Annotated in this window: 100 protein-coding genes and 2 pseudogenes (2 of these 102 cut by a window edge); 46 read left to right on the top strand and 56 right to left on the bottom strand. The window is 60.2% G+C overall.

The genetic code is table 11. The features are described from left to right. Positions 1 to 38, bottom strand: partial view of an amidohydrolase family protein gene (locus NKF25_RS05920; protein ID WP_256490487.1) — the 5' portion only. Its footprint begins 1,318 nt before the window's first position; 38 of the gene's 1,356 nt are visible here — the first part of the coding sequence; its start codon is at positions 36 to 38; its stop codon lies off the left edge, out of view. 106 nt (positions 39 to 144) lie between these two features. On the opposite strand from NKF25_RS05920, the gene NKF25_RS05915 reads away from it, so the two are divergent. Then, positions 145 to 759, top strand: a complete 615-nt coding sequence (locus NKF25_RS05915) for a TetR/AcrR family transcriptional regulator (protein ID WP_253225775.1) — start codon at positions 145 to 147, stop codon at positions 757 to 759. Positions 760 to 804: 45 nt separating this feature from the next. Here NKF25_RS05915 and NKF25_RS05910 read toward each other — a convergent pair whose 3' ends face one another. The 6 genes from NKF25_RS05910 to NKF25_RS05885 all read right to left on the bottom strand — a co-directional run bounded on the left by NKF25_RS05910 (position 805) and on the right by NKF25_RS05885 (position 6,277). Continuing rightward, positions 805 to 1,167 carry a hypothetical protein gene (locus tag NKF25_RS05910; RefSeq protein WP_253225774.1) on the bottom strand — a complete coding sequence of 121 codons (363 nt, stop codon included), beginning with the start codon at positions 1,165 to 1,167 and terminating at the stop codon, positions 805 to 807. Continuing rightward, positions 1,164 to 2,303, bottom strand: coding sequence for a thiolase family protein (locus NKF25_RS05905; protein WP_253225773.1), 1,140 nt, complete (start codon positions 2,301 to 2,303; stop codon positions 1,164 to 1,166). The genes NKF25_RS05910 and NKF25_RS05905 overlap by 4 nt, the downstream gene beginning before the upstream one ends. Then, positions 2,300 to 3,544, bottom strand: a complete 1,245-nt coding sequence (locus NKF25_RS05900) for a CaiB/BaiF CoA-transferase family protein (RefSeq protein ID WP_253225772.1) — start codon at positions 3,542 to 3,544, stop codon at positions 2,300 to 2,302. The genes NKF25_RS05905 and NKF25_RS05900 overlap by 4 nt, the downstream gene beginning before the upstream one ends. A gap of 228 nt (positions 3,545 to 3,772) precedes the next feature. After that, positions 3,773 to 4,162 (bottom strand): DoxX family protein, encoded by a 390-nt coding sequence (locus NKF25_RS05895; protein WP_253225771.1) that lies wholly within the window; start codon positions 4,160 to 4,162, stop codon positions 3,773 to 3,775. Positions 4,163 to 4,324: 162 nt separating this feature from the next. Next, a complete protein-coding gene (locus NKF25_RS05890; RefSeq protein ID WP_253225770.1) occupies positions 4,325 to 5,368 on the bottom strand; it encodes a sialidase family protein in 1,044 nt (347 codons plus the stop codon). A gap of 147 nt (positions 5,369 to 5,515) precedes the next feature. After that, the gene (locus NKF25_RS05885; RefSeq protein WP_253225769.1) at positions 5,516 to 6,277 is read right to left on the bottom strand and encodes an IclR family transcriptional regulator; all 762 of its coding nucleotides are present in this window, start codon (positions 6,275 to 6,277) and stop codon (positions 5,516 to 5,518) included. Between the two features lie 613 nt (positions 6,278 to 6,890). Here NKF25_RS05885 and NKF25_RS05880 point away from each other — a divergent pair. The 7 genes from NKF25_RS05880 to NKF25_RS05850 all read left to right on the top strand — a co-directional run bounded on the left by NKF25_RS05880 (position 6,891) and on the right by NKF25_RS05850 (position 14,354). Continuing rightward, positions 6,891 to 7,508, top strand: coding sequence for a class I SAM-dependent methyltransferase (locus tag NKF25_RS05880; RefSeq protein WP_253225768.1), 618 nt, complete (start codon positions 6,891 to 6,893; stop codon positions 7,506 to 7,508). Positions 7,509 to 7,934: 426 nt separating this feature from the next. Then, positions 7,935 to 8,138: a hypothetical protein gene (locus NKF25_RS05875; RefSeq protein ID WP_253225767.1), complete on the top strand. Its 204-nt coding sequence runs from the start codon at positions 7,935 to 7,937 to the stop codon at positions 8,136 to 8,138. A gap of 166 nt (positions 8,139 to 8,304) precedes the next feature. Continuing rightward, positions 8,305 to 9,621 (top strand): sugar ABC transporter substrate-binding protein, encoded by a 1,317-nt coding sequence (locus tag NKF25_RS05870; RefSeq protein ID WP_253225766.1) that lies wholly within the window; start codon positions 8,305 to 8,307, stop codon positions 9,619 to 9,621. 15 nt (positions 9,622 to 9,636) lie between these two features. Next, complete coding sequence (locus tag NKF25_RS05865; protein WP_253225765.1) at positions 9,637 to 11,232, top strand: sugar ABC transporter ATP-binding protein; 1,596 nt, start codon at positions 9,637 to 9,639, stop codon at positions 11,230 to 11,232. After that, positions 11,229 to 12,041 carry an ABC transporter permease gene (locus NKF25_RS24430; RefSeq protein WP_253225764.1) on the top strand — a complete coding sequence of 271 codons (813 nt, stop codon included), beginning with the start codon at positions 11,229 to 11,231 and terminating at the stop codon, positions 12,039 to 12,041. Before NKF25_RS05865 ends, NKF25_RS24430 begins: the two co-directional genes overlap by 4 nt. Next, positions 11,933 to 12,220 carry a hypothetical protein gene (locus tag NKF25_RS05855; RefSeq protein WP_253225987.1) on the top strand — a complete coding sequence of 96 codons (288 nt, stop codon included), beginning with the start codon at positions 11,933 to 11,935 and terminating at the stop codon, positions 12,218 to 12,220. Before NKF25_RS24430 ends, NKF25_RS05855 begins: the two co-directional genes overlap by 109 nt. Before the next feature lie 202 nt (positions 12,221 to 12,422). Further along, entirely contained in the window at positions 12,423 to 14,354 is a 1,932-nt protein-coding gene (locus NKF25_RS05850; protein ID WP_253225763.1) for a beta-L-arabinofuranosidase domain-containing protein, read from the top strand. Positions 14,355 to 14,425: 71 nt separating this feature from the next. Here the strand turns inward: NKF25_RS05850 and NKF25_RS05845 are convergent, their stop codons facing one another. The 6 genes from NKF25_RS05845 to NKF25_RS05820 all read right to left on the bottom strand — a co-directional run bounded on the left by NKF25_RS05845 (position 14,426) and on the right by NKF25_RS05820 (position 25,488). After that, positions 14,426 to 15,526 carry an ABC transporter ATP-binding protein gene (locus tag NKF25_RS05845; protein WP_253225762.1) on the bottom strand — a complete coding sequence of 367 codons (1,101 nt, stop codon included), beginning with the start codon at positions 15,524 to 15,526 and terminating at the stop codon, positions 14,426 to 14,428. Between the two features lies 1 nt (position 15,527). Then, entirely contained in the window at positions 15,528 to 16,415 is an 888-nt protein-coding gene (locus NKF25_RS05840; RefSeq protein ID WP_253225761.1) for a carbohydrate ABC transporter permease, read from the bottom strand. Further along, a complete protein-coding gene (locus NKF25_RS05835) occupies positions 16,412 to 17,326 on the bottom strand; it encodes an ABC transporter permease subunit (protein WP_253225760.1) in 915 nt (304 codons plus the stop codon). Before NKF25_RS05835 ends, NKF25_RS05840 begins: the two co-directional genes overlap by 4 nt. 34 nt (positions 17,327 to 17,360) lie before the next feature. After that, positions 17,361 to 18,647 carry an ABC transporter substrate-binding protein gene (locus NKF25_RS05830; protein WP_253225759.1) on the bottom strand — a complete coding sequence of 429 codons (1,287 nt, stop codon included), beginning with the start codon at positions 18,645 to 18,647 and terminating at the stop codon, positions 17,361 to 17,363. Between the two features lie 1,069 nt (positions 18,648 to 19,716). Beyond that, positions 19,717 to 23,931 (bottom strand): PKD domain-containing protein, encoded by a 4,215-nt coding sequence (locus tag NKF25_RS05825; protein WP_253225758.1) that lies wholly within the window; start codon positions 23,929 to 23,931, stop codon positions 19,717 to 19,719. A gap of 126 nt (positions 23,932 to 24,057) precedes the next feature. Next, positions 24,058 to 25,488 (bottom strand): arylsulfatase, encoded by a 1,431-nt coding sequence (locus NKF25_RS05820; RefSeq protein WP_253225757.1) that lies wholly within the window; start codon positions 25,486 to 25,488, stop codon positions 24,058 to 24,060. 146 nt (positions 25,489 to 25,634) lie between these two features. Between NKF25_RS05820 and NKF25_RS05815 the strand changes: the two genes are divergently transcribed. The 5 genes from NKF25_RS05815 to NKF25_RS05795 all read left to right on the top strand — a co-directional run bounded on the left by NKF25_RS05815 (position 25,635) and on the right by NKF25_RS05795 (position 34,536). Next, the gene (locus NKF25_RS05815; RefSeq protein ID WP_253225756.1) at positions 25,635 to 27,029 is read left to right on the top strand and encodes a sulfatase; all 1,395 of its coding nucleotides are present in this window, start codon (positions 25,635 to 25,637) and stop codon (positions 27,027 to 27,029) included. Positions 27,030 to 27,384: 355 nt separating this feature from the next. Next, positions 27,385 to 29,211, top strand: a complete 1,827-nt coding sequence (locus NKF25_RS05810; RefSeq protein WP_253225755.1) for a hypothetical protein — start codon at positions 27,385 to 27,387, stop codon at positions 29,209 to 29,211. Between the two features lie 157 nt (positions 29,212 to 29,368). Beyond that, on the top strand, positions 29,369 to 30,505 hold the full coding sequence (locus NKF25_RS05805; RefSeq protein WP_253225754.1) for a HEAT repeat domain-containing protein: 1,137 nt from the start codon (positions 29,369 to 29,371) through the stop codon (positions 30,503 to 30,505). Positions 30,506 to 30,546: 41 nt separating this feature from the next. Next, positions 30,547 to 32,442: a BNR-4 repeat-containing protein gene (locus tag NKF25_RS05800; protein ID WP_253225753.1), complete on the top strand. Its 1,896-nt coding sequence runs from the start codon at positions 30,547 to 30,549 to the stop codon at positions 32,440 to 32,442. A gap of 45 nt (positions 32,443 to 32,487) precedes the next feature. Continuing rightward, positions 32,488 to 34,536, top strand: coding sequence for a prolyl oligopeptidase family serine peptidase (locus tag NKF25_RS05795; RefSeq protein WP_253225752.1), 2,049 nt, complete (start codon positions 32,488 to 32,490; stop codon positions 34,534 to 34,536). Positions 34,537 to 34,572: 36 nt separating this feature from the next. Here NKF25_RS05795 and NKF25_RS05790 read toward each other — a convergent pair whose 3' ends face one another. The 4 genes from NKF25_RS05790 to NKF25_RS05775 form a co-directional block, all read right to left on the bottom strand. Further along, positions 34,573 to 35,661: an ABC transporter permease gene (locus tag NKF25_RS05790; RefSeq protein WP_253225751.1), complete on the bottom strand. Its 1,089-nt coding sequence runs from the start codon at positions 35,659 to 35,661 to the stop codon at positions 34,573 to 34,575. Then, positions 35,648 to 36,562 (bottom strand): ABC transporter permease, encoded by a 915-nt coding sequence (locus NKF25_RS05785; protein WP_342766309.1) that lies wholly within the window; start codon positions 36,560 to 36,562, stop codon positions 35,648 to 35,650. Before NKF25_RS05785 ends, NKF25_RS05790 begins: the two co-directional genes overlap by 14 nt. 248 nt (positions 36,563 to 36,810) lie before the next feature. Further along, complete coding sequence (locus NKF25_RS05780; RefSeq protein WP_066147055.1) at positions 36,811 to 37,032, bottom strand: hypothetical protein; 222 nt, start codon at positions 37,030 to 37,032, stop codon at positions 36,811 to 36,813. Between the two features lie 76 nt (positions 37,033 to 37,108). After that, positions 37,109 to 39,298 (bottom strand): ABC transporter ATP-binding protein, encoded by a 2,190-nt coding sequence (locus tag NKF25_RS05775; RefSeq protein ID WP_256490486.1) that lies wholly within the window; start codon positions 39,296 to 39,298, stop codon positions 37,109 to 37,111. A 259-nt stretch (positions 39,299 to 39,557) separates the two neighbouring features. On the opposite strand from NKF25_RS05775, the gene NKF25_RS05770 reads away from it, so the two are divergent. Beyond that, positions 39,558 to 39,800 carry a hypothetical protein gene (locus tag NKF25_RS05770; protein WP_253225748.1) on the top strand — a complete coding sequence of 81 codons (243 nt, stop codon included), beginning with the start codon at positions 39,558 to 39,560 and terminating at the stop codon, positions 39,798 to 39,800. Between the two features lie 73 nt (positions 39,801 to 39,873). Here the strand turns inward: NKF25_RS05770 and NKF25_RS05765 are convergent, their stop codons facing one another. After that, a complete protein-coding gene (locus NKF25_RS05765; RefSeq protein ID WP_253225747.1) occupies positions 39,874 to 41,739 on the bottom strand; it encodes an ABC transporter substrate-binding protein in 1,866 nt (621 codons plus the stop codon). A 475-nt stretch (positions 41,740 to 42,214) separates the two neighbouring features. Further along, positions 42,215 to 43,360, bottom strand: coding sequence for a GNAT family N-acetyltransferase (locus tag NKF25_RS05760; protein WP_253225746.1), 1,146 nt, complete (start codon positions 43,358 to 43,360; stop codon positions 42,215 to 42,217). Positions 43,361 to 43,520: 160 nt separating this feature from the next. Here NKF25_RS05760 and NKF25_RS05755 point away from each other — a divergent pair, with 160 nt between their 5' ends. Further along, positions 43,521 to 44,483, top strand: coding sequence for a Gfo/Idh/MocA family oxidoreductase (locus NKF25_RS05755; RefSeq protein ID WP_253225745.1), 963 nt, complete (start codon positions 43,521 to 43,523; stop codon positions 44,481 to 44,483). A 44-nt stretch (positions 44,484 to 44,527) separates the two neighbouring features. Here the strand turns inward: NKF25_RS05755 and NKF25_RS05750 are convergent, their stop codons facing one another. After that, entirely contained in the window at positions 44,528 to 45,418 is an 891-nt protein-coding gene (locus tag NKF25_RS05750; RefSeq protein WP_253225744.1) for a Gfo/Idh/MocA family oxidoreductase, read from the bottom strand. Between the two features lie 114 nt (positions 45,419 to 45,532). Between NKF25_RS05750 and NKF25_RS05745 the strand changes: the two genes are divergently transcribed. From NKF25_RS05745 to NKF25_RS05735, 3 genes are all read left to right on the top strand, one after another. After that, positions 45,533 to 46,600, top strand: a complete 1,068-nt coding sequence (locus NKF25_RS05745) for a Gfo/Idh/MocA family oxidoreductase (RefSeq protein WP_253225743.1) — start codon at positions 45,533 to 45,535, stop codon at positions 46,598 to 46,600. 5 nt (positions 46,601 to 46,605) lie between these two features. Next, on the top strand, positions 46,606 to 47,496 hold the full coding sequence (locus tag NKF25_RS05740) for a sugar phosphate isomerase/epimerase (protein WP_253225742.1): 891 nt from the start codon (positions 46,606 to 46,608) through the stop codon (positions 47,494 to 47,496). An 86-nt stretch (positions 47,497 to 47,582) separates the two neighbouring features. Further along, positions 47,583 to 48,794, top strand: coding sequence for an Nramp family divalent metal transporter (locus tag NKF25_RS05735; RefSeq protein WP_253225741.1), 1,212 nt, complete (start codon positions 47,583 to 47,585; stop codon positions 48,792 to 48,794). 84 nt (positions 48,795 to 48,878) lie between these two features. Here NKF25_RS05735 and ilvA read toward each other — a convergent pair whose 3' ends face one another. Beyond that, positions 48,879 to 50,096 (bottom strand): threonine ammonia-lyase, encoded by a 1,218-nt coding sequence (gene ilvA / locus NKF25_RS05730; protein WP_253225740.1) that lies wholly within the window; start codon positions 50,094 to 50,096, stop codon positions 48,879 to 48,881. Positions 50,097 to 50,236: 140 nt separating this feature from the next. Here ilvA and NKF25_RS05725 point away from each other — a divergent pair, with 140 nt between their 5' ends. Beyond that, on the top strand, positions 50,237 to 51,001 hold the full coding sequence (locus NKF25_RS05725) for an IclR family transcriptional regulator (protein ID WP_253225739.1): 765 nt from the start codon (positions 50,237 to 50,239) through the stop codon (positions 50,999 to 51,001). Positions 51,002 to 51,263: 262 nt separating this feature from the next. Next, positions 51,264 to 51,998, top strand: coding sequence for a fumarylacetoacetate hydrolase family protein (locus NKF25_RS05720; protein ID WP_253225738.1), 735 nt, complete (start codon positions 51,264 to 51,266; stop codon positions 51,996 to 51,998). Between the two features lie 151 nt (positions 51,999 to 52,149). Here NKF25_RS05720 and NKF25_RS05715 read toward each other — a convergent pair whose 3' ends face one another. After that, positions 52,150 to 52,911 (bottom strand): sugar phosphate isomerase/epimerase, encoded by a 762-nt coding sequence (locus NKF25_RS05715; RefSeq protein ID WP_253225737.1) that lies wholly within the window; start codon positions 52,909 to 52,911, stop codon positions 52,150 to 52,152. Between the two features lie 84 nt (positions 52,912 to 52,995). Between NKF25_RS05715 and NKF25_RS05710 the strand changes: the two genes are divergently transcribed. Further along, positions 52,996 to 54,444: an enolase C-terminal domain-like protein gene (locus NKF25_RS05710; protein ID WP_253225736.1), complete on the top strand. Its 1,449-nt coding sequence runs from the start codon at positions 52,996 to 52,998 to the stop codon at positions 54,442 to 54,444. A gap of 42 nt (positions 54,445 to 54,486) precedes the next feature. On the opposite strand, the gene NKF25_RS05705 is transcribed toward NKF25_RS05710, so the two are convergent. Both NKF25_RS05705 and NKF25_RS05700 read right to left on the bottom strand, forming a co-directional pair. Continuing rightward, positions 54,487 to 55,545 (bottom strand): Gfo/Idh/MocA family oxidoreductase, encoded by a 1,059-nt coding sequence (locus NKF25_RS05705; protein WP_253225735.1) that lies wholly within the window; start codon positions 55,543 to 55,545, stop codon positions 54,487 to 54,489. Then, positions 55,542 to 56,519 (bottom strand): LLM class flavin-dependent oxidoreductase, encoded by a 978-nt coding sequence (locus tag NKF25_RS05700; protein ID WP_253225734.1) that lies wholly within the window; start codon positions 56,517 to 56,519, stop codon positions 55,542 to 55,544. Before NKF25_RS05700 ends, NKF25_RS05705 begins: the two co-directional genes overlap by 4 nt. A 346-nt stretch (positions 56,520 to 56,865) precedes the next feature. On the opposite strand from NKF25_RS05700, the gene NKF25_RS05695 reads away from it, so the two are divergent. From NKF25_RS05695 to NKF25_RS05670, 6 genes are all read left to right on the top strand, one after another. After that, the gene (locus NKF25_RS05695) at positions 56,866 to 57,624 is read left to right on the top strand and encodes an IclR family transcriptional regulator (protein ID WP_066147038.1); all 759 of its coding nucleotides are present in this window, start codon (positions 56,866 to 56,868) and stop codon (positions 57,622 to 57,624) included. A 144-nt stretch (positions 57,625 to 57,768) separates the two neighbouring features. Next, entirely contained in the window at positions 57,769 to 58,263 is a 495-nt protein-coding gene (locus NKF25_RS05690) for a hypothetical protein (RefSeq protein ID WP_253225733.1), read from the top strand. Between the two features lie 336 nt (positions 58,264 to 58,599). Continuing rightward, the gene (locus tag NKF25_RS05685; protein ID WP_253225732.1) at positions 58,600 to 59,910 is read left to right on the top strand and encodes an MFS transporter; all 1,311 of its coding nucleotides are present in this window, start codon (positions 58,600 to 58,602) and stop codon (positions 59,908 to 59,910) included. 45 nt (positions 59,911 to 59,955) lie between these two features. Beyond that, positions 59,956 to 60,840: an aldo/keto reductase gene (locus NKF25_RS05680; protein WP_253225731.1), complete on the top strand. Its 885-nt coding sequence runs from the start codon at positions 59,956 to 59,958 to the stop codon at positions 60,838 to 60,840. A 19-nt stretch (positions 60,841 to 60,859) separates the two neighbouring features. After that, a complete protein-coding gene (locus NKF25_RS05675) occupies positions 60,860 to 61,627 on the top strand; it encodes a class I SAM-dependent methyltransferase (protein ID WP_253225730.1) in 768 nt (255 codons plus the stop codon). A gap of 242 nt (positions 61,628 to 61,869) precedes the next feature. Then, on the top strand, positions 61,870 to 63,135 hold the full coding sequence (locus tag NKF25_RS05670; protein WP_253225729.1) for a macrolide family glycosyltransferase: 1,266 nt from the start codon (positions 61,870 to 61,872) through the stop codon (positions 63,133 to 63,135). A 94-nt stretch (positions 63,136 to 63,229) separates the two neighbouring features. On the opposite strand, the gene NKF25_RS05665 is transcribed toward NKF25_RS05670, so the two are convergent. Both NKF25_RS05665 and NKF25_RS05660 read right to left on the bottom strand, forming a co-directional pair. After that, entirely contained in the window at positions 63,230 to 64,000 is a 771-nt protein-coding gene (locus NKF25_RS05665) for a deacylase (protein WP_253225728.1), read from the bottom strand. Positions 64,001 to 64,538: 538 nt separating this feature from the next. Next, entirely contained in the window at positions 64,539 to 65,333 is a 795-nt protein-coding gene (locus tag NKF25_RS05660) for a transcriptional regulator FilR1 domain-containing protein (protein WP_253225727.1), read from the bottom strand. A gap of 229 nt (positions 65,334 to 65,562) precedes the next feature. Between NKF25_RS05660 and NKF25_RS05655 the strand changes: the two genes are divergently transcribed. Beyond that, a complete protein-coding gene (locus NKF25_RS05655) occupies positions 65,563 to 66,564 on the top strand; it encodes a DMT family transporter (protein WP_253225726.1) in 1,002 nt (333 codons plus the stop codon). 99 nt (positions 66,565 to 66,663) lie between these two features. Here NKF25_RS05655 and NKF25_RS05650 read toward each other — a convergent pair whose 3' ends face one another. Further along, positions 66,664 to 67,083 (bottom strand): disulfide bond formation protein B, encoded by a 420-nt coding sequence (locus NKF25_RS05650; RefSeq protein ID WP_253225725.1) that lies wholly within the window; start codon positions 67,081 to 67,083, stop codon positions 66,664 to 66,666. A 350-nt stretch (positions 67,084 to 67,433) separates the two neighbouring features. On the opposite strand from NKF25_RS05650, the gene NKF25_RS05645 reads away from it, so the two are divergent. The 7 genes from NKF25_RS05645 to NKF25_RS05615 all read left to right on the top strand — a co-directional run bounded on the left by NKF25_RS05645 (position 67,434) and on the right by NKF25_RS05615 (position 75,536). Next, a complete protein-coding gene (locus tag NKF25_RS05645) occupies positions 67,434 to 67,664 on the top strand; it encodes a ribbon-helix-helix domain-containing protein (RefSeq protein WP_066147018.1) in 231 nt (76 codons plus the stop codon). Positions 67,665 to 68,248: 584 nt separating this feature from the next. Beyond that, positions 68,249 to 69,427 carry a cation:proton antiporter gene (locus NKF25_RS05640; RefSeq protein WP_253225724.1) on the top strand — a complete coding sequence of 393 codons (1,179 nt, stop codon included), beginning with the start codon at positions 68,249 to 68,251 and terminating at the stop codon, positions 69,425 to 69,427. A gap of 108 nt (positions 69,428 to 69,535) precedes the next feature. Next, complete coding sequence (locus NKF25_RS05635) at positions 69,536 to 70,132, top strand: hypothetical protein (protein WP_253225723.1); 597 nt, start codon at positions 69,536 to 69,538, stop codon at positions 70,130 to 70,132. Then, positions 70,129 to 70,791: a hypothetical protein gene (locus tag NKF25_RS05630; RefSeq protein ID WP_253225722.1), complete on the top strand. Its 663-nt coding sequence runs from the start codon at positions 70,129 to 70,131 to the stop codon at positions 70,789 to 70,791. Before NKF25_RS05635 ends, NKF25_RS05630 begins: the two co-directional genes overlap by 4 nt. 79 nt (positions 70,792 to 70,870) lie before the next feature. Then, on the top strand, positions 70,871 to 71,953 hold the full coding sequence (locus NKF25_RS05625) for a Gfo/Idh/MocA family oxidoreductase (protein ID WP_253225721.1): 1,083 nt from the start codon (positions 70,871 to 70,873) through the stop codon (positions 71,951 to 71,953). Between the two features lie 644 nt (positions 71,954 to 72,597). Continuing rightward, entirely contained in the window at positions 72,598 to 72,888 is a 291-nt protein-coding gene (locus tag NKF25_RS05620; RefSeq protein WP_253225720.1) for a HalOD1 output domain-containing protein, read from the top strand. Positions 72,889 to 73,067: 179 nt separating this feature from the next. Beyond that, a complete protein-coding gene (locus NKF25_RS05615) occupies positions 73,068 to 75,536 on the top strand; it encodes a PAS domain S-box protein (RefSeq protein WP_253225719.1) in 2,469 nt (822 codons plus the stop codon). An 84-nt stretch (positions 75,537 to 75,620) separates the two neighbouring features. Here NKF25_RS05615 and NKF25_RS05610 read toward each other — a convergent pair whose 3' ends face one another. The 6 genes from NKF25_RS05610 to NKF25_RS05585 form a co-directional block, all read right to left on the bottom strand. Then, the gene (locus tag NKF25_RS05610) at positions 75,621 to 75,791 is read right to left on the bottom strand and encodes a hypothetical protein (RefSeq protein ID WP_253225718.1); all 171 of its coding nucleotides are present in this window, start codon (positions 75,789 to 75,791) and stop codon (positions 75,621 to 75,623) included. Positions 75,792 to 76,063: 272 nt separating this feature from the next. After that, entirely contained in the window at positions 76,064 to 76,633 is a 570-nt protein-coding gene (locus NKF25_RS05605) for a hypothetical protein (protein WP_253225717.1), read from the bottom strand. A 207-nt stretch (positions 76,634 to 76,840) separates the two neighbouring features. Continuing rightward, positions 76,841 to 77,500: a DUF998 domain-containing protein gene (locus NKF25_RS05600; RefSeq protein ID WP_253225716.1), complete on the bottom strand. Its 660-nt coding sequence runs from the start codon at positions 77,498 to 77,500 to the stop codon at positions 76,841 to 76,843. 207 nt (positions 77,501 to 77,707) lie between these two features. Further along, entirely contained in the window at positions 77,708 to 78,547 is an 840-nt protein-coding gene (locus NKF25_RS05595) for a DUF1641 domain-containing protein (RefSeq protein ID WP_253225715.1), read from the bottom strand. Between the two features lie 10 nt (positions 78,548 to 78,557). After that, positions 78,558 to 79,727, bottom strand: coding sequence for an FAD-dependent oxidoreductase (locus NKF25_RS05590; protein WP_253225714.1), 1,170 nt, complete (start codon positions 79,725 to 79,727; stop codon positions 78,558 to 78,560). Positions 79,728 to 79,872: 145 nt separating this feature from the next. Beyond that, positions 79,873 to 80,883 (bottom strand): sulfurtransferase, encoded by a 1,011-nt coding sequence (locus NKF25_RS05585; RefSeq protein WP_253225713.1) that lies wholly within the window; start codon positions 80,881 to 80,883, stop codon positions 79,873 to 79,875. Positions 80,884 to 81,228: 345 nt separating this feature from the next. Here NKF25_RS05585 and NKF25_RS05580 point away from each other — a divergent pair, with 345 nt between their 5' ends. Beyond that, positions 81,229 to 82,407 carry a rhodanese-like domain-containing protein gene (locus NKF25_RS05580; RefSeq protein WP_253225712.1) on the top strand — a complete coding sequence of 393 codons (1,179 nt, stop codon included), beginning with the start codon at positions 81,229 to 81,231 and terminating at the stop codon, positions 82,405 to 82,407. 92 nt (positions 82,408 to 82,499) lie between these two features. Here NKF25_RS05580 and NKF25_RS05575 read toward each other — a convergent pair whose 3' ends face one another. After that, positions 82,500 to 84,236 carry a SulP family inorganic anion transporter gene (locus NKF25_RS05575; RefSeq protein ID WP_253225711.1) on the bottom strand — a complete coding sequence of 579 codons (1,737 nt, stop codon included), beginning with the start codon at positions 84,234 to 84,236 and terminating at the stop codon, positions 82,500 to 82,502. A 254-nt stretch (positions 84,237 to 84,490) separates the two neighbouring features. Here NKF25_RS05575 and NKF25_RS05570 point away from each other — a divergent pair, with 254 nt between their 5' ends. Continuing rightward, positions 84,491 to 84,889, top strand: a complete 399-nt coding sequence (locus NKF25_RS05570) for a DUF5518 domain-containing protein (RefSeq protein WP_253225710.1) — start codon at positions 84,491 to 84,493, stop codon at positions 84,887 to 84,889. Between the two features lie 154 nt (positions 84,890 to 85,043). On the opposite strand, the gene NKF25_RS05565 is transcribed toward NKF25_RS05570, so the two are convergent. Beyond that, the gene (locus tag NKF25_RS05565) at positions 85,044 to 85,448 is read right to left on the bottom strand and encodes a CBS domain-containing protein (RefSeq protein WP_253225709.1); all 405 of its coding nucleotides are present in this window, start codon (positions 85,446 to 85,448) and stop codon (positions 85,044 to 85,046) included. A gap of 163 nt (positions 85,449 to 85,611) precedes the next feature. On the opposite strand from NKF25_RS05565, the gene NKF25_RS05560 reads away from it, so the two are divergent. Further along, entirely contained in the window at positions 85,612 to 86,028 is a 417-nt protein-coding gene (locus NKF25_RS05560; RefSeq protein WP_253225708.1) for a DUF5518 domain-containing protein, read from the top strand. 184 nt (positions 86,029 to 86,212) lie between these two features. Next, positions 86,213 to 87,022 carry an alpha/beta hydrolase gene (locus NKF25_RS05555; RefSeq protein ID WP_253225707.1) on the top strand — a complete coding sequence of 270 codons (810 nt, stop codon included), beginning with the start codon at positions 86,213 to 86,215 and terminating at the stop codon, positions 87,020 to 87,022. Between the two features lie 633 nt (positions 87,023 to 87,655). Here the strand turns inward: NKF25_RS05555 and NKF25_RS05550 are convergent. Continuing rightward, the gene (locus NKF25_RS05550; RefSeq protein WP_253225986.1) at positions 87,656 to 88,429 is read right to left on the bottom strand and encodes an SDR family oxidoreductase; all 774 of its coding nucleotides are present in this window, start codon (positions 88,427 to 88,429) and stop codon (positions 87,656 to 87,658) included. 188 nt (positions 88,430 to 88,617) lie between these two features. On the opposite strand from NKF25_RS05550, the gene NKF25_RS05545 reads away from it, so the two are divergent. Further along, entirely contained in the window at positions 88,618 to 89,424 is an 807-nt protein-coding gene (locus NKF25_RS05545; protein WP_253225706.1) for a DUF1801 domain-containing protein, read from the top strand. 170 nt (positions 89,425 to 89,594) lie between these two features. Here NKF25_RS05545 and NKF25_RS05540 read toward each other — a convergent pair whose 3' ends face one another. The 6 genes from NKF25_RS05540 to NKF25_RS05515 all read right to left on the bottom strand — a co-directional run bounded on the left by NKF25_RS05540 (position 89,595) and on the right by NKF25_RS05515 (position 95,612). Continuing rightward, complete coding sequence (locus tag NKF25_RS05540) at positions 89,595 to 90,563, bottom strand: TFIIB-type zinc ribbon-containing protein (RefSeq protein ID WP_253225705.1); 969 nt, start codon at positions 90,561 to 90,563, stop codon at positions 89,595 to 89,597. A gap of 323 nt (positions 90,564 to 90,886) precedes the next feature. Next, positions 90,887 to 91,714 carry a ZIP family metal transporter gene (locus NKF25_RS05535; protein WP_253225704.1) on the bottom strand — a complete coding sequence of 276 codons (828 nt, stop codon included), beginning with the start codon at positions 91,712 to 91,714 and terminating at the stop codon, positions 90,887 to 90,889. A 196-nt stretch (positions 91,715 to 91,910) separates the two neighbouring features. Beyond that, positions 91,911 to 92,333, bottom strand: coding sequence for a GtrA family protein (locus NKF25_RS05530; protein ID WP_253225703.1), 423 nt, complete (start codon positions 92,331 to 92,333; stop codon positions 91,911 to 91,913). A gap of 112 nt (positions 92,334 to 92,445) precedes the next feature. Continuing rightward, the gene (locus tag NKF25_RS05525) at positions 92,446 to 93,228 is read right to left on the bottom strand and encodes a hypothetical protein (protein WP_253225702.1); all 783 of its coding nucleotides are present in this window, start codon (positions 93,226 to 93,228) and stop codon (positions 92,446 to 92,448) included. Positions 93,229 to 93,346: 118 nt separating this feature from the next. Then, entirely contained in the window at positions 93,347 to 94,930 is a 1,584-nt protein-coding gene (locus tag NKF25_RS05520; protein WP_253225701.1) for an alkaline phosphatase D family protein, read from the bottom strand. A gap of 133 nt (positions 94,931 to 95,063) precedes the next feature. Further along, on the bottom strand, positions 95,064 to 95,612 hold the full coding sequence (locus NKF25_RS05515) for a hypothetical protein (RefSeq protein ID WP_253225985.1): 549 nt from the start codon (positions 95,610 to 95,612) through the stop codon (positions 95,064 to 95,066). A 570-nt stretch (positions 95,613 to 96,182) separates the two neighbouring features. On the opposite strand from NKF25_RS05515, the gene NKF25_RS05510 reads away from it, so the two are divergent. Genes NKF25_RS05510 through NKF25_RS05500 form a run of 3 tightly spaced genes read left to right on the top strand, consistent with a single transcriptional unit; the run spans position 96,183 to position 99,220 of the window. Further along, positions 96,183 to 96,857, top strand: a complete 675-nt coding sequence (locus tag NKF25_RS05510) for a hypothetical protein (protein ID WP_253225700.1) — start codon at positions 96,183 to 96,185, stop codon at positions 96,855 to 96,857. After that, entirely contained in the window at positions 96,844 to 97,116 is a 273-nt protein-coding gene (locus tag NKF25_RS05505) for a hypothetical protein (protein ID WP_253225699.1), read from the top strand. Before NKF25_RS05510 ends, NKF25_RS05505 begins: the two co-directional genes overlap by 14 nt. 4 nt (positions 97,117 to 97,120) lie before the next feature. Beyond that, positions 97,121 to 99,220, top strand: a complete 2,100-nt coding sequence (locus tag NKF25_RS05500) for a type B DNA-directed DNA polymerase (protein ID WP_253225698.1) — start codon at positions 97,121 to 97,123, stop codon at positions 99,218 to 99,220. Between the two features lie 29 nt (positions 99,221 to 99,249). Here the strand turns inward: NKF25_RS05500 and NKF25_RS05495 are convergent, their stop codons facing one another. From NKF25_RS05495 to NKF25_RS05480, 4 genes are all read right to left on the bottom strand, one after another. After that, positions 99,250 to 100,023 carry a glucose 1-dehydrogenase gene (locus NKF25_RS05495; protein WP_253225697.1) on the bottom strand — a complete coding sequence of 258 codons (774 nt, stop codon included), beginning with the start codon at positions 100,021 to 100,023 and terminating at the stop codon, positions 99,250 to 99,252. A 2-nt stretch (positions 100,024 to 100,025) separates the two neighbouring features. Beyond that, on the bottom strand, positions 100,026 to 101,225 hold the full coding sequence (locus NKF25_RS05490) for a cytochrome P450 (RefSeq protein WP_253225696.1): 1,200 nt from the start codon (positions 101,223 to 101,225) through the stop codon (positions 100,026 to 100,028). 222 nt (positions 101,226 to 101,447) lie between these two features. Beyond that, complete coding sequence (locus NKF25_RS05485) at positions 101,448 to 102,068, bottom strand: TetR/AcrR family transcriptional regulator (RefSeq protein WP_253225695.1); 621 nt, start codon at positions 102,066 to 102,068, stop codon at positions 101,448 to 101,450. 92 nt (positions 102,069 to 102,160) lie between these two features. After that, positions 102,161 to 103,021 (bottom strand): lamin tail domain-containing protein, encoded by an 861-nt coding sequence (locus NKF25_RS05480; protein WP_253225694.1) that lies wholly within the window; start codon positions 103,019 to 103,021, stop codon positions 102,161 to 102,163. Between the two features lie 1,304 nt (positions 103,022 to 104,325). Here NKF25_RS05480 and NKF25_RS05475 point away from each other — a divergent pair. Beyond that, positions 104,326 to 104,499: a carboxymuconolactone decarboxylase family protein gene (locus NKF25_RS05475; RefSeq protein ID WP_253225693.1), complete on the top strand. Its 174-nt coding sequence runs from the start codon at positions 104,326 to 104,328 to the stop codon at positions 104,497 to 104,499. 466 nt (positions 104,500 to 104,965) lie between these two features. Beyond that, positions 104,966 to 105,349 carry a hypothetical protein gene (locus NKF25_RS05470; protein ID WP_253225692.1) on the top strand — a complete coding sequence of 128 codons (384 nt, stop codon included), beginning with the start codon at positions 104,966 to 104,968 and terminating at the stop codon, positions 105,347 to 105,349. A gap of 105 nt (positions 105,350 to 105,454) precedes the next feature. Here the strand turns inward: NKF25_RS05470 and NKF25_RS05465 are convergent. The 10 genes and pseudogenes from NKF25_RS05465 to NKF25_RS05420 form a co-directional block, all read right to left on the bottom strand. Further along, positions 105,455 to 105,748 (bottom strand): annotated as a pseudogene (locus NKF25_RS05465) (Glu/Leu/Phe/Val dehydrogenase); the annotation flags it as partial. Continuing rightward, entirely contained in the window at positions 105,667 to 105,984 is a 318-nt protein-coding gene (locus NKF25_RS05460) for a hypothetical protein (RefSeq protein WP_253225691.1), read from the bottom strand. The gene NKF25_RS05460 and the pseudogene NKF25_RS05465, both read right to left, overlap by 82 nt. Then, positions 105,984 to 107,339 (bottom strand): aspartate aminotransferase family protein, encoded by a 1,356-nt coding sequence (locus tag NKF25_RS05455; protein ID WP_253225690.1) that lies wholly within the window; start codon positions 107,337 to 107,339, stop codon positions 105,984 to 105,986. The genes NKF25_RS05460 and NKF25_RS05455 overlap by 1 nt, the downstream gene beginning before the upstream one ends. Before the next feature lie 165 nt (positions 107,340 to 107,504). Next, complete coding sequence (locus NKF25_RS05450; protein WP_253225689.1) at positions 107,505 to 109,031, bottom strand: aldehyde dehydrogenase family protein; 1,527 nt, start codon at positions 109,029 to 109,031, stop codon at positions 107,505 to 107,507. A gap of 200 nt (positions 109,032 to 109,231) precedes the next feature. Further along, entirely contained in the window at positions 109,232 to 109,651 is a 420-nt protein-coding gene (locus NKF25_RS05445; RefSeq protein WP_253225688.1) for a Zn-ribbon domain-containing OB-fold protein, read from the bottom strand. Then, positions 109,651 to 110,628 carry a hypothetical protein gene (locus NKF25_RS05440; protein ID WP_253225687.1) on the bottom strand — a complete coding sequence of 326 codons (978 nt, stop codon included), beginning with the start codon at positions 110,626 to 110,628 and terminating at the stop codon, positions 109,651 to 109,653. Before NKF25_RS05440 ends, NKF25_RS05445 begins: the two co-directional genes overlap by 1 nt. Continuing rightward, positions 110,625 to 111,787, bottom strand: a pseudogene (locus NKF25_RS05435) (thiolase domain-containing protein). The gene NKF25_RS05440 and the pseudogene NKF25_RS05435 overlap by 4 nt, the downstream one beginning before the upstream one ends. Further along, positions 111,787 to 112,560 (bottom strand): CoA-transferase, encoded by a 774-nt coding sequence (locus NKF25_RS05430; RefSeq protein WP_253225686.1) that lies wholly within the window; start codon positions 112,558 to 112,560, stop codon positions 111,787 to 111,789. Before NKF25_RS05430 ends, NKF25_RS05435 begins: the two are co-directional and overlap by 1 nt. Then, on the bottom strand, positions 112,557 to 113,474 hold the full coding sequence (locus NKF25_RS05425; RefSeq protein WP_253225685.1) for a CoA-transferase: 918 nt from the start codon (positions 113,472 to 113,474) through the stop codon (positions 112,557 to 112,559). The genes NKF25_RS05430 and NKF25_RS05425 overlap by 4 nt, the downstream gene beginning before the upstream one ends. A gap of 264 nt (positions 113,475 to 113,738) precedes the next feature. Next, the gene (locus NKF25_RS05420) at positions 113,739 to 114,239 is read right to left on the bottom strand and encodes an Lrp/AsnC family transcriptional regulator (protein WP_253225684.1); all 501 of its coding nucleotides are present in this window, start codon (positions 114,237 to 114,239) and stop codon (positions 113,739 to 113,741) included. A 246-nt stretch (positions 114,240 to 114,485) separates the two neighbouring features. Between NKF25_RS05420 and NKF25_RS05415 the strand changes: the two genes are divergently transcribed. Continuing rightward, positions 114,486 to 115,343, top strand: the 5' portion of a protein-coding gene (locus NKF25_RS05415) for an acetyl ornithine aminotransferase family protein (protein ID WP_253225683.1). 480 nt of this gene lie beyond the right edge of the window; 858 of the gene's 1,338 nt are visible here — the first part of the coding sequence; its start codon is at positions 114,486 to 114,488; its stop codon lies off the right edge, out of view.

The following is a 115,343-nucleotide window of genomic DNA, read 5'->3' as shown; positions in this document are numbered from 1 at the left end:
GAGACCACTGTCCCACTCCGAATGACTATTCGTGACATAGTCACTCGAACTGATGAACCATGACACTAAATAATTTACCGTGCGGTAAACCACCTTCCGGGGTGCGCGGAAAACCCCTATATGTTCCCGGGAAAAATACGCCGTATGAGCACCCCCGACAACGAACGCGTCCCCTCCGACACGCGGGAGGCCATCATGGAAGCCACGTTCCGCGCCCTGAGCAAGCACGGGTACACGAACCTCCGGATGCGCGACATCGGCGAGGAGATGGAGATGACCCGGCAGGTCATCCACTACCACTTCGACGGGAAGTACGACCTCATGTCCCACTTTCTGGAGTACATCATCGACCAGTACGAGGGAAGCGTCGAAGTCGAGGCGGACACGTCCCCGCGTGAGGAACTCGACGCCCGCATCGACCAGTGTCTGTTCGGCCCGGCGTTCGACGACTTCGGCCACTGGGACCGGATGAAGGTCTACCACGAACTGTTCACGTACGCGGGGAACGACGAACGCCACCGCGAAATATTCAACCAGCACTACGTCCGCATTCGGTCGAGCATCACCACCGTGATCGAAGCGGGAATCGATCAGGGCGTCTTCCGCGACGTCGATACCGAGCGGATGGGTCAACTCATCACGGACGTCATTCACGCCGCCCGGGGCCGCAAACTCTCGCTCGGCCACGACGACGCTCCCGAGGAGGCCCGCGCCGCCATCGACGAGTTCATCCTCGACTCACTCCGCATCGAGGAGTAAGTGGCTCCCTTTTTCTCGCACGTTTTCAGCTGATCCGCGGTCGAATCAATCCGTAACGACGGTCAGGCGGGGGTTCGTCCCCTCGTCTCCGTCCCGGAGACGGTACGCACCGACGAACGCCACGCGGTCACCCACGGCGGCCTCCTGTGCCAACTGACCGACGACCTGCACCTCGTCGAATCGGGCGAAGCCGAGCGGATTCGGGCTTCGAACGTCGGGCGGCGTCATCGCGACGCTCGTCACCGCTATCAGCGTCCCCTCGCCGAGCGTGTACGTCTCAATCCGGTCTCGACGACAGTTCGGGCAGTTGCTCCGCGTGTAGTACCAGCGGTGTCCGCAGTGCTCGCAGACGAAGGCTTCGTCCACCGCTATCCGATCCGTTCGTGTCGTGGACTGTCGGTCCCTCATGCTTCCAGTACCGTGCAGACGCTGTTGTTGCCGAACCCCGCGACGTTGACCGCGAAGCCCGTGGTGGCCGACGAGACCTGCCGCTCGGTAGGGAGGTCACCCCGAAGTTGCCAGACCAACTCGATGAGTTGTGAGAGTCCGGTCGCGCCGAGCGGATGTCCCCGCGCCTTCAACCCGCCGCCGGGATTAACCGGGAGTCGCCCGTCGAGTCGCGTCTCTCCATCCAGAGTCGCTTTCCAGGCGGTGCCCGACTCGTAGAACCCCAACTCCTCCAGTTCAAGGAGTTCCAGAATCGTGAACGCGTCGTGGATACACGCGAGGTCGACGTCGTCAGGCGTCACCCCACCTCGCTCGAAGGTCCGTTCCCCCGCGACGCGGACGCTCTCGATTTCCAACGGGTCCCGGCGGTCGGCGACGGCGTGGGTTCCGGTCGCGCTTCCGATACTCGTCACGCGCACGTCCTCGGGCGTTTCCCGGGCCAGAACCACGGCGGCCGCGCCGTCCGTCATCGGACAGCAATCGTAGAGGCGGAGCGGGTCGGCGACGACGGGCGAGTCGAGGGCGTCCGCGACGGTGATCTCCGTTTGGAACTGCGCGACCGGATTCGCTGCCGCGTTCCGGTGGTTCTTCGCCGCGATTTCGGCGAGCGCCTCGCGGGGGGCGTCGTGCCGGGCGAGGTAGGTACTCGCCGCGAGGCCACCGAACGAGGGAAGCGTGAGGCCCTGCACGTACTCACGCTCGTGGGTGAGACGGCTGATCGCTTCCGTCACCCTGCTCGTGTCGCCGACGGACATCTTCTCCGCGCCCACGACCAACGCGACTTCGGAGTGGCCGCTCTGGAGCGCCTCGACTCCCCGGTGAAACGCGCTCGCGCCCGTCGCGCTGGTATTCTCCACCCTGTCGGCGGTGACGCCCTCAAGCCCGAGCGACGACGTGAGCGCGTTCCCGAGACCGGCCTGTAATCCGAGGGCATCTCCGAGGACGTTCCCGACGTGGAGCGAGGAGACGTCGTCTGGATCGTAACCGGCGTCGGCGAGGGATCGGTTCGCCGCCGTCGCCGCCAACTCCACGAGGGAGCGGTCCGACGCGCCCGTGAATCTGGTCATCCCGACGCCGGGAATCGTCACGCCGGTCATTCGTCGGTACCACCGTCTTGCGCTCCGAACACGCCCCTCGTTTCGAGTTCGTCGATTTCATCCTCCGTGTATCCCAGGTCGGAGAACACCTCGCGGTTGTGCTCTCCGAGGAGCGGCGGCGGCATCTCGAACCCGCTTTCGGTGTGTTCGAACGTGAGCGGGTGTTCGATGACCGGAATCGTCCCGAGTTCCGGGTGCTCGATCTCGGTGATCGCCCCGCGCGCTTCCACCTGCGGATTGGTCAGCGCTTCGTCCACGTCGTAAACGGGCCCGGCGGGCACGCCTCCCTCGTCGGCGATTATCTCGATCCATTCGTCCGTCGTCTTCTCGCCAAGCGTCGCCTCGATTTCGGCTTCCAGTTCGTCCTGATGGGCGACCCGGTCCGCGTTCGTCTCGAACCGGTCGTCGGCGGGCAGGTCGGGCCGGTCGATGACCGCACACAACTCGTGCCAGAGCTTCTCGTTCAGGATGCAGACGTTGAGGTAGCTGTCTGCCGTTTCGAACGTCTGGTACGGCGCCAACACCGGATCTTTCGTCCCCATCCGCGTCGGCGTCTCGTCGGCGAACACCTGTCCGGCCTGCTTCGTGAGCCACGGCAGCGTCGCTTCGAGCATGCCGAGGTCGATGTACTCCCCTTCGCCGGTCAGTTCGCGTCGATAGAGGGCCGATGTCGCGCCGAACGCCGCCCACATGGCCGTAATCAGGTCCGTTATCGGGAGACCGACCTTGACCGGTTGCCGACCCTCCTCTCCCGTCACGCTCATGATTCCGCTCATCCCCTGAATCAACAGGTCGTATCCCGACCGCTTCGCCCACGGTCCGGTCTGTCCGAACGCCGAGATGGCGAGGTAAATGATCTCCTCGTTGTGTTCCTTGATCGTCGCGTAGTCGACACTGAGGCGCTCCGCCGTCCCGGGTCGATAGTTCTGAACGAAGATGTCGGCGTGCTCGGCCAACTCGTACAGGGCCTCCCTCGCCCGCTCGTTTTTCAGGTCGAGTTCGACGCTTCGTTTCCCGTAGTTGACGGTCCAGTAGTAGGGCGACTCACCGCGGATGAACGGTGGACCCGAGTGGCGGATCGCGTCCCCGTAGCCGGGTTGTTCGATTTTGACTACCTCTGCGCCCAGGTTCGCCAACATCGCCGAACTGAACCCTCCCGTGACGAACGTCGAGAGGTCGAGGACGGTAATGCCGTCCAGGATTTTTCCCTGCTGTGCCGATGACGTGGTGGTTTCTGACATGCTAATTGCCTCGTTGCGGAGTGGCGAATGCTCACAACACATCGCTATCGCCGTACCGGTACTATCGATTACCAGATGGTAAAAGTATCGGGTGTTCGCATCGGTAGGCCCCTTCGCGATGCGCCGTCGCTCGGTCGCTCTCGCGGGTCCGACCGAGCGTCACAGCAGGTGGCCGAAGCGGGCGGGGATTCGAAAGGACGAGGCTTCGGAAAGTAGCGTTCTCGTCGGTCAGTCGTCGTTCGCGGCGTTGTCGAGGAGGACGAGCGCACCACCCATGAGGGCGAGATTCTTGCAGAAATCGATCTTGTTACCGTGCCGTTCCTCACCTTCGAGTTCCCAGAAGTTGTGAATCATCGGCGTGGTGCCGACGAAGAAGAGGATCACGGCACCGGCCGCCGCCCTCGGAAATCGCCAGACGAGGAGGCAGAGGTTCGACACCAGTAGCATACCGGTCGTCATCGGAACGAGAGTTTCGGGGACCGGGACGCCTTTCGACCGGGCGAGATCGACCCGCGCTTCGTTGTGTTGGAATCCATCGACGGCCATGTACAGCAACACACCGCTGTACAGCAGTCGAGCGGACCGCGGCGGCGCGTTCGAGGACGAGGAGTCGCTCATGGATTCGGGACGGTTCTGCCGCGTTTGGTTCGGAGCGTCGTACACACTGTTGCCATTGTACGTGTTCAGAACTACCTCGAAACCATATATCTTTATCGGGGATTTAGGATCGACCCGGATTACGAATCGCCTCGTTTGGACCGCCCGCGTCGATCGTTCGGGTCAGACCGTCGCGATGGTCCCGATATTGGCCGGGACGCGTCCCACATCGTGGTACGTCCCGTCGTCGTCACGCCGCATGACGCGGCCCTCGACGTCTTCTCGCGGGTCGGGGACGTCGAACAGACCGGAACCACAGATGACGTCGCCATCGTACACGTCCCACGTATCGATGACTTGCGTCTCCTCCGTCGGGTACGACACCCGGTCGAGCGTCCGGCCGAAGTTCGTCGATTCGAAGAGCGCAGCGCCGTGGTCGTCGTGGACCCACTCCGGCGGCGCTTCCTCGCCGCCGCCGAAGAAGAGGGTCCCGTCGTGGACGAACACGTTCCGGATGTACGAAAACGGGTTTCCGACGTCGATTCGCGTCCAGGAATCCCCGCCGTCGACGGTTCGATGGAGTCCTCCCGTCCCGACGGCGTGGCCGAGGCCGATTTTCTCGATGGTGTGGTCGAGATAACCGGTCGCCGCCAGCCAGACGTCTTCCGTGATCGGAACGACTTCGTGGACGTCGTCGACGATGGTGTCCCGTCGGTCGTGCCACGTCTGGCCGCCGTCGCGGCTGAGGTGGATGCCACCGGCCTCGACGCCCGCGATGAGTTGTTCGGGCCGTCCGGGGACGGATTCCAGCGACCTGAGTCGTGCGTAGTGGGGATCGATCGGGGACTCCCAGTGGCCACGCGAAGGGAGATCGCGAAATCCCTTCATCTCCATCCACGTCTCCCCGTCGTCGACGGAGCGGTACACGTAGGGGTCGTTCGTCCCTGCGTACAGCGCGTCGGGCGTCGAGAGGACGGACCACACTTCGCTCTCCCCCGCATGCCAGTACCGACTGCCGACCGGGACGCCGAGGTCCACCCAAGTCTCACCGCCGTCCGACGACCGGTACGCCCCACTCGACGACGAGACGAAGACGTCGTCCGTGTGTTCGTACGTTTCGATGCCCGTGACCATTCCACAGTCGAGGACGAGTTCCGCATCGTCCCGTTCGAACGGAAGCGCTCGAACGAGGTACAGTCCCTCGTCGGTGCCAATTAACAACGACATACGACCGAATAATTCTCCGTTCTTACTATTAAATCGCTAGGGAGGGTCACCCGGAGCGGCGAAACGACGAACCTGCCCGCATCGCTCCCGTTCGGCATCCCCGTGGATCCCGAAATACGGGAACGAAAAATCGGGGCCGAGACCGCTTCACGTGTGTGCGATGTGCAGTTCGAGTTCGTTGGTCGCGGCGAGGACGGCGTCGGGAAGTTCCCGTTCCAACCGTTCGTCCTTCAGCCTCGTCGCCGGGCCTGAAACGCTCAGTGCCCCGACGATGCCGTCGTCCTTTCCTCTGACGGCGGCACCGACGGCGTGCACCCCGCCCGTCGATTCTTCGAGGTTGAGCGAGTATCCCCGTTCCCGAATCGTCCGGAGGTCTTCACGGAGGGCGTCGCGGTCGGTGATGGTGTTCGGTCCGGTCCGTCGCAGGTCGAGGGAGTCGATGAGTCGATCCCGCTCGGGGTTCGGAAGGTTGGCGATGATCGCTTTCCCGGCGGCGCTCGAATAGATCGGACCGCGGCGACCCGTGTACGCTCCCGTCTGTACCAGACTATCGCCGGTCTGCGTGTACAGGTAGATCCGTTCGTCCTGTTCCCGGACGATGAACTGGACCCGTTCGTTCGTCTCTGCCGCGAGATCGTCCACTTTCGTCTTGATGACCGGATACGCCGTCACGTTCCGCCGGAGGCGTCCACCCATCGTGAGAAGTTTGAAACTCAAGCGGTACGACCCCTCGTCCCTGACCACGTACCCCCTCTCTTGGAGCGTCGAAAGGTGTCTGTGAACCGTACTGTTCGTCAGGTCGAGTTCCGTTTCGAGTTCCTCGACGGTCGCCGCTTCCCGTTCGAAGAGGACGTCCAGGACGTCGAGGGACGTTTCGGTCGTCCGGACCCGCGATGTGTATTTTCCCATCGTACCTCCTTATTGTCGCCATTCGGCATAAAATTCCCGAATATTCGGATTTCTCGATTTCCACCCGTCGAGGAAACCTTCCCCGCGGAAAACGAAACCATCTCACCTCGTCTTCTTAGCTCCTTTACGGGCGAAAATCTCCGGTAGTGAGCGTGGCGCGCCCGTCGAAGGTTCCCATCTCGGAACTCGAACTTTTTCGAGCTCAAATCCCAAATTATGGGATCACTGTCGAAAAAGAATCGCCGTGGAGGAATGGATTACGAATCGGGGTTTCACACCTCTATAAGACGGTTTCATGGTGGCCACAGTAGCACGCGTTTGATCGTTTTCGTGCTGTGAGAGATTGTTCCCGTATTTCGGGATCAACTCTACGGGAGGGGTTGATACGGGAGGAGTTGACGATGGACGTCGGCGTCCTCCGTTACAGCGCTATGCTCGTAATGAAGACGGGAATACGAATCATACTCCGTGTCTCGACGGAGTGAATATGCATTACGTACGTCTGTTTCGTCCACGTCGGTGTCCGGTTCGGCACGGGAGGCGGTGTGAGGAGCGCCGACCGCTGGCGAACTCGTTGAGGGAAGTTTAACTTCCCGGCCTCGAAATAAAGCGTATGGAACCGGACGACAATCGCCGCGGTTGGGCCGAACGGTCGGGTGACTACTCGCCCGAATACTACGCGAAGATCGGGCCGAACGAGGTGAGCGAGACGCTCGCCACCGTACTCGACTACTACGCACACGAAGACGCCGCCATCCTCGAAGTCGGCTGTGGCTCCGGCCGTCACCTCGCCCATCTCCGCGACAACGGATTCAAAAACCTGTCCGGCATCGACATCAACGAAGACTCGTTCGACGTGATGGCAGAACGACATCCACGCCTCACCGCGACGGGGACGTTCCACACGGGTGCGATCGAGGACGTGATCCCCGAATTCCCCGACGACGAGTTCGACGTCGTCTACTCCGTCGAGACCTTACAGCACATCCACCCCGAGAATACGTGGGTGTTCGAGGAGTTGATCCGCGTCACGAGCGATCTGTTGATAACCGCCGAAAACGAGGGTAACAGCCCGCAGCGCGGTCGCGGCGACGAGAAAGTGAGTTACGTCAACGACGACTTCCCCCTCTACTTCCGGGATTGGAAACGGGTGTTCTCGGAGTTGGGCCTCGCCCAACTCGTCCGTGAGCCGACCAACCGCGATACCGTCCGAGTGTTTCGGATTCTGTGACGGGACCCCTCTCGGAGCGTCGTTTTCCCGCGGGAACCCTGGATTCCGATCGTCACGAGGGGAAGAGCGTGCCAGGGGACGTGAGAACTTCGGGGCCTCGAAACAGGCTCCTCGGAGAGCGATTCCGCGACGGAATTCCCTCACAGCTACTCTGGACGCCGAACACGATCAACGTCGACGTTCGACATCTGACATCCGGTAGTATCGGACAAACTGGCTTGGGAGGTTTTTTGCAATACGGTACCGGTTTCCGAGCGTTGATTACACGTATAGTTGCGTAACGATACGGGATACGTCCCGATCAACGGTATGGTATTATCGGACTACCCGCGACGATCTTTCGATTCGTTCCTCGAACCGACAGTACCCCTATGAAGGGCTGAGACGGGAAATCGTCGTTATCGGACACCATGTAAGAATGCGACGATGGTTGCGATATCGTCGAACGATTCCGTCCGGACGGCGAACTTCCCTGGCTTCGCGGATCGGTACGGTCGAGGGATGACGTTTTGGCTGTACGGTGTCCTCCGTTCCGTCGCACTCGTCTTCGTCTACTTCTGCGTTTTCGAAGCCGATGGACGGTGGAAACGCCTATCGCGGCCGAAGTTCCGACCTCGAAGGACGAACTGACGCGGTTTTCCGACCGACACACCTGTTTTCCCGCCGGTCACCCTGTTCGGAAGCGGAGGACCATCCGTGTACGACGTCTTTCTAAGACGTATCGTTATCACGAAATTCCATTCATCGCACCGATAGAAATAAGATGGGTAGAAAACACGGTTAATTGTGTCAAACTATGTCCAACCATAGCAGGCGACAGTTCGTCAAAACCTCCGGCGCTCTCGGCAGTGCAGCGTTGGTCGGTCTTTCGGGTTGTAGCAGCAACTCGAGTGGAAGCGGGTCGAAAAACGGTAACGGCGGGAAGAAAACGCTCAAACCGTTCGGGATGGTGACGAACCTCCAAAACGATCAGTGGAAAGCATTCGCCTCCGGCGTACAGGAGGCGGCAAAAGCCCTCGGTGCGCCGACGTCCGACTACAAGCAGAACCAGGGTCAACAACAGCAGATGCTCACCCAACTTTCGACCGCGTTCACCAAGGATTACAACGTCATCGGTGGAACGCCGTATCAGGCCTCCGGTGTTCCTACCGTCGTGCGCAAGTGCAAACAGAATGACGCCGGATTCGTCGACTACTGGAACATCGCGAAGTGGTACACGCCGATCGATGCCGGTGACAACTTCATCCAGTATCAGATCCCGGCCGTTGCGAAGACGGGTCAACTCACCGCCGAAATCCTCTTCGAGGCGATGGGAAAGAAGGGCAACTTCGTTCACATCACCGGTCCACACGGTGCGACCGGGCGTAACCGAAACATCGGAGTCGAGCGGGCGATGAAGAAGTATTCGAACGTCAACCGACTCGGCATGCTCCCCGGAAAATGGGACCGGCCATCGGGACGAAAGGTCATGTCGTCGTTCGTCTCCAAGTTCGGTGACAAGATCGACGGGGTCTACTGTCAGAACGATGCGATGGGACTCGGCGCATTCACCGTCCTCAAAAACAACGATTTGAGCGTCCCGCTGGTCGGCTACGACGGTCCGTCGGACGCCATCAGGAACATCAAACAAACCAGCCCGGACGGAGACGGTCCGAATTGGGTGGCGTCGTTTTCCGCCAAAACGTTCTGGCAGGGCGGCTACGCGGTCGTCGAAGGATTCGACTGGCTCAACGGCTGGAAGCCAAAGCCACCCGAGCGGATGATGTGGGGCGGCGGCGTCCTCGTCACGAAGAAGCCGAGTCGGTACGAGGGGAAGACGAAGACGAAGTTCGACGTCTCGTGGTCGAAACCCGATCCCTATCTCGATGTCGCGTACTCGGACGAGAAATCGCCGTACGATTGGAAGAAGATGTCCCGACATCACAATCCGGATAGCTGGGATCCACAGAACAGGCTCATTCCAATCCGAAAGGACGAACTCGATCAGCTCAACTGGACCGAATCCAACAAGCCGAACGGCTATTCGCTCCCCGACGTTTACGACGACGGGAGCAAGTTCGACGAGGTCGAAAAGACGTACCGGAAACATCACGAGACGGACCCCTACCAGTAGTCCATTACCTGATCAATGAGCAAAACAGAAATCAGTACGACCCCCGTTCCGCAGGACACCGATACACCACTCCTGCACGTCGACGATCTCACGAAACGGTTCAAGAACACGACGGCACTGGACCACGTCACGTTCGAGGTTCGAAAGAACGAGGTCGTCGGACTCGTCGGCGAGAACGGGGCCGGGAAGAGTACGCTGCTGAACGTCCTTTCCGGGATTTACTCGGCCGACGAGGGTCGTATCGTCCTCGACGGCGAGACGGTGGCGTTCGGGAGTCCGACCGAGGCGGCCAGACACGGCATCTCCATCGTCCAGCAAGAACAGAGCATCGTCCCGAACCTCACCGGCTATGAGAACCTGTTTCTCGGACGCCTCGGTCGCTACACGACCGGTCCGAAACTGAATCGGGACGCGCTCCGCGAACGTGCGAACACGGTCATCGACGACCTCGGTATCGACCTCGATCTCGGATCGCCCGTTCGGACGTACCGGTTCAACGAACGGCAGATGTTGGAAATCGCTCGGGCGTTCAACAGTGCCCGGGACGCCGACCACCCCATCCTGTTCCTCGACGAACCGACGGCCGCCCTCGAACAGTCCGGGCGTGACGTCCTCTTCGACCGTATCGACGACTTGCGCGACCGCGCTTCCTTCGTCTTCGTCTCCCACGAACTCGACGAAGTACTGGAGGTCAGCGACCGAATCTACGTGCTGAAGGACGGTGCTGTCGTCGACGAGATGTCGGCCGACGACGCGACCGAGTCGCTCCTTCAACAGACGATGGTCGGCCGGAGTACGTCCGATGAGTACTACCGAACCAACGAACAGGAGTCGATCGACGCCGACGCGCCGACCGTCCTCTCCGTGGAGGATCTCACCGTAGAAGACCGTATTCACGACGTTTCGATGGATCTCAGAGAAGGGGAGATATTCGGTATCGTCGGCGTCGAGGGGAGCGGGAAACAGGATCTCGGGCGGGCGCTTACGGGAGCCACGGACGTCGATTCGGGGACGATTCGGTTCGATGGCGACCCCGTTCGGTCGGGGTCGGTTCCCGCGTTCGTGGACGCGGGGATCGGTTACATCCCGAAGGAACGAAAGAGCGATGGAATCCTCCTTTATCAGAGTCTTCGTGAGAACGTTTCCCTCCCCTCCATCGACACGGAGAAGCTTCGACGCGGCCTCCCCATCGTCGGACGGTTCCTCCCGATAATCGACTTCGAGTCGGAACGATCGATCGCCGAGGATGCCGTCGAGGACCTGGCCATCAAGACGCCGGGAATCGAGGCGCTCGCTCACACCCTCAGCGGTGGAAACCAGCAGAAGGTCGTCATCGCGAAGTGGCTCCAACGTAACGTCGACGTGCTGGTCGTGGACAACGTGACGCGCGGTATCGACGTCGGAGCGAAAGAAGAAGTGTATCGCGTCATTCGTCAGCTAGCCGCGAACGGTGTTTCTATCGTCCTCATCGGCGACGAACTACCGGAAGTGATCGGCATGTCGAATCGTATCGGAGTCATGAGACACGGTAACCTGGAGACCGTCGTCTCCGCACCAGTAGCAGAGAAACCCGAGGAAGAAGACCTCATCCAGGAGATGTTACAACTATGAGTAGCGAACAATCCGAACGAACGATCGTCGGCGAACTGTACGAGAAGCGCTCGATCCAGGACTGGATTCGAGACGCCGGTCCGGTGGCGATGCTCGTCATCCTGCTGGCCCTGTTCACCGCGCTCTCGCCGGTGTTCCTGACGTTCAACAACCTCGTGAACAGCATTCTGATGAACTCCACCATCCTGTTGTTGGTGGCGCTCGCCGGGACGTTTCCCATTCTCCAACAGAGCATCGATCTCTCCGTCGCCGCGAACCTCGGTCTCTCCGGCGTCCTGACCGCCATGGCGATCAATCAATTCGGTTTCGTCGGCATCTTCGTCGGCCCGTTCGTGGGGCTAGCCGCCGGATTGGTGAACGGTGTCGTCTTCGCCAAAGGGAAGATACCCTCGTTCCTGGTGACGCTCGGAACGCAGTCCGTCCTCATGGGCGGGGCACTGTTGCTCACGAACGGGAGTTCCCAACCGTATCGTAATCCGGCGGTTCAACAACTGGCCATCGGAAACGTCGTCCCTCGGATACCCAACCTCGTCGTGTTGGGGCTGGTGTTCTACGTCATCACGGTGTTCGTCGCCTTCTTCACGCCGTTCGGGCGCTACTGCTATGCCCTCGGTGAAAGCGAGAAAGTGACCGAACTCTCCGGCGTCCCGGTCGACCGGTACAAATCGGTGTCTTCGTCGTCTCCGGCTTGCTCTGTGGTATCGCCGGTGCGCTCCTCACCGCACGCATCTCGTCGGCCGCCGCCGGAATGGGTCAAGGACTCCTTCTGCAGAGCATCGCTGGCGTCGTCATGGGCGGTACCGCTCTGACGGGTGGCGTCGGCGGTCCGCATCGAACGCTCATCGGCGTCCTCGTCATCGGGGTTCTGGCAAACGGTATGAACCTCATCGGTATCGGGTCGTTCGTCCAGCAGATCATCCTCGGTATCGTCGTGGTCCTGGCCGTCGCCATGTCCATGGACCGCGAGAAGATCGACATCGTCAAGTGAAGACTGGTCCCGTTTCATCGTTTGTGTTTGACGAACGGATCGGCAACGACGGGGCGGTTCGGCTACGCACACGGCGTCCACCGCGTCGTCGTGGGGGTCAGTTCTCCCGCTGGTGATTAACGACCGATCGCGTCAAGTCGAACTACTCGCCGATAAGTGGGACTTTCGATAAATTTAATATTGATCCATGCTATCGCAAACCGTGCCACTGAAACCTCCGGAACATCGGCTCACACCGGTATCGCTCACCAACGTCAGTATTCACGACGAATTCTGGAATCATCGTCTCGAAACCAACCGCGAGGTCACTCTCGAACACCAGTACGAACAACTCGAAACCAGCGGGTGTCTCGGCAACTTCCGACGGGCCTCGGGACGGGAGAAGGGCGGATTCGAGGGAATCTGGTTCATCGACTCGGACGCCTACAAGTGGCTGGAAGCGGCCTCCTATGCGCTGGCGACGGACCCCGATCCGACGCTGAAATCGCGTGTGGACGAGGTGGTGGACCTCCTCGCCGACGCACAGGAGGCGGACGGTTACCTGAACACCTACTTCATTCTCAAGGAACCCGACGCGAAGTGGACGAACCTCCACATGATGCACGAGTTGTACTGCGCGGGGCATCTCATCGAAGCGGCCGTCGCGCACCACCGTGCGACGGACGAATCGGGGTTACTGACCGTCGCACGGAATCTCGCGGATCACATCGACGACGTGTTCGGGACCGAAGCGGGTGCCCTGGACGGTGTTCCGGGCCACGAGGAGATCGAACTCGCGCTGGTCGATCTGTACCGTGTGACCGACGAGTCGCGGTATCTCGACCTCGCCGAATACTTCATCGATCGTCGCGGACGCGAGGACTCCCGACTGGAGTGGGAGTTCGACCACCTGGACGAAATCGCGGGCGACGAGTCGGAGGCACACCGAAACCTCTTCCTCGACGACGGCGAGTACGATGGAAGCTACGCACAGGCACACCTCCCCTTCCGTGAACAGACGACCGTCGAGGGACACGCCGTCAGGGCGATGTACTTTTTCAGCGGCGTCGCCGACGTCGTCGCGGAAACCGGCGACGAGGAACTGTACGGGACGCTGGAAACGCTTTGGGAGAACATGACGAAAAAGCGGATGTACCTCACCGGCGGTATCGGTCCCGAAGCGAGACACGAGGGGTTCACCGAGGATTATGACCTGCGGAACCGGACGGCGTACGCCGAAACATGCGCCGCCATCGGGAGCATCTTCTGGAACCATCGGATGTTCCAGTTGACTGGCGAGGCCCGCTTTTACGACGTCCTCGAACGCGCGCTGTACAACGGCTTTTTGGCGGGTGTTTCCCTGTCCGGTACGGAGTTCTTCTACGAGAATCCGCTCGAAAGCCGGGGGGATCACCACCGGAAAGGCTGGTTTACCTGTGCCTGCTGTCCGCCCAACGCCGCACGCCTGTTCACCGACCTCGGCGAGTACATCTACGCGCAGGGTCCCGAAGACGAGGTGTACGTGAACCTCTACGTCGGCAGCGAAGCGTCGGTGTCGGTGGACGGAGCGCCCCTGACGCTCTCCCAGCGCACCGAGTACCCGTGGGACGATTCCGTGACACTCTCCGTATCCGCCGACGAAGCCGTTGAGACGACCCTGCATCTCCGCGTCCCGGAGTGGTGTACGAACGCAGGTGTCACGGTCAACGGTGAAGCGACCAAAGTCGGTACTGACGATGGATACGTCGCCGTCGAACGTACCTGGAGCGACGGCGACGAGGTGACGCTCACGTTCGACCAACCGATCGTGCGCATGGAATCCCATCCGAACGTCTCCGACGACGCCGGACGACTGGCTTTCCAGCGCGGTCCCATCGTCTACTGTGTCGAGGACGTCGACATCGACCGGTCGGTCTTCCACCTTCGAATCCCCGAGGACGGTTCGGTTGTGGCCACCTACGAAGCGGACCTCCTGGATGGTGTCGTCGCCCTCGACGGTGACGCACGGGTGGTGACCACCGACGGGTGGGAAGACACGCTCTACCGCGAACACACCGGCGATGATCTCGCCGACGTCGAATTCAGAGCGGTCCCGTACTACTCGTGGGACAATCGTGATCCGGGGGCCATGCTCGTCTGGCTTCCGACGACGTAAATCGGTGAGACACCGCTTTACTCCTTCTTCCGTTCATCGACGTCGAAGGGGTCAACCGATATCGGGCGCACCTACTGGATTCCTTCCGTCGGTGCTTCGGTGTACAGTTTTGGATTGTACGCCGCACTCCCGTCGGTGTCGAAGACGTGTAGCTGTTTTCCGTCTAGCGAGACGCCGACGGTTCGACCGGGACTCAACTGCTGGGACCGCGGTACCTGGGTGACGAACTCCCCGTCGACTCCGTCGATATCCAGGTAGACGATGTTGAACGCACCGACCTGCTCGAACACCTGAACGGTGGCGTCTACGTGACCGGTTCCGATGTCGACGAGTCGGACGTCTTCGGGGCGTATGCCGAGGGTGGCGATACTCGCACCCTCGTCCATCTCGTCGGGTGCTTCGAGCGTGAACGTCGCGGTCGAGAGGAGACCGTTCGAGTGATTGCAGGGAAGAAGGTTCATCGACGGACTACCGATGAAATTCCCCACGAACTCGTTGCGTGGACGGGTGTAGGCCTCCGCGGGCGAGGATATCTGCTGCAGTTCTCCGTCGTTGAGGATGGCGATACGATCGGACATCGTCATGGCTTCTTCCTGGTCGTGCGTGACGTATACCGTCGTGGTGTCGAGTCGCTGGTGGAGCTCCTGAAGCTCCGTCCGCATCTGAACGCGCAGTTTCGCGTCGAGGTTCGCGAGCGGTTCGTCGAGCAGAAAGATGTCCGGATCGCGGACGATACTTCGACCGAGCGCGACGCGCTGTTGTTGTCCGCCCGACAGCGACGAGGGTTTCTTTTCGAGTTGCTCCTCGATTCCCAGCATCTCGGCGGTATCTTCGACCTTGCGTCGAATCTCGTCCGAGGAAAGTCCGGCGTCTTCGAGCGCGAAGGTCATGTTCCGCCGTACCGTCATGTGAGGGTACAACGCGTAGTCTTGGAACACGAATGCGATGTCGCGCTCCTGTGGCGTCTGTTCGGTTACGTCCTCGCCGCCGAACAGTATCCGTCCGCTCGTGGGACGTTCGAGACCGGCGATACATCGTAGCGTCGTCGTCTTCCCGCACCCACTCGGGCCGACGAGCGTGACGAACTCTCCATCTTCGACTGTGAACGAAACGTCGTCAACGGCGACCATGTCGCCGAACTGTTTCGTGAGGTTTCGAATTTCGACTTTCATATCATTGCATCTCCAATCCTGCGATTCCTTGAATGAACTGCTCCGAGAAGAACGCGAAAACGAGGATGACCGGAATCGTCGAGAGCGTGCTCATCGCGAACAGTTGGTTGTACACGACCGATCCGTGATTGCCCTGGAACGTCTGTAGCCCGACGCTGATGGTGTACAGCGATTTCCCTTGCAGGAAGGTGAGGGCAAAGAGGAACTCGTTCCACGTGAACACGAACAGGAACACACCCGTCGTGGCGAGGCCAGGCTTTGCGAGGGGAAGGATGACTCGAAGGAATATCTTCCACTCGCTGATGCCACCGATGCGTGCGGCGTCTTCGAGGTTCTTCGGAAGGTTCGTGAAGAAACTGTGCAACAGGAACACCGAGAACCCGAGGAAGAACGTGGCGTAGGCGAGCATCAGTCCGATTCGCGTGTTCACGAGGTGAAGCTTGACGAACAGTACGTACAGGGGTATGAGCAGAATCTGTGCCGGGACCATCAGGATGCCGAGGAACATCACGTACAACGGTTTCGCCCCCGGAAAGTCCTTGCGAGCGAGCGAATACGCCGCTGGAATCGCGATGGCGAGCGTCAGGATGGTCGTTCCGGCGCTGATTATCGCGGTGTTGAAGAGCCACGTTCCCCACATACCCTGTTGAAGCGCTTCGACGTACGGCGCGATGGTAAAGTGGATTGGAACGATGCTCGGAGGGAACCGTCCCACCTCCTTGGCCGGTTTCAACGACGTTGCGACCATCCAGTAGAGCGGAACGAGAATCGCCACCGAACCGGCTGCGAGGACGACGAACGTCGCGACACGCCGCCGGATAGGGGCACCGACGTGTTCCGCACTCGTGCTTTCGACGTCCTCCTCGATGAGACGGTCGATGACGCTCATATCTCCGTCCCTCCCGATAGTCGGATGACGATCATCGAAAGAACGAGCGCGATCGCGAACAGGACGAACCCGAAGGCCGCTCCCTTTCCGAACTGGAAGTAGCTGAACGCGATCTTGTAGAAGTACGTCGAGAGGATTTCGCTCGCGTGTGACGGGCCGCCCCCAGTCATCACGTACACCTGTCCGAACGCTTTCACCGAGTCGACGATACCGATGACGAGCGTGACGAGGACGGCGGGCTTGAGCAGGGGAAGCGTGATGTGTCGGAACATCTTCCACCGCGATTTGCCCATGATCATCGCCGCTTCGTACACGTCGTCCGGAATGGCTTGTAACCCGGCCAGTAGAATGACCATGTAGTAGCCGGTGCGTTTCCAGATCACCATGAACATCACGCTCGGAAGCGCGAACGTCGAGGAGTTCAGAAACCGCACTGGCTGTGCCACGATGCCGGTCGAGACCAGAATCCCGTTGACCAGACCGCTCGACCCGAGTAGCCAACCGAAGGTCATCCCGGCGACGACGATAGGGATGACGACCGGCAAGAACAACACCAATCGGAACAATCCGCTGTACTCGATCCCGGTATCGATGAGCATGGCGAAAAAGAGGCCGAGAACGAGCGGTATCAGTACCATTCCAACGCTGAAGACCAGGGTGTTGACCGCCGACTTCCAGAACAGCGGATCGGACAGCACCGCGGAGTAGTTCTGCAATCCCACCCACGTGTGCGCACCACCGAGGATTCTGACGTGCTGGAAGCTCAAGATGAACGTCTCGGCCAACGGATAGATGAGAAAGACGATGTACAACACCAGTGCTGGCAGTAAGTACACGTAGGGTCGCCAGTCGATCGTGGCGACACGACGACCGAACGATACCGAGCGATCGCTTTCCTCGCGTAGGCTCACCGTGTGAACACCTCCTGCCGAAGACTGATTCGGGTCATTGGGACGATTGAAGCACCTTCGTTATCGAGTCGGCCGCCTGCGACAGCGCCTTCTCGGGGGATTGTTTGCCCTGCAGAGCACGGACGAGCGCGTCGTTGAGCGGCTGTTGCATCTGAATCAGCTTCGGATGCATCGGCGGCGCGTGACCGTTCTCCAGGGCTTTCTTGTACGGTTCGTACAGGGATTTGTGCTGTGTGATGTACTCGCCGTCGAACCCCGACTTCAGTGACGGGAGATAGCCGGTCGAACTGGCCATCGTGTTCATGCCGTCCTCGCTGTGGATCCAGTCGACGAATTTCTCGGAGGCGTCGAACGCCCCCTGGTTCTGTGTGGTCTGTTTCGTGATGACGACGCAGTCTCCTCCGAGGAAACTCGAATGTTGCCCGCCCTCGGGCTTCGGAAACATCGCCGTTCCCATATTCTTGTACACGTCGGGGGACTGATCTTTGATTTCCCCGACGCCAGCACCCGAGAACGCCATCGACGCCTTGCCGCTCTCGAAGGGCGGATAGGTGAAGTGTTCGTTCTGAGTCTGGTCGGTCGTGTAGCCCTTGTCCTGCAGCTTTTTGAAGAACTTCAGCGCGTCTACGGCGGGTTGTTGGTCGATGAGGCTCTTGCTCATCTCATCGTTGAACAGCTTTCCGCCACCGGCCCAGACGAACGGCATGAAAAAGAATATCTCGAGACCCAGCATGCCGAGCGTGTTCGAGAGTGGCGTGTAGCCTGCCGCTTTGAGCTTTTTACAGGCGTTGAGGAACTCATCCCACGTTTCCGGGGGCTTTTCGGGGTCGAGTCCGGCCTTCTTGTAATGTTGCTTGTTGTACAGGTAGAGACTGCAGTCGATCCAGTACGGCATCGCATACACCTTGTCGTTCCAGCGGATGAAATCGCGGGTCAACGGCTGGAATATCTCGTCGGTGTAACTCTTCTTGTTGTAGTACGACGTGAGGTCTGCGAGTGCCCCGAGTTGGACGAACCGCGGGAGATAGACGACGTCGAGTCCGATGACTTGCGGCGCATTACCGGCCGTGATCTGGGCGATCAACGACCGATATTTCGACTTCTCGGGTTTGATACTGGGGTTGACGTGGACCTTGCTTTGAGAACTGTTGTACGCCTTCGCCATCGAGGTGAAGGGGTCCTCGCGGTCACGGTACGTGATGGTTTGCTTACCACCACCCTCGTTATTCCCGGAACTTCCGTTCGAACTACAGCCTGCTAACCCGGCGATACTCGCTGTACCGACGGTCTTGATAATCTGCCTGCGATTTACACCAGGCATGGTAATTGATAGCATCAACCCCTACATAAAAATTCCCATCAATTATAAAACACAACGGCCAATTCCCAATAGATATATCGTGTATTAAAATTGTTATATATCTCTGTGACGTGTGATTTGCTGGCGGACTTGACGGTTTATCGAATCGTCTATGCTGTTTCCTTACCGAGTAAGATCACCACCATTGAGGGATTGAGCGAGCCGTTTTTTGATCTTGAAGGGTACGACCGTCGACGTGGGTGTACGATCAGTGGCCGTTAGATGCTCGTCCGAGCACTTCAGTGCCATCATATTTCCGATTATATCGAAGACAAAGTATGAACAGAAGTCGTCTTTGGAAACGGTATCAGCCATATAACACTATTCGCCCCTGTTCCGATTGGTGTTCTCGCTTCGAACTATCACGCAGTCATACGATAGGGTGGTCACCGTCTCTCCACAGCCAAAGTCCGCGGACGGGTAGAAAAAATACGTTCTTTGATGAGTATCCACACGTAAGCAGTACGCTGGTTTCCCTTTCCGCCTCGATACGATACTACCAGATACGTACCCTCCTCACTCCGGTTGGAATCCGACACGAGTGCCGATCGAATTCAATTATCAGGGGAAAAGACCCAAAGAACAAAACAAGATCAACATCTCTACAGTATCACGGGAGGTATTTTGCATTCGGGTGGGGGAGTACTCTCCGACGATATCGGAGCAGACTCCATCAGTACGAATATCCGAGCGCGTCGTTCGACCGTAAGCCCCGTTACGCAGAGCCGTCTCTCACCCGCTCACGCTGCAGAAAAAAAGTCTATCCTCCGCTGAACACCTCTCTCGACTACCCGACTACCGAGTCAAAGCGTGCTTCGATCGATTTCTCCCCGTCCGCTAGGTGCTGCCTTTCTCTCGGTCACGTTCGGCGGTCTCCGTTCCGTATTACCAAACACCGACCGTACGTCCCTGTGGAAGGTGAATCCGAGCGTCATGCGCGGTTCCGTTCGGTGATCCGGACCGTCGTTCGGGACTCGAAGACGACCGTCTCCGACTTCGGTATCCGCACCGTCGTCCCGGATCACATCGCTCATCCGACCGTGATAGTCACCTCGTCGGTCGTCGAGTGGCCGGTGTTGTCGGTGGCGGTCAGCACCACGGTGTGTTCGCCCGTCCCGCCGTACTGATGTTCCGTCCACCATCCCGTCGCCGACGTTCCGTCGCCGAAGTCCCACTCCAGCGACTCGATCCAACGGTCGTTACTCGTCGTGTCCTTGGCGAAGAACTCGACGTCTTCACCGGTCGACGGTTCGGTCGTACTCGGCTGAATCCGTGCGATCGGTTCGCTGAGGTCGGAGACGGAAATCGTGATCTCGTCGGTAGTCGTCCGTCCGTCGTTGGCCGTCGCGGTCAGTTCGACGGTGTATTCGCCGCGGTCATCGTACCGATGGTCGTTCCACCACCCCGTCGCCGACGTTCCGTCGCCGAAGTCCCACTCCAGCGACTCGACCCAACGGTCGTTGCCCGTCGTATCGTCGGCGTCGAATTCGAGACGTTCGCCGACCGTTGCAGTCGTGGAACTGGGATCGATGCTGGCGAACAGCAGTTTCCACGTGTTACTGAGCGGAATGTAGAACTCGTCGCCCTCGGAGAGGTAGTATTCGTATCCCCCATCGTCGAGTTGGTCGGGATTCGTGAACGACTCTATCGTCGTCCGCTCGCCGACATCGACGGTCGTGTGGTTTCCTGACTTCGAGGTCCCGTGAACAGGGTAGACGCCGTTGACTAACCCGTCCGTTTGGACGTATATCTGACCGCCTTGCGCCCGGTCGATGTCGCTGACGTGTTCGTCGACGGTGACGTCGAGTTCGTTCTGGATCGTCATTTCGCGGGTGAAGTCCTCGACGGTCCCGGTGAACTGGCCGTGGGACGCGTCGATGAGCGGTAAGTTCGCTCCCATCGGGGTGAGCGACCGTCCGTCGTTGAGGTACGCGTGGACGGGTTCCCCGTCCCGCTCGCTGTAGACGGCGAAGAACCCCTCGAACGAGAACACGTCTCCGACGTCGTACGTTCGGTCGGAGTCGCCTCCGTAGGCGACGTAGTCCGTTCGCCCGTTCGTCAGTTCGACCTTGACCGCGCGGGCGGCGGTACCGTCGCCATCCGTGGTTATCGGAACCGCTTCCGTCGACTCGATGAATCGATCGCTCATGTACGGTTCGACCACGGACGTGAACGTGCTCTCGATGTCGGTTCCGGTACGTCGAGCGATGACGTACTTGATGGTGTCCGGTTGGTTGTCCGTATCCGGCGGGTGGCCGTCCATGACGGCGATTTCGTCGTGTTCACCGAGCATCGTCAACCGGAGGTGGATGTCGGCGTCGTCGTCCCGGGTTCCCCAGTAGTCCTCGATATCCCAGTCGATGCTGGCGTGAGTCGACGGGTCGTCGTCGCGAGCGACGTTGTCGAGGTAGTTGAACCCGTTGCCAACCTCCTGGTTGTACTGGGAGTCGGGATTCGCCACGTTCTCGGGCTTCGGAACGTCGGGTCCGGCGTACGTGCCGCCGTCCTGTTCCACGAGGTTCAACCCGCCCGTGGCCACGTCACCGACCCAGCCGTGGAAACTGAAGCGGTGGTCGTCGCCGCCGTCGATGTGGAAGAAGTCGACGCCGTAGGAGTTCACGTCGTCGACGTGGATCATCGCGGTGGTGCGGCGATAGTCGTCCGTTTGGGGATACACCTGCGGCGCGGCCACCTCCGACAACTGAACCATGTCGGTGTCGTCGAAGTGCTTCGGGACGGCGACGCGCTGTCCCTCCTGCCGACGTTCGTCCACCATGACCGTGTTGTGGGCGATGGTGTTCTTGTGCCAGTAGCGCCGCCGCGGCCAGCTCCCCGTGAGGGTCGGGTAGCCGTTGTCGGGTGCGAGGTCGAGTTCGTACGCCATCACGCCGAGGTTCAGCGTGTCGCGGTGGGTGTGATTGCCGTAGTCCCCTGTCCGGCCGTAGTACGTCCAGATACCGCGTTTGGCGTTGCCCTTCTCGACCGCGTTCTGTCGCCGGTACCAGTCGTCGCGGTCATAGGTTTCGAACTGGATGATACCCATCTTGTAGTTCGACGCGTCGTCGTTCTTGCCGACGTTCCGGAAGGTGATTTCGTGCGTTCCCTCGGAGAGTTCGGCGGTACCGTCCAGCGCGACGAAGTCACCCTTCGCACCGGTCGTCTCGTCGTAGAAGTCGTAGGTATCGACCACCGTTCCGTCGATTTCGATGTCGTAAATCCCGTAGACGGACGATTCGAACGGGCGAAGGGTGAAATGATACGTGCCCGCGTCGGTTATCTCGAACGCGAACGTGATGTGCTGACCGGGCTCGTTCGCTTCCAGTTGGAGGGTGTTTTCCCCGAACGCGTCCTTGGATTCGAGTGAGAGCGCATCGACCTCGGACGGCCGCCAGACGCCGGTCGAACGCTCGATGACCTCCAGCGAGAGGAAGCGATACTTCGTCCCGCCGTCGTTCAGGGCCTTGTAATTCTTCCCGTCGCGCAGTGCCGTAAACCCGTAGGACGGCTGAATGGTGCTTCCCAGGTCCAGCGGCCCGTCCGCCGCGATGATCGCTTCGACGTCCTCGCGAAGTTGCGTGGGATCCTCGGAGAAGATGTCGCCGCGAAGCCCTTCCGTCGAGAAGCCGTTGATGAAGTGAAGCGTCTGTCCGAAGATGTCCTCGCCGTACACCTCGAAGGCGTTTCGTTTCGAGTTCTCGTCCAGGTACAACCGGTTCGGATGCGCGTCCCCGATCAGCGGCGTGTGTTTATCCAGCATGATGAGCGGGATGTGCGTGTGCATGATACGGTGGAATTTGACGTGCTCGTAGAGGTCCGCCCCGTCGAACCCGTCGTAGCCACGCAGGAGGTCGCCGATGTCGAGCACCGCCGCTTGCGCGATGGGATTGTACAGCGGGGACGATTCGTCGAAATAGCCGTCGCGCCCCTCCGTGTCGACGAGTTTTGCCATGACGTTCCCGCCCGTCGTCGCCCACTTCTCCGGCTCCTTGTACCAGACGTCGCCCGTGAATATCTCCCGACCGGGTTGGAACACCCAGTGGAGCGCATCCCGCGTGTAGCCGTTCGGCTCGTCGAGTATCCGCGCCGAGATGGTGACCGCGGGCAACTGTCCACGGGCGGGGGCGAGTTGGGATTGCTTCGCGGCCGGAAGGATCTCCCTGAGCAGGCCGTCCTCGATGTTCTTCCGGATTTTCCCGACGCTGTCCTTCGTCTCCAGTCCTGGAAACTCCTCGACTTTCCCCTGGAGGAAGTCCACCAACTGTTGGTCTCCCTCCATGCCCGGGAAGATGGCGTCGTACGCCCGCATCACGGGGCGGATGAGATTGGGTTCCCAGTGGGAACCGATTATCTTCCCGGTCTGGCGGCCGCCGGTGTTGTTGTGGTAGTGACCGCCCGCTCGCGGGTCGCAGTACGCCGAGACGTCCATGTCCGGGTACACGTCCGCGATGCGGTCGAGCAGGATCGCACAGGGACGCGAGTACTTCTGGTCGCCCGTGAGGAGGAACGCGTCGGTGAATGATCGCATCATGCGAACGACGCCGCCGGGTCGCCAGACGCCCCAGTGGTTGTAGTACGCGACGAAGTCCCACCACGCACCCTCTCCCTCGCCGAGGTCGTCGTTCGTGTCCTGCCACCCGTATCCGTCGTCGACGCCCCAGCCTTCGCCCATCTCGGGGTGTTCCTCGTTGACGAGGTACTGATCGTCGGCCAGTTCCGGATCGAACATCCCCTTGTCGTCCAGGCCGCTCCGGCGATACGACGCGAAGTCGTTCGTCGGGAACACGTACTCGCCGTCGGTTATCTTCCACGGGTCGTCGTACTGGTCCCAACTGTCATAGAACGGGTTGTCCCAGTGGTAGTCCGGACTGAGAAACGAGGACCGCGGCACCGTCTGTGCCGGGATGAAGTGCCACAATTCGTCGAGCGTATCGAACCTGTCGAGAAACTCGTCGGCGGTCACAACGGCATCGTCACGCTGGGATTTCGCCCAATCGTACTGCTGAATGTTCTCCCTCGCGTTCTGTCGATCTTCGGTCGTCCAGATAGTGGGGCGCGTCTTCGCGTTGGACGCGTCGGTGCTCGATGCGGCGGCCCCCGTCCCAAGCGCGGAGAGCACGGCACTCGCACTCGCGACCTTGAGGAAGTCCCGTCGTTCCAGTTCGAAGGATGTCGATACGTCGTCAGCTATGCTCTCGGGTGACCAGCGCTGCCGCTGGTCGTCCGAGAGATCGTGTTCTCTCTCCATTGCGTGTTATTATCTAACGTAATAGCTGATAAATATTTCGACGATCCATGTTGTGAATAGTTGTGAGAGAGGATTACAGCGCCGAAATCGACGAATTGAGTCAACAGCTACACCGTTCGTCGACAGCTATACCGGCGGCCGGTCGACCTCCCGTGGAGTCAATTGCTCGCCGTCGGTGTAGTCGAACGGATGGTCCTCCAACTGCTCGATGAGACGGTTACGAAGCGACGAGAGCGTTCCTTCGTACGCCGGGTTGGTCGATTCGTCCGAGATTTCGTCGGGGTCCTCCGCCAGGTCGAACAGCAACTCCTCCCCCGTCACGGAGTTCCAGATATATTTGTGCTCGTCGGTGACCACGTACTGCATCGCGTTCTCGTCGTGGTATATCGGGCCGTGTTCGCCGTGATAGCACTCGCGCCACTCCGAACTCCCCTCGATGAGTGGGAGGAGACTCCGCCCTTCGACCGTCTCCGGAATCGGTGCACCCGCGAGGTCGAGAACGGTCGGCATGATGTCTTCGAGGCCGACGGGGTCATCGATTCGCTCGTCCGTCGGCGGTTCCATCCCCTCCGGAAACCGAACGAGCAGCGGCACCCGAGCGGACCCCTCGTAGGCGTACGTCTTCCGCCAGAGCAGGTGGTCGCCCAGCATCTCCCCGTGGTCGGCGGTGAAGACGACGACCGTGTTATCCAACCCCCCGGTCGTCCGTAGTTTGCCGAGCAGTCGGTTGATCTGGTGGTCGATGTGGGTGATGGAAGCGTAGTATCCGGCGCGCGCCCGGTGAATCGTGGTCGGTGACAGGTCGGCACACCACGCGTCGGTCGCCGGAACGTCGGGGACGTGTTGGCGGTACGTTTCCTCCGCCCAGTCGCCCACGGCGGGTGCCGGAATCTCCCGGTCGATGTACTGGTCCCAGTACGTCTGTGGCGGGTCGAACGGTTGGTGCGGTCGGACGTACGAGACGGCGTGGAAGAACGGTCGCGTCGGGTCGCGTTTCTCGAAGAATTCGAGCGCGCGGTTCGTCGTCCAGTTCGTCGGGTGGAGGTGCTCCGGGAGATGTGACGGGCGGGGGTCCCACGAATTTCTCCCGCACCCGTGGGAAATTTCATCGAAGTCGCCGTCGCTCCGCTCGGCAAGCCACTCCGAATAGTCGTCGTCCAACCCGTTGAGCCCCGCGTGGAGGACGATATGCTCGAACCCGAAATGATTGCGAGGGGGGAGCGAATGGGTCTTTCCCGTCAGTCGGGTCTGATACCCGGCTTTCGAGAGTTCTCCGGGGAGCGTGTGCGGGAACGACCACTCGGCGGTCGTCCAGTTCGTACACCCGTTCGTCGCGGGCGTCTGTCCGGTCCAGAGACACCGGCGAGCGGGTATCGAGGAGGGGGCGGGCGTGTATGCGCGGGAGAAGAGCGCCCCTCGCTCGACGAACCGGTTAAGGTTCGGCGTGTGTACGAGCGGAAAGCCGTCTTCGTCGCGCGGACAGTTCGGATCGATTCCGAGCGCATCGCCTCGGTGTTGATCCGTCATGATGAACAGAACGTTCGGCCGGTCGGGCATGTGAGAAGTTTCACACGGAGTGGGGATATAATTTCCTCCCGTATTCCCTGCTATTTTGTATTCGGATGTGCGTGCAACGGGCCGACGCGGACCGCCGTCGAATCGGGGAAAAGTATAGTTGCACGACCTGCGAACGGTCGAACGAAATGGTACGAATCCTGTATCTGGACGTCGATTCGCTCCGCGCCGACCACGTCGGTGCCTACGGCCAGTCCGCGCCGACGACGCCGAACATCGACGCGCTCGCCGCAGATTCGGTTCGCTTCGATGCCGCCTACGTCGCGAACTCGCCCTGTATGCCGTCCCGCGCCGCGCTGATGACCGGCCGATACGGTATCCACAACGGCGTGGAGACGCACGGGAGACACTCCCAGCAGGTACACAATCCGCGACACTGGACCGACTGGGCGGGGAGTTGGGCCGAGAGCACCGAAAACGAACACGACTGGTGGCACCTGCCGGAACTGTTCTTTCAAAATCGGATCATCACGGGAGGGATATCGTCGTTCCCGAGACACCCCGCGCCGTGGTTTTACCACGTGTGGCACGAGTTTCGACAGCCACAGGAACCGGACGGGGAGGGTGAGTATTTCCAGACGCCGCGTGCGGAGACGGTTGCGGACGAAGCCATCGATTTTATCGACAACCTCGACGCCGAGGAGTTCTTCCTCTACGCGCAGTTCTGGGACCCGCACGGCCCGTACAACCGGTCGGAATCGGAGATAGAGGAGTTCCGTGGGTGTTCACTGCCGCCGTACCCGACCGCGGAGCAGATAGCCGAGCACCGAACGTGGGACGCGTGGCGGTCGGCGTCACACATGGAGGTCGAAAGCAGGGACGACCTCGCCGAAGAACTCGCTCAATACCGCGCCGAAATCCGCTACGCGGACCGACACATCGGTCGCATCATCGAGCATCTCAAAGCCGAGGGGTTGTACGACGAGACGCTCATCGTGTTAACGGCCGATCACGGCGAGGAGTTCGGGGAACACGGGCTGTACCGCGAACATTGGAGTACTCACGACGGGACCCAACGCGTCCCGCTCCTCGTCAAACCGCCCGCCTCGTCCGCCGCGGAACCCGGCGCGAGGGAGCAGTTGGTGACCAACGTCGATATGGCACCGACGCTCGCGGCGTTTGCAGGTATCGAACCGCCGTCCCGGTGGCAGGGCGAATCGCTCGTTCCGCTCCTTCGGGACCCGGACGCCGATTGGCGGTCGCACGTCGTCTTCGACCACGGACTGTACACCGCACAGCGGACGATTCGAACCGAACGGTGGAAGCTCATCAGGACGTATCATCCGGGGATGTGGGGCGAGTCCGTCCCCGACTACCAACTGTACGACATGGTCGCGGACCCGTGGGAGCAGGACGACCGGGCGAAGGACCGTCCGGAACTCGTCTCCGACCTCGACCGACGACGGCTGTCGTGGGCGGACCGACACCTCGGTTCGAGGGAGGATCCACTCCACGTCATCGCCCGCGACGGTCCCGCCGGTTTCAACGCGTACCGAGGCTCCTTTTCCGGGAAAACCACGTGACAACGTAACCGCCGTTTGGCCTTTCCAAACGCGCGGACGGACGAACTCCTTCGGACGGTCGTTCCATCCCTGTTGGCTCAATCACGATTACAGTCATAGTGATGTAATAGATTTCGCAGTACTCGCGGACGGTTTACCCAAATTTCCGACGGCTGTTTGGGAGGGGGAAACGGCTTCAGCACGGCTCAAACCGCTCGATGTGCTGACGCTTCGGACCGACGGACACCGTGAGTCGGCCGATATCGACGAGGATCTACGTTTGGTATTAGTAAACAACTCGGACGTCGCTCGCGCGGTTGTTTCCCAGCTAACGGACACCGAGGTTTATTAGCGGTAACCGACAACCATGGAACGAATGGTCGTCAGCAAACGGGAGTACCAAGCCGTTATCGAGTCAGGGCTGGCCACCCTCCGTCGGCCGGAACTGTCCGAGTACTGGGACGGCGAGTACCGGGACGACGAATGGGGTGGTCGTCACCGAATCGTTCAGGACTTCGCGCTCATCTACGCCGTCCTCTACGAACTGACCGGGACGGAGGAGTACCGCGACAGAGCAGCGGAGCATCTGCTCGATTTCGGACAGGGGGACCACTTCGCGTCCATCCTCTGCGGGACGGCGTACGAACTGCTCGCCGACGAACTGTCGCCGGACGAGCGCGCGACGTTCGGTGCCGAATGGGCCGCGGAAGCCGAGGATTCGCTGGACCGATACGTCGGCGACCGCGAGGAAATCGAATCGTGGGACCAAGTGAGCAACCACGCCATCGGTGCCTGTTTCTACGCGGATTACGCGTGTCACCTCTTTCCGGAGGAGGGCGCGAAACACGACTACGGGAGACGGACGGACGCCGTGTGGGACGCGTGGTGGGACCGTCGGGAGTTCCACGAACAGGCGTCGAACTACGAGGGGTTCGCCGAGACCTTCCTTTCGGCGTGGGCGGACATCAGGGGACGGACGGACGCGTTCTACGGAACCCCCAGCGTGGTCAACATGCTGGAACGAAACCTGAAGGTGATCACGCCCGGCGGCATCGTGACCCCGTACGGCGACACGGGGTATCACCAACATCAGTGCAAATGGATCGCGCTCTTCGAACGGGTCGCGCGCGACCGTTCCGACGGTCGCTTTCAGGACGCCGCGGCGGACGTCTTCTCGTACTTTCGGACCCACGTCTTCGAGCGATTTCTCGACACGGTCGGGGACCTACCGGCGGAGGAGTCGGTTTACAACGGCCGACTCATCTTCAAGAATCACCTGCACGAACTGGCATGGCTGAGCCTCGCGGCGCTGTGGCACGATTCGACCGTCGATTCGCGGGGCCGCCCCGAACCGGCGGGTCGCATTCGGCGGCTTCCCTACGGCTACGTCCTGAACGACGCGGATACGCGGTTGCTCCCCGACCGTCGAATGGTGGACGGACAGGTCGCGCTCACCGGGGGAGAGCCAGGCTCGGACGAACACACCTACCTCCTGCTTTCGGTCGGCCCGGAACTCGTCCACGACCACGCGGACGCGAGCGCCATCCAGGTCCTCAGCCGTGATTCCTCCGTCCTCCTCGGCACGAACGGCTACCTCCAACGCGAACTGTTGTACCACAACGCGTTCTACGTTCAACCGAGCGACTGGGGCCGGTATCCGGAGGACGACCCGGAGCGAATACTCTCCGGCGACGGAAACTGTCGTGGCTCCATCGAGGAACTCCGGACGGGCGGGGAGACGGCTCACTGTCGGGTGACGTTCGAGCGGTTCCACGGGATGCCCGTCCGGGTGACCCGTGAACTGCTGCTCGACGACGCCGGGGAGGTGACGCTCGTCGACAGGGTCCGAGCGCGCGAGGACGGCTACTGCGGCGGACCGCTGTTCCACGCCGAGACCATCGACGAACTGTCGGACGGCACCTACCGCCTCCGAACGAACCAACTCCGCTCGCTCGGCAACGTCGTGAGTCATAACCCACCGGGGGAGCTAGCGGTCGACGTTTCGGCCACGAACTGCTCGACGACGGTCGTCCAACCGTCGTACCCGCCGGTCTACGAGGAGAGTTACAACGACTTCCCGACGACCGAATACAAACGGATTTGGAAGCGGAGCTACGCCGCACGCAACTGCCTCGCCCCGCGATGCGAGTTCGAGGCGGGCGAGGAAACCGTCTTCGTGACACGCCTCCGTCCGACCTCGTGACCGACACCGTCGTGAAATCGGTGGAGCCACGAAACCAACGCGGTCGTTACGACCAACCGAACTCTCGGTGCTGGACATCGCGAAGTTGGGCATTTCGAACGACCGTCGGCGGGCGGGATACAGTTAAGTGGCGACGACGTTTGGGATAGATCATTGAATGACCTCTTCGGAAAAACCCGACCGGGCCCGCGCGGATTCGCTCCTCGAAACCACGAGGAGCGACCCTCACGCGGTCTCGGTAGCGGAGTTAGTCGAAGTCATGGTTCGTGGCACTCCGGAGGCACGGACGGTCGCCGCCGAAGCGTACGCGGTCGTGGTCGCGGCCCGTCCGACCGTCGCCGCGTCGGTCGCCTCGGAACTTCGTGACTCCATCGCCGACGGGGATGAGGACGTCCGCGCTGGGGCGGCACGAACCGTCGCTCACCTCGCCGACGACGACCCGGAACCGTTCCGGGAGACGGTCGAACCGTTGCTCCCGATGCTCGAATCGCCGGTGGAGTTGGGGCGCGAGCAGGCGGTGTTCGCCGTTCTCGCGCTCTCACGGCGATTTCCAATCGATGTCGAACCCGGATTTTCGGCGTTGCTTCGCCTCCTCGAAGCGGAAACGGAACCCGTCGAACGGGAACCGCACATCCCCGGACGGGAACCGAACCCCTCCGGACGGGAGTTCGGCCACGCGAGGGCGGAGAACGACGTCGTCAGGTTCGCCGCAGCACGGACGCTACGCAACGTGGCGACGGAGCGACCGGAAACGGCGGTGGAGGCGGTCGCCCACTTCGGGCCGTTGCTGGACGACCGAAACGCCGACGTACGGGCGACGGCGTGCGAGGTGTTCGCCGTCGTCGCCGAGGAGCGGACTCCCGCCGTCCGTCCGCAGTTGGGAAAACTGGTCGAACTGCTCGTCAGCGACCCGGAACACCCAGTTCCGTGGAAGGCCGCGTCGGCGCTCGCCGAACTCACCGACGAGTATCCGGAAGCGTTCGCGGACGCCGTCGTTGGCGACGCGGACGAACTCGCGCTCTTCCTCGACGACCCCGACCCGGATGTTCGCGGACTGGGCGTCGCGTTCCTCTCGTATCTCGCGGAGTATCACCCCGAGGCGGTCGAACGAGCGAGCGGACCCCTCCGGACGCTCCTCACCGACGAGAACCCGCTCATCCGCGCGAACGCGGTTCGGACGCTTCGAACCGCGAACGCGGTTTCCCCCGCCGACCTCCGCGAAGTGGCGGAGAACGACCCCGACCCGGACGTGCGGGACGTCGCTGCGACGGCAGTCAGGCGACTTCGTCGCTGAAGGGAGGAAGATTCAAAGGGCTCGGCGCTGGAATAACGCGTATGACGCCCCCAGCAGGGGATACGCTCCGAATCGGATTGTTCGGCTACTGGCCCGGAACGTGCTCCCCCGACGGCTTCCTTCGGGATTACTCGCCCGAATCGAACCACGGTATCGTCGGCTTCGACGCCCGCTGGATCTGGTTTACGAACCCGCGAGCGGTGCGCTACGTCGGGAACGAGGATCGAACGTACGTCGGCTATCTCGGCGGGCCGACCGGGACGGACATTCGGGTCGGCGCGTACGACCACCGGGCGAACGAGTGGGAAGGGACGACGCTCCACGCGTCGTTCTCGGCGGACGACCACACCAACCCGTCGCTCGTCGTTCGAGAGGACGGCCATCTGCTCGTGTTCTGGACCGGTCACAACGGGGAGACGATTTTCTACGCGATATCCGAGGAACCGGAGTCGGCGTCCGAATTCGGTCGGCGTCGAACCATCTCACAGCACGTCGTCACGTACCCGAACCCGGTGCTGGTACCGGAGAACGGCCGATCCACGCTGTACCTCTTCTATCGGGATCGGGAGGTAACCGCGGACGCCACCGACGACGAGTACGGCTACATCGGCGACGGCAACGTCTACTATCGGCGGTCGTTCGACGGCGGTTCGAAGTGGACGGACCAGCACGAGATGGTCGCCGCGCCGGACGGCCACTATTCGATGTACTTCGTCCACGCGCAGGGCGACGACGGGACGGTTCACTTCTTCCTCACGGACGCCGAGCGCGGCGGCGACGCCCCGAAGTGGCACGTGCTGCACTGTGCTTACCGCGACGGCGCGTTCTACCGCGCCGACGGCAGTCGGATAGCGTGTGAGGCGGAACTGCCGTTGACGCGTTCCGATTTGGAGGTCGTGTACGACTCCGCGAACGAGAACAACGAGTACGCGTGGGTGTGGGATTGCGGGGTCGATGCCGACGGAAATCCGGCCGTCGTCTACGCCACGTTTCCCTCGACGCTCGATCACGAGTATCGTTACGCGCGATGGGACGGTGACAGTTGGCTCGACCATCACATCACCACTGCGGGGCGGTACATCGAGGAGGACGGCGTCGAACTGCACTACTCGGCCGGTATCGCGATGGACCCATCGGACCCGGACGTCGTCTACGCCTGTTTCCACCGGGACGGCTACCGCGGACTGAAACGGTTGGAGACGGACACCGGCGGACGAACGTGGGCGGCGCGAGACGTCGCCACTCGATCCGCCGGAACCGTCCTCCGTCCCGTCGTTCCGTTGAACGCGGCGGCCGAGGTCCCAGTCCTCTGGCTCGCCGGAACGTACCGGAACATGCACTCCTCGGGGACGGTCCTTCGCGGCCTTCCGGGCGACGGGGACGACGAGATGGACGATGAGAACGGCGGGATCGAAGGGAGCGCCCTCGTCGGCGACGGAACGCGAGGCGTCTCGCTCGGCCCGCATCGGTTCCGAAATCACGTCTTCCGCGACGGGGTGTCCGTTTCAGCGCTGGTGTCCCCGTCCGACCCGGCGGACGAAGGGGTCGTCGCGAATTTTGGCGGCGCGATTCGGCTCGGGTTTTCGCGGGAAACGGAGGGCAGTATCGAGTTCACGCTGTCGGATGGCGGAGACGACGAGCGGACCGCGTGCTGGGAGTGGGACGACGGGGGTGTCCGGCGCTTCGTCGAAGGGAAGTGGGACGGGGCGGAGATGCGGTTGCTCATCGACGGCGAGACGGTCGATACGCGACCGTTCGAGGGTCCGCTCGAATTCGGCACCGAACCGGCGGACTGGACGCTCCTGCGGGACGCGTACCTCATGGGGAGCGGATTCCGGGGGCGTGTCGAGGAAGTTCGACTGTACGACCGGTGTCCGTCCGTAGCGGAGAGCAGGCGACTCGCGGAACTGGTGCGGGAGACGGGGTTGGGGAGGTAGCTCCGCTAGAATTATGCCGAGCCGTACCGTCCGTTGTGACAATCGATGAAACGCTTTCAACGAAACGTAGACGGGTTCTACGACGTCGAGAATCAGCTTCCTCGATATCTCCGGGCCGTCGCCGAAGAAGGGTTCGAACGGGCGCGAACCGAGCGGCGGGAAATCGACGGTCGGCAGGCGGCGATGGCGGACGCCGACCGGAAACGCGCGTACTTCCTCGACGCCATCGGCGGACTCCCCGACGAACGGTGCGAGTTGCGGGCCGAACGGACGGGGAGACTGAGACGGGACGGCTACGACGTGGAGAACGTCGTCTTCGAGAGCCTCCCGGATTTCCACGTGACCGCGAACGTCTACGTCCCGCGCGAAGCCAGAGACGAAGGAACGGACGAGAGTAGCGGCGAGAAGGAAGACGAGAATCGACCGTTCCCCGGTGTCCTCTTTTGCTGTGGCCACTCCGACCTCGGAAAGGGAGCGGCCGTCTATCAGCAGGTCTGCATCGATCTCGTTCGCAACGGGTTCGTCGTGCTCGCCATCGACCCTCTCGGACAGGGGGAACGCCACCAGTTCTACGACCCGGAGACCGGGGAACTCCCGCGACGGAACACCACTGAACACACGTTTCTCAACCAGCAGTGTACGTTCGCCGGGGCGAACGTCGCCCGATACATGGTCTGGGATGGAATTCGCGCGCTCGACTACCTCGAACGCAGATCGGACGTGGATTCGGATCGGATCGGCGTGACGGGGAACTCGGGCGGGGGGCTACAGACGGCCTACCTCGCGTTGGTCGAGGACCGCATCGATGCGGCGGTCCCGTGCTGTTTCATCACCTCGAAGCGAGCGTACATGGACACGGGACAGGGACAGGACGGGGAGCAGATCATCCACCGAGCCATCGACCGCGGACCGCGCTACGACGACTTCCTCTCGGCGTTCGCACCCAAGCCGGTACTCGTGGGGGCCGCACGGTCCGACTTCCTGCCCATCGAGGGAACGCGGCGGTCCTACGAACGCGCGCGGTCCGTGTACGAGCAGTACGACCGCGAGGACGCCATCGACATCGTAGTCGCGGACGATACGCACGGCTTCAGTCCGACGCTGCGCGAGGCGACAGTCAACTGGTTCAGGGAGCATCTCCGGGACGAACCGGTTGACTTCCGAACCGACTCCCCCGAACCGATCGATCCGGAAGAACTCCACTGTACGGCGGCGGGAGAGGTCAGAGCCGCATTTTCGGACGAGACGACGGTCACCGCGCTGAACCGTGCGTACATCGCCGCGAACGCGCCCGACGCGGCGACCCGTCCCGAGGTTTCGGACGCCGACCGATACGTGAAGGAGATGCGCGAACGAGTCCGACAGCGGTTCGACCTCGACCGCCGGAGACCGGCCCTCCACCCTCGCCGCTACGAGACGGAACGGATGGACGGCATCACGTGGGAGAAGGTGTTCTTCCCGACCGAACGCGACCCGACGGTGGTCGTGACGGGAATCGTCGCTCGGGCGGACGACGGCCTCGAAGCGAGCGGCGATCCTCTGCTCCTCCTGTACGAACGCGGCACCGACGACGTCGAGAACCGAACGCCGGATATCCGCGACCTCGTCGCCGAACACGGCTTCGTGCTCGCGTTCGACCCACGAGGCGTCGGCGCGGTGCGCGCACGTAACGTGAACACGCCGCTGATGAACGGCGGGGACTACGACGACTACCACGGGACGAAGAACAAGTTGGCCGCCGACGCGACGATGCTGGGAACCTCGCTCCTGGCGATGCAGGTGTTCGACGTCACGCGGGGATGTGAGTACCTCCGCGACCGCCTCGGTGACGGGGTCGACGTCGCCGTCGAAGGACACGGTTCGATGGCACTTCACGCGTTACTGACCGCCGTCGCCACACCGTCCATCCGGACGGTTTCGCTCGTGAATCCCGTGCCGTCGTTCCACGAGATGGCCACCTCCCCCGACACGACCATCGACCACGGGTTGACCGCCCACGGCGTCGTCGGGACGGTCGATATCCCTCAACTCCTCCCGGCGTTGCACGACCGGGAAATCCGCTGGACGGGTGCGGAGCCGTCTCGGTATCGCTGATTCTGAACTTCCAAAAATTCGTGGTCGGACTGCCGCTCAGTCGTGTTGCGGGTCGTCCGAGTCGCCGCCGACGGTTTTGGCGTGTCGGGCGCGGATGCGGGGGTTGAACACGCGGTCCATCCCCTGCGTGAACATGATCAGCCCGAACGACAGGATGATGATGACGAGCATGGGCCAGAACAGCCAGTAGAAGTGGTTCAAGTTCACCAGCGCGTGTCCCTCCTTGTACGCGAGGTTCATCACGACGCCCCAATTGAACGTGGTGAACGGGAGGATGCCGAGGAAGTAGAGCGCGACGGACTCGAAGACGACGCGCCGTGCCGCCGACGCCGAGTTGATCATGACGTACGGCATGAGTTGCGGAACGATGTCCTTCCCGAGAATGGTACCGGAGGAGAGACCCATCGTTCGGGACGCCTCGACGTAGGACTCCTCGCGGATGGTGAGCACCTGCGAGCGGAGCGCCCGCGCGAGTCCGGGCCAGTTGTCGATAGCGAGGAGTATCCCCACGAGATACGGATTCTTCGGCGGATAGACGGCCGCGATGACGATGATGAGCGGCAAGCCCGGAATGGTCAACACGATGTCCGTGACGAACATCAGGACCGCGTCGACCTTCCCGCCCTTATACCCCGCCGTGACGCCGATGATCGTCGCGAGGGCGATGGAGACGATGGCCCCGGCGAAGATCATCTTGATCATCGCCGGTGTCGCGTGAACGAGTTGTTTGCCGATGGGTTCGCCGAACTTACCGGTTCCCAAGGGATCGGCAAAATCCGCGGCGCTCACGTGGAGACCGGGAATGACGGTCGGTCCCTCGTTGGGATCGAAGTGAGACATGGGAGGGAGGTAGTTCGGCGCATCGTTCGCCATCGGCTTGTCGACGAGTTTGACGCCGACCGTGCCAACCAACAGGAAGACGAGGATTATCGTCGTCCCGATACGCGCCCGCCAATCGTGCCACGCGACGCGACCCGGCGCGAATACGTACGCGTCGAGGACTCGACGGATGCGGTCGTTTCGGGAAATCGGTTGGGACCCGATGTCGCCGTCCATCATACCGAACAGTTCCTCGTCGCTCGGGTGGCCGCCGTCGGTCGCCGTCTTTTCGTTAGAACGCTTCATTTTTGTCTCCTGTACTGGCGCGCGGGTCGACGATTCCGTACGTGACGTCCGCGACGAGGATACCGATGATGGTGACGGTCGTGAAGAAGATGAACGATCCCATCAACAACGGGTAGTCCCGCGCTTTCAGCGCACCGTACGTGTACCACCCGACCCCGGGATACGTGAAGATGTACTCCAAAATGACGCTGCTGCTGAACACGGCCGAGATACCGATCATGAGTTGGGTGTACATCGGGAGAATCGCGTTCCGCGCGACGTATCGCGTCGCGATGCGCGTCGAACTGATCCCCCGAAGTCGGGCGACCCGGAGGTAGTCCTCGCCGAGGATGCGGATACTGTTGCCGCGCATCGCGAGCGCCCGACCGCCGAACCCGATGATGAAACTCGAAAGGATCGGTAACGCCGCGTGCCGAAGGATACTCACCATGAACGCGACGTTGAACCCCGCGATGAGGTCGGTGTTGTACCGCCCACCCGTCGGAAACCATTCGAGGTTGTAGGCGAAGATAGCCAGCAGCACGATGGCACCGACGTAGTACGGAATCGAATTGAGGAGGATGGCCCCGACCGTCGACGATTGGTCGAAGCGCGTTCCCTCCTTGTACGCCATCACGGCACCGAGCAGGATGTTCGCCGTGTATCCCAGCGCGAGGCCGTAGACGCTGATGAACACCGACCACGGCATCGCCTCGAAGAGGATGTCGAACACCGGACGACTGTATCGGATGGATTCGCCGAAGTCCTGATACAGGATGATGTCGCGGAGATAGTTTATGTACTGGATGTATATCGGCTGATTCGGTTCGATACCGGTGTACAACTGGACCATGTCGTCGATACGTTCGGTGTTGATACCGGCACCGCTCGCTGCTGCCTGCTGTATCATCCGGTTTCTCATGGCCTCTATCGGTCCTCCCGGCATGAGTCGGAAGAGAACGAACGCGAGCGTTACCGCGACGACTAAAGTCAGAACTGCCTGTGCTGTCCGTCTCAAATAGTATCCCATTTCGGTGTGTGTTAGTATGACTCAAGATCTATTATAACTTATGCTGAACGAGGACGTGAGTCGAACGGCGAATCCCGGTCCGGGGTGGATTTCGAGTCGTGATTCGAGACGGTCGAACGACCATAACGTGGCGTTCGTCATCAGCCACACTTGACGACGAAAAAACCGGTGACGAGCGTCAGCGTGGAGAGACCGACGATATTGAGGACCGTCACGACGTACGTGGCCGTTCCCGGTTCGAGTCCGAAGAGCGAAAGGACCGAAAGGACCAACACGGCGGCGCTGAGGTAGAAAATCGTCTTCAGTTGGTCCTCGTAATCGCAGATGTGGTCGAGCAGACTCTTCGAAAATCGTTCGCTCATTCACCGATAATACAACAACACACACTATAAGTGTTGGTCAGGAACGACGGGAAATCGGTGCGGTCGACGAGGACGACTACTCCGCTTCCTCGGCCCCTTCGAGCGGTTCGCTGTTCCAGTACTCGTGCGTTTTATCCTCCCTGAAACAGGCCGTACGGGAGTTGTGATCCGACTGCCGGAGTTCCGGCGAGGCGCGTTTACATGCCTCCCGCGCCTTCGGACAGCGGGTGTGGAACCGGCACCCGCTCGGCGGGTTCAACGGGTCGGGAACGTCGATCTTTCGAATCGGCGGTTCCTCCTGGCTCTCCGCCGCAGCGATGTCGGGGTCCATCGCGGGGGTCGCCCATTTGAGCACCTTGGTGTACGGGTGGGACGGGTTTCGGAGCACCTCCTCGGCGGGTCCGATTTCCACGAGTTCGCCGAGATACATGATGCCGATGCGTCCGCCCGATTTCTCCGCGAGGTATCGCGCGTTGGAGAAGTCGTGGGAGATGAACAGGAACGACGTGTCGAAGAGGTCCTGCAGTTCGAGCATGAGGTCCATCATCTCGACGCGCAGCGACACGTCGAGGGCGCTCACCGCCTCGTCGGCCAGAATGAGGTCCGGACTCATCAACAGCGCACGCAACAGGGCGACGCGTTGCTTTTCGCCGCCGCTGAGTTGGTGGGGGAATCGCATCGCGTAGTCCGACGCCGGTTTCATCCCGACCCGTTCGAGCAGGTTGTAGACGTACGCCTCGCGCTCGTTGGCGTTCATCTCCGGCTTCCACTTCTTCAGCGGCGCTGCGAGGCTCGTCAGAACCGTTCTCGTCGGGTTCAACGAACTACCCGGGTCCTGATGGATGATCTGCAGCGAGCGCCGTATCTCGTCGTGGGGAACGTCGATGTCCCCGCGTCCTTCCTTCGCGTCCCAGATATCCTGTCCGCGGTAGGTGACGCTTCCCTCGGTCGGCCGCTGGAGACCGATGCTCGTCTTGCCGAGCGTCGTCTTCCCGCAACCGCTCTCGCCGACGAGGGCGACCACCTCGTTTTCCTCGATGTCGAGCGACACGTCGTTGACGGCCTGGACGACCGCCATTTCGTCCGAAAACAGGCGGTCCAACAGTCCCGACTCATCGAACGTGACGCTGACGTCCTCCAGCGAGACGATCGTCTCGGACGTCGTTCTGCCGAACCGAGTCGTCCCTCGTTGGGGCTGAGATTCCACCTCCTGTTGTAACGAGTAGGACACGGCATCCTCGGCCTCCTTCCAGTGGAAACACGCCGCTCGATGCCCGTCGTCCGGATCATCGACGGTGTGGTATCCCGGTTCCGCCGTCGTACACTGATCGTCGGCGAGCGCACAGCGGGGGGCGTACGAGCACCCCTCCGGAACGTTGACCGGGTCCGGGCTTTCGCCCTCGATTGCGTGTAGTTCCTCCAAGGGTGCATCGACGCTCGGGACGGATTTCAGCAGTGCTCGTGTGTACGGATGGCTCGCGTGTCGAAGGAGTTCCTCGCTCGGGGCGTACTCGACGAATTCGAAGGCGTACATCACCGCCAACCGGTCCGAGAGTCCGGCGACGAGTGGAAGGTCGTGGGTGATGAAAACGATGGTCAGATCGTACCGCTCCTGTAGTTTCGCGAGGAGCCGAATGATGGAGCGTTGCATCAACAGGTCCAGCGCCGCCGTGGGTTCGTCCATGACGAGTACCTCCGGTTCGAGCACGAGCGACAGCGCGATGAGCACCCGCTGTTGCATCCCGCCGCTCAATTCGTGTGGATACGAATCGAGCACCCGCTCGGAGTCGAGATAGAGGTCGTCGAGGATGCGTCTGGCGTGTGCCATCCGCTCGTCGTGATCTGCGTTGTGCGCTTTGATGGTCTCCTCGAAGTGCTCGCCGATCTTCATCGTCGGATTGAACGAACTCATCGCACCCTGGAACACCATCGATATCTCCTCCCAGCGGAACGATTCCAGTTCGCTTTCGGTCAACGAGAGAACGTCGACGGGGTCCCCGTCCTCCGGGTGATAGATGATTTCCCCGCTCGTCCGCCCCGGTTCGACGACCGCGTGGAGGAGCGCCGAGGCGAACATCGATTTCCCGCTCCCGCTCTCCCCGATGACGCCGAGGATCTCGTCGCGGTAAATCTCCATATCGACCCCGTCGAGCACCCGCGACGTCCCGCGGTCCATATCGAACGTGACCTCGACGTTACGAAGCTCCAGGATCACGTCGTTATCCGTCGATCGTTTCCGGCTGATTTCGGATTCACTTACTGTCATCGTTTCACTTGTGTTCGTTACCGTGTCGTTTCGTCCGCACACGCCGCTTCGGGTTCCGGCACGACCCCGTCCGACTTCACGAGTAACTAATCCGAACAAACGCTAATAATCTTTGTCCCTATCGGACCGTATCGACCGCCGCTCCGGACGGAAGACGGTTCTCGTCGGGAGCGGGCTATCGCTCGACCGGACGGAGACGCCTTCTGCAGGAGCGCGGTCAATATTTATATAGATGGATAGTGAATCGTTCGCATACTCTATGGCGTCGTCCACGCAACCAGTCACTCGACACGTCCCGCCGTCGGTCGTAACGCTGCTCAAAACGCTTCGAGGGTCGTTCCTGTTCTTCGTGATGGCGGTCGGTGTCGCCTGTATCTTCACGGGTCTCGTACTCCAATACGTCCTCGGTAAGGGCATTCTCGCGGGAATGTTCGGCGTCTGGGGCTTCTCGGCGCTACTGGCTGGCGGGGTCGGGTATCTCGTTCTCTCGTACGTTCAGTGACGACCCACCGACCACCTCGGTAGCTAGTTCTTCCGGGTGAAACCCGCGTCGTGATCGGACGAGCATCGTCCGATCAGTTCTTCTTCGCTTTGATGTTGCCACGCTTGAGGTTGGTGTAGCAGGCCCGATACGACTTCCAATCGTTCGAATCGGTGTTCTGGAACGTGAAGTTCTCCGTGTCCCCCCAACTACCGCTGGCGCTCTGATAGAGGTCGATCTGCGGCAGGTGGAAGTTCCAGTACCACGAATACTTCCGAGCGAGGCGGCGGTTTTCCTGTTTCGTCTGTGCGCTCTTCCACTTCTGGGTCAGTTCGAACAGGTTGAGTCTCTCGGTAGCGCCGGAGAGGTCCTCCGCACCCACTTTCTTCGGAATCTCCGGCTTCAGTTCCCGTCCGTCGAACTGGGACCGGCTCTTTCCCTGTTGGAGCCAGCGTTTGACCGCGCCGGGTTCGCCGAGTTCGTTGCCGAACTGATGGTCGCTGCGGAAGTAGTAGTAGGGATGTGCCGTCAGCGCGCCGTGTTCGTCGATAGTCATGTCGAACGTCGGGGTGTCCGAATATTTCGAGGAGAAGTTGTTCGCCGAGAGGGTCATGAAGTTGACGTTGAATCCGGCCTGCTTCAGTTGGTCCTTCAACGTCTTTCCGTGCGGGGCGAACCGCGTCTCGACGGCCAGTTCGAACGTGACCTTCTTTCCGCTCGAATCCGTCCACGTGCCGCCCTTCTTCTTGTATCCGGCGTCGCGCATCAGTTTCGCCACGCGGTCGGTGTCGCTTTTCGTCGGATAGTCGATGTACTCGTTCAGTTGGTCCTCGCCGACCCATTTCTTCCCGACGGCGGGCGGCAGTCCGCTCTGCGTGGATAGCGTGTAGTTCTTCCCGCCGATGTTCGACATGAGTTTGTTCGTATCGATGGCACACGCGACGGCCTGACGGACCTGCCGCTTTCGTAGGTGTTTCGCCGCCTTTCCGATCAATCCGAAGTTGATCTTCGTCATGTACGTGTCCCGGTACGTGTTGACGTTCTTGATGTACTCCGGTCCGACCCCTTCGTCGATCCATTCCGAACGCAGGCCGAACCCGAGGTCGAGCTTGTCGTTTTTGATCTGATTGGCGAGCGTCTCCTCCTTGGCGACGTTGAGTTGCAGTTTCGGGATGTCGATTTCGTCGGCGTACGGGTGTTTGTCGAACTTCTCGAACACCATCTTCTGGTTGTCCGCTTTCGTTAGCTTGAACGCGCCGGTCCCGAGTCCCTTGTCGATGAGGTCCTTCGTCGGTATTTTGACTTCCTTCCCGAGTTTCTCCTTGAGACTCTCGCGTTCGGACTGCTTCGAGACGTCCTGGAACTTCTCGACCCACGGTTTGTACGTTTCACGATATCCCCGGACGTTTGCGCCGAGGTAGCCGCCGAGGCTGTATTTCAGGAGTTGCGGGTTCTGGGGTTCCTTGTGGTATCGCTTGAGGGTGTAGTCGTCGGGCATCTCCAACTTCTTCAGGTCGCTCCCTTCCGGGTCCATGAGGCGGGCCAACTCCTCGAAGTAGTATTTGTCGGCCGCCTTCACTTTCTTCCCGTTCCACCAGTACCAGTCCTTCTGGAACTTGATGGTGGTCACCTGTTTGTCGGCGTCGTACGACCAATCGTCGAGCATCGTCGTCTTCACGCTTCCGTCGGCGAAGAACCGAACGACCCTCGCACAGACGAGCCAACTCGTCGTCCACGGGTAGTTCGTCGCCCACGGGTTCCACGTCATCCGGGTCGGCAGCCGTTCGATCCACGTGTTGATCGTGTCCTCCTTGAGCGAACCCTGCTTCTTCTTTTTCTTTCCTCCCATACAGCCGGCCAGTCCGGTGGCGACAGCCGCCGAACTGGCGGTCAACAGCCGTCGCCGCGAGAGGCTTTCGGCGACGCTCGGGGAGCTGTCTCGCTTGCTAGTCTTTGCCATTACAATAAATCGTTACACACAATGTCTTATATAATTTGCTACGCAGGGACATTTTGATATATAATTAAATATATAAAATAACGTCTGTTCATCGAGAATTTTCAATACTATCGGAACGTGACCTGCGGAAACGGTGTCGGTTGACGGACGACGAGGACGCGAACGCCTCGGTGATTCGACGATGAAGCGACGAGTGGCCGTCGATTCGTTCGAATCGAATCCGGTACCGGTCGAATCGCATGCGCCCCAAACTAGTATCCATAGTTTTAAGATGACCTTCGGTAAATGGCGGAATACAGGATACATCGTTCACGTCGTTCGCCCTAGTTGTCACCTCCCACCAACGTCGTGATCTCCTGTGCCCCTGCTGACGCGATTCGCGCCTATCGAAAATCGAACGGTTCCTCGGCGGTTCGTTCGGGTGCGTCTGATCCCGCGCGTTCGAGGCGGGTCTGCACCCCCGAACGCATCTCCGTCAGACGTGTTCCGTCTTCCAGACGAAGAAATCGAGGGGCAACACCGCCGCCAGAATCGGATGGCGTTCCTTGAGTTCTCGCTTTCGGTCGTGAAATCCGAAGAGGAGTGCAACCAAATCGTTCTCGTCCAGTTCCAGTTCCGGTTCGTCGTCGGTCGAAGCCACATCGACGGTTTCCGGGGTGTACGATATCCGAACCGCGTCGTCCGCTCCCCGGACCCCGAGCGTGAGCGACCCGTCGCCGGTTTCCGCGGCGGACCGCCAACGACGTCGTATCTGATCGCTGAAGCGGTCGAGCATCGTCGCCGGATCGAGAACCTTGAGGTTCCGGTGGTTCCGTAGACTCCACGTCCTGCTGTGACGGCGAAACGTCGTATTGAGCGGGTGTCGCGGGGGAACGATCGCGGTGAGGGTGTCGATGTCGTACGATTCGAAGAGGTGAGTCAACACGGCTTCTATCCCGCGCGCCGAACCGCCGAACTCGGCGATGATTCGGGCGCGACTCTCGCGGGAGAGGCTCACGTACGCGGCCTCGTCGCCGCGTTCGTACAGCAACGTTTCGAGCCCCCGTTGACCGAATACGGTGCGACTCCGTTCCTCGTCACGTTTCACTCGATACGGCTCTTCCCCGTGGAGCGTCCGAAGCAGGTCGAGTTGTTCGTCGCTTCCGTCGTAGGGGACGACCCGTTCGTGGTCGGAATCGGTCCCGGAGAACGAACGACCGTGAATCTCGTACCGGAACTCCCGACCGGCCGACTCCCACCCGAAGTGGTTGTACCGCTGTCTGTTCCCGCTCAACTCGGCGAGCGGTACGTTTCGGGCTTCCATCCGGTCGAACCAGAAATCGATCAGTTCGCTCATGTAGCCGCTACCCCGGTACTGCTTGTGGGTCGCGACCCCGCCGAACCCCCAGCATTCGACTTCCTCGCCGCCGATGACGAACGTTTGCGGGAACGCACCCACGTGACTGACGATCCGTCCGTCCTCTCGGATGATCGCGTGATTTTCCATTCGGGAGGGGTCGTAGCAGTATGGTAATCGCGCGGCCATCCCGCCGCGTTCGTAACTGAAATAGCGATCCAGCAGTTCCATCATCTCGGGAAACTCGTCCGCCGTGGCGAGTCGAGGGCCGTCACTGTCACTCATGGATTCCACGCCGATAAAGGCGGTTTCAGTACAAAAGTGTTGGTAATAATCCTCAGGGATGGCCCCGAACGGCCCGGACCGCGTCCTACCGTATCGTCCGTCGAACATCGACGACGTACGGCGATAATTTTAATTGACACCGCTGCGAGAACTGATACCAATGGACATCGCTTGTACCGGTGCCGGAGTGATGGCATCGCGCCTCCTCGACGCCGTGGACGGTATGGACGACTGCACGCTCGTCGCGGTCTGTGACGTCGACGAAGGAAACGCACGGAAAGCGGCGGAACCCAGAAACGCGGCGGTTTACACGGACCACGAAACGATGCTCGCGGAACACGAACTCGACGCGCTGTTGTTGGCGATTCCGTCGTTCGCCCACACGAATCAGGCCACTCTCGCCGCGCGGCAGGGCATCGACCTGTTCGTGGAAAAGCCCGTGGCGCGGACGGCGGAGAAAGCCCACGAGATACGGTCCGCCATCGAGGAGAACGACGTCATCTCCCAGACGGGATATCTCTTCAGATACGCCGACATCACGGAACGCGCACGCGAACTCGTCGAGGACCGGACGATAGGACTGATGGACGGTCGGTATTGGGGCGGAATTCCGGGCCGTCCGTGGGGGCGGGAGAAGGAGAAGTCCGGCGGCGGAAACGTCCAACTCGCGACGCACGTCTTCGACGTGCTCCGCTACTTCGGCGGGGAAGTGAACTCGATAACCACGTACGGCAACCGACGCGTTCGGGACGAAATCGATTTCGAGGACGTGAACACGTCGAGTATGGAGCACGCGAACGGTATCGTCAGCCACGTTTCGACGAACTGCATCACGCCCGTCGGCACGCAGGTAACGCTGGTCGGCGACGGCTTCGAGTTGACCCTCGATTACACCGCGGAGACGCTGACGGGGAGCGTGGACGGTGAGGAAATCCGATTCGAAGGGTGCGGCCGCGCCGTCGAAACGGAAGTCGAGTCCTTCGTAAACGCGGTCGAACGGCGGGATGCGAGCGACGTTCGAACCGATTACGCGGACGGGGTGAAAACGCTCGAATTGACGCTCGCGGCGAACGAATCCCTCGAAACGGGTGCCCCCGTCGTTCTCGACGGGCCGGATTCGTAGCCGGAAATGACGACCCTCCGTTACCGTCTCGGCGAAGCCAGCGATCAGTAGTAGGGTTCGTATTCCGCGAGGAAGGAATCACCGTCCCGATACACCTCCCGAAGGAGGTCACTGTCGGGGGTGACTGTTCGACCGCTCTCGATGGCCGCCTCGATGCCCAACAGCAACGTGGCAGAATCGAGAAGTCGGCGGGTGTCGTCCCGGTCGCCGCGGGCGACCGATTCGAACGCGGCGAGGAACGGCGCGTACATCTCGGCGAAGGACGTTTCGTTCCCTTCGATCCGCACGGCCCGCGTTTCGGTGCCGACGTCCAACAACCCGAAACTCGCGTTCGTCGGCGTGCCGTCGAACCGAATCGTTCCGTGAGTTCCGTTCGAAAACCGAATTTCCGTCCTCGTCCCCGGGGAATCGACCACCCGAACCTCGGTCCAGTCCGCGTCGGCGAGCATCCGGACCGCATCCACCATGTGAACCCGATAGTAGAAGTAGTCGTTGTAGCCCGCACCGAAGAGGGAACGCCCCGTCTCTTCCCGTATGAGCGACGTGATTTCGGGATGAAACGGGACGGCGGAACCGCCGAACAAGGGTGCGTGCTCGGTTGCCGCCGCGATCGCCTCGATGTCTTCGTACCGCCCGGCGAGCGGTTTGTCGATCAAGGTCGGAACACCCGCTTCGAGGAACGGCGTCGCGAGCGGGCGGTGCGTTCCCCAATCGACCGTGAGAACCATCGCCGCGTCGACGTGTGATACCATCTCCCCCGGTTCGTGAAAGTATTGCGCGTCGTATTTCGAGGCGAACGTTTCCGTGTACGATGGTTCCCGGACCGAATTATCGTCCCACACGGCGCTGACGGTCATATCCTCTGTCTCGTCTATGAGCGGCGCAAACGCCTCTGCGTGGCTCGTATCGAGCCCGATGATACCGATATCTAGCATGTCCGTATTCTTATCTCACGTGAAAACAACATAAATCTCACCGTCGATAAAGTAAACTATCCTAATTTTTATACGAAGGTTGAAATACGACTGCGAAGAACTAACTCGATACTAATGGCTCAGCAGAAGGTAGCGTTCATCGGTACCGGGCCGGACCCGGATACCCCGGATTGGGGAACGAGTGCGGCGATGTCGTACCATCACGCGGATGCGTACGCGGCGCTCGAAAATTGCTCGCTCGTGGCGTGTGCGGACCTCGTCAGGGATCACGCGGAGGCGTTCGCCGACCGGTTCGGCATCGACCGTCACGACGTTTACGAGGACTACATGGAGATGCTCCGTGCGGTCGAACCGGACATCGTGAGCGTTTGTACGCCGGTACCGACGCACGCGGACATCGTCATCGACTGCACCGAGAGCGACGCGCTCCGTGCCATCCACTGCGAAAAACCGATGGCGGACACGTTCGGCGACTGTCGTCGCATGGTGTCGGCGTGTGCCGACAACGACATTCAATTGACGTTCAACCACCAGCGACGGTTTAGCGAAACGTATCTCGAAGCGCGACGCCGTATAACGGAGGGAGAGATCGGGACCATCGAACGGGTCGAAATCGGCGGGAAGAACCTCTTCGACTTCGGAAGCCACCTGATCGACGTCTGTAACGGTCTGAACGACGGGCGAAGGCCGGAGTGGGCGCTCTGTCAGGTCGACTACAGCGTCGAGAACGTCCGGTACGGGTCGCACAACGAAAACCAAGCGCTGGCGATGTGGGAGTACGAAAACGGGGTCCATGCACTGCTTTCGACAGGCGACGGCACCGCCGCCTTCGACAGTCTCGTCCGCGTTCGCGGGACGGAAGGCGTTCTCGATCTGTGGCCGTCCGGCGAGCACGACCTGCGCGTACACCGCGACGGGGAGACGACGCCGGAGGCGGTTGATTGTGAGAACGATACCCGTCCTATCTTCGGTGCGATAGCGGACGTCGTTTCGAGCCTCGACGGGGGAACGACGCCCGTCCTCGACGCCGAAGACGTGCTGACGGCGAACGAGATCATCTTCGGTTGCTGGGAGTCCGTTCGGCGGCGCGGGCGCGTCGAATTCCCGCTGGAGATCGAGGACAACCCGCTCCAATCGATGGTCGAATCGGGTGCCCTCACCCCGCGTTCCGCGGAGGAGTGACAAACATGAAAACAGCCGTATTCACGAAGATGTTCGGCGACCGGCGACTGGACGAGGTTATCGACGTCGCCTCGAACCTCAACTACGATGCAGTCGAGGTGATGTGCCGGGAGCCACATTTCGGCGTCGAAACGAGCAATGAGCGCGCCCGCGAAATCGCGGACCGCCTCGACGCCAACGACCTCGAAGTGGCGTGTCTGGCGACCTACACCGGAAAGTACGTCGGGAAGAGCGAAGCTGAGTGCGAGGCGGCGCTCGACCGATTGACTCGATTTCTGGAACTGGGGGAACTCCTGGACTGTCCCCGAGTACGGCACGGTCCCGGCGGTCCCCCGTCCCGAGACGCGGACGACGATGCGTACCGAACCGGCGTGAAGTGGATGCGACGCGCGGCGGACGTGGCCGCCGACTACGACGCGACGCTCCTCATGGAAATCCACTCGAACACGATCATCGAATCGGCGGCGGACGCGGAGCGACTGCTCGACGCCATCGACCGCGAGAACGTCGGGGTCATCCACGACGCCGGGAACATGTACATCTCCGACGTCGGGTACGGGCGCGAGTCCGTCGAGCGCCTCGGCGACGACCTGCGACACGTCCACGTCAAGGACGAGCGTCGGTGCACAGGGTCGGGGTCGGGATCGGAGTCGGAGCAATCCGGTCGATTCGAGTTGGAGACCTGCCACGGCGTGGAGGCGTTCGAACCGCGACTGCTCGGGACGGGCGACGTCAACCACGCCCCCCTGTTCGGGGCGCTCGACGAGCGAGAGTACGACGGATACGTCACGGCGGAGTGCCACCGCCCGTCGAACGACGAATTGAGTCCAACGGACATCGCGCGGCACGAACGGGCCGAAATCGAGCGGTTGTGGGCGGACGCTCGTTCCGAATAGTCGGGATATCGACGGGAAACGACAGGGAGAGATTCGACGTTTTTCTTCGTGCAAAAATATTAGTCGGATGGGTGTGATGAGGGACCATGACAGGAACCGCGTCCCTCTCTCGGCGATTGAAGGCCCTCGGACCGGCGCTCGTTCTGGCGGCGGTCGTCGTCGGTCCCGGCAGCATCGCGCTGAGCACGATCGCTGGCGGAACGTACGGCTATCGGTTGCTGTGGATTCCCGTCGCCGCCACCGTCTTCATGATCACGTATACGTGGATGGCCGCCCGTATCGGCGTCGTCACCGGGGATACCTTGTTTCAGGCGGCTCGAACGAAGTACGGAAAGCGAACGTCGCAACTCGCTGGTGTGCTCGGTTTCTGTACGATTGTGGCGTTTCAGGCGGGTAACAACGCCGGAATCGGCTTCGCGTCGGCCGCGCTTTTCGGCGGTGAACCTCGCCTCTGGGCGGCCGTCTTCACGATCGCTGCGGCGGGATTCCTCTGGCTCCCCGACCTGTACGAAAAGGTCGAGACGCTCGTGACGGTCGTCGTCGGCATCATGCTGGTCGCGTTCGTCGGGTCGCTCGCGCTCGTCGGCGTCGATTTCGGACGGACGGTGGGTGGACTGGTTCCGACCTTTCCGGACCGGTCGAGCGTCTTTCTCGGACTCGGTCTCACCGCGACGAACTTCTCCATCGCGGCGGCGGCCTACCAGACCCATCTGATGGCGGAAAAGGACTGGGAGGTGGACGAGTTGAGCGAGAAGGGGTTCGACAGCATCGTCGGTATCGCGATTCTCGGCCTCATCGTGATGGTCATTCTCCTCACGAGCGCCGCCGTCATCTACGGAACGCCGAACTCCGCCGTCTCGGCGCAGGGGATGGCGACGCAACTCCGGCCGGTCGCCGGGGATGGGGCGTTCTACCTCTTCCTCGTCGGGTTCTTCTTCGCCGCCCTCTCGTCGCTGGTGGTCAACGCACTCATCGGCGCGACGCTGTTGGTGGACGGGTTCGGGTACGACGCTTCGATGGAAAATCGGTCGGTCAAGCTCTGGACGATGGCCGCGATGGGAATCGGATTGGCCGTCGTCGCCGTCGCCGGAGAGTCGCCCGTCGAACTGCTTCGAACCGCCCAAGCGCTCGCAATCGCCGCGTTCCCCCTGCTCGGGTACCTCCTCCTCTCCATCGCCCGCGACGAGACAGTGATGGGAGAACACGTGAACGGGCGCACGGTCGACGTGCTCGGTATCCTCGGCTATCTCGTAATCGTCGGTATCGTTCTCAACTACCTCCGCGAAATCGTTTCGTAGCGGTTCTCGTGCGAACTCACCGAGTGAAGCCTGAAACTTCTCGAATCGCAGTTCACGAGGAGGTGACGACTCGGTCGGTCGGAGTCAGTTGACCTGCGACACCTCGTAGCCCACGGCTTCGATGGCGTCTTTGATGTTATCGGCGTGCTCGACGCCGCTCGTTTCGATTTGGTAGGTGACGAACGCCTCGCCGACGGCGAGTTCGCTGTGTGCGCGGTGGTGGTTGACGGTTCGGATGTTCGCGTTGTGGTCCGAGACGACGCCCGAAATCTCCTCCAGCACGCCCGGCCGGTCGTCGATACGGATGCGGAGTTCGAGCAGTCGGTCTCGCTGGGTGAGTTCGTGACTCAACACCGTTTGGAGCATGGAGGCGTCGAGGTTCCCCCCGCTCAACACCGGCACGACGACTTCGTCACGTACGTCGATCGCGTCGGTGAGGAGCGGTGCGACGGCGGCCGCACCCGCCCCCTCGACGAACTGCTTTGCGCGTTCGAGGAGGAGCATGATGGCGCGTGCGATGGCCGAGTCGGGAACGGTGACGACCTCGTCCACGTACGCGTCGATGTGCTCCAGGGTCAACTCGGAGATGCCGCCGGTGGCGATGCCGTCGGCGATGGTATCCACGTCGTCGTTCGTCTGGGGGCGGCCCTTCTGCAAACTCGTGGGGACCGTCGCGGCGGATGCGGCCTGAACCCCGACGACGCGGACGTCGGGGGCGAGTTCCGCGAGGGCACAGCCGACTCCGGCGATCAACCCGCCGCCGCCGATGGGGACGAGGACGGTGTCCACGTCGGGCACGTCCTCGACGATTTCGAGGCCGATGGTCCCCTGTCCCGCGACGATGGCCGGGTCGTCGTAGGCGTGGATGAATCCCGTTCGGGGGGAGTCGGCCAACTCGTGGGCGTGATTCATGGCGGCCTGAAAGTCGTTCCCGTGCAAAATCACCTCGGCACCGTATCCTCTGGTCGCGTCGATCTTCGCCTGCGGTGCGTCGGTCGGCATGACGATGGTCGCTTCGAACCCGGCGTTCGTCGCCGTCAGCGCGACGCCCTGTGCGTGATTTCCGGCGCTCGCGGCGACGACGCGCTCGACGTCCGTGTCCGCCTGGAGCGTCCGCATCTTGTTGAACGCGCCGCGCGTCTTGAACGATCCCGTACGCTGGAGGTGCTCCATCTTGAGATGCACGTCCGCGCCGACCGTTCGCCCTATCGAACGGCTCAGGTCCGTCGGCGTGTGCTGGACGATGTCGTCGTCGAAGTGCTCCGCCGCATCCGCGATTCGATCGTACGTGATTGCTTGCATGGGTCTCTATGGCTGCCCACTCACGCTCGTTATTAGTTTGTTCCGGGAAGGGAAACAAGCGTTTCGGTCGGTGAACTATCATTTCGGTCGAGAAAACATTGATATCGCTCGTCCCACAACCTAATTCCGAACCAGTTAGTATGAACGAAGCAAGGAATCCGGTCAAAGCGGTACAGACCGCCCTCGATATCGTCGATTCGCTTCAGGAACATCGGCGGATGGGCGTGACGGAACTGGCCACCGACCTGGACGTCTCGAAGGGGACGATCCATAGCCACCTCTCGACGCTGCGCCAGAACGGCTACGTGGTGCGGGAGGACGGGACGTATCTGCTCGGCCCACAGTTCCTCGACATGTCCCACCACGTCCGAAATCGGTTCGAGATCTACGACCTCGTCACCGACGAGGTCGATACACTGGCCGAGCGAAGCGGCGAGTTGGCCCTGTTCACCGTCGAAGAACAGGGAAAAGGGGTGTGCCTCTACAAAGCGAGCGGCGACATGGCCGTCCAGACCGAACTGTACGTCGGCTATCGAAACGACCTCCATCACACCGCCGTCGGGAAGGCGATACTCGCGTACATGCCGCGGGAACGGCGGGACGAACTGATAGGGGGCTTGGAGTTCACGAAACACACCGAACACACGATTTCGACCCGCGAACAGTTGCGAGCGGAACTCGAAGACGTTCGGGACGACGGCATCGCGTTCAATCGGGAGGAAACCATCGCCGGTCTCGTCGGTGCCGGTGCACCCGTTCGGGCGCGAGACGGCGGCGTGTACGGCGCAGTCAGCGTCATCGGACCGACGAGTCGGATGACCGGTGATCGACTGGACGAGATCTCCGAGATGATCCATCACGCCGTGAACGTCATCGAGATCAACTCGACGTCGATCGCTCGATGACCGTTTCGTAATACCAAACACCGGATCACCGGAAGGACGCCGAACCGATCGAAACCGTCGCCGAGACGCCACACGTTACAGTGATATCTTTGTAATGGTGGATTTTGCGGGAAACGGGAGTGTTTCGTAATTCCAAACGACTCGTGCTCATCGGTACCATCACGATAGCCACCGGGTCGCTCCGGCGGCGTTACAAATTTCACGCCGTCCGGTGGTCGAACCCAAACATTCGTTACCTCTCCCTTCCAACCCTCCCTCGTCTATGCGAACGATACGTTTTCGTGACGAGACGGGGATCGCCCGAACCGGTGAACTGGTCGAGGGCACCATCGAAGCGGGCAATCGAACCCACGACGTGGAATCCGTGGAGACGCTCCCGCCGTGCGAACCGACGAAAGTCGTCTGTCAGGCGGGTGGTTACATGGACCACAGGGAGGAGTCCGGGTTCGAGGACCTACCCGAGCGACCCGAACTCTTCCTCAAGGGACCGAACTGCGTGAGCGGGCACGGCGACGCCATCGAACTGCCACCCGGCAAGGACCTCGTGGAGTTCGAAGCCGAGTTCGGCATCGTCATCGGAACGCAGTGCCGGGACGTCGATGCGGACGACGCGATGGCCTACGTCGAGGGGTTCACCTGTGTGAACGACATCTCGAACCGGGACGACCAGGCCGAAGAGCGAAACTGGGTTCGCGGCAAGGCGTTCGACGGTTCGCTCCCGATTGGTCCGGTCATCGCGACGCCGGACGAAGTCCCGGACGATGCGACGCTGCAACTCCGACACAACGGCGAGGTGAAACAGGAGACCACGAGGGAGATGATGATATTCTCTGTCCCCGAATTGGTCGCCGACGTTTCCCGACTCATCACCCTCGAACCGGGCGACGTCATCGCGACGGGAACGCCGTACGGCCCGGACGCGCTTTCGGACGGCGATGTGGTCGAAGTCGAGTTCGAGGGAGTCGGTACGCTCCGAAATCACGTGACGGCACGGTGATGAACGGATCCCGTGAAATGTGCTCCGTGACACGTGGTCCGTGATATGTGCTCCGTGACACGTGGTCCGTGAAATGTGCTCCGTGACACGTGGTCCATGAAATGTGCACCGTGGTACGTGGTCCGTGACGGTGTCGTAGGCAACGCTGGCATCACCGGGCAAGCGACCGAAGGTAGTCGAGGTCGGCTTCGATGGCTCGTACGAAGTCGATGTCGTCACGGACGAACTCGACGTTCACGTAGCCGTCGAAATCGGCGGCCTGCAACGTTCGAACGACGTGTTCGACGTCGAAGAAGGCGTCCGTCAACGCACAGCGCGTCGTCGCGCCCGATTCGGGAACGGCCTGAATGTGGACGTTGTTGCTCAGCGGTGCGAGGTCCTCGACTTCCGCCCGAATCGCATCCGACGTCATGCCGAACAGCGGTTGCCAGTTGAGGCCGCAGTTCGGTTCGTCCACCCGCTCGATCAATCGCCGAGCGCCCGCACCGTCGTCGGTGAGCGTCCCCTCGTGTTTCTCGACGGTGACGCCGATATCCCGTTCCGACGCCGCGGTTGCCAACTCGCGGAGGTCCGAAACCGTCCGTTTCCAATGACCGGGGTCGTGGACGCCGTACTCCTGATTTCCCGCCCAGACGCGAACGAGGTTCGCATCGAGAGCGGTCGCGATTTCGAGTTCCGCCTCGTAGGACTCGGCGAACTCGGGCGTTCCCGGCCGGAGATAGGAACCGTAGGTCGGGATATCGAGATTCAGATCGATCGCAGTTCGACGCGCTTCGTCCGGCGTGCCGTTCGTGCCGTCGACGTGTCCTCGGCCCCAGATTTCGACACCGTCGTAACCGGCGGCCGCTGCTTCCCGCATGACCTCCCCGACGGGCGACTCTCCGTCGGCTATCGTACAAAGCCCGATGTGCATGTCGGATACTTTCGAGTCATGGTAAAAACGTTTGGTCGGTGCGAGCGGGAGATGATTTATTGTTTCACGGTCCGAGGTCCCGATATGGCAATCACCATCTCCGAGACGGAGTTGTCCACCATCAACCTCCGCCGACGGATGTCGTTTCACTTCGGAAACGTGCACGTCACTGAAGGCCCGCAAATCCTCGTCTCCCTCACCGCCGATATCGACGGGCGAACGGCACAGGGGTCGAGCATGGGCGCGCTCGCGCCGATGTGGTTCCACAAGGACCCGGAGATGACGCTCGAAGACGGAATCGAGGGGATGCTGGAGGTGTTCGAGGCGACGTGTGAGTACGCAACGGCCATGGACCCCCACCCGACGGTCTTCGCCTATTGGCAGTCGCTGTTCGAACAGGTCGGCGACTGGGCCGAACCGACCGATCATCCGGCGTTGTTGTGGAGCTACGGCGTCAGTTTGATCGAGCAGGCGTTGATAGACGCCTTCTGCCGGGCGACAGAAACGACGTTCCCTACCGCCGTCCACGAGAACACCCTCGGTATCGAGATGGGGAAACTCTACGACGAACTCGACGGTCGGAAGCCGACGGAACTCCTCCCCGAAACGCCACGACGGGAGATGCGAATCCGGCACACCGTCGGGTTGAGCGACCCGCTGACCGACGAGGACGTCGCAGTCGCGGACAGACTCGACGACGGCCTCCCGCAGTCGCTCACGGAGTACATCGAGGAGCAGGGCGTGAATCATTTCAAGATCAAGCTCGCGGCCACGCCGAGCGACGCCGACCGGCTTCGAAGGATTCACGCCCTCCTCGAACGGAGTTCGCTCGACGACTACGCCTTCTCGCTGGACGCGAACGAACAGTACGGGAGCGTCGCGGAGTTTCGACGCCAGTGGGAGACGATGCAAACAGATTCGACCCTCGAACCGTTCTTCGACCATCTCCTGTACGTCGAACAACCCCTCCCGCGGGACGAGGCGTTCAGCGAGGGCACGCGCGCGACGTTCGACGCGTGGACCGACCGGCCGCCCGTCATCATCGACGAGTCGGACGATCATCCCACCAGTCTCCGAACGGCCCTCGACTGCGGCTACGCCGGGACGAGTCACAAGAACTGCAAGGGCGTCATCAAGGGACTCGTGAATCGGTGTCTGATCGAACATCGACGGCGAACGACGGACGGGACGTACCTGATGAGCGGCGAGGACCTCACGACGCTTGGTCCCGTCGAGTTGGGGGAGGACCTCGCTACGATGGCGACCATCGGGATGGACCACGTCGAGCGAAACGGACACCACTACTACTTGGGCCTCGACATGTATTCGGACGATGTTCAGGACCAAATCCTCGAAAACCACGGCGACCTCTATCGTCGCCACCCGAACGGGTTCGCCACGCTCGATATCCACGACGGGAAAATTTCCTTGGGGTCCGTTCTCGAAGCACCGTTCGGGTACGATATCGACCTCGACGCATCGGAGTTCACTCCGGTAGCGGAGTGGGAAATCGACTCGATCTACGAGGACTGATCGGAAACGCGGACGAGGATGCGAACGCGAAGGGTTCGATTCCTACACGCAGTCGACGGATTCCCACGTCCCGGTTCGCGCGGATTCGTACACCGCATCGAGAACCCGCAGGACTTCGAGCGCGTCGTCCAAATCGGCTGGCATGGGGGTAGCGCCGTTCCTGGCGCGCAGCATCCGCTCGAAGAACTCGATTCCCCAGCGTCCGCCGTAGCCCGGCGCGGACTGATATTCGTGTGTGATCCGCCGGTGTGGCGTGCTTACCCAGTCGCCATCCGAGGAGCCGAGTTCGAGCGTCGTCTCCCCCTCGAAGCCGAACGTCTCGCCCATCGGGTCCCAATCGCTCCGCCCCTCCTCGCCGTACACCTGAATCCGCGTATCGTATCGCCCCTCGCGGAGGTAGTAGCCGCAGGTGTGCGTGCCGATTGCTCCGGATTCCGTTTCCAACTGGAGCGTCGCCCCGTCCTCGATATCGACCTCCGGGGTTCCGGCCGAGAGGTTCGCGTTCACACGAACGATCGGGTCGTCGAGTATCCACGGCACCAGATCGAGCCAGTGGACGCCGAGCCATTGGACGATACCGCCGCGACTCGCAGCGTTCTCGAAGAGGTAATGGTCCGTGTCCCGTGTCCGCAGCGACGAGGCGACGAACCGGAGGTCGAAGCTCCGAACGTCCCCGAAAAACCCGGACCGCCGGAGTTCGTGGAGCTGTTTCGAAATCGGATGGCCGCGCCACGTGTATGAGACCCCGACAGTGGCGTCCGAGTCGCGAGCAGCGGCCGCGACCGGTTCGAGGTCGGCGGCCGTCCGGGCGGCGGGTTTCTCGGTGAACACGTCGATACCTCGCTCGACGGCCGCTTCGATGACCTCGGGCGTCTCGCGGTTCGAGAGCGTTATCCAGACGAGGTCGACGTCCGAATCGTCCAGCATCCGCTCGGCGGAATCGTAGTGGGGAACGTCGCTCGGCGTCTCGATATCCAACGCTTCCGGGGTGAACTGCTCGTCGGCGGTCGCCGTCAGTTCGGCGTTGAGCTGGTCGATGCTGTCGAGATACGGGCGACAGTGGTGATGGTTCAACCCGACGTAGCCGATTTTCGTCGTCATTTGAACGCGGGGATGACTTCCTCGCCGAATCGTTCGAGACACGTCATCGCCGACTCCTGCGGTTGTCCCGGGAACTGGCATCGAATGAGGACGTGATCGACGCCGAGGTCCTCGTAGGTTCGGAGCTGTTCGATACAGTTCTCCGGCGTCCCGATAACGAACTTCTCGTCGAGTTCGTCGTAGTCCACCTCGACTTCGTTTTCGTCCATGTACGTCTGCCCCCAGCGAGCGTACAGTTGATAGAGGTTCAGGAGATACGGCTCGATCGCTTCGCGTGCGGCATCGACGGAGTCAGCGACGTAACAGTCGCGCATGAGGATGACGTCGTTCTCCTCGCGGCTCATGCCGAACTCGTCGAGCGCGTCCTCGTACACGCCGATCTGTTCTTCGAGGTCCGCCGTCGTCGACGACGCGCTGGCGATCCAGGCGTCGCCGCGGTAGGCGGCCCGCTTGATGGCGATGTCGGCGTGGCCGCCGATCCAAACCGGGACCTCGTCCGGTCGCGGACTCAGGAAGACGTCGTCGAACGACCAGTGATCGCCGTCGTGCGTGACGCTCGATTCGGACCACAGCCGTTTGAGGAGCGTAATCGATTCGAGGAACTTGCCGACCCGTTCGTCCATCTCCACGTCGAACGGCGCGAGTTCGCGCTCCCGATAGCCGAGCGCCGCGCCGAACGCGGCGCGACCGCCGGAAATCTCGTCTATCATTGCCACCTGCTCGGCGAGGTGGAGCGGGTTGTACAGCGCGGGAAGCATCGCCGCGGTGCCGAGTTCGAGCCGTTCGGTTCGCGCGGCGATGGCCGCGAGCGCGGTGATCGGTTCCACGAACCCCTCCTCGTGGATGTGTCGCTCGCCGAGCGTCGCGGAGTCGAACCCGACCTCCTCCATCAACTCGACCTGTTCGTAGAGGTTTCCGACGCCGAACTCGCTGTCCTCCGTGTAATACTGGTTGAGGAACACCCCGAACTTCATGTCGGAATCCTCGCGTGAGACGGATTTCGTTCTACACGGCTTGCAAACGCTACTCTGCGCATATTACAGATATACGCAACTGCTTTAATATAGTTTCCGTCTAGCATGGAACTGATTGACGCGGTTGGGCGAGCAAACGATACCTCCGTTCCTGTTTATCAACGAAACGTGATAATTGGAAGATTGATAGATCGATGAAGAATAGCGACGTCTGTATAATGGTAAGAGAAAACCATATTCGCGAACTATATGATGATCGCTCATTTTCGTGGCGGAAAATGGTCGACAGCGTGCGTTTGGTTATTCCAAACGCTTATGCCAACAGCTGACAACAGTACTGAGAAAGATGAACGAGGCTAAAAATCCCGTAAAATCAACCCAAACCTCCCTCGACATCATAAGCGCGCTCCAAAAACACGAACGGCTCGGAGTGACGGAACTCGCCGACCACCTCGACATCTCGAAAAGCGCAGCGCACTGTTATCTGGCGACGCTCCGTGAGTACGGGTACGTCGTGAAGGATGGCGAGAAATATTGTCTCGGGCTTCGGTTTATCGACATCGCCCACCACGTGCGTAACCGCTTCGATATCTACGACCTCGTCAGCGACGAGGTGGACACCTTGGCGGAGGAAAGCGGGGAACGTGCGCTCTTCACCGTCGAAGAGCAACACCAAGGGATCTGTCTCTACACGACCAACGGCGAGAACGCCGTTCAGACGGAACTGTACATCGGCTACCGCAACAACCTCTACCACACGGCGGTCGGCAAGGCCATACTCGCGTACAAGACGGACGAGGAACTCGAACGCTTCCTCGACGACGTCGAACTCGAAGCGCGAACGGAGAACACCATCACCGACGAAACGCAACTCCGCGAAGAACTGGCGGAGATCAGGGAGAAGGGGTTCGCCTACAACCGGGAGGAGTCGATCCCGGGACTGGTCGGTGTCGGGGTGCCGATCAAAAAACAGGACGGTGGTGTCTACGGAGCGATCAGTGTCATCGGGCCGACGAGTCGGATGGACGACGACCGCCTCGAACAGTTGTCACAAATCGTATACCGGGCGGCAAATGTCATCGAAATCAACGCGACTTCGCTGTAGTCCTTCTCGCTCGTCTCCCCACCACCGATTTTCTTTGCGGTGTTCCGGCGGGTCTCGGGTCCCGTTGTCACGACCCCGCCGACTGCGTACGTTTCGACCATCGAAGTAGCAATCCTTTTCGCCGTTGCGTCCTCATTTTCACCAATGAGTCGCAACTCTAGCGACACGGCGGTTCGGTCGGGGGGCGGACGGGACTGGTGGGGATACTACCGTGCCGCGGTGTTGGTGCTCGTCGGACTCATCCCGTGGGAAATCGTGACGTGGCCGAAGGGGTACTACGTCATCTTCATGTTCGGTTCGACCAAGGTCGGCCTCTCCGGTTTCAACTTCTTCTCACTGCCCCCGCTCACGCCGTTTACCCCCGATTTCATGGTCATGCGGATGGTCGGCGTCGTCTGCTATCTACTGGCGTTGCTCACCGCCGCGCTCGGCTATCTCGGCTATGGCGACCGGCGGATTACCGCCGGGTTGCTGTTCATCTCCGGATTGGAGATGTTGCGGTTCACCCTCGCGTTGAACGACCAGAACCAAATCACCGTCTACCCCATCGGCGTCGTCACGCTTTGGATTGCCGTCCTCTTCGCGTACAGCGGGCGACGGTTCCGGAGCGCGCTCACGCGGACGTTTTCGGGGACGTAATCTCCGGCGTTCGGGGACGTAATTACAGACGTGCGATGAACGTTTTCGATGCGATTCGATCCTGATGAAACGATCGACTAGTTATCGTTCTCGATCCGTCAAGTACGCTCACGATACCACAATGGACTTACTGACGAATCAGTCAGCTAGGTGTGTGAAAACGTCCCGTGTGTTCGGTTATCACCGACGTTTCAACGCTCCAAACGGTCGTCGGTGTTATTTGGGGTACATCGGTTGTCGCGAACCGAACGTTTAAGCGGATGGCTGACTGATTGGTTAGTAAGATATGATTCGGAGCCACAGCACACACAGTACGATCGACAGGGGGCCCCGATAGTGGGTATCCTCGACACCGACAGACGCGTCCTCGCGCTCGCGTTCGCGCGGATGGCCGATTCCATCGGGAACTCGTTCCTCATCATCGTCCTCCCGCTCTACATCGGGAGCGGTATGGTGAGCGGCGGGACGTTCGGCCTCAGCACTGCCCTCGTCACGGGGCTCATCCTCTCCGCGTTCGGCTTCTTCATGAGCGGCGTCCAACCCATCGCGGGGAGCCTCTCGGACAAGAGCGGGAAACGGAAGGTCTTCGTCGTCGTCGGCCTTCTCATCCTCGCCGTCTCGAACTTCGCGTACTCCCTCGCCGGGAATTACAGCGCGATGCTCCTCATCCGCATCGGGCAAGGTATCGGCGTTGCCGTCACCGTGCCGGCGACCGTCGCGCTCGTGAACGACCTCTCTACGGACGACAACCGTGGCGGGTCGATGGGCGTGTTCAACACGTTCCGCATGCTCGGGTTCGGTATCGGTCCCGTCGCGGCGGGCACCGTCATCTACGGTGGCCCGTACACGCTCCTCGGCTACAGCATCACGGGCTTCGAGGCGGCGTTCTACATCGCGACGCTCGGTGCACTCGTCGGCGCACTCCTCGTCTTCGTGCTGGTGAGCGACCCCGACGTCGATTTCGATGCGGAGCACACGGCGGACGCGGGCGGCGATCACAGTATCGCTGTCTTCGAGCAACACGCCGGTCACGGTACCCTCGACTCCGTGTTCACGCTCGGTCTCGCGTCGCTGTTCATGGCCATCGGCATCGCCATCCTCTCTCCCCTCGAAAGCATCATCAACAACCATCTCGGGCAAAGTGCGACGCTCTTCGGGATCGAGTTCGCGGCGTTCACGCTCGGACAGGTCGTCATGCAGACACCTGTCGGCACCGCGAGTGACAAGTACGGCCGGAAGCCGTTCATCCTTATCGGTCTCGTCTTCCTCATTCCCGCGACGGTCGCACAAGGGTTCGTCGCGACGCCGCTCGGAATGATCGGCGCTCGGTTCGTGCAAGGAATCGCGGGTGCGATGGTGTTCGCGCCCGCCTTCGCGCTCGCCGGAGACATCGCGCGGAACTCGAACGCCGGAACGACGCTCTCGGTGCTGACGATGGCGTTCGGTCTCGGCACCGCAATCGGCCCGCTCGCGGGCGGATGGCTCGTCAGCTTCGGCTACGTCGTGCCGTTCGTGTTCGCCGCCGCGCTGGCGACGCTCGGCCTCGTGCTCGTGTACACGCAGGTCGAGGAGACGCACTCCGGCGACGACCTCGGCGCGGAAATCTCTCGGATCTTCCTGAACCGCGACTCCCAACCCGCCGACTGATACCCCGAGACATACGCTTTTGTTGACCGGCAGTAATTAGCTACCATGCAGACGCGCTCATTGGGTACCACCGGTCACGACAGTTCCATCATGACGTTCGGTGCCATCGCGCTCAACTGGCTCGAACAGGAGGGTGCGAACCAGATGGTCGAACTCGTGCTCGATCACGGCATCAATCATTTCGACGTCGCCCCGACCTACGGCGATGCGGAACTGAAACTTGGGCCGAAACTCCGCCAACACCGTGAGGAGATTTTCCTCGGCTGTAAGACACAGGAACGGGGATACGAGGGGGCGAAACGGAAACTCGACGCGTCACTCAACCGCCTCGGCGTCGATCACATCGACCTGTATCAGGTACACGGTCTCGAATACGAGGAGGAATTGGACACCATCACGGGCGATGGCGGCGCGCTCGAAGCGTTTCGGGAGGCCAAAGCCGACGGACGAATCGGTCACATCGGGTTGACGAGTCACGGGAACCCACAGCTTATCCTCGACGCCATCGACCGAATCGACGACCTCGAAACGGTGATGTTCCCGATGAACCCGGTCGTCGTGGGCAAGGACGACGACGAGTACGACTACGAAGCGGTAATCGAACGGGCGAATGACGCGGGCATTGGAACGCTTGGCATCAAGGCCTTTGCGAAGGGACCGTGGCCTTCGACCGACGAACTTCCCGAGGCGGACCGTCCGTATTCGAACTGGTATCAACCGGTCGATACGCCCGCCGAAATCGAGGAGCGATTCGATTTCGCGGCCGCACAGGGACTGACGAGCGTCATCAACCCGGGTGACCCGAAGCTGGTCGCCATGGTGCTCGACGCGGCCGAGCGCTACGACGGAATGGAGGAGGCCGCCCAGCGGTCGCTCATCGAGAAACTCCGCCACGAGCGGAGCCCCGTTCCGGAGCAACTCCATCATTAGGAGTTCGCTCGATACAGCCATGGATATCCCGCGGACCGTTACGACCGCTCTCGCCGACCGTCCGGTTTCGGGCGCGACTTGCCTCGAAGCGGGGGCGGGAATGGGCAACACGACGGCCGGTCTGCTCGCCGACGGTGCCAGCCGCGTCTACGCCGTCACGAACGACCCCGAGCACGCGACTGCCGTCCGCGAGCGGTTCGATGGCGGCGAAGGAGGATGGACTGACAGCGAGGGGGAAGGGGAACGAACTGATGGCGAAAGTGGACGGACCGCCGTTTTGGAAGCGGACCTTCGTGCCCTCCCACTCGAAACCGACTCGGTCGAAATCATCACCGCTCACGGTCTGTTCAACCTGATTGGGCCACCATCACTCGAAGCGGTGGCGACGGAACTGACGCGGGTCGCGGACCTCGGTTGTCACCTCGTGGTCGACGACTACCGCCCACCGCCGGACGACGCCGCCGTGCGCGAACTCTTCGCGCTGGAAAACGCCGTGGCCGAGTTGGCTACGGGCAAACCGGCACTGACGTTCTATCCGGAGGCGGTTCTCGAACGACTGTTCGCGGGATACGGCTGGGAGTTCGACCGGAAGCGGATTCTACTGGACCCGGTGCCGTGGACCGCGAGCCATATCGAGGCGCACGCCACCGCGGCGCTCTCGTTGTGTTCTCGACTTCGACCCGAACTCGGCGAGCCTTTGGCCGCGGAAGTAAAACGGGTCGCAACGGCCATCGGCGAGGAATCGACCGGCACGATGTACAGCGTCGCACTGCGATTGCCCGCTTGAATCGTCGAGCATCGAAGTCTCTTTCCAACTCGGCTCAAGAATTGCGAGACGTCTTTTCGTCCCGAATCCCGACTCACTCCCGTACGTCCGCGTGCGACGATTGGATACCATCCGTGTAGAGCACAACGCGTATCCATGTCGTTCTTTGTCCAATTCGACCGACCCCGTGACGTTCAGGAACTATAATTTTGTTACTTAAATTATCGAAAGAAAGAACCCGGTGGGAGCCGAACCCCGACCAAATGCATCGAATCGAAACATCCGAGTCCGAACGTCGAACCGTCGAGTCCACGCTTCACGTCGGCATCTTCCCGCTTCCCGCGTATGGTCACGTCAACCCGACGCTGCGGACGGCGCGCGAACTCGTCGGTCGCGGTCACGAAGTCACGTATTACCTGCCCGAACGGTTCGCGGACGTGGTCGAACCGACCGGCGCGACGTTCGAGCGTCTCGGCGAGGAGTTCGACTTGATGAGTCGGATGAACGACGACGGGAAACCGGGCGTGAACCCGTCCGACGACGGTCAGGGTTCGCGCCGCGAACGCCTCGTCCGTTTCATGTCCGAGACGCTCGATTACGCCCCGCCGCTCGTCGACCGTGTCGCCGGTGACGACGTCGACCGCGTGGTTACCGACCCGATGTGCCTGTGGGGTCGTGTCGTGGCGAACGAACTCGACGCTCCGACGGTGTCGTTCAACACGAGTTTCGCCATGCGGGAGGGGTCGCCGCTGATCGAGAACGTCCGTTCGTTCGACGACGAGGAACCCGGATTCTCCGGCGAGATACTGGAGCTACTGGCCGACGTCGGCATCGAAGACCCCGACCGGAGTGACTTCTTCGTCGCGGATACCGACCGCGCGCTGGTTCCGTTGACCCGCGAATTTCAGCCCGATGCGGCGTCGTTTGGCGACGATCACGTTTTCGTCGGCCCGATGGTGCGCGACGGTGGCGAACAGCGCGACGCCGACCTTCCGCTCGACCGCCTCGCCGAGCGTCGGTCGGTGTACGTTTCCCTCGGAACCGTCATTTGTGGGGACGACGACTTCTTCCGCGTCTGCTTCGATGCCTTCGACGACGGCGAATGGGAGGTCGTCCTCAAGGCGAAGACCGATGCCGACCGCCTCGATGCCGAGAGTCCGGAGAACGTCCACGTCCGCTCACGCGTCCCGCAACTCGACGTGCTCGACCGCGTCGACGCGTTCGTCACCCACGGCGGGATGAACTCGACGATGGAGTCGCTATCGTTCGGCACGCCGACGGTCGTCGTCCCACATATGGCCGATCAGCATCTCGTCGCCGAGCGGGTCAGTTCCCTTGGGGTCGGCGTCGTCCTCGATGACGAGGAGGTAACGGCCGCGGCGGTCCGCGACGCCGCCGACTCGATCACGGCCGAACCGTATCACGAAGCTATCGAGGAGTTCAATGTGTCGGCTCGGTCCGCTGGCGGTGCTGAACGGGCGGCCGATACCATCGAGGAACTGGGAACGACACCCCAACTCGAAGGCTGATCGGTGTCGTGTCTACGTCGTACGGGTGGACGTAACGACCGTAGTGAGACCGATTTCTCGACCCCCTCGCCCACTCACCCGGAAGACCGGTCCGTCAGTTCTCGTAGGTTCGTTCGATTCCGTGGCGACGCAACAGGTGGCGCACGATGTTCAGTTCCCATCTCGTCCTCGTTTCGAGGTCCGTTTTGTATCGGGTCGCCTCGACGATGAATCCGGGTTTGCCGAGGTCCGCATCGACTTTATGGATGAGCAACGGTCGGGTTCCGTTTATCGTGTTTCCACGCTTGAACCGGTAGTACTCGGGGAACGAGTCCGGGAGGTGGTGTCGGTTCATGTACCCCGCCGCCTGCACTGCGTCCTCACCGGCACCGGACGCGGTAGTGGGATAGATGGCTTGCCCGACCCCGTCGGGGCCGACGTCCTCGTGATATATCCCTTTCGAGCTATGAAGGTTGATCACGATGTCCGGGTCGGACGATTCGATGACGTCCCAAATCGCCCGTGCGAGCGGCGTCGTTGGCGTCTTCCCGGGCGGGAACTTTCGGTTGAGGTTCCCGTTGTCGTTGTAGTAGGTATCGCGTTCGACGGCGACTTGGTTCGCCCGCGGAATCGTGATGAGTTTCCCACGGTCTATCGACCACGATTCGATACCGCCCGCAGTTCGATTCCCGGCCGGTTCGTTCCCCTGAATGCCGCCGACGACGACGGCAGTCGTTCCACCCTCTCCCGTGTCCGTGACGTACACGTCGGTCTCGTCCGGCGTCCCGTCACGAATCGTGTACGTCGTTCGATCCGCAGCACTGCTCGTCCCTTGCATGGCGAGCACGGCAGGGATTCCGGCAGCTACGAGACCTGTACGACGCATAAACGAACGACGCGTTCGATCCGACTCCGCTGTCTCACTCGTCACCTGTTCTTTCATAACATCCCGCATTACGGACAAGTTCGATTTAGTTATAATCCGACATCCCTTTCGAAGGGACCGAATAGCAGCGAACAGGTTCGGCATGAGTCCGTACGTAGCGACGAAACGTATCCGAGCCACGGATATTCGATACCTCGACCGATGGCCGGTCGAACGACCGAACTCGTCGAAAAATCGGACGGACGGTAGCGGTCGAATTACGTGCATCCATCCACAAATTTTGTTCTTCCTGTCAGATATTATCCCGCCGACGAACCTCCATCCGACTCACGCCGCACCGATCGACGGCACTAACCGACGCTCTTCAACTACGTCGCCGAGGGAGACGACGTATTGGTGGCCCATAGGACGACGTAGTGGATGCCTGTGGTGCTCTCGAACCTCCGTCGGTGCTCTCGCTGCGTCCAGGAACATTCCACCCGAGTCGGCTGTTTCCAAGCACTGTGGAAGTAAGGAGACGGAGTTGAATCCGGCGGAACTACTCGGAGAGCGTTTCCGCATCGACCGGTGACGAGCGCTGCCAGTATCCCTCGAATTTCTCACGCGCCCACGTGAGGACCGCCTCGTCGTCCGTGTCCAACGCCGCACGAAGGAGATCGTCCTGATCACGTAACAGGAGGTGCGTGACGTCGTCGGTAATCGTCACCGCAAACGGGATTTCCCCGTCGTACAGACGGATTTCGGCGTCCCCGGACTCGACGAGGTCACGTAGTTGCTCCCGTAACGCCGAATCGTGTGTGATCATGGCGAGCGCATCCTCGGACAGCACCCCTTCGAACGTCTGTGCTCCGTCCAGTACCCGTTGCCGAATCACACCGAGACTCTGTTCGTTGAACGCGTACGAGAACAACTGGACGTGGCTGGAGCGATGGAGGAGTTCGAGCACTCGCTGAACGGGCGCGCCCGGTTTCGTTTGACTCGGCGTCGTGATCGTCGCATCCGAAAGGTGTCGGAGGTCGAAATCCATCGCCTCCGTGGGTAACCATTCGACTACCTCTCGAAGTTTGAGCTCGGTCTCGACGGTTTCCAACAGATCGACGAACTCCTCCGCGACGAGTTGACCGGTCGCCGTGGTGGTGTATCTGCGACCATCGTACGTTATCCATCCCCGTTCCTGCAGGTCACGGAGGATACGTCCAAGCGTCGGCTGGGACGCGGTCAGTTGCTCTTCGAGTTCGCGTCGCGTGTATGAATCATCGCACAACGTATCGAGAACTGTAACGCGATTACTCGACAACGCGAGGAATTCGATCTCGTCGAGTGCGGAGTCCATAGCAACCCCATTTCTCCCGACGCGTATAGCTGTTTTCACACCGTGAATGTTATTCACGGTATGAACGCTCTACACGGAGTAGTTGTTCTTCCACTGTATGAATCTATTTCTGGACAAGTTCATACGGATATGCGTCTTTGTTAGAGTGAAGAACGATGTCTACCGGAATTCAATATGAGATGCTCAAGAAAAGTGTGGCTCCGTTTCGTCACTGGAGGTGTCGGTAGGGATGGGACGGAGTCGCTACCACCTCCTCGGTTTCTTCCTCGCCGCGAGCGCCTTCTTCGGCGGAACCTTCGTCGCGGCGAAAGCCGGGTTGAACTACTTCCCGCCGTTGTTGTTCGTCGCGTTTCGGTTCGACATCGGCACGGCGCTGTTGCTGACCTACGTGTTGTTCGCGTTTTCACGGGAGGAGTGGCTTCCCCGTACACGCTCGGATTTTGCCGGTATCCTCGCCGCTGGCGTGTTCACGGTCGGCTTGACGAACGCGTTCATCTTTCTGGGACAGCAGTACACGTCGAGCGGGGTCGGGTCGATCATCTACAGTCTCAACCCGATTCTGACTCCCGCCCTCGCGACCGTGCTGCTATCTGACGAGGACCTCACTCGCGTCGGTGCCGGTGGATTGGCGCTCGGATTCGTCGGCGTCGCGCTCGTGGTCGACATCGACCCCGCTCACGTGCTGGACGGTGCCGTTATCGGGAAGGGAATCCTCCTCGGTGCCGCGGTCTGTGGTGCGCTCGGAAGCGTTCTGATTCGGCGGGCGGGTTCCTCCCTCGGCAGTACCGTTCGCACCGCATGGGCACTCCCGGTCGCCGCGCTCCTCTGCCATACGTTGAGTTTCGCCGCCGGTGAACAACCGGCCGCGATCGCGTGGACGCCGACCGCGTTCGCTGCGCTCGGTTACGTCGGCGTCTTCTCGGGCGCGCTCGCCTTCATCGCGTACTTCGGCCTGCTGGACGAGGTCGGGGCGATTCGGGGGAACTTGATCTTCTACCTCGTCCCCATCGTGGCCACGCTCGGTGGATGGGCACTCCTAGGCGAAGCGATATCGGCACGGACGATCGTCGGATTCGTCACGATCTTCCTCGGGTTCTCGATACTCGGGCACCGAGCGATCGGAGCGGAAGTCTCCCGAATTCGGAACCGCGTCACGACGACGCTCGATCCAGCGTCGAAGCCAGTGGCGACGCGCGTCAACGAGACGTCGAGTTGGGGCGAGCAGGATTGAGTCGAAAACGAAAATTCGTACCGAGGCGACCATAACCCCGAATCAGCGCCGAACCCGTCCCCCGTCGACTTTCATCCGGTTACGCGACCCGGCTATCGGTCAGTTCGACCATCGCGCGATCACGAACAGTACCGCGGTAATCAAGACGAACGCGGTCAACGAGAGGTTCGGGACCGTTATCCCACCGATTCGATACTGCACGATGCCGCAACTGATCTGGCCGACGGAACAGGCCGTCGGAGCCCCCGTGTACTGTATCCACGAGTGGTACGCCGCGATCAAAACGCCGCCGATCGCGAGCGGGAATGCGGTCCGGTAGACGAGCGGTCGCCCCTCGATCGTCGCGACACCGAGTATGACCACGAGCGGATACATCAGGATCCGTTGGTACCAGCACAGTTCACAGGGAACGAGTCCGAGGCCGAAACTCAGCCAGAGACTCCCGCCAGTTGCGACTGCTGCGATGATCGTCCCCACCGCCAGCCATCGTCGGCGATCGATCGTTGTAACGTGTCTCATTGATTTAGCTAACTGACTCGGTAGACTGCCTCCAATGCGGTTACCGTTCGTGATTGGAGTGGGAATCGAAGCCCGAAGGGTGGTATCGAAGACGATGGGGTTCCCGGTTCGACCACCGTCGTACCCGTATGCAGTGGTCGATGAAACTCACCAGACTGCGTACATGACACGGGAACCCCATCGGTCATACACCTACGTATGTAAGCGGGGTATGCTAAATGTTCGCTTCTTTGCACGCGAGCATCGTTCTAGCTCGTCGAAACGAATCGACCGCGTATGGGATGACGCCAACCGGAGGCAAAGAGAACGGAGACCAGAGAATTCATTTGCCCTCGATTATGAGTGGGCGTATGGTCACATTCGAAGTATCCCTCCCCGACCGTATCGACTCCGATATCGACCGACTCGTCGACCAAGGTGATTTCCTGAATCGGGAACAAGCGATCGAAGAACTCATCACGCTCGGCGTGTCGGCTCACGCACCTGCTAACGAGGTTGACGAAGAAATGGCTGAGAGCCTCTTTACCCAGGCTGTCGACGACCAACAGGACCCGGCCAGTTACCAGGACGAACCCCTCTAATTCGAGATCGACCTCGTTCCGGGTTGTGTCTTACCGCTACGGACTTCCGTGGCGGATTCCGTACGCATGATTCGAGCAGGAATCACCGCAGTATCGAGAATAATAGGTGGGTTAGGTGAAATAGGTGAGATAGGTGGGATTTGTGGATTTGGTCGAATAGTTTAAATTGGTGGTGTCGTTCGGTCAGAGGAGATTCCGTAGAGGGAACCGAAGTCGGTTCGTCGTCTACCAATGGTGTCGAATTCGGGACCTCTCCCAACGATGATTTTTAAGAAGCGGTCGAAAGTTACCGTGACAGTAGTATTTTATACTCACCAGAGACGTGTAGTTACCGTTGCTGGAACCGCTAAACTTCGAACATGAGATCTGCATCTCGACGGTGGGGACGAGGCCGCAATCCGTACACTGCGAGGATTCCGACCCTCTTGGAGAGCAGTTCGGTTGCACACTGGGCGCACATCGCTCACGAAGAGTCCCGACAGATTTCCGATTGATTTAGTTATGTTCAGTCAGAATAGACTTCGTGGTATCGACGAAGGGAACCCGATAACCCGACAGTCTACCCATCGAGTTGTTGCACACTAATGTCACTATCATTTCATTTCGTTCTCGTTCTCGCGCTCGTCTATGGAACGAGTCTGGTTTTCAAATCGCTGACCGAGTACAACGTTCCGATATTGGCGGTCGAGATGTTGGCCGGGATACTGTTCGGCTCGATATTCGACATCGTCAATCCATCGATGCCCGGGTTCGAATTCTTCACCGCGCTCGCGGCGTTCGGACTCCTCATGATCATGTTCGACGCCGGTTTGGAACTCGATCCGGATACGATCCGGCGGAATCCACGGCAGATCGCGGAGCTAGCCGTGTTCACGTTTTTGCTCCCGTTCATCTCCGGATTTGCCCTCGCACGAGTGCTCGGACTCAACCTCTTCGCATCGTTTCTGACCGGCGTCACCATCTCGACGACGTCGCTCGGGCTCATCTATCCCCTCGTCGAGGACTTCTCGCTTCTCCAGACCGATACCGGGCAGACGATTCTCTCCGTCGCGGTGATGAACGACCTGTTATCCGTCGCGGCATTGGCATACGGGATCACCTTGATCACCGCCCCGAAGCCGGTGATCGGCGTCATCCTCGTGACGATCGCGCTGTTCGTGTTCTTCATCGGCCTGCCGTTCTTGCTCGAAGACTATCTCTCGAACACGCTTCAGGAGGGAATGTTCGAAAATCCGGTGAAAGTGGGCGTCTTCCTCATGGTCACGCTGGCGTACTGCATGGAACTCATCGGTATTCACGCGATTCTCGGCGCGTTCTTCGCCGGGCTTCTCGTCGCGGTGATCACACACGAGGGCCACTCCATCCAAAACTCGATGAAGCCGGTCTCGGACCTGGTGACCCCCGTATTCTTCTTCTACGTCGGGCTGAATTTCGATCTCGAAAGCTTCTCGTCGGCGAGCCCGCTTCTGCTCGCCGGTATCCTCGTCTTGGGAATCGGATCGAAAGTGGTCGGTTCGGTGGTAGGTGGATGGTTCGTCGGTCTCGAACAGGAAACCGTCGCGCTCCTCGCGTCGTCGATGCCCGGTCGCCTCAGTATCAGCGTTGCCGCGGCGGAGATCGGCCTGACACGCGGCATCATCTCCGAGGGTCTCTACAACGCGTTCCTGATCCTGTCCGTCGTTTCCGTCTTCCTGGCGATCCTTTCGTTCCGGTACTTCGTCTTGCGGGACTCGGAGATGGAGTTACCCAGACAAGTGCTGTAACCGCTCGAAACGAATCCCGCCAACAGATAAGTCGATCCGTGTCGTTCTATAGGGGGGATACCGCAGGTCGCTACGACCAGCGTTCGTGGTCTCTATGGGGGATACGGGATGAGTCAAACACTTCCGGAAACGTGGTTTATCAAGGACACACGAGTGAACGCGATGATCGCATGGGCGCTTGCGATCGTTCTCGTCGCACTCGCAATCGTGAGCTTCCTGAACGTTCTGTTGGTCGAAACGGTGATGGCCACGATTGCGGCGTTCGTCGCCATCTCGCCCGCCGTCGTCTTTCGATCGTGGACTCGAACGGTTCCGTGGCCACTGTTGCTCATCGCCTCGTTGCCGCTGTTCGTCGCGACGGCCCGGCCGGAGTTCTTCGGCGAAATCGTGACCGGAATCAGCGTCGCGACCCTCGCGATGCTCGTCGTCGTCGCGCTCGAATTGACGACGGCGGTTCGAATGACGCCGCAGTTCGCGGTCTTCTTTACCGTCATCGTGACGCTCGCGACCGCTGGATTCTGGGCAGTTGGATCCGCGGCTTCGGCGACGTACCTCGGGACGACGTTCATCAAAACGAACACCGAACTCATGACCATCTTCACGGCAACGCTCATCGCGGGCATCGTCGCTGGCGTGCTGTTCTGGTTGTACTTCCGGCGTCAACTCTCTGCGAACGCCGACCGATCACGGGGGAGTAGCACGTGAGTTTTCACTCGCCCGTTCACGTTTCGGAACGCCGGGAGGATCAGTTGGTTCGGATCCTCCAGGCGGCGATGGCCGCCATCCTACTGATCGGCCTCTGGCAAGGGAACGCCGGTATCGTGGTGAACTCCGGTATCGGTTTGCTCGTCACGTTCCTCCCCGCGCTCTTCGAGCGAAATTACCGTGTCACGATGAACGGCGGAATCGTGCTCTGGATCTCCGTCGCGATGTTTCTACACGCGTTCGGGACGCTATCGGTGCCCGCCTTGGGTTTCATCAGCCCGTACAAGTCGACGTGGTGGTGGGATCACATGACGCATGCACTGTCCTCCTCGCTCGTCGCCGGTGTCGCGTACGCCGTGACGCGAGCGCTGGAAGAACACACGGAGTACATCGTGATGCCACCCCGGTTCATGTTCGTCTATCTCCTGTTGTTCGTCATGGCGTTCGGCGTCATCTGGGAACTCATCGAGTTCTACGTCGGCGTCGTATCGAGCCTCGTCGGCGTCGGGAAAGTCCTCACCCAGTACGGACTGGACGATACGATCTTGGACCTGTTCTACAACACGATCGGCGGATTGCTCGTCGCGACCTTCGGGACCGCCCACCTGTCCGATCTATCCGATCAGCTACGGGCGCGGATGGACTCCGCGAACCGATAGGTGGTTTTCTTCCGTAGCGAGTTCCACGACGTCGTCCTCTCAAAACCATAATATCGATACGGGACGACGAAACGAGCAAATGGAGAACGATGCGCCCTCGATCGGCATCCTCGGCCTCGAAACGCACGGAACGAACTACGCCGAGGTACTGACCGCATTGGACTGCCCTCCCGTCTGTGGCGCGGATGCTGATCCGACCGCTCGTCGCGAGTTCCGGGAGCGATTCGGTGCCACGACCTACGAGAACCTTTCTGACCTCCTCGAAGCCGATCTCGACGCCGTCATCGTTTGTACTCCCACGAAGTTCCACGAACCGACGGCGACGGCCGCGTTGGAACACGGACTCGACGTCTTTCTGGAGACCCCGCTCAGCCACGACTTGGAATCCGCGGAGAACATCGCCGCGGTCGCCAAGGAAACCGATAACATCTGTATGGTCGGCTTCTACGAGCGGTTTCGGAACATCTGTGACGTCACGAAATCGTACATCGAGGAGGGATACTTCGGGGAGATAATTCACATCCACGGGAAGTTCGTCAGACGGCGCGGCGTTCCGGGCCGAGGGACGTGGTACACCTCGAAGGACATCGCGGGCGGCGGTGCCCTCATGGACATCGGTGGCCATCTCCTCGACCTCCTGTTGTACTTCCTGGAGTGGCCCGAACTCTCCGATATCATGGCGACGTCCCGGTCGGATTTCGGCCACCACAAGGACTATTCGTACATCTACATGTGGGGGGACGACGGGGACGCGAAGATGTACGACGTCGAGGATTCGGTGACCGCGTTCTGTCAGTTCGATACGGATACGACCGCGACGATCGAAGTCGCGTGGGCGACGAACACCGAATCCGAACACTCCTACACCATTCGTGGGACCGAAGCGGGTGCCTTCCTGGATCTCACGGACACGTTGCCCGAGGTCGAACCGGTACCGGATCGGCGGAACCATCTCGAACTGTACGAAGCGCGAAGCAATGGCACCGACCACTTCGTGAACTCGGAAGTCGTCGCCCCATCGAACTACGCCTATCACGACGAGTTACGCATGTTTATCGACGCCGTGAGATCCGGCGACCGACCGGAGGCGAACAATATTCACCAGGGTCTCGCAGTCCAACGCATTATCGACGAAATCTATCGGGCCGGTACCGACGACTGAGTATCCTTCCCGACGGCTGTTTGCTCGTCGATTACTCCCGGTCTCGCCCTCGAGAACGAGGGATAGAACCGAATTGCTGACCATGATCGGTAAGATGGATACCTTCTCGGAGTGTATTGACACATGTTACCTATTTACGCATGTGAGTGACTACAATTGATTTTTGTGCTACCGGAACGTGTTTTATCCACCCGCCGAATGGTACAGGTGCACTCTCACCACTTGCCAGGGCGCTTTCCCAAAGTCAGCTATGCGACGCTGCCGCACTTGGTTGGTGGTGAGGGTTTTGCGGTAAAATCGTTCTTCGAGGGGTGAATACCGGTGGTACGACAACCGGCGGTGAAACTGTAAGTGAAAGGGAGAGGTCTATTTCCGGGAGACACCCATGTGGTCACGGGTAATCGACTAGAAACCAGTCAGGAAGTGGTTCGAAGCGGTTGAAACGGTCAGGAACCGGTCGAAGCGACCGAACCGACCGAGGAATCTCGTTCTCTATTTCCAATGCACAATGTTCGGCACTGTTGGACAAAAATACCCAATTAATTTCTTAGTAGTGGCTCCTGTCTACCGACTCGTCAAGGGCAGTAGACACAATAACTCCTTGCGATGTCAGGGTAACTGTTCTTGTGGGAGGAGTGATCCAGATGGACACAACAGAATCCGGGATGGGATCGTCGAAGAAAAACGCGACTCGCTTCTTGAGCACCCGAATTCTCACCGCGATTGCGGAGCGAGACGACCGATCGATAGACGACCTTCGCCCGCTGTACGAGGTGATCGATCCGGACGCACTCGACGCGCTCTTTGCACCGCGAGTGGACGGATCACTACGGGAGGGTGGTTACGTCTCGTTTCCGTATGCGGGATACGTGGTAACCGTATCAAGTGACGGTGTCGTCGAGATCGATCCCGAGGGCGATCAGTCCGACGGTTGAGTGCCGTAATCGGTGGTTCTCGAACTCCACGATCACCGCTCTATCTTCCGTCAGTACCCCACTCGAAGGTAGATCGAGCCGAGGGTCAGGGTCGTCATCGATACGATTATCCAAACTATTATATCGGTTCTCGCTCTTCGATTCCTCCACCGAACGGTGCTACGATATCACATATCACCATGACTCATCAACCCGATCACGGTCACGATTCCGATACCGAGGAGTTCGCAACCCAATTCCGTCGTAATGGCCCTTTCTTTCGTGATCTCGTCGAACATTCACTCGATGGGTTCCTTACGTTCGATCCTGGTGGTACCATCGTATTCTCGAATCACGCGGCCGAACGTCTGTTCGGATGGACCGAGGACGAACTCGTCGGTGAACCGGTCACCCGACTGTTTCCAAAACGGTTCCGTGATTCCTATCTGGAGTCACTTCACCGACACGCTCGCGACGGTTCGGGCGCGCTCGATCACGAGTACGTCGAACGAATCGGGCTTCGGAAGGATGGTTCCGAGTTCCCCCTCGCGTTCTCGTTCTACGAACACGAACACGATGGACGACGACTCTTCACGGCGATCATCCGTGATATTTCGGAGCGAAAGCAACGGGAACGGGAACTGGAGAACACCAAGGAGAAGTACGAGCGACTCGTCGAAGCGGCCCCGGACGCGATTTTCATTGCGGACACGGAAACCGGGACGATCGAAGACGCGAATCGAGCGGCGGCGACGCTCATGGGGAAGTCACAGGACGAACTCTGCGGGATGCATCTGGCGGACCTGCACCCAACAAAACAGCCGGAGCAGTATGCGACACGACTTCACGAGTACTCCGAGAACGGCGGCGATAACGGGGACGCGACGGGCACCAGCGGACACGAACGGACCCGGCATATCGTCCGCGATGATGGAACCCACATTCCGGTCGAGGTCAGTACGGGCGTCACCGACCTCGCCGACAAAACGGTCGTCCAGGGAATCTTCAGGGACGTCTCCGGCCGACAGGAGCGTAAAGAAGAGCTTCGACGGGAACGGGATCTCACCGAACGAATTCTCGAAACGAGCCCGATCGCGATCGGCGTTTTCACACCGGACAGACGGCTCGTTCGGGCGAACGAACAGGTCGCCGCTATTCTCGGCGAGCCAATCGAACAGTTGTTGTCCCGTCCGTCACTGGACGATTTCACTCTGTACGATTCCGAGAACCGACCGATCGATCCTCGAGACGCGATTATGGCAGAAGTCATCGAAACCGGCTCCGCAGCGTACGATTACGAAGCGATTCTCGAACGAGCGGATGGCGAGCGACTGTGGGTTTCGTTGAGCGCCGCTCCACTCCGGTCCCCCGATGGTGAACTCGAATATCTCGTCCTGGTCGGGGAAGACATCTCCGAACGGAAGGAACGTGAAGCGGCTCTCGAACGCCACCGTGATCGCCTCGACACGCTCAATCGGATCAACCGCCTCATCCGTGAGATCAATCAGACACTCGTTCGAACGACGACGCGGGAGGAAATCGAGACTAGCGTCTGTGAACGACTCGCCGCGTCCGACCTCTATCAGGACGCATTTATCGGCGAACGTTCGTTGCCAAATGGCGGCATCGAGCCTCGAACGGGGGCAAACCTCGATGCGAACTATTTCGATCTCCTTGCCGAGACGGATACGGTCGAAACGAGTACCGGCGGTGCTGCCGAAGCGATCAGTACACAGGAACCCCAACTGATCACGTCGATCCAGTCCGACCCTCTCTTCCCCGATTCGTTGCGGGACGAAGCGCTATCCCGGGGATATCGTTCCGTGCTTTGTATCCCGCTCGTTTATCGGGAGACGACGTACGGCGTGTTGGTTCTCCATTCGTCTCGTTCCGACGCATTCAGTGAACGGGAACGAGCCGTTTTCCAAGAACTGGGCAAGACGATCGGCCACGCGATTCATGCCGCGGAGAGTAAGAAGCTACTCCACACGGATAGCCGCTATGAACTCACGTTCGATCTCACCGAGACGACCGCGTTCTTCGTCACTGCATCCGCCGACTTGCAGTGCTCTATCACGCTCGAAGACCTCGTGCCTTCGACGGACAGGGAACTACTCTACTATATCACGTTGGAGAATGCACCAGCCGATGCGTTTCTCGAAATGACGCGTCGGCAATCGATCGTCAAAAAGGCCCGCTGTATCAGGGAGGAACCGGAACAAAGCCTCCTTGAAATCGTGTTCGTTGGAGCATCGACCTCCCCACAGGTTCTCATCGAACGGGGTGCCCGTATCAAACACGCAAAGGTTATCGAAGGGAGTGGATCGATCGTTGCTGAAGCCCCGGCCGATGCCGATATCCGTGTACTCACTGACGCCGTGCAGTCGATCTATCCAAATGCTCGGTTGACGACGAAACGGGAGGTCAAACGGTCCCTCTCTTCCTTCGGTAGACGCCAGATGCACCTCACGGACCAGTTGACTGACCGCCAACAGGCCGCCTTGACCGCGGCATACAATGCCGGTTTTTTCGAGTGGCCACGTGAGAGCACCGGTGAAGCGGTCGCAGATTCGCTCGCCGTATCGGCACCCACGTTCCACCAGCATCTCAGAGCGAGCGAACGAAAACTGTTGCAGGTGCTCTTCGAAGGGACGGAAACGATGGAGTAGCACGTGATTCCTAACTGTTTAGGGATCCCGTTTTTTGGGAGGGATACTCAATCACTGCTCATGAGTACGCATCAATCGACCAACTCAGACCGACTCACAAAAGCTCAGGTCGTCGGCCTGTTGCAGCATCGACATCGTCGTGCTGTTATTGCCTTCCTCAAGCGAGAGCAGACCGGCCGTGCCCGCTTCGATGACCTCGTCGAATACGTTCTCTCCACGAGTCAACGGGAGGAATCGTCGGTCGATCAGCGTCAACGGGTCAAAATCGGGTTACTTCACAACCACCTACCGAGATTGGCGGATGCTGGTTTGCTCGAATACGACCAACGGAGTGAAACGGTACGGTATTGGGGTGATTCTCGATTCGAACCCTTCCTCGAAACCGTTTCCAGCGACGAATTCTCGCGGTAGCCCTTCTTCCACAGTCCCGTCTCAACTCATTCTCCACTGGTCACAACGCACGATAGCGGTACTGAAAAAGGCCGAAATCACCGACTATCCGAATTCGGAGTCCGAAACTCCCGCGATCAGGCTCCTGCTTCGTGCGATCCGCGTCGGCCGCCGGAGTATGCCGACCACCACAGAATTATCGCCGCGATGACGAGGGCGACGAGGTCGAACAGGGAAACGACGAGGTGAATCGCAACGAGCGCTTGCGACGGGTTCGGGACACCCGTGAGGACACCCAGATAGGCTTCCAGCGGAAGTACTGCCGTGGCGGCGGTGAGGCTCCACCGTGTGATGGTGAATTCCTTGACGCGCCACCACGCGAGTCCCGTCGCGACGAGCATCAGCACTCCGGTAACGAACGCCGTCGCCCGGTGGAACCATTCGGCGAGAATCTGTCCATGAGTGTACGTTTGGGAGAGCGATCCGGGGGAGTGAAGCAGGGGTATGTAACTCCCTGCGCACTTCGGAAACCCGCCGCCACAGGCCATCCATCCTCGAAGCGCTACGGAGTACGTCGCTGCACCCATCAGAATGAACATCCCGATCAGCGAGATGGTAACGAGGTATCGGAGTACGGTTCGTTCGGTCGTCGCCCGGCCGTCATCGCCGAACGACTCCCCTGTCGTGTCCGATCCGCTGTCTGTCATGGCTTACCGGGTAATTCGATTCTTCTTCGTATAACTCCCTCGAAACATCGGCGTCGGACTCTCATAACCATGTTCATAATTTCTCCCGGCGGTGACTAGTATCATCCCTTTTGCGGCCTGTACGAGCATCTTCGACGGTATCGTGGACCCTGCTCGATGCACGACCATGTGTCCCTGTGACGTGTGGAAAATGCCGATCTCATCGCGTCAGTGATTCCGTGACGAACGATCGCTACCGAGTAGATATCCCCCAAACGTCGGAACCCAGAGGAGAAGCGGATACGCAACCCATCGTTCGATACCGCCGGAGCCAAGCGCTGCCAACGGGCTAGGTTCCCGGAGGACGAGACCGTAGAAGAAGACGCTCACGAGGACCAGTAAGGACACCCCACCGAACAGGACGCAGAGATATGCGAACGGACGAGCGACGACCCGCGAGGAGAGAACGACGGTGATTCCTCCGCTGAAGAACGTGAGGAGTGCGAAGAGGCCGTGCCAAGGTGTGATGTTCCCGGGAAACACTCCAACGCCGAAAACCCCAATTCCGAACACTGCCAGGGGGACGGTGAGAATGCGACGGCCCCACGCTCGATGAATGAAGTAGGTCGCTATCAGAAGGAGGGCTCCGGTCATCAACATCGTCCCGTTGAAAATGGTCGCGGATGGTTGCTGTATAATCGGATTCGGTGGTTGGGTAGACCCGAGGTCGCTGATGTCCTGTCGGGTCGAATATCCCGGATAGAGAACTTCCCCGGTGATGATTCCCATAAATGCGATTCCACCGGCGAGGATCATACAGACTCCTGCGACTGACGCGTCTACGCCTCCGACTGTAGACGCACCATCCCGACCTCCGGCGTCGTTCATGACACCGAATGCAACGATCAACCTGTTAAAATAGATACGTGATTACTTCTGTCGCATCTCTCCCCTAATAATGGGATTTGCACGACGATTCCCAACCGTGAACGTATTTCGACGACGTTCCGCGCCTCGGTCACTGACGACGGGAGTACGACACTGGGGTCGTGGTCGAGGCCCGCAGCGTCGTCCGCTCCACCGGTGCCGTCCGTCTCACCGTTCGTCGTTCGCCCGTGCCATCCGTCGCGCCGCTTCGACGAGGACGCCGAGCGACTGTTGAACATCATCGTCGCGTAGGGCCGCGAGCAGGCCGAACGGGCCGAGTTTCTTCGGCTTCGTCTCGTCCGTGAACGCGCTCAACCCGGCGTCGAACGAGTTCACGACCTCGGGTTGGGCGGCCGTCTCGGTCAGCGCGACCAAGCCCTCCATGTTCCGACCCAGTTCGTACATGTCCGGCGTCTCGCGCTCCCGACGGGCGTCAGTGAACCCCTCGACGGCCATCCGGAGATCCGCGATCGGTTCGCGGTTGTTCCGAGCGACGTTCGTGAGTTCGGGAACGAGGTCGTTGGCCAGTCCACGCGTTACGTCGAGCAGTTCGAGGAGTTCGACCAGTGCGTCGGCGTTTTCGCCGAACCGTTCGAGGAGGACGATGGTTTCTTCCTTCTCGAAAGCCGTTCGCAATCGCTCGACTGTCTCACGGTTCTCGCGAACGACCGTGACGAGTTCGGGAGCGAGATCCTCGGTCAGACCGACGCTGACTTCGAGAACATCCAGCAGTTCGACCAACCGTTCCGAGTTGTTTCCGACCTTCTGGAGCAGGACGAGTGTCTCCTCGCGCTCGAACGCCATTCGAAGCTCACGGAGGGGTTCGCGGTTGTCGCGAGCGACGTCAGTGAGTTCAGGGACGAGTTCCTCCGCGAGGCCCTGCGTCGCGTCGAGGGCGTCGAGCAACGCGATGAGGTCCTCGGCGTTGTCGTCGATTTTGTCCACGAGTGCGTCGAGGTCCTCCGAGTCGCGTTCGATGACCGCCTCCTGTGTTTGTGTATCACTCATTCGTGATCACCTACGGGAGCGGGTCGTAGCCGTGCAACCAGAGGTTCCAGTACACCGACGGCAGCACGTTGACGTCCAAAATCCAGTTCATCTTGCTCTCGACCGGCGCGGAGATGCTCTCCTCATAGTCGAACTCCGCCATCATCGCCTTCCCTTTCCGCGTAAGGAGCGGACAGGCGGCGTATCCGGAGTACTCCGTTCGTGGCGCGCGCCCCTCGATGAGCGCTTCGATGTTGTCAGCGGCGACGTGCGCTTCTTTGCGGGCGGCGGCCGCGGTCTTCGAGTGCGGCGCGTTCTCACAGTCACCCAATGCGAACACGTCGTCGTACTCCGTGTGCTGCAGTGTGCGCTCGTCTATCGTCACGTACTCTCCGCTCTCGCTGCCCTCGGTCAGGGGGGAGCCTTCGGTGATTGCCGTCTGGCCGTACTGCGGTGTCACCGGTGCGAGGAGGTCGTATTCGATCACCCGGCCGTCCGCGCTACGGACGACCCGTTCGTCGGGGTCGATTTCCTCGACGGAGAAGTTCGCTTCGAACTGTATGTCACGGTCGTCCCACAACTCGTAGAGTTTGTCCCGGTAGGGTTGGACACCGAAGTGGTGGTCTGCGTTCCGGGTCATGATGAACTCCGTCTCCTCGCGGATTCCCTTGCGCCGAGCGAAATCCTCGGCGAGCATCGTCATCTTCAGCGGTGCACCGGGACACTTGATGGGCGTATCGGGTTGGGTGACCACGAACGTTCCCCCGTCGAAATCCTCGAACGCCTCCCGCATCGCCATCGCCGCTTCGTAGTGATAGAATGGGTAGACAGAATCGGTTTCCTCCCATCCTTCGAGTAGCCCGGGAATCGCTTCGGGCGCGAGGCGGTGGCCGGTGGCGACGACGAGGTAATCGTACTCGAAATCGCCCTCGGAACATTCGACGACCTTCTCGTCGGGATCGACGCCGGTTACCTCGTCCTGTACGAACTTCACGCCGTTCTCGAAGAGTTCGCGGATGTCTCGACTCTGCTCTTCGGCCTCGAGATAGCCGAAGGGAATGAGATAGAACGACGGCTGATACATGTGCTTCGTGCTCTTGTCGATCACCGTGATATCGGCGTCGGTACCCAACTTCCGTCGAAGGATGTTCGCCGTCATGGCACCACCCGTTCCCGCACCGAGAACGACTATTTTTACCATACCTACTCGATACGTGTGGTCCGACGCCAATCAAGCTGAAGATAGAAGCAATATTGTTGTGCAATACTCACAATATCGATGAATGGCGGAAATTTTTGTATCTTGAAGATCCGGCGGGTTAAAGCCGCTTGAAACGGAATCGGGCTCACTCGGTCTCGATCGGTGCGTCCACGAGGTTTCCCCATTCACTCCACGATCCGTCGTAGTTACGCACGGTCTCGTAGTCGAGCAGTTCCGAGAGGACGAACCACGACAGGGCGGAGCGCTCGCCCACGTGACAGTAGACGATAACGTCGTCGTCCTGTGCGATCCCTTCCCCCTCGTAGATGGTCCTGAGTTCGTCGCGACGCTTGAACCTGCCGTCGTCATCGAGAACGTCGAACCAAGGGACGTTAACGGAATCGGGAATGTGCCCGCCCACCATCGTCATCGGCATCCCCTCGCCGTTCGGCGGTGCCCGGACGTCGCCGACGAACTCCTCGGAACTCCGGACGTCGAGCAACGTCACGTCCTCCGTGAGCGCCCGTTCGACGTCGTCGCGAGTCGCCCGTAGGTGGTCGAACGGTCCACTCGCGTCGTACTCACGTTCAGTGACCGATGGTACCTCGGTCGTGGTGGGGTAGCCCGCTTCGATCCAGTAGTCACGGCCCCCATCGAGGAGGTAGAGGTCGTCGTGGCCGTAGAATTTGAACAGCCAGTAGGCGTAGGCGGCGAACCAGTTCGACTCGCCCCCGTAGAGGACGACGGTGCTATCCTCGGTGATACCGTGCCGTCCCAGCACCGCCTCGAATGTTCCCTTTTCCGGAACGCCACGGCCGTTTTCTCCCGTCAGATGCATTTGCCAGTCGAGCTTGATCGCCCCGGGAATATGCCCGTCCTCGTAGGTGTCGCTCGTGTCCACCTCGATCAGGAGGAGCGACGGGTCGTCGTTTCGAACCTCGTCCAACCGTTCGTCGAGCCACTCCGCCTCGACGAGGACGTCCGTTGCGTAGTCGCCCCGGTCCGCCCCGTCCAACGCCAGTCCGTAACAGGTCTGACGGGCGTCACGGAGCGCTGGTGTCGATTCGAGTAAGTCCGCATCGTCGAGCTGTTTGATACCGTAGCGCGTCGTTCGCGCCGATAACATCGTCTCCTCGATGATCGCTTTCTGTGTCATTCGACCGTTCTGGTCGAGTATCTTATAGATGAACTTGGAGCTAGGAGGAAGACCATCGAGTTTCTCACGCACCGAATCCGGATTGGACATTAAATCACTAATTCGTCGTAGCGACTCCAACGTAATGTGATTGCCGGTTCGAAGCGGGTAGTCGAGATAATAGTACACAATACTGCCGAGGTTTTTCATCCCTCGCCGCGAACGCTCTCCGAGAGAGTTGAACGGGCCATAATGGGGCAATAATGTGGTCTTATCGTCCCAACCATCCGATGCCGGATCGATGTCCCGGCAATAAATCTGACCTGACGAACCCTTATTATTGCATGGAAGATACAATTCAATGCAATGGTTCAGGAAATCACGGTGGAGCAGTTGCGAGATAAGATCGATGCGAACGACGACGTCACCCTGTTCGATACGCGAAACCCGGACGATTACGCCGACTGGCACATCGCGCACGCCGAGAACGTCGAGTTCTCGGGTGCGAACGACGAACTGGTCGGCGATTTCGACGCCCACCGCGAGGAACTCGCTCCCGACGACGAGGTAATCACCATCTGTGCGACCGGCAAGTCTGCCGGGCAGTTCGCCGAGTGGCTCGAAGCGGACGGGTTCGAGAACGTACTGACGGTCGAAGGTGGCATGGAATCGTGGAGCATGCTCTACGACGTCGTCCCCATCGCAACGCGGAACGATGACGTGGAAATCCTCCAGTTACAGCGCCGCTCGAAGGGATGTCTCGGCTACGTCGTCGGCGACAAGCGGACCGGCGAGGCCGCCGCAATCGACGTGACTCGTGCCACAGGGACGTTCATGAACGCCGCCGCGGAGCGAGGCTTCGAAATCACGCACGTCTTCGATACCCACATCCACGCCGACCACATCTCCGGCGGCCGCCGACTCGCCGACGAACTCGACGTTCCGTACCACCTCGGTTCACCCGCTGCGACGCGCGACCCCGAGTACGATTTCGACGGTGTCGACCCGAACGACACGGTGGATATCGGCGATGTCGATATCAAGGCCGTCCACACGCCCGGTCACACGACGGGTATGACTTCGTGGTTGATCGACGACGAGGCGCTGTTGACAGGCGACACCCTGTTCGTCGAGTCCATCGGCCGCACCGAACTCCAGTTCGCCGACGCCGACGCACGCGACGGCGCACGCGTCCAGTACGCGACGCTCCAGAAGGTCATCCTGTCCCTTCCCGACCACGTGAAGATTCTCCCGGGGCACTTCTCGGTCACCGACGACGGCAAGTACGTCGACGTCACGCCCGGCGTGCCGATGGTCACGACGGTTGGCTCCGTCCGGCGTACCAACGAGATCGTGCAGTTAGCGGAGGACGAGTTCGTCGAGCACATGTTCGAGAACCTCCCGTCGAAACCGCCGAACTACGAGACCGTGATCGCCACGAATCAGGGGAGCTACGTACCGGAAAGCATCGACGAGGAGAACGAACTCGAACTCGGACCGAACCGCTGTGCGGCGACCGAAGACAGCGTCGTTGCCGACGATTAGACAGCACCGTTCTCTCTCGGTACCTGCCCCTCTGGACGATTTCCGAGGTGTGATGGCGATATAACGGCGCTACAACTCCGGATGATATCCGGTCAGTCCGACGCTCCTCGATCGTCGATGATCGCCTCCACGGTCCCCTCCTCGCGAATCTCTCCGAGTGTCTCGTCTAAGGACGCGGCCTCGAACGTTTCCAAGACTTGCTCGTTTACGCCAGCCAAGCGGAGTTCTATCCCACGCGGTTCGAGGGTGCGATGCAGGTCTTCGAACATCTCTACGGACGCGAGGTCGACCATCGGTGAAGTGGAGAGGTCGAAGACGATGAGGTCGACCGGCGATTGTCGCTCCTCGATCCTCTCCAGTAGATCGTCCAGAACGCTGTTCGTGTTCGCGTAGAACAATCCGGCGTCCACACGATACACGAGCACGCCCGGTTCTTCGACCGCTTCCGGGTGTTGCTCTCTGCTGACGAAGTGGTCGGTGTCAGGAATCCGGGCGAGCACCTCCTTCTTGGGGTTGCTCGCCCGCGAGATGGCAATCGTGAGCGAGAGGAAGACGCCGATGAACACCCCCCAGAGCATTCCGAGGGCGAGCACGCCGAGCAGCGCCGCCGCCGCGATGAAGAACTCGTTTCGGCTGATGGTGTGTAGTCGTTGCATGCCATCGACGTCGACGATGCCGATGACGGCGACGATGACGACCGCACCGAGCGTCGCATCCGGAAGCGTCCTGAACAACCCGGTCAGAAACAGGAGGACGACGACGAGGACGCCGACGATCACCGCGCTGACGATCTGTGATTTCCCGTTCATGGAATCGTTGAGCGCGCTTCGGGACATGCTCCCCCCGACGACGAAGCCACCGAACAGTCCCGAGGCGACGTTCGCAGCGCCGTCCGCGAGAAGTTCTTGGTCGGGGTCCGCCCGGTAATCGTTCCGACGTGCAAACGTTTGAACGGCCCCGATGCCTTGCACGTACGAGAGGATGAAGAGGGCGATGGCCACGGGAACGAGCGATTCGATAACCCCGACCGACGGTACCGACGGAACCGTCACCGGGGGGAGGCCACTCTGAATTTGTCCGACTACCGTGACCCCTCGCGCTTGGAGATCAAGTGTCGACGACACGACGATGGAAAGCAGGACGACGAGGAGCGCGGTCGGTGCACGCGGGAGGAAGCGTTTCCCGAGGAGCAACAGGGCGATGGAAACGAGTCCGACCGCGACCGTCGTGGACTGTGCCTCGGTCAAGTGAGTGGCGATGAACCAGACGCGCTGGAAGAAGGTGCCCGACGACCCCGAGATGCCGAGGAGTTTCCCGAGCTGCGTGGAAATGATATAGAGCCCGGCACCGGACGCGAAACCGGTGAGCACCGATCCGGAAATGAAGTTCACGAGGTAACCGAGTCGGAACACCCAAGCGACGACACAGATGATGCCGACGATGATCGTCGTGATGGTGACGAGGGAGGCATATTCCATCCCACGTCCGGTTGCGATCGGTCCCACCTCCGTGAGGAGCAGGATGGCAAGCGGCGACGTCGGTCCGACGATCACTTGCCGGGACGAGGCGAAGAACACGTACGCGAGGGCACCCATCAGGGCGGCATACAGTCCCGTCTGCGGGGGTAGTCCAGCGAGCGAGGCGTACGCCAATCCACCGGGGATGACCGCGGCCGAAACCGTGAGTCCCGACACGATGTCGATCCGTAACCACGATCGGTCGTACTTCGGAAGCCATTCCGTCACCGGAAGTTCCGACTTGAGATCCTCTCTAACTCGTCGTGAAAGACTGTTGCTGGCCATCGATTTCCCCCCGATGTTGGAACCCATCAGTGTACGCTGTCCGAGGGCAAAAGTGTTGTGAGGGAAACAAATTTGGGATTGGGGAAGTTCAGGTTCGATAAGCTGTCGGATGTATGGGTATGCGAGCATCGTGAGTTCACCTCCTCGAACCATCTCCCCCGAGAGACGCCGTACTAGCGGTAATACCAATATTCCAGTGGGACGGGGAAACGAGAACCCCTGATACATCAGATATTTTTATAGAATATTTATCATGTCTTGTGGTGTATTCTTGTTCGATCATGCAAATTGACTGGAGAGCTGTCATCACCGGTTTCTTGACCGCGTTCATTCTCGGACTACTCGCTGCCTGGTTCGTCCCGATTACGGCGATGTCGGGACTCGTCCACGCACTACCTGGCCTCATCGGCGGGTTCGTCGCCGGTTACATGGTCGTCGGGACCGAACGCGGTGCCGTCCACGGTGGACTTGCCACCGTCATCGGCGGGGTCGTTCTCCTCGTCGTGTGGGCAGTGCTCGGCGCGCTGTTCTCCGGTCTCTTCCCGGCGTTCACGGGCCTCGCACTCGGCCTATTCATCCTGCTCATCCAGGCGATTCCCGGTGCCATCGCTGGTGCCATCGGTGGATGGGCGAAAGGTCGCAGCACCGAGACACGGGAAACCGTCGGGACCGCCCGCTGACGGACGACGGCTGGTCGCCATCTTACGGCGACAACGTGTCGTTCGTTGGGAGTAATCGAGTTTTGTATCGACAGGGGTTGCATGCTGCAACCTCTACGTAGCTCGAGTAACGCTGTAACCTCGACACAGCTTGAGTAACTTCTACGTAGCTCGATTACGAGGGGCTCGGAGTCTGAACACGGGACAGATACGCCGTGAGATCCGTCGTGGAAATCATTCCGATAACCCCTTCGGTTTCATCCACCACGGGCATGTGGTGAATTCCGTGTGTAATCATACGATCGGAGACATCGCGGATCGAGTCCTGTGCCGTCGCAGTCATGACATCGGTCGACATGTACTCGGATACCGGCGTTTCGTCCTTGGGTTGTCGTTCGGCAACGATTCGAACGAAGTCGGTGGTCGTCAGAATTCCCAGCAGATGGTTCTCGTCATCGGTGACGATTACCGAACCGATCCCGCTCTCGATCATCTCTCGTGCTGCCTCTTCGACGAGCGTATCGGGTGATGCGGTGTGGAGGGTCGTCGTCATTAGCTGACCGACGAAAATATCGTCCATACACGTAGTCTTTTTTGAATATTGATAAAAGTTGTCGCTACTCACGCTCCTTGCCGACTTTCTCCCCTTCGCCAGTCACGCGACACCGTTCGAAGGCGAACCTCGTTCGAGGATACCCCGATCCAGCCAAAGACATATACGGGATAGCAGTGCATTACTGTTAATGGTTAGCAAACCGGTCTATCTCGGAGCGTCACTCACCGCAGTGATCAGTACGCTCGCGGGGATTCTCGGTGGCAGTGGCGCGCTCGCCCCGTGGGGGATCGTCGGTGGACTCGTCGCGGGATGGACCGCAGAAACGGTCTCGGACGGGCTATACGACGGTGCGCTCGCCGGACTCTTCGGTGCCGTCGCGACCGTGATACTCATGGGTGTCTTCAGCGCGGTAAGTGCCGCGCTTACTGCCGCGAACGTCGGTATCGCTGGCTTCGTTGGTGCATACACGTCCACCGTCATCGCCGTGATGATCGTTCCTACGTTTGCGGTCGAAGGGATCATCATCGGTCCACTCACCCGGTACGCGAAAACCACGCTCCAGCGACGGCCCCCAAACGGTAGCGGCAAGGTGGAGGAAACGTGATCGCGGAGATCGGTTGATCGTCGTTTGCGGGCGATTTTTCGGACGGTGGTCGTCCAACCGAGCGCTCTCGGACGTCGCATCGCATCTCGGCATGTGAACGCGTTCGCCATCCGGTCGACGAGAATCACGCTGGAAGCGACCGCCCGAACCGTTTATGCCTATGTCGATTGATTGATACTCCGCGATGCCATACTTCGAGACCCACGATGGCGTGCCGATCTACTACGAGGATCAGGGACAGGGGGAGACGATTCTACTCGTCCACGGCTGGATGATGAATGCCGAGTACTGGTGGCAGAAGAACTTCGATGCCTTGGCCGACTCCCACCGCGTCGTGGCCCTCGACCTTCGGGGACATGGACGCTCCGGAAAGACTGACGCGGGGCACACCCTCGCACAGTACGCACGGGACATCCGGGAACTGATCGAGACGCTCGAACTCACCGACGTTACCCTCGTAGGATGGTCGATGGGGACGATGGTCATGTTCGAATACTTCGACCAGTTCGGAACCCACCGGCTATCCCGTGCCGTATTCGTGGACCAGAGTCCAAAATTACAGTACGATGACGACTGGCCTCACGGGTCACCCGGTGAGTTCTCGGGTATCGATGGCGTCGATATCACGACGAACCTCACGTACAATCGTCCGTCGGTTGCAAAACCGTTCTTAAAGGCGATGTTCAACGAACCACCGGCGGCGGACACGATCGACGAGATGTACGCCGAGACGACCAAGACTCCGACGAGCGTCGCCATCGATATCTTTCTGGATGTCGTGTATTCCGACTTCCGACCGGTGGTACCCACGATCGACGTGCCGGTCCTGCTTCTCTACGGCGAACGGAACGATATCTTCCCGACGGACGTAGGGGGGTGGCTCGAAGACCACCTCCCCGAGGCGACCCTCGTACGGTTCGAACGGAGCGGACACTGTCCCTTCTGGGAGGAGCCTGAAAAGTTCAATCGGGAGATCACGTCGTTCGTGGAGTGAATCCGTCACGAAGACGATTGCGCCGTGTCCGGATCGATCGTCTTACCGGATCGACTGAGGGTAACTGCTCGTGTGGTCGTTACAGAGTCGGTACCCGTGCCTCAAACGTTCAGACCGGGAATGTGGCACTTTAGGTCGGCCATACTATCGATTCTCACTTTTTGGGAATGCGAAAAAGAACTATGCCCCCTGGAGCAAACGGAATAGATGTGGCGAGCAAGACGGCCACTGGCTTGCTCACTCGACCACCGTCAACACTCTGTGGAACGACAAGGACTGTCGTCGTCGAAAACTGTGGTTGAATCGAGCTTACCCGCGTCGATTCGGCAATCGGAGCACGAAAATTCGCGGTCACCCCGGACCTCCCGGACTTGAATCGTTTCCCACCCGCACCCATGTGACGTTCGACCCAACGGGGAACGAGATACGCCGGTTTCAAGCACGTGAGGTCCGTGGGACAGGCCACAAACGTCTGCCCGAAATCCTCCCATCGGAAGGTGGGAGGAGAGTAGGCCGTCTCCCGCCAATTTTACACTGACGACGAGATGATCGCCCAGCGCATGCTGTGAATTACGGCCATCGGACACGACTACGGCGACAGAGTGTCGATAAAAATCGATAAAACGGGACGACTTATCCGGTGTTCGTAAGCCCACCGTCCAGCACGAGTGATTCCCCGTTAACGTAATCCGCGAGATCGGAAGCCAGAAACAGCGCTGCATTTGCGACGTCCTGTGGTGTCCCAAATCGCTGCGAAGGAATCATCTGCTCGTACATCTCTCCTTCTTCGGTGCCGACGATTTCGACATCGTCGGTGGTCATCATCGTTTCGATGACCCCGGGGTGAATCGCATTGACACGGATTCCTTCGGAACCGAGTGCGTCAGCGAGCGCGTAGGTCATCAATCGAACGGCACCCTTCGAGGTACAATACGTAACGTATTCCCCGGTTCCTTCGAGTCCGGCGACACTGGAGAGGTTGATGATACTGCCACCTCCGTTCGCCACCATACGCTTGGCAGCGGCTTGCGCCCCGAAGAACACGCCTTTGACGTTGATGTCCATGAGTCGATTGTAGTCGTCTTCGGACACCTCCAGGAAATTTTCACCGCGGAAAATCCCGGCATTGTTGATCATGATGTCGACCCCGCCGAACTCCTCGGCTGCTTCGACGCTCGCTTCGAGATCGTCTTTCTCGGTGACGTCACATTTGACGAACGTTGCCTCGGATCCCGTTTCCGCAGCGATCGCTTCGTGCGTCGGAGTCCCGCCCTCACGCGGAGAGTCACGAATATCGGCAACGACGATGTCGGCACCTTCCTCGGCGAACGTTCTTGCAATCGCACGACCATTGCCACTCGAACCGCCCGTTATGACCGCTACCGAACCGGAAAGCAATTCATCCATGGTACCACTTCTTGTCACACGTTAGCAATCGAAATATCGATTATATAATAGTGGGGTCACGACTCTCGCTCAATTATTGATCCCGTTCGTTATCGTTTCCTTCCGACGTTCATAGTCAAGCTTCTCGGAATCAAGATCGCGACACTTCGCGAAAATATTGATACTCATACACCACCTAGTCGGTGAATATGAGCGTGTCCGGCCCAATTACAGTCCAACGGGTCAACGAACTCGTCACGGCTAATCAAGTGATCAGAGCACCCTACTACCATGCCGACCACGACGAGGGGGTTCGTTTCACGGACCCGGAAAAAGGGCTCCAATGGGGTGCCGACGTCGTTCCTGCCATGATGGGTCTCTTCCGAGTCGAAAAAGACACCCGTGGCGACCACCCCGACGGCTGGGTGGGTTTCGCTCGCCACTGGCGAGGAGGGACGATGCGGCTGGACTTCGACATGTTTTCTAGATCCGATGAGACGGACTCGATCCTGGTCGTGACCGCGATATCGGGGCGAGAGGGAGAGCAGACCATCGTGGACGAAGACTTCGGAGAAATCGAGCTTTCGGACCAGGTTCCGACGCAGGAGGATTGGGGAGGACGGCAAAAACGGTACCAGGCGATTCGGAGGGACGATACTGCCGATGGATCGGCAGCGGTACACGCGTATATTGCGGCGCTGCCGGGGTGGAATCGTGAGATTGCGGCACGATTCGACGAAATCGTTCGAAACGAGTTACCCCACGTGCGCCGCGCCGTGAAGTATCACCAGCCGTTCTACGGCGTCGAGGACCAGGGCTGGTTCGCGTCATTCAGTGCGTTCTCGAAACACGTGAAACTGACATTCGTGTGTGAAACGTACCTTGAGCCGAAGCCTCCCAGCGGGACGGGTCCGAAGAGACAGGCCCTGGACCTGAAGGAGACGGACACACTGGACGAGGAGCAGGTCGCTTCCTGGGTCCAACAGGCCGCCGCCGATCCGGGAATGGGCTGGTGAGGAACCCGACGCCTCCGCCCACGAATCCGACATCGAGGGCGAAGTGCAACCCGTTGACGAACGTTTCGATGAGCAGGTCTCCGAGCGTCCGCGGATTTGCTATTCAAAGACCTATCTTCCTTCCCGAATCGATTGATCAGATAGCGATACGTAGAGAACGATCCGTAGTATTAGCTCTCGTAGGTCTCTAAAAGCTCCGTGTATCGTTTTCGGATCGTCACGGGGGCGATATGGGCAACGGACCCGACCGCTTCCTGTGTCACCGATTCGTTGCTCAGCGTTGCGGCCGCATAGACCGCTGCGGCCGCAAGTGCGACGGGACTCTTTCCGATGTGGACGTTGTGCTGTTTTGCAGTATCCAGCAAAGCACGAGCCTGCCGTTCCGCGTCACCGCTTAGATCGAGTTCGGAGACGAAACGAGGAACGAACCGTATCGGATCCGTCGGTGCGATACCGATCTCCAGTTCGGCCGTGATGTAGCGATACGCTCGGTGAATACGGCGCCGCTCGACTCGACTGACGACCGCAAAATCGTCGAGACTAAGCGGTGCGTCTGCCTGACGAGCGGCAGCATAGAGGCTCGCGGTCGCCATCCCTTCGATCGACCGTCCGGGAAGCAGGTCGGCTTCGAGCGCACGCCGATAAATGACACCGGCGGTTTCGGTATCCGACCGCGGTATATCGAGCGCCGCAGCCATGCGGGAAATCTCCCCCAGCGCCTGCTTGAGATTTCGCTCCTGGTTCGATTTCGAGCGGTACCGTTCGTCCCACGTACGAAGTCGTTTCATTTTCCGCCGCTTTCGACTCCCGAGGGGCTTCCCGTTCGCATCGATGTTTCGATGGCTGATCGTCGTACTCAACCCCTTGTCGTGGAGTTGATTGGTCATCGGCGAACCGACGCGGCTTCGTTGTTGATCCTCTTCGGTAGAAAACGCCCGCCATTCGGGGCCGTGATCGATTGGACGATCGGAGATGACGAACCCACAGTCATCGCAGACTATTTCGGCTGCTTGGTTTGCGACCGAAACCCGTGTCTCACATTCCGGACACTCAAAGGAGCCAGCAGCGACATCCCTCTCTCGACGGTTCGAATGGTCCGTCTCGGTTTGCTGGTCCGGGGGTCGTGTTCGTCGTTCCATTTTAGCAACTCCTTCCGTATCTCAGGTTCTTCTGTGACTATGACTGCCATATACCATAGTCGGGGGCGATGGTTTTCACAAAGTAGGAATGAGGGATGGAAACCAGCGGACTCGAACACACGAAGGATGCAATGATGCTACCGCCGACCGGCTAGCCGTCCTTCCGTGAACGGCCGTCTATCCACCATCGGTCGTCTGAACGTCTCTGTCCATCATCGGTCGTCTGAACGTCTCCGTCTGTCAGTCGATGCTCGTTGAGTCGCCATCGTATTCCGGGAGGCTGATTCAGCGAAACTGTTGGGTCCACTCATCAGGGCGGTACTTCATCCGAGCGAAATGTCGAGATACAGCATCACGATCGTTCCGAAAATCGTCCCGAGGGTTGCGATACGCTCGTACCCTTTCGTGTGTGTCTCCGGAACGATTTCGTCGCTGATGACGAACAGCATCGCTCCCGCGGCGAATCCCATCGCGTAGGGGAGTAAGGCCGAAACTGATTGAACGGCGTACGCACCGAGGACCGCGAGTGGTATCTCGACCAGACCGGAACGAACCCCCGCGAATGCAGCATAGAAGCGTTTGTCCAATCCCGCGTTGATCGCGGCCACCGAAACCGCCAATCCCTCCGGAATATTCTGGATACCGATGGCGAGCATTAGCGGAATCGCCGTACCGAGATCACCGCTGCCGAAACCCACGCCAACCGCGAGTCCCTCGGGCATATTGTGGAGCGTAATCGCGAGAATAAACAGGATGACACCGGAGAGTCGTTCGTCGTCTACGGGTAAATCGGTACTCGGATTCGCGGCGTCCGTTCTCCGTCGACCGGTGAGTAGAAAGTGTGCGTGCGGCACGAGTACGTCTGCACGGTCCAAAAAGAGCGCACCCAGTGCGATTCCGACCAGGACTGGGATGGGATTTCCATCGGAATAGGTTTCGATCCCGGGAATAATGAGGCTCGTAAAACTCGCAGCAAGCATTACGCCGGCAGCGAATCCGAGCGCACCGTCCATCGCCCGCTCGGATGGATCCCGCCAAACGAAAACCAACGACGCTCCGAGAAGGTTGAGAAACGCGATGATCACCCCTCCGATAAGCCCGTTGACGACCGGATCCGACCCAAACCACGCTGTAAACTGCGGGACTACCATCGGAGCCACCTCTCATCGTTCGAAACCATTGTTCCCCGGAGAATATTCACCGTCTTCCCGTATTAATGGTTGAGTGATACTGGTTTCGGGAATCGGTTCACTCGGTCCGTCGGGTCTGGCCCGGCAAGCACGGTCCGGGAGTAGTCTAAAGCCATCACCGCCGGATTTCCGGCGTTTTCTTCGTTCGAGGGCCAGTTCATCCCCACGTCCACCGCGCGTCGAGAACGTACCGGTACACCCCACTGATACCGATCGCAACGGCGTTCGCGAGTAGATAGAGAACGTTCCCCCAGTTCACGAGGCAAAAGAGGATGCCGAGCTGAATCGGGATCGCCGTCCCGCGGACGACGTTCGTTTTGAGCAATCCGACGAGGTAGCCTTTCGAACTCGTGTTTCGACTCGCCTGGAACGTCCACGCGTTATTGAGATTGTATTGAAACAGAATCGTAATCTCGATGGCGATCAGTGCGCCAAACAAGTAATCGAGGCCCGTTTTATCGACGAACATCCATAGCAGGATCGTTTGCACTCCCGCGGCGACACCCCCGACGAAAACGAACCGCCGCAACTGGGGCGTGAACAGGCCGCTGTGGAGATTACGAGGGAATCCCCGTGACATCTCTTATAGCTGAGGTGCTCGGGTCGTGTAGTCCTGTCGCTTCCGTCGTGGCTGTGAACGTCCTTCGACCAACAGGGTGGGACGCCCGTTCGAACGGGAGCGATCGGCCGCTCTAGGCGGCGGGGCGTCCTGTAGTGGTGTCCTCGTCGTCGCTGGCCGTCTCACCAAACTCGTCATCGTCGTCCGCCGTGAGTTCGGTGTACGCCGTTGCGAGCACGGCGGTCGAGAAGACCGTCGTGATAGCGCTCGCGGCCTGTGCGAACACCAAGGCGACGATATCGCCAGCGAGACTCCCACTTGCGAGGTCACCGAGGCCGAAGACGAGGTTGACGAGTACCACGAGGAAGAACACGGCCACGCCCAACACGAAGAGGTTGAGGCGGTATCCACGCGTCAATCCCCAACTGTTGCGGAACGCCGTGATGAAGTTCTGATCTTCGACGGCCACGTACACCGTCCAGAACGCCAAGGTCACGAGCAGGAAGATACCCGGGACGACGAACGCGACCAAACCCAGTGCGACGATGATTCCGAAGACGATCACGCCGACGAAGAGGTTGATCGCGGCCCAGACCATATTCCGGGTGAAGTATTCTCGGGGGAGACGTTCGGTTTCGTCGCTCACGAACACGCGAATGGCCGCGATGCTTACGACGAGCAACGCGATGCCCAACAGTAACGAGACGATTCCTGCACCGAGGGACGGGACGAGCAACGTCGGGTCCACTTGTCCACTGTTGGCGAACTGCTGCCCGGCGTTCAATCGATCGACGCCGAGTCCGAGCACGCCGTCGAGGACGGAGATGACGAAGATGATCCCCATGAGGGTGAGTCCGTTTCGTTCGGTACTGCGGCGGTAGCCACGCTTGAGCACGGCGGTGATATCGATCGGCATAATCACCCGTATAGTACGTCATGTGAGGAGATATAGATGTCGTGTGGTTGCCACCTGGCGAGAACTAGATCGTGATCCACGCCGCGGCGGCGGTGATCAGCGGCCTATCGGGTAACGATCAGCAGCCGTGGGGGGTAAGCTCCTTCGTGTACAGCGAATCGTCGTTCATATCCTTGAGCGTTACCGTCAGTGCGTCGGATCGACCATCGACGTCGACTTGCCCGAAGAACTGCAGTCCGTCGCTCGGCGGAAGGTTCGCTTCCCCTTCCGGTGGACTCTTCTCGAAGACGACTTCCGGTCCGAAGGTGTCGTCGAGTTCGTTCGGTCCGAACGTTCCGGCGTGAAGCGGACCGGAGACGAACTCCCAGAACGGTTCGAACTCGGAGAACGACGCCCGTTTCGGGTGGTAGTGGTGGGCCGCCGCGTAGTGGACGTCCGCCGTTAGCCAAACGACGTTCCGAATGCCTTCCGAGCGCATGAACGAGAGCAACTCTTTGATCTCCAGTTCCCGACCTTTCGGTATCCCGTCGTCCGCGTTTGCGACCGCTTCGTACTTGTCGCCATCGGTGACCACGAGTCCGATCGGCATGTCCGCCGCGATGATCTTCCACGTCGCCTCGGAGTTCGAGAGCGCGTCTTTGAGCCAGTCCAGTTGCGTGTCGCCGAGGAAGTCCGTTTTCGGCCCCGGTTCCGTCTGCGTGTTCCCCGTGTTCGGACCTCGATAGCTCCGCATGTCGAGCCGAAATACCTCCAGCGAGGGGCCGTACGGGAAGCGCTGATAGATCGCATCGTCGACGTCCTCCCGCGGGCGAATCGGCATGTAGTCGAGGAACGACCGCTGGCTACGTGCCGCGAGTAGGTTCACGCTTTTGACGTCGTGCGGATCGTCCGCCGGTAGTTTCTCGTTCGGGTACCAATTGTTGAGGACTTCGTGATCGTCCCACTGCGGAATCATCGGAACCTCGGAGACGAACTCTCGGTAGTGGTCGTCCCGGAGGTTGTACCGGTAGTTCCCACGAAACTCGGCGAGCGTGTCGGCGACGTCGGATTTCGCTTCCGTAACGACGTTGTGCCAAACGCTGCCGTCGTCGAGTTCGACGCGTTCTTCGAGCGGCCCATCGGCGTAGATCGAATCGCCGGAGTGGATGAAGAAGTCGGGGTCCGTTTTCCGCATCGATTCGAACGTCTTCATGCCACCGAAGTCTGGGTTGATCCCCCACCCTTGCCCGACGACGTCTCCACCCCAGACGAACCGGATATCTGTTCGATCCGTCGGGGGCGTTCGAAACGACCCTCCCACCGGATCGCTTCGGGTTCCTGGCTCCCGAAGGCTCTCGAACTCCACCCGATACTGAATCTCTTCACCCCGAGGGAGTCCCTCGATGTCGATCGTTGCGGTATAGTCGCTGTCCGCGAGTGCCGCCGGTCCACGGATCGTCCGTTTCTCGGAGAACTCCCGGTCGGTCGAAAGGTGGAGGTACATTCGTGCCGGGCCGCTCGCCCGACTCCAGATAAGGGCTCTATCTCCGACGATATCGCCGACCTGTGCACCGTTCGGTGCTGACAGTACGTCCGTCGAACGGGAGTCCCGATCCGCTGGCTTCGACTCTTCGGCTATCGTCGATTCGGGAACCATCGTCCCGCCGAAGGCGACAGCGGCGGTCGTTCGCATCGCATCCCTTCTCGTTACGTTTTCCAGCATGTTGTTTATCGATTCCAGGACGATAATATAGCAGTTTATAAGAGTGAACAATACTGCTATGGTATCCCCCGAAGCTGTACGAGGGGTCATGGAGACGTGGAAATTCGGAGCGAATCAACGGTACGAGAGCGGACTAGTCGACGCGCGGATAGAGGTTTCGAAGGAACCGGTCCCCGAATACGAGGACGAGTAGCGCCCCGAATAGATCGAACAGGAGGTCGAAGAGGATATCCGATCTGCCGTAGGAAACGAGGATCGGTTCGCGGTCGAAGCGGTCGGCGATGGCGTGAATCAGATACTCCATGAGTTCCCACAGAACGCCGAGACCGACGACGACCGCCAGGACGCGCGGACGGGGGTCGCGGCCTTGGCGGCGAGCGGTAACGAAGGCGAGTCCCCCGAGAAGCGTCGCCGAGTGCGTGTGGGTGAGGTGGTCCCACCACCACACGTCGTCGTACGGACCGAGCATACCCACGGTGTGGGTCAGCATCGCGGCGTCCGAATAGACGCGCTGCCACGGTCCAAAGCCGACATCGTACTTGTGGTCGATAGCGTCGGGGAGATACGTCGCTACGAATGCGACCAGCGCGTTGACGGCTGCACCGGGATTTCGCCGACGGAGGCCAAGGACGAACACGGCGAGAATCGCGTACCGGATCCCTCGCTCCGTCTCTCGGGCCATCGGTTGGTGTTGATCCTCTGCCACGGGTATCAATCGGATGATAACGGTTGCGTTGCACAAATACTGTGCGCTTCCGTATGTTCCATCTCCGATGAATCGACGACCGGTCTTTCGGAAGTCGGAATCGGAAACCGTGGAATCGTCCCGAATCTCGAAGCCGCGGTCCCTCCTTCGAGGGGGGATGACGATTCGGGTTCGTGTCCTGCCGTGGTATCCTCGGCAGTGGTACCCCATCTATTGCTCCGCGGAACCGGTTCGATGGGTGGTGGAGCGCTCGTTTCAACCTTACCGGTCGAACCACCCGGCATCATCCCGCCGTCCTCGATTTTCACGAGCGAACTGGCGGATTTTGATCCGCCCGATATTCCGTGACGTATCGTTCTCACAGACCGCCCTCTTCATCGGGGTCCTTCGTCTACACCATCACTCGTTGTGGGGGGTATTCCCGTCACGTTTCGATGTTCGGTACAACGATCACGGGGACTCGGTGACGTCGGTCGTTCCGGTATCGGAACATTCGGAACCGACCCTGGCTTGCCTATCCGATAGTCGGTCGATGTAGCATCCGTGATGATATCCGATACTCCGCCGGAACTCCCGTCGCTCGACTCCGGAGTCACAATGCTCACTACGGACGAACGAACGACCGGTCCGCTCCACTCGCTCGTGCTCGACCGACTGCTCCTCGATCAGGGGTCGGCCGTTTGGGTCGACGCTCGTGGTCACGGAACGACGCGCTCGCTCACCCAAGTCACCCCGTCGATGCGTGTCCTCGACCGGATTCACATCGCTCGGGCATTCACGCCGTGGCAACACCTGAGTCTCGTGCGGGACCTCGCTGGCGAACTCACGGACGAAACGTCGATCGCCGTCCTCCCCGCCGTCGACTGGTTCTATCGGTCGGAGGACCTCCCCCGAGGAGCGGACGAACGCATGCTCTCGGCCGCGGCCGAACGGATCGAAGCGCTCGCCGAGACGTTCGAGAATCCGATACTCGTGACCTTGCATGCGGACGATGCGCTCTCGGCACCGATTCGCGAGATTGCGGATCGGACGGTCCGGTGTGAGCGAACGCGGTTCGGACCACGGTTCACGGGCGATGAGTACGAGACGTTGGTTTACCCCCTGGAGAATGGAATGGTGCAGACGACGCTCGCGTATTGGAAACGCGTCCTGGCGGATCGGCATCCGGCGATGGTCGATGCCGACGTTCCACCGGAGGTGCGTGCGAATGGGGCGCACTAACTCGACGTATCGTGAGTTGCTCCGGGCGACGGAGTCCCGATGGGGTGACTACCGACGGGCACTCCGACGCGCCGACCAGGGCGTCTTCGATCGCCTGTTCGAGTATGCCCGTGCCCATGCCGACGCGAGTGGGCTTTTGAACCACCAACTCGTCGAGATTCCGGCGCTCGTCTCGATGCTGATCGAACAACAGAAGCGACTCGACGATCTGGAAGACCGACTCGCTCACGTCGAGGACGATTTGAACGACCGGGGATGAGGCCATGGTGTACAAAATCGACTACGTCGACGGCGACGTTCTCACCTGGTCGGTAACCGAGTCGGGTGTGAACTGCGAAGTGGACGAATCGTACACGCCGACGATCTACGTGTCGGTGCACGGCGACGGTGAGTTTTCCACGGCACGTGCTGCGCTTCGTGACCTCCCTTCCGTCGTGGAGGTTGCCGTCGTCGATCGACGCGTGAGCTTCCGAAACGATCCCGAGCGCGTACTTCGGGTGGATGTGGTCGACCTCACAGCAGTCGACTCGGTGGCCCGAACGGTGAGCAAGTGGGGTTCGCCCGGCGAGTACCGATGTTACAACGTCGACTTCTCGCGGGAGTTTCGCTACTGTCTCGAAGCGGGAATCGACCCGCTTCCGGAGCACGAACTCTCGCGGATGCGAATCGCCGTCGCGGAGACGGAACTCGCGAGCGGAACCGTCACGGAACTCACGATCGACGACGAGACGGTAACCGGAAGCGGTGCGGACGTGGTGGCCACGCTGTCGGCCCGCGTCGAACGGGCCGATCCGGACGTTCTCTTCCTGAATACCAGCGACCTCGTTCCCGTCCTCTTTGGGCAGGCCGAGCGGCTCGACGTGGCGTTTCAGCTCGGACGACGGCCGGGGTGGCAGCAGTTGGCGGGTGAATCGACGTACGAGAGCTACGGACGAGTCGGCCACTCACCGGCACGCTACAACCTGCCCGGTCGGGCGATCATCGACGGTTCGAACACGTTCATGTGGAATCAGACGAACCTCGATGGCTGTCTGTATCTCGTGAAGCGGTCGGGGAAACCACTGCAGGAACTGGCGTGGTCGTCGATCGGGAACGTTTTGACCGGGATTCAGATCCGGGAAGCCCGCGAACGGGACGTGCTCGTGCCGTGGCACTCGTGGCGTCACGAGCGGTTCAAAACGATGCGCCAATTGCGCGATGCCGACCGCGGTGGATTCACCTTCGCGCCGGACGTCGGCCTGCACGAGGACGTCCACGAACTCGACTTCTCCTCGTTGTATCCGAACATCATCGTCACGCGGAACGTGAGCCCGGAGAAGATTCGCTGTGAATGTCACGCCGGGAGGAAGGACGTGCCGGGAATCGGCTACTCGATCTGTGACGAGCGGGGCTATCTTCCGGACGTGCTCGAACCGCTCATCGAGGATCGAGATAGAATCAAAGCCGAGATTCGCGGGACTGAGAACGAGGAGCGTCGCGACGAGTTGGCGGGCCAATCGAGCGCGATCAAGTGGATCTTGGTGTCGTGTTTCGGCTATCAGGGCTTTTCGAACGCGAAGTTCGGGCGCATCGAGTGCCACGAGGCGATCAACGCGTTTGCCAGGGAAATCCTGTTGGAGACGAAAGCGGTGCTCGAAGCGAACGGGTGGCGGATCGTGCACGGCATCGTCGATAGCGTGTGGGTGACACCGATCGAAGGCGAAGAACGGACGCCGCTGTCCCAGCTTGCGACTCGGATTTCAGAGCAGGTGGAGATTCGGCTCGAACACGAAGCCCACTACGACTGGATCGCGTTCGTTCCGTTGCGCGATTCGGATGCCGGTGCGTTGACGAAGTACTTCGGGAAGGTCGCTGGCGAAGACGAGTACAAGTACCGCGGGATCGAGTGTCGCCAGCGCAGTACGCCGTCGTACATCGACGAGGCGCAGAAAGCGTTGATCCGAGCGGTGGACGAGCATCGTGATCCGGAGGCCGTTTGTGAGGAGTTACGGTCGTGGATAGACCGACTTGAGCGTGGCGCGGTCGACCCGAGCGAGTTGGTGATCACGAACCGGGTTTCGAAAAATCGGGAGGAGTACACGCAATCGACGCGGAGCGTGGCGGCACTGGAGCGAGCGGCCGAGTTGGAGTTGGCGCGGTCGCCGGGTCAGAGCGTGTCGTACGTGGTGGTGGACGATGCGAAGAAATCGCGTGAACGAGTGGCGTTGGCGGTCGAGGAGCCGACCGAGTATGATTCCGGCTTCTATCGGGAGTTGCTAGTACGGGGGGCAGAGAGTGTACTGTCACCGCTGGGATGGCGTGAGAAACACATCGAACGATTCCTCTCGGATCACGACGAACGCAGCCTCAAATCGTTTTTCTAATAAGTACGAATTCGGAAAATTGATAGTATTTAGTCAGCCGCTTGACCACCGTCCACCGGCAGTGTGTGGCCGGTGATATACGAGGCGTCGGACGAACAGAGGAATGCGACCACGCCAGCCATTTCCTCCGGCTCTGCGACGCGTCCCATTGGGACATCGGTCATCGCCGACGTATCGAACGGCATCGATGTCGGGTCACTCCCACTTCCCACCGAGCCAGCCTGAATGTTCGTTTTTGTCGGACCCGGCGCGATTGCATTGACCCGAATACCACGAGTAGCATATTCGAGGGCGGCTGTTTTGGTTAGACCGACAACCCCGTGCTTACTGGCCGAATAACTAGCGAGTCCGCCCATCCCAACCAGTCCCGCCTCGGAAGCTGTATTTACGATTACTCCGCTTCCCTGCTCTTCCATGACAGGGAGTTCGGCCCTCATGCACGCCCAAATACCCTTTAGATTGATCGCGAGGAGTTTGTCCCAATCTGTTTCTTCGATGTCTGCCATCTCTACGAAGGCTGTGAGGATTCCCGCGTTGTTGTGCGCGAAATCGAGGCTTCCGTACGTATCGACCGCGATATCGACCATCCGCTCGACTGATTCGACGTCGGAAACATCGATTTCAACGAACGTCGCGTCACCGCCATCGTCTTCGATCAGATCAACTGTTTCACGTCCAGTTTCCTCGACCACATCCGCGATAACGACGTTTGCTCCCTCCTTCGCGAGACGCTGTGCCGACGCGCGTCCGATCCCCGATCCTGCTCCCGTTACCACTGCCGTCTTTTCGTTTAGTCCGTTCATGATCATTCCTCGATGGTGCACGTGAGCGATTCGAGACCGTACAGGCTGTATAGCGGCTGTAGATCCGTCAAATCCGCCTCTATCGTTTCGAATCGGTCGAGCAGTACTTCGAACGCGACGTCCGCTTCGATTCGTGCGAGCGGAGCGCCCAAACAGTAGTGGACACCCTTTCCGAATGCGATGTGTCGGTTCGGACGTCGCTCGGGACGGAACTCTTCGGGAGCATCGAAGAGTTCAGGGTCACGGTTGGCCGCACCTAGCCACGCCGTTACGACGTCTCCTTCCCGAATCTTGTGCCCGTTCAATTCGACGTCCTCCAACGCAACACGGTCCAACGATTGAATCGGAGAGCGATATCGGAGCACCTCCTCGATCGCCTGTTTTCGATCGATCTCTCCGGTTCGAATCGCATCGGTCATTCCCCGTTCCTCGAAACACCAGAGGGCGTTCGTCAGAAGGTTCGTCGTCGTGATATTCCCCGCAACGAGAAGGAGCATACAGAAACCGATCTGTTCTCCCCTGCTCAACTCCTCGCTCGTCGCGGCAAGCGTAATGAGATCGTCCCCGCTTCCGTCTTGGCGTTCTTCGAGCAACTGGGCGAAGTACTGGCCCATCTGTTGTTGTGCCCACTGAGTCCGCTCTTGGCTCCGTTTGATCGAAGCTTCGGATCCATCCTCGGGACGTGCGACGAGTGCATCCGACCATTCTTTGAACTCATCACGACGTTCGACAGGAATTCCCAACAGTTCAGCGATGATCGTTATCGGAAGCCGAATTGCGAACTCGTCGACGAAATCGAATCGGTCCTTGCCATCGATTTGGTCCAATACTTCTTCGGTCAACTCCTCGATTCGAGGCCGATACTCTCTGAGCGTCCCCGGTTGGAATCGTTCGTTGACGAACCCGCGTAGTCGCTCGTGTCCCGGTGGGTCGACCATGATCATCGTCTGAAACATCGCCCCGTCATCGTCCGTGACGTTCTCGGAGCCTGATCGATTCGCGGTAAACGACTCGTAATCGGTGAGCACGTGATTGACCTCCTCATACTGAAAGAGGTCCCACTGCTGTCGCTGCTCGTCGAAGTGTACAGGAGAGCGCTGACGCATTTCAGCGTACCACTCGAAGGGCTCCAATTGTCCGTTTCGACTACGGATCGCTTCCGGCAGTTCGCTCTTTCCCGCGACCGCATCTGTGGACTGCATGAGTTAATTGACCAATTAATCAATTATAGGCTTTTTTCTCATTCCATCTGACACCGGGGTGCAGAAACACGGGTTGTGCGAAAGCAGAACCTCTACAAACAGCGCTCAGAGGGCCTTATTTCGGAGAGAGGGGGTTTCTCGAATTCGGGCAGAAGTCGTTCGTGATTCCGAAGCGAGGACTCGACGGAAATCGATGACAAACCGCCCACGCGAGAGCGGAGATTAGTCTTCGCGAGAGATGTCCGCTACGATTCCATCGATGATCGTCAGAACTCGTTCGACGGCGTCGTCGCGGTTCGTCGTCGTCCGTGTGTGTAGTCCCTGTTCGATAAGAAAGCAGATGTGGTCCGCCGTCAGTTCCGCATCGACCGACTGGAACTGCCCGCTTTCTATCCCCGCTTGGAGTATTCGGGTGATCATCGTCCGGAGACTGTCCTCTGCTTGCGTCGTTTCCTTTCGGAAGTCATCGTCCCACGTCGCGTGCGCCCACAGTTCGACGTAAACCCGTGAAACCGCCGTCTCGATGTCCGACGGTGGGGAAAATATGGCTCGTTCGACTTGTGCTGACGTCGGGTGTAGTATCTGTTTCACGAACCGTCTCAGTTCGTCCTCCGCATCGGTGATCGGTTGTTCGTTTTGCTGTCCGACGAATATCTCGACGAAGACGTCGAGCATCGAACGGAGGAGGTCGTCTTTACTATCGTAATAATGATATATTATGGAGGGATTTTGACCCAGTTCGTTACCGATATCCTTGATCGATAGATCCGCGTATCCGTGTTCGACTAGTGCGCGAAACGCGGCCTCTCTAATCCGCTGTTCGGTTTCCGGATGGCTGCTCATCGTAGTATCGTTATGTTGGATGTAGGACTAGAAGGTGACTTCAATATTGCCCATGGCGGGAGCGAATCCGATCACGTAAAAAGGAGGTGTCGTTAGTACGCCTTAGTCGCTACCGATGTCCCACCACTGTCGGTGACTGAAACGGTGTCGCCGCCGTTATTCCAAACGGCACCCGACCGACCCCAGTAAACATCGCTATTCGTATCCGACCCGCTTCCCGAATGAAGCGTGACCGTCTGGCCCGGACTGAGCGTCAAACTGGAGAACGTGTACGTTTTCCCAGACTCGTCCGAGACGGTCCATCCGGTTACGTCGATCGATGTCGTACCGGTATTCTCCAGAACGACATATTCGTCGTTCAGATTGTCGTTGTCGTTGCCCGCTGCATCCTCGTGGATCCGTGAGATACTCACTGACCCACCGCTGTCTCCGACATTTCGACAACCCCATGCGTTCTGTTCGGCGTCCTGTGCCGACGCTTCGGCGCTGTAGTACGAGTCACTCTTGGTGAACGTCGAATCGTACACACGAGCCTGACCACTTTGGACGAGTTTGTAATTGTAATCGGCTCCCCCATAGTAAACGTAGGCGAGGAGACGACCGTAATATCCGCGGTGGTCCGATTCGGAATCGAATTTGAGCGTTATCTGTTTCCCTTCGAGGTTGTTCTTCATGAACGCTTTTGCATTCTCGCCCTCCGAGTGGAGACAATCTTTTCCGGCCTGTGTGTTTGGAACGCCCTCCCACTCATCGGGAGTATTTTCACCGTACGTTTCAGGGGTGTCGACGCCGAGTAAACGAACGGTATCGGTCGTCCCGTTTGCATACTGAACGTCGAGGGTATCGCCATCGACGACGTTCGTTACCGTCACTTGTTGGCTATCGGTTATCTCGGCAGTAGCTGGTGTGACGACGAGTGCGACTGTTAGGCCACAGACCAGTAATACTGTCACTGTCGCTATAACAACCTTCGCGCCGCTGTTTTCTTTTCCCACAAGAAGGAATTAATTTGAAGGCGTATGTAAATTTGTATTGGGAATATGATGAAATAAATAGCCGAATATATCGTCCGCTTTTCGGACCGTAGACTATCCCGTCTACCCCTACCCGGTATACAGATTGCCGATATTCTCGCCGGAAAACGTTGTACAACGGTGCTCCTCGTCGCTGATAACGCTCGTTCAGTCGCTGAAAGAGGAAGACTTTCCTCTCGTCTTTTCTTCGTCGGTTCGAGAAGACCCCTCCGACCAAGGATAGATGGAACGCATCAGATGAGCGATTCTCGACGGCAAAGACGGCGATTCCGTCTTTCGTTGTGCCACTGTAACGTGATCGTCTATCTTCGTCAGTCGTCGTTCGATATCCTCTTCGAACTGTGCCAGTGTCTCTCGGTCGATATGTGGATTCTTTCGGAAGCGTTCCAAATCCGACCTGATGTCGAGCAAAGCGCGTGCTCGTTCTTCCGGTTCCTGTTCTGCCGCTCGATTCAACCGCCGTTTCATGTGATTAACTAATGACTTCTTCATCGTTCCCCCACCCGGGCCAGTGATGTGATGAGTGATCAGGGACGACCCGGTATAACCGCTTACCTGGTATGCCGTTGTCCATTAAATTTCTACTGGTAGAATGTCCGGTTTTATCCCGATAGATCCGGTTCTATATTCTTCAGAACATTCGTGAGAACGATTACAACATATCTCCCGATCGCATTTCCACAAACGACAATCGTCTCTAATAACGGCCGAAATAGCTCTACAAACGGTCCGACCGTTGCTGTCGCTTGTGTCTTCGCTGTCCCCGGTTCGATTCTGACACCAAAACACCAGATTATTTATACGATGTTTGTCCGGGATATGTATCTATGGGATAGTATGCGTGGGTATTTCTCACACAGTATCGAAGACGTCCTCTAAATCGAGCAGTGGACCAAATAACGGAAATTTGCCATGATTCGTTCTGCAGTCAGCAACAGTTCGACACGATGTCGAGATGATCGTCTCTGGATGCTAAAGAAAATGGCATAAATCTGCGGTCCACGAGGATAGGACCCGTAAAGACATGAAGGCCGATGACGATTGAATTTTCATGACACGATCTGAAGAGTTGGCCGAGTTCAAAGAATCGCTCGGGGAACTGATCGAAGAGGCACCCGAACTCGAACAGTTCGTCGGGTTCGTCGAGTCCTCGGAAGCGACGTCCGTTATCGACCACAAGACCAAGGAGTTGATGTCGCTCGCCATCGGCGTCGTCACCCGCTGTGATCATTTGCATCCTCTGGCACATCGATGCCGCGCTGGAGGCCGGTGCGACCCACGAGGAGATCGTCGAGACGCTGAAGATCGCCGTCGTCATGGGAGGTGGCCCGGCGATGACCTACGCAACCGTCGCGTACGAGACGCTTCGGGCGCTCGAAGCCGAGCGCGAGACGTAACTCGTCGGTGGACCCATCGGTGCCGACATCGGAAACCGTCTTCTTGAGACGACCGAGGGGAAACTCGAAGCGCTAGCCGACGACCGTCACAAACGCGATGAGGATTCCAAGGACGACTCCCGACACACGTAACATCCGACCGACTGTTCTTTTCAATCCATCAGCCAAAATGTTTACCCACTTCGTGTTCTCATCATTGCGTGGATGCTGGGTGACTCGGCCTTGACCAGTACAACGGTCGATATCATATCGCAGGACACCGAGTCGTCTTGCATCCTTGAGAGGGGGAAGTGACGAACTGATAACTCTCCACGCTTCTCCCGTTCTCCTTCATCGGTTAGCTCGGCGTGTGTTCCCGTCACTGGAACCGATTTCTAGAGGCGAGGATATCGAAACGACGCTCGCAAGTCCCGTCCTCGATGTGTCCGGATGAAGTTTATCTTGTTGGGTATCTAACTATCACACGATGTTCCGTATGCTCCTTTCGGCGATCGGTCTCGTCGAACTGTTGTCTCCGGAAGCGCTCATCGATCGGGCGGAGCGCCTCGCACTCGATAATCCCGACGACTGTGAACTGCGGCCATGGGTCGTTCCTGGTGCGCGGGTCGAAGGACTCGTCTTCTTGATTACCATGTGGCGAAGCGACCGCTCGTACGCCGCGTTCAAGCAGTTCCTCGGTGTTATCGGACTTCTTGCGCTGGCGTTCCCACGTGCCTACGTCGACTATGGGACCAAACTCGCGTACACCGATGCCAACGACTGTCGGTGGAAACCGTGGGTCTACTTCGGTACCCGCTTGATCGGAGCGCTGTACGTGATCATCGCCCTCGACGAACTACGGAAGGACTGATCTCGAACTGAGGTTCACGACGAGTTGGCGGTTTCGAGGCGTGTGGTCGGGGACCTGACCGTTCGAAACGGTTCGATCCTCGTCACTACCGTTCACCCATCCGAATCAGGGCCACAATCCACGGGACTCTTTGGCCTCGCCGATTCGGGAGAGGGCGACCACGTAGGCGGCGTCTCGCCACGTCACGTTCAACGCCGATTTGGCGTCGGACACGTCGTCCCACGCGCGGAGCATCGCCGTCTCCAGTTCGTCGTTCACGCGTTCGAGCGACCACGACCGACGGTTGATGTTCTGGAGCCACTCGAAGTACGAAACGGTCACACCGCCCGCGTTGGCGAGGATGTCGGGAACGACGGCGACGCCCTTCGATTCGAGGATCTCGGCGGCCGCGAACGTCGTCGTGTTGGGAGCGGTAACCGGTATAGACCTCGACGGAGCCGTCGTCGCACTTCAGCGGGGACCGTCACACGTTGCACCTTCGTCGGGTGCATCAATCGCTCGACGATACCCGGGTTCACGTCCACGAGTCCCGCAACCCGTTCCAGTTGTCGTCGGGCCGTGTCGAGTGCCGTCTCGGATTCGGGTTCGGCGTGGGATTCAGGCTCCGAGGTCACGTTCCCTTCATGCTTCACCATCAGGTGGTCACCTCCGGCTTGATGCGGCGGTAGACTGACTCGACTGAATCGATAACGGCGTCGGCGATTCGAGAGACCGAGGTCTCACTGAGTGTCAGCGGCGGAGCGAGCAGCAGGTGGTCGCCCGCCAGCCCATCGACTGACCCCTTTCCTGGGTACGTGTAGACGCCGCGGTCGAGTGCCGCGTCGTAGATCCGTTTGTACACCTTCGAGGAGGGGTCGAAGGGCTCTTTCGTCTCCGTATCGGCGACGAATTCCAGTCCGACCATCGGCCCCATCGCACGGAAGTCGCCGACCATCGGGTGGTCTCGGAGCGTGTCGAGTTCGGAGACGAGTTGGCGGCCACGGGTGCGACCCTGTTCGAGCACGTCGTCCGTATACTTGTCCACGACGAAGCTCGCCACGGCCGCGGACAACGGGTTCCCGGCGAACGTGTGGCCGTGGGAGAACGAGACGCCGTCGTGGGTGAACTCCTCGGCGACGTGGTCACGGACGAGCACGGCACTCATCGGCGTGTAGCCGCTGGTGAGGCCCTTTCCGAGCGTCATCATGTCGGGAACGACGCCGTAGTGTTCCATGGCGAACAGCGGCCCGGTTCGGCCGAATCCGGTCATCACCTCGTCCGCGATGAAGAGCACGTCGTACTCGTCGCAGATGTCGCGGACCTCCTCGTAGTAAACGGGGTGCGGTGCGGCCGCGGGGATGCTGGCGCCGCCGACCGGTTCGGCGATGAAGGCGGCGACCGTCTCGGGACCACGTTGGCGAATCGCCGTTTCGAGTTCACGCGCGGCGGCGCGGGCCTGCTCTTCGGGCGTCCCCTCGAACGGCCACCGGTACGGGTACGCGGGCGAGATATGCTCCCAGTCGGCCAGGAACGATTCATAGCCACGCCGTCGAAGCGTGTTCCCGGTCGCGGACAGCGCCCCGAACGTCGCGCCGTGATACGACTGCCAGCGGGAGATCACGACGGATTTCTCGGTCTTCCCGCACGAACGGAAGTACTCTCGTGCGAGTTTGAACGCCGCTTCGTTCGCCTCGCTCCCCGAGTTCGTGTAGAACACTTTGGAGAGATCCCCGGGAGAGCGCGTCGCGAGCGTGCGCGCGAGCCTTTCGGGTGCATCGTGGGAGAAGTGAGACAGACTGAGATACGAGACTTCCGACGACTGTGACTCGAATATCCGATCGATGCCTGGAACCGAGTGGCCGAGATTAGTCACCGCCGCGCCCGACGCGGCGTCGATGAGTCTCTCGCCGTCTTCGGTCACGAGGAACTCGTCGGTGGCGTAGTCGACCCTCGGCAGGTTGGGCTCGATACCACCACCCCATTTGTAGAATATGTGGTTCTGATGTGCCATCTATAACGATTGACTGCACTCTAAGGTGAAATAAGTCTTACTAAGAAAACCGAATTTTGGAGAGGTTACAAACGACTCTGGTCGATATAAAAATGGCGTCGGATGGACTCGCGTCTCGGGGTCGGTATGAATGGAATGGTCGGGAGGCCAGAATCGACGGCGGATTCAGAGCGTCGGTTCCTGCTCGATGGGAATGTGGACCGTCTTCTCTTGGGTGTAGGCGTTGAGCGTGTCGCGGGAGCACTCGCGGCCCATGCCGGAGCGTTTGAACCCGCCGAACGGGCTACCGGTGACGGTGCGTCCGTAGAACTTGTTGACCCAGACGCTTCCCGCGTCGATGTCGGCGGCCGCGCGGTGGGCGAGCGAACCGTTCTCCGTCGCCACGCCCGCGGCGAGGCCGAACTCCACGTCGTTGGCGAGTTCGATGGCCTCGTCGTAATCGCTGAAGGTGATGACCGTCTCGACCGGACCGAATATCTCCTCTTGAGCGATTCGCATGTCGTTGTCGGCGTCCACGAAGACGGCGGGTTCGACGAACCAACCGTCGTCGGTGCCCTCGGCTTCGACGGCGTTTCCGCCCGTCGCGAGGGTCGCACCTTCTTCGACGCCGAGTTCGAGGTACGAGTTCACCTTCTCGTACTGCGCTTCGGAAACGAGCGGGCCGAAGGTGGTCCCCTCGGAGAGCGTGTCACCGATGGTGTGTGACTCCATCTCCTCGACCAATTTCTCGACGAACTCGTCACGGACGTCCTCGTGGACGAGCGCGCGTGAACAGGCGTCACACGACTGGCCGGTGTTGTACGTGATGCTCCCGGCGACGGTCTCGGCGGCCTGCTCGATGTCCGCGTCGGGGAAGACGACGAACGGCGACTTGCCACCGAGTTCCAGCGTGACGGGCGTGATGTTCGAGGCGGCCGACTTCATCACATCCTCGCCGGTCACGTCCTCGCCGGTGAACGAAACCTTCTGCACGTCGGGGTGACCCGTGAGGGGCGCGCCCGCCTCTTCTCCGAATCCGGGGACGACGTTGAAGACGCCGTTGGGCAGAACACCCTCGGAGAGTTCGGCGATTCGGAGCGCCGTGAGCGGACTCTGCTCGGCGGGTTTCAACACGACGGCGTTGCCAGCGGCGAGCGCCGGACCGATCTTCCAGGAGGTGAGGACGAGGGGGTAGTTCCACGGCGTGACGCATCCGACGACGCCGTAGGGCTCACGGCGGGTGTAGATGTGTGCGTCGTTTGCCGCCGCAATCTGCTTGCCGCCCTCGGCGCGACAGATGTTCGCGTAGTATTCGATGAAGTCGATTCCCTTCGTGATCTCTCCTTTTGCGTACGACAGCGGCTTCCCCACGTCGAGGCTTTCGAGGAGCGCGAGTTCTTCGAGGTGATCGCGGAGCACCGACACCCATTCGAGGAGGGTTTCGGACCGCTCCGCGGGCGTCGCGTTGCCCCACTCGCTCTCGAAGGCGTCCTGTGCGGCATCGACGGCCGCGTTCACGTCGACGTCGTCGCAGCGAGGGACCGAGAGGATGGGTTCGTCCACGACGGGGTCGCGCGTCTCGAACGTCTCGCCGCTTTCCGCCGGGCGGGACGACCCACCGATCCACGCTTCGAACGATCCGAACGACTGGGCTTCCTCGCTCGCTTGCTGATGATTCTCCTGAATCGAGTCGGTGTAGTGTTCCAATTCCATGATGGTTGTCCTCGTTCGTCATGCACCTTGGATCGAGCGCTAATAAAACTAACTAGATACCAAAATTGACGAAGTTATTTTGTGATGATTCTAATTTGGAGGGTGTTTGTTAGCTCGGAGATGAATGAGTGGGTGAGACGGTGGCGTAGTTCGGAACGATCGACCGACGACCCGAGTATCGCGTACTCACCCCACGCGAGTCACTCCGTCGCGGGGACGAACTTGAACCCGTATCTGACGACTCCCTCCTCCTCGTAGATTCGGCGAATGCGACCCGAGACGGGCATACCGACCGCCACCTCGGTAGGGTCGACATCCGTGACCTGTGCGGTGATTCGCGGCCCCTCGTCGAGTTCGACGATGGCGACGACGTACCGCCCCTCCGCCTGCGCCTGCCCGGCGAACTCCGGGGGCGCACCACCCGGCGAGAGGACGGTGTAGGAGTAGATGATGCCCTCTCCCGAGAGGTCGGCCGCCTCGAACGCGTCGCTTCGGCAATCGGGACAGGCTCCCTTCGGGGGGAACACGACGGTCCCGCAGTCGGTACAGCGTTCGCCCTCGAACGCCAATCGTTGCCCCACGGTTCGCTCGTACATCGGAATCGAGATGTGTGCACCCATCAGTTCGACACCTCCTGCAATCGCGCGTACTCGGCGTAACTCAACTTCTCGGTCGCATCGAGCGAGGCACCGACGCCAGCCGACGCGCCATCTTCTTCGACCCTGTCGGTCGTCTCGAAGACGAACGCACTTGCACCGTGGCCGTACCCATACCCCGCGACGAGGATTCTGGAACCCGATTCCGCGGCGTCGAGGGCCGCGGAGAGACCGACGAGGGGCGAGGCGACGCCCGCGAATCCCATGCGCTTGACGACGAATCCGGCACTCATCTGGTCGGCGTCGAATCCGAGTCGAGCGCCACCGCGCCATGACATCTTCACGTCGTCCTGCGGGAACACCGCGTGGTCGATATCCTCGGCCGCGCAGTTCGCCTCAGCGAGGGCGTCGTCCACGACGACCGAGAGCGCTTCCACGAAGCCGTCCGTCGTGTACCCGCCGAGCGAGAGGTCGGTCACCTGCCCGTCCGTTCGGAACTTCGCCGGGAGGTAGGCGTCCACGTAGTGGGCGCTTCCGACGCGGACCGCGAGCGGGTCGTCACCGACGACGAACGCCGCGGACCCGGCACCGAGGACGTGCTCGGCGTCCTCGTCTCGCGGAGCGTCGGGCGTATCGGATGCGACTACGAGGGACGACCCGAACGAGAGTCCGACGTCGAGTGCTTCGAGGCCCGCCTTCCACGAGTTGCCGAACTCCAGTGTCCGGCATGCCCCGTCGATACCGAGCGCCCGCGAGAGCGGTCCACTCACCAACGACCCCGACTGCGGATTCGACGTGGTGGCGAACGCGAGCGTCTCCGTGCCCTCTACGTCGACCGCTCGCCCAGACTCCGTGGCCATCGTGATGGCGTCTTCGTCGTAGGAGAGGACCGTCTTGCGGTCGATTCTCGCGGCGAATCGTCCCCACGCCTCCTCGTACGTTTCAGCGGTGACGTGGTAGGACGGAAGCGAGACGGCGTAGTCGGTTATGCCGACGCTCATGCGTCCACCTCGTAGATGAAGACGGTCGCCGCACCGCCGGACCCGCCGACGTTGTGCGAGAGGGCGACGCTGCCATCGACCTGTCGTTCGCCCGCGTCGCCGCGGAGTTGGTCGAACACCTCCACGACCTGTCCGATACCGGTCGCGCCCAGGGGGTGACCCTTCGACTTTAGCCCGCCGCTCGTGTTGACGGGCAGGTCGCCGTCCCGTCGCGTCCGACCCTCGTCGATGAGTCGCCATCCCTCGCCGCGGTCGGCGAATCCGAGGTCCTCGTACGCGAGGAGTTCCGCGATGGTGAAGCAATCGTGGACCTCCGCGAGGTCGATGTCGTCGGCGGTTCTCCCCGCGCGGTCGTAGGCCGCGTCGGCCGCCTCGCGGACCGCCGAGAGCGACGTGATGGTGTCCCGGTCGTGGAGCGCGAGATGGTCGCTGCCGCCGCCGAATCCGGTGATGTACACCGGGTCGTCGGTGTACTCGTGCGCCTCGTCGGCCGGGACGACCATCGCGCAGGCCGCGCCGTCGGTCGTCGGGCAGGCGTCGTAGAGGTTCAGCGGGTCGGCGATTTCCGGCGCACCCTGTGCCTTCTCCAGCGAGACTTCCCGTTGGAACTGGGCTTTGGGGTTCACCGCACCGTTCTCGTGGTTCTTGACCGCGACCTTCGAGAGGTGTTCGTGTTCGGCGTCCGTCTCGTGGAGGTATCGCCGGGCGGCGATGGCGTAGACGCCCGCGAACGTCATGCCCGCGAGACGCTCGTACTCGGTGTCGCCGCTGACGCCCAGCCAGTACTTCGATCGGTCGCCGCTGAGGTCCAGCATCTTCTCGACGCCGCCCGCGAGGACGGCGTCGCTCGCGCCCGACCCGACGGCGTGAACCGCGTCGAGCAGGGCGAAACCGCCGGAGGCGCAGGCGTTTTCGACGCGCTGGACCGACACCCCCGTCAGTCCGAGGTGCGACGTCAGCGACGCGCCCGTGATGCCGAGTTGGTAGCCGCCGACGCCGAGACTGCCGACGTAGGCTCCGTCGAGGTCGTCAGCCTCGAATCCGTGGTCGACGACTCGACCATCGCGTCGTAGGCCGATTCGAACAGTTCCTTGATGCCAGCGTTGGGGTGTTCCCCGTAGGGACTCTGTCCCGCGCCGACGAGTGCCACGTCACGCACTAGTCGCCACCACCCGTGTAGATGCCGTCGGGGTCGAGTTCCTCGCGGATGAGTCGAATCTCGTCGTCGTCGGGGGTCGGCGTCTCGGTCACGTCGTCGGCGAACTGGACCTCCCAACCGGTCGCCTCCTGTACCTCGTCGCGGGTGACGCCGAGGTGCAGCGTTTCCACGTACATCTCCCCGCTGTCGTCGAATTTCATCACGGCCTTGTCGGTGATGACCGCCTCGGGGCCGCCACGGAGGCCCATCTCCTCGCGGCCCTCGCGTCCTTCGATGTACCCCGGCGAGGTGACGAAATCGACCTCCTCGGGGAATCGGCGCTTCTGGTGGGGTGCGATGATGAGTGTCCGATGGGCGTTACTGGAGATTTCACAGGCCCCACCGCTACCCGGAAGCCGAACCTTCGGGTCGTCGTAGTCGCCGATGACGGTCGAGTTGATGTTACCGCGTTTGTCGATCTGTGCACCGCCGAGGAATCCCACGTCGATGCGTCCGGCCTGAAGATAGCGACTGAAGCCCTCGTACATCGGAACGATGCTTCGCGCGCCCGTTGCGAGAACCGGGTCACCGATGGAGAGCGGGAGCGCGTCGGGGTTCGAATCGACGGTCCCCGATTCGTATATCATCTGGAGGTCCGGCGCGTGCGTCCGCTTGGCGAGGTTACACGCGAGGTTCGGGACGCCGACGCCCACGAGGACGGTGTCGTCGTTCTGCAGTTCGAGCGCCGCGCGCGTTATCATCTGTTCCGTATCGGTGTAGTCGAGGTCGCTCATGCGTATCGCCCCATGTCGATGGGTTCGGCGTAGTCGTGGGTCGGTTCGAGGTCGAGGAGGCGCTCGGCACCGAGTTTCTCGACGTATTCACGACGGTCTTCGACGCCGTAGACCCACTCGTCGAGCCATTCCTGGGTGGTCTCGTGCGTCTTCGACATCTCGTTCCAGTCGAGGTACGCGGCGTTGTCGCGGCCGTAATATCCCTGCGTGTAGGAGGGGTGCGATCCGTAGGGTGCTTCGACCACGTAGTCGACGACGGTCCCCGGAATTTCGGTCCGATTGGGGTCGCTTCGGAGCGTCTCGGCGTCCACGATTTCCTCGACGCAGAGAACGACCGTGTCGGCGGCAAAGGCCGCGTCGACCACGTCGCCAGTTATTCCCCAGAGGTGCGCGTCGCCCTCGGGACTCGCGCGCTGCCCCCGGACGATGGACACGTCAGGGTTCAACGGTGGGACGACACAGACCTGTTCGTCGGGGGCGAACGGGTTCTGAACGGTTCGGATATTGTCGTTGTGCTCCGGGAGACTCGACCCGACGAGGCTCCGAAGGGGAACGAACGGCATGTCACGCGCGCCAGCGAACAGACGCGAGACGAGGCCGAAGTGCGAGTACTCGTCGATGGTTATCTCGTTCGGGACGCCGTCCTCGACTGCGCGACGGAACGCTCGAAGACTCCCGACGCCGGGGTTGCCCGCCCACGAGAAGGTGACTGCCGAGGCGCATCCGGCGGCAATCATCTGGTCGAAGACGAGGTCAGGCGTCGCCCGCATGAGGTGGAGGTCCTCGTACCCCTGTCTGATAATCTCGTGGCCCGCAGCGAAGGGGATGAGGTGCGTGAACCCACCGAGGTAGACGCTATCCCCGCCGTCGACAGCACCCGAGATCGCGTTCGTCAAATCTGTTACCTTCGTCATCTCTGTCCTGATTTGTAGCGATCCTATTTTTATCTTCCCCTCGCGGAACCAATTACAATTCAGACCGGTATATTTTGACTATAGTGCAATATATGGTATGTGTTGGCATTCTACGTGGCGGTAGAATGGATGCGGGATCGAGAGGAATCCGGTGTGTGTGTGAAGAGGACAAGTGAGGATGAGAAAGAAGGTGAGGATGAGAACGGAGGAGAGGGGAGATTCGAAGTCGGTCGCGAATGGCACTTGTCGAACGACCGTCGAGGCTCAGGAACGGAGGGCTTCGAGGTCCTCGTCGTCGTAGTTGACGAGGAGGCGGGGTTCGTCCTTGAACGTCTTGAGGACGATGTTCGTAGCCGAGTGGGAGACTCCGTCGGTGTGGATGATGTCGTCGATGAACTGCTGGAGGTGGTCGTGGTCGCGGAGGTGAGCGATGAGGATGAACGACTTCTCACCGACCATGAAGTACGCCGTCTGGACGCCGGAGATGTTGGAGAGACGCTCGCCAATATCGTCGTATCCGGGGCCGTACTCGCTCTTGATTTCGCTGATAACGGTGAGATTCAGTCCGAGTTTCTTCCGGTCCATATGCGGTACCTCCCCCGTGACGATGCCCCGCTCGCGGTACTTCTCTATTCGGTAGTAGACCGTCGAGGGACTGATCCCGAGTTTGTCGCTCAGTTCCTCTACGTCCACGTCAACGTCGCCTTCTCGATCCAACCAGCGGAGTATCTCGAAATCTTTCTCATCGAGGTTCACGTCGGCCATGGTTGTAGTAAGATGAATAGAGTATATAAGTGCTTTCCAATTTGTTGAGCTTTCATCGATAATTGTCGAGCAGGGGTCGTGGACGGCGGTCGCGTCCGGGGCTCACTGGACCCTATGGTACGATGACCGTTGTCCATCCGCGCGCGGTCCGCATGCGACAATTCAGACCAATAATAGTCGCGCATATTCCGAACTGATGCAATTTTTTCCCTATAATTTAATACTCAGCACAACAGACCCCGTGCCATGAGCAAGCAAGACAATCGGTCGGTAGCGGGACCAAACATCGTGACGGACCTGCCGGGAAAGAAGGCGAAACGACTCGTCGAGGCGGACGGCGAGGTCGTCTCGCCGAGTTCGCCGCGGGCGTACCCGCTCGCCGTCGAGAGTGCGCAGGGACTGAACGTGACCGACGTGGACGGCAACCGCTTTTGGGACTTCGCCAGCGGTATCGCGGTGACGAACGTCGGCCATCGACACCCGAAGGTCGTGGAGGCGGCGAAGAACCAACTCGATTCGCTGGTCCACCCGGCGTTCTGCGACTACTACTCCCCGGAGCCGACGCGACTGGCCGAACGGCTCGAAGTGATCGCTCCCGGTAACTCCCCGAAGAAGGTGTTCTTCGGCAACAGCGGTACGGAGGCGGTCGAAGCAGGGATGAAACTCGCACGGCATCACACGGGCCGCCACCGATTCGTCGCCTTCGAAGGCGGGTTCCACGGGCGGACGATGGGCGCGCTTTCGCTCACCGCGAGCAAGACGAAGTACAAGCGCGGTTTCGGCCCGCTCGTCCCCGGTGTGGACCACATTCCGTACCCGAAACCCGGAAAGTACGGTAGCGACGAGGCCGCGATAAAAGCGACGTTCGACGCCTTCGAGGACCTGATTCGGACTCGTGTCCCCGTAGACGAAATCGCGGCTATCGTCGTCGAACCCGTACAGGGCGAGGGAGGCTACGTCGTGCCACCGGAGGGATTCCACGAGCGCCTCCGCGAGTTCGCGGATGACCACGGGATTCTCCTCATCGCCGACGAAGTGCAATCGGGATTCGGCCGCACCGGCGAATGGTTCGGGATGGACAACTGGGGCGTCGAACCCGACATT

The sequence above is a fragment of the Haladaptatus sp. AB643 genome, from assembly GCF_024136975.1.
In the GTDB taxonomy this organism is placed as follows: Archaea; Halobacteriota; Halobacteria; order Halobacteriales; family Haladaptataceae; genus Haladaptatus.
The sequence above is the reverse complement of the archived record's forward strand: the minus strand, read 5'-3'. Positions and strand labels throughout refer to the sequence as shown.

What these genes read in the sequence shown, in the direction of transcription:
- NKF25_RS05560 (WP_253225708.1), top strand. Translation starts at nt 85,612, where the DNA reads ATGGTTAGCAAACCGGTCTATCTCGGAGCGTCACTCACCGCAGTGATC.
- NKF25_RS05690 (WP_253225733.1), top strand. Translation starts at nt 57,769, where the DNA reads ATGAGTCGCAACTCTAGCGACACGGCGGTTCGGTCGGGGGGCGGACGG.
- NKF25_RS05875 (WP_253225767.1), top strand. Translation starts at nt 7,935, where the DNA reads ATGGTTGCGATATCGTCGAACGATTCCGTCCGGACGGCGAACTTCCCT.
- NKF25_RS05430 (WP_253225686.1), bottom strand. Translation starts at nt 112,560, where the DNA reads ATGAGCGACCTCGACTACACCGATACGGAACAGATGATAACGCGCGCG.
- NKF25_RS05520 (WP_253225701.1), bottom strand. Translation starts at nt 94,930, where the DNA reads ATGCTGGAAAACGTAACGAGAAGGGATGCGATGCGAACGACCGCCGCT.
- NKF25_RS05760 (WP_253225746.1), bottom strand. Translation starts at nt 43,360, where the DNA reads ATGAGTGACAGTGACGGCCCTCGACTCGCCACGGCGGACGAGTTTCCC.
- NKF25_RS05740 (WP_253225742.1), top strand. Translation starts at nt 46,606, where the DNA reads ATGAAAACAGCCGTATTCACGAAGATGTTCGGCGACCGGCGACTGGAC.
- NKF25_RS05700 (WP_253225734.1), bottom strand. Translation starts at nt 56,519, where the DNA reads ATGAAGTTCGGGGTGTTCCTCAACCAGTATTACACGGAGGACAGCGAG.
- NKF25_RS05470 (WP_253225692.1), top strand. Translation starts at nt 104,966, where the DNA reads ATGTTCCGTATGCTCCTTTCGGCGATCGGTCTCGTCGAACTGTTGTCT.
- NKF25_RS05535 (WP_253225704.1), bottom strand. Translation starts at nt 91,714, where the DNA reads ATGGTAGTCCCGCAGTTTACAGCGTGGTTTGGGTCGGATCCGGTCGTC.
- NKF25_RS24430 (WP_253225764.1), top strand. Translation starts at nt 11,229, where the DNA reads ATGAGTAGCGAACAATCCGAACGAACGATCGTCGGCGAACTGTACGAG.
- NKF25_RS05825 (WP_253225758.1), bottom strand. Translation starts at nt 23,931, where the DNA reads ATGGAGAGAGAACACGATCTCTCGGACGACCAGCGGCAGCGCTGGTCA.
- NKF25_RS05450 (WP_253225689.1), bottom strand. Translation starts at nt 109,031, where the DNA reads ATGGAATTGGAACACTACACCGACTCGATTCAGGAGAATCATCAGCAA.
- NKF25_RS05840 (WP_253225761.1), bottom strand. Translation starts at nt 16,415, where the DNA reads ATGAGCGTCATCGACCGTCTCATCGAGGAGGACGTCGAAAGCACGAGT.
- NKF25_RS05515 (WP_253225985.1), bottom strand. Translation starts at nt 95,612, where the DNA reads ATGGCCCGAGAGACGGAGCGAGGGATCCGGTACGCGATTCTCGCCGTG.
- NKF25_RS05870 (WP_253225766.1), top strand. Translation starts at nt 8,305, where the DNA reads ATGTCCAACCATAGCAGGCGACAGTTCGTCAAAACCTCCGGCGCTCTC.
- NKF25_RS05710 (WP_253225736.1), top strand. Translation starts at nt 52,996, where the DNA reads ATGGCAATCACCATCTCCGAGACGGAGTTGTCCACCATCAACCTCCGC.
- NKF25_RS05885 (WP_253225769.1), bottom strand. Translation starts at nt 6,277, where the DNA reads ATGGGAAAATACACATCGCGGGTCCGGACGACCGAAACGTCCCTCGAC.
- NKF25_RS05650 (WP_253225725.1), bottom strand. Translation starts at nt 67,083, where the DNA reads ATGAGACACGTTACAACGATCGATCGCCGACGATGGCTGGCGGTGGGG.
- ilvA (WP_253225740.1), bottom strand. Translation starts at nt 50,096, where the DNA reads ATGCAAGCAATCACGTACGATCGAATCGCGGATGCGGCGGAGCACTTC.
- NKF25_RS05785 (WP_342766309.1), bottom strand. Translation starts at nt 36,562, where the DNA reads ATGAGAAACCGGATGATACAGCAGGCAGCAGCGAGCGGTGCCGGTATC.
- NKF25_RS05460 (WP_253225691.1), bottom strand. Translation starts at nt 105,984, where the DNA reads ATGGTGAAGCATGAAGGGAACGTGACCTCGGAGCCTGAATCCCACGCC.
- NKF25_RS05910 (WP_253225774.1), bottom strand. Translation starts at nt 1,167, where the DNA reads ATGAGGGACCGACAGTCCACGACACGAACGGATCGGATAGCGGTGGAC.
- NKF25_RS05525 (WP_253225702.1), bottom strand. Translation starts at nt 93,228, where the DNA reads ATGCCGATCGATATCACCGCCGTGCTCAAGCGTGGCTACCGCCGCAGT.
- NKF25_RS05585 (WP_253225713.1), bottom strand. Translation starts at nt 80,883, where the DNA reads ATGACACAGAAAGCGATCATCGAGGAGACGATGTTATCGGCGCGAACG.
- NKF25_RS05805 (WP_253225754.1), top strand. Translation starts at nt 29,369, where the DNA reads ATGACCTCTTCGGAAAAACCCGACCGGGCCCGCGCGGATTCGCTCCTC.
- NKF25_RS05765 (WP_253225747.1), bottom strand. Translation starts at nt 41,739, where the DNA reads ATGGCAAAGACTAGCAAGCGAGACAGCTCCCCGAGCGTCGCCGAAAGC.
- NKF25_RS05455 (WP_253225690.1), bottom strand. Translation starts at nt 107,339, where the DNA reads ATGGCACATCAGAACCACATATTCTACAAATGGGGTGGTGGTATCGAG.
- NKF25_RS05660 (WP_253225727.1), bottom strand. Translation starts at nt 65,333, where the DNA reads ATGGACTCCGCACTCGACGAGATCGAATTCCTCGCGTTGTCGAGTAAT.
- NKF25_RS05795 (WP_253225752.1), top strand. Translation starts at nt 32,488, where the DNA reads ATGAAACGCTTTCAACGAAACGTAGACGGGTTCTACGACGTCGAGAAT.
- NKF25_RS05770 (WP_253225748.1), top strand. Translation starts at nt 39,558, where the DNA reads ATGGCGTCGTCCACGCAACCAGTCACTCGACACGTCCCGCCGTCGGTC.
- NKF25_RS05510 (WP_253225700.1), top strand. Translation starts at nt 96,183, where the DNA reads ATGATATCCGATACTCCGCCGGAACTCCCGTCGCTCGACTCCGGAGTC.
- NKF25_RS05600 (WP_253225716.1), bottom strand. Translation starts at nt 77,500, where the DNA reads ATGAACGACGCCGGAGGTCGGGATGGTGCGTCTACAGTCGGAGGCGTA.
- NKF25_RS05750 (WP_253225744.1), bottom strand. Translation starts at nt 45,418, where the DNA reads ATGCTAGATATCGGTATCATCGGGCTCGATACGAGCCACGCAGAGGCG.
- NKF25_RS05845 (WP_253225762.1), bottom strand. Translation starts at nt 15,526, where the DNA reads ATGAAAGTCGAAATTCGAAACCTCACGAAACAGTTCGGCGACATGGTC.
- NKF25_RS05595 (WP_253225715.1), bottom strand. Translation starts at nt 78,547, where the DNA reads ATGAGTGATACACAAACACAGGAGGCGGTCATCGAACGCGACTCGGAG.
- NKF25_RS05620 (WP_253225720.1), top strand. Translation starts at nt 72,598, where the DNA reads ATGGACACAACAGAATCCGGGATGGGATCGTCGAAGAAAAACGCGACT.
- NKF25_RS05890 (WP_253225770.1), bottom strand. Translation starts at nt 5,368, where the DNA reads ATGTCGTTGTTAATTGGCACCGACGAGGGACTGTACCTCGTTCGAGCG.
- NKF25_RS05895 (WP_253225771.1), bottom strand. Translation starts at nt 4,162, where the DNA reads ATGAGCGACTCCTCGTCCTCGAACGCGCCGCCGCGGTCCGCTCGACTG.
- NKF25_RS05570 (WP_253225710.1), top strand. Translation starts at nt 84,491, where the DNA reads ATGCAAATTGACTGGAGAGCTGTCATCACCGGTTTCTTGACCGCGTTC.
- NKF25_RS05440 (WP_253225687.1), bottom strand. Translation starts at nt 110,628, where the DNA reads ATGAGCGTCGGCATAACCGACTACGCCGTCTCGCTTCCGTCCTACCAC.
- NKF25_RS05775 (WP_256490486.1), bottom strand. Translation starts at nt 39,298, where the DNA reads ATGACAGTAAGTGAATCCGAAATCAGCCGGAAACGATCGACGGATAAC.
- NKF25_RS05640 (WP_253225724.1), top strand. Translation starts at nt 68,249, where the DNA reads ATGTCACTATCATTTCATTTCGTTCTCGTTCTCGCGCTCGTCTATGGA.
- NKF25_RS05915 (WP_253225775.1), top strand. Translation starts at nt 145, where the DNA reads ATGAGCACCCCCGACAACGAACGCGTCCCCTCCGACACGCGGGAGGCC.
- NKF25_RS05490 (WP_253225696.1), bottom strand. Translation starts at nt 101,225, where the DNA reads ATGCAGTCCACAGATGCGGTCGCGGGAAAGAGCGAACTGCCGGAAGCG.
- NKF25_RS05425 (WP_253225685.1), bottom strand. Translation starts at nt 113,474, where the DNA reads ATGACGAAGGTAACAGATTTGACGAACGCGATCTCGGGTGCTGTCGAC.
- NKF25_RS05665 (WP_253225728.1), bottom strand. Translation starts at nt 64,000, where the DNA reads ATGCGTCGTACAGGTCTCGTAGCTGCCGGAATCCCTGCCGTGCTCGCC.
- NKF25_RS05705 (WP_253225735.1), bottom strand. Translation starts at nt 55,545, where the DNA reads ATGACGACGAAAATCGGCTACGTCGGGTTGAACCATCACCACTGTCGC.
- NKF25_RS05655 (WP_253225726.1), top strand. Translation starts at nt 65,563, where the DNA reads ATGGGACGGAGTCGCTACCACCTCCTCGGTTTCTTCCTCGCCGCGAGC.
- NKF25_RS05580 (WP_253225712.1), top strand. Translation starts at nt 81,229, where the DNA reads ATGGTTCAGGAAATCACGGTGGAGCAGTTGCGAGATAAGATCGATGCG.
- NKF25_RS05880 (WP_253225768.1), top strand. Translation starts at nt 6,891, where the DNA reads ATGGAACCGGACGACAATCGCCGCGGTTGGGCCGAACGGTCGGGTGAC.
- NKF25_RS05605 (WP_253225717.1), bottom strand. Translation starts at nt 76,633, where the DNA reads ATGACAGACAGCGGATCGGACACGACAGGGGAGTCGTTCGGCGATGAC.
- NKF25_RS05550 (WP_253225986.1), bottom strand. Translation starts at nt 88,429, where the DNA reads ATGGATGAATTGCTTTCCGGTTCGGTAGCGGTCATAACGGGCGGTTCG.
- NKF25_RS05555 (WP_253225707.1), top strand. Translation starts at nt 86,213, where the DNA reads ATGCCATACTTCGAGACCCACGATGGCGTGCCGATCTACTACGAGGAT.
- NKF25_RS05675 (WP_253225730.1), top strand. Translation starts at nt 60,860, where the DNA reads ATGGATATCCCGCGGACCGTTACGACCGCTCTCGCCGACCGTCCGGTT.
- NKF25_RS05865 (WP_253225765.1), top strand. Translation starts at nt 9,637, where the DNA reads ATGAGCAAAACAGAAATCAGTACGACCCCCGTTCCGCAGGACACCGAT.
- NKF25_RS05790 (WP_253225751.1), bottom strand. Translation starts at nt 35,661, where the DNA reads ATGAAGCGTTCTAACGAAAAGACGGCGACCGACGGCGGCCACCCGAGC.
- NKF25_RS05645 (WP_066147018.1), top strand. Translation starts at nt 67,434, where the DNA reads ATGGTCACATTCGAAGTATCCCTCCCCGACCGTATCGACTCCGATATC.
- NKF25_RS05670 (WP_253225729.1), top strand. Translation starts at nt 61,870, where the DNA reads ATGCATCGAATCGAAACATCCGAGTCCGAACGTCGAACCGTCGAGTCC.
- NKF25_RS05905 (WP_253225773.1), bottom strand. Translation starts at nt 2,303, where the DNA reads ATGACCGGCGTGACGATTCCCGGCGTCGGGATGACCAGATTCACGGGC.
- NKF25_RS05720 (WP_253225738.1), top strand. Translation starts at nt 51,264, where the DNA reads ATGCGAACGATACGTTTTCGTGACGAGACGGGGATCGCCCGAACCGGT.
- NKF25_RS05830 (WP_253225759.1), bottom strand. Translation starts at nt 18,647, where the DNA reads ATGCCTGGTGTAAATCGCAGGCAGATTATCAAGACCGTCGGTACAGCG.
- NKF25_RS05565 (WP_253225709.1), bottom strand. Translation starts at nt 85,448, where the DNA reads ATGGACGATATTTTCGTCGGTCAGCTAATGACGACGACCCTCCACACC.
- NKF25_RS05725 (WP_253225739.1), top strand. Translation starts at nt 50,237, where the DNA reads ATGAACGAAGCAAGGAATCCGGTCAAAGCGGTACAGACCGCCCTCGAT.
- NKF25_RS05800 (WP_253225753.1), top strand. Translation starts at nt 30,547, where the DNA reads ATGACGCCCCCAGCAGGGGATACGCTCCGAATCGGATTGTTCGGCTAC.
- NKF25_RS05715 (WP_253225737.1), bottom strand. Translation starts at nt 52,911, where the DNA reads ATGCACATCGGGCTTTGTACGATAGCCGACGGAGAGTCGCCCGTCGGG.
- NKF25_RS05530 (WP_253225703.1), bottom strand. Translation starts at nt 92,333, where the DNA reads ATGTCACGGGGATTCCCTCGTAATCTCCACAGCGGCCTGTTCACGCCC.
- NKF25_RS05545 (WP_253225706.1), top strand. Translation starts at nt 88,618, where the DNA reads ATGAGCGTGTCCGGCCCAATTACAGTCCAACGGGTCAACGAACTCGTC.
- NKF25_RS05615 (WP_253225719.1), top strand. Translation starts at nt 73,068, where the DNA reads ATGACTCATCAACCCGATCACGGTCACGATTCCGATACCGAGGAGTTC.
- NKF25_RS05485 (WP_253225695.1), bottom strand. Translation starts at nt 102,068, where the DNA reads ATGAGCAGCCATCCGGAAACCGAACAGCGGATTAGAGAGGCCGCGTTT.
- NKF25_RS05445 (WP_253225688.1), bottom strand. Translation starts at nt 109,651, where the DNA reads ATGGGTGCACACATCTCGATTCCGATGTACGAGCGAACCGTGGGGCAA.
- NKF25_RS05900 (WP_253225772.1), bottom strand. Translation starts at nt 3,544, where the DNA reads ATGTCAGAAACCACCACGTCATCGGCACAGCAGGGAAAAATCCTGGAC.
- NKF25_RS05815 (WP_253225756.1), top strand. Translation starts at nt 25,635, where the DNA reads ATGGTACGAATCCTGTATCTGGACGTCGATTCGCTCCGCGCCGACCAC.
- NKF25_RS05745 (WP_253225743.1), top strand. Translation starts at nt 45,533, where the DNA reads ATGGCTCAGCAGAAGGTAGCGTTCATCGGTACCGGGCCGGACCCGGAT.
- NKF25_RS05635 (WP_253225723.1), top strand. Translation starts at nt 69,536, where the DNA reads ATGAGTCAAACACTTCCGGAAACGTGGTTTATCAAGGACACACGAGTG.
- NKF25_RS05540 (WP_253225705.1), bottom strand. Translation starts at nt 90,563, where the DNA reads ATGGAACGACGAACACGACCCCCGGACCAGCAAACCGAGACGGACCAT.
- NKF25_RS05810 (WP_253225755.1), top strand. Translation starts at nt 27,385, where the DNA reads ATGGTCGTCAGCAAACGGGAGTACCAAGCCGTTATCGAGTCAGGGCTG.
- NKF25_RS05420 (WP_253225684.1), bottom strand. Translation starts at nt 114,239, where the DNA reads ATGGCCGACGTGAACCTCGATGAGAAAGATTTCGAGATACTCCGCTGG.
- NKF25_RS05505 (WP_253225699.1), top strand. Translation starts at nt 96,844, where the DNA reads ATGGGGCGCACTAACTCGACGTATCGTGAGTTGCTCCGGGCGACGGAG.
- NKF25_RS05680 (WP_253225731.1), top strand. Translation starts at nt 59,956, where the DNA reads ATGCAGACGCGCTCATTGGGTACCACCGGTCACGACAGTTCCATCATG.
- NKF25_RS05820 (WP_253225757.1), bottom strand. Translation starts at nt 25,488, where the DNA reads ATGCCCGACCGGCCGAACGTTCTGTTCATCATGACGGATCAACACCGA.
- NKF25_RS05500 (WP_253225698.1), top strand. Translation starts at nt 97,121, where the DNA reads ATGGTGTACAAAATCGACTACGTCGACGGCGACGTTCTCACCTGGTCG.
- NKF25_RS05590 (WP_253225714.1), bottom strand. Translation starts at nt 79,727, where the DNA reads ATGGTAAAAATAGTCGTTCTCGGTGCGGGAACGGGTGGTGCCATGACG.
- NKF25_RS05625 (WP_253225721.1), top strand. Translation starts at nt 70,871, where the DNA reads ATGGAGAACGATGCGCCCTCGATCGGCATCCTCGGCCTCGAAACGCAC.
- NKF25_RS05780 (WP_066147055.1), bottom strand. Translation starts at nt 37,032, where the DNA reads ATGAGCGAACGATTTTCGAAGAGTCTGCTCGACCACATCTGCGATTAC.
- NKF25_RS05695 (WP_066147038.1), top strand. Translation starts at nt 56,866, where the DNA reads ATGAACGAGGCTAAAAATCCCGTAAAATCAACCCAAACCTCCCTCGAC.
- NKF25_RS05735 (WP_253225741.1), top strand. Translation starts at nt 47,583, where the DNA reads ATGACAGGAACCGCGTCCCTCTCTCGGCGATTGAAGGCCCTCGGACCG.
- NKF25_RS05575 (WP_253225711.1), bottom strand. Translation starts at nt 84,236, where the DNA reads ATGGGTTCCAACATCGGGGGGAAATCGATGGCCAGCAACAGTCTTTCA.
- NKF25_RS05495 (WP_253225697.1), bottom strand. Translation starts at nt 100,023, where the DNA reads ATGAACGGACTAAACGAAAAGACGGCAGTGGTAACGGGAGCAGGATCG.
- NKF25_RS05755 (WP_253225745.1), top strand. Translation starts at nt 43,521, where the DNA reads ATGGACATCGCTTGTACCGGTGCCGGAGTGATGGCATCGCGCCTCCTC.